98 protein-coding genes and 3 tRNA genes (1 of these 101 only partly in view) are annotated in these 115,343 nt (G+C 66.7%); 33 read left to right on the forward strand and 68 right to left on the reverse strand.

What is annotated here, in order from left to right:
• Positions 1-322 precede the first annotated feature (322 nt).
• From IIE29_RS04175 to IIE29_RS04270, 20 genes are all read right to left on the reverse strand, one after another.
• Entirely contained in the window at positions 323-718 is a 396-nt protein-coding gene (locus IIE29_RS04175) for a universal stress protein (RefSeq protein ID WP_209323906.1), read from the reverse strand.
• Positions 719-896: 178 nt separating this feature from the next.
• The gene (locus IIE29_RS04180; RefSeq protein ID WP_343071783.1) at positions 897-2,327 is read right to left on the reverse strand and encodes an APC family permease; all 1,431 of its coding nucleotides are present in this window, start codon (positions 2,325-2,327) and stop codon (positions 897-899) included.
• An 80-nt stretch (positions 2,328-2,407) separates the two neighbouring features.
• Complete coding sequence (locus tag IIE29_RS04185) at positions 2,408-3,109, reverse strand: type 1 glutamine amidotransferase (RefSeq protein WP_209323907.1); 702 nt, start codon at positions 3,107-3,109, stop codon at positions 2,408-2,410.
• Positions 3,106-4,170: a dipeptidase gene (locus tag IIE29_RS04190; RefSeq protein ID WP_209323908.1), complete on the reverse strand. Its 1,065-nt coding sequence runs from the start codon at positions 4,168-4,170 to the stop codon at positions 3,106-3,108. The genes IIE29_RS04185 and IIE29_RS04190 overlap by 4 nt, the downstream gene beginning before the upstream one ends.
• Positions 4,171-4,279: 109 nt before the next feature.
• Positions 4,280-5,431 (reverse strand): DUF819 family protein, encoded by a 1,152-nt coding sequence (locus IIE29_RS04195; protein WP_209323909.1) that lies wholly within the window; start codon positions 5,429-5,431, stop codon positions 4,280-4,282.
• 198 nt (positions 5,432-5,629) lie between these two features.
• Positions 5,630-5,944, reverse strand: coding sequence for a DUF3870 domain-containing protein (locus IIE29_RS04200; RefSeq protein WP_209323910.1), 315 nt, complete (start codon positions 5,942-5,944; stop codon positions 5,630-5,632).
• An 81-nt stretch (positions 5,945-6,025) separates the two neighbouring features.
• Complete coding sequence (locus IIE29_RS04205; RefSeq protein WP_209323911.1) at positions 6,026-6,826, reverse strand: serine hydrolase; 801 nt, start codon at positions 6,824-6,826, stop codon at positions 6,026-6,028.
• A 144-nt stretch (positions 6,827-6,970) separates the two neighbouring features.
• Positions 6,971-8,275 carry a S66 peptidase family protein gene (locus IIE29_RS04210; protein WP_209323912.1) on the reverse strand — a complete coding sequence of 435 codons (1,305 nt, stop codon included), beginning with the start codon at positions 8,273-8,275 and terminating at the stop codon, positions 6,971-6,973.
• Complete coding sequence (locus IIE29_RS04215) at positions 8,268-9,923, reverse strand: ATP-binding cassette domain-containing protein (RefSeq protein ID WP_209323913.1); 1,656 nt, start codon at positions 9,921-9,923, stop codon at positions 8,268-8,270. Before IIE29_RS04215 ends, IIE29_RS04210 begins: the two co-directional genes overlap by 8 nt.
• A complete protein-coding gene (locus tag IIE29_RS04220) occupies positions 9,923-10,885 on the reverse strand; it encodes an ABC transporter permease (RefSeq protein WP_246475673.1) in 963 nt (320 codons plus the stop codon). Before IIE29_RS04220 ends, IIE29_RS04215 begins: the two co-directional genes overlap by 1 nt.
• Complete coding sequence (locus IIE29_RS04225; protein WP_209323914.1) at positions 10,885-12,009, reverse strand: ABC transporter permease; 1,125 nt, start codon at positions 12,007-12,009, stop codon at positions 10,885-10,887. The genes IIE29_RS04220 and IIE29_RS04225 overlap by 1 nt, the downstream gene beginning before the upstream one ends.
• Positions 12,010-12,181: 172 nt before the next feature.
• On the reverse strand, positions 12,182-14,023 hold the full coding sequence (locus tag IIE29_RS04230; RefSeq protein ID WP_209323915.1) for an ABC transporter substrate-binding protein: 1,842 nt from the start codon (positions 14,021-14,023) through the stop codon (positions 12,182-12,184).
• 236 nt (positions 14,024-14,259) lie between these two features.
• Entirely contained in the window at positions 14,260-16,341 is a 2,082-nt protein-coding gene (locus IIE29_RS04235) for a TRAP transporter permease (protein ID WP_209323916.1), read from the reverse strand.
• Complete coding sequence (locus IIE29_RS04240) at positions 16,338-17,321, reverse strand: TAXI family TRAP transporter solute-binding subunit (protein WP_246475674.1); 984 nt, start codon at positions 17,319-17,321, stop codon at positions 16,338-16,340. The genes IIE29_RS04235 and IIE29_RS04240 overlap by 4 nt, the downstream gene beginning before the upstream one ends.
• A 119-nt stretch (positions 17,322-17,440) precedes the next feature.
• Entirely contained in the window at positions 17,441-19,183 is a 1,743-nt protein-coding gene (locus IIE29_RS04245; RefSeq protein ID WP_209323917.1) for a type III PLP-dependent enzyme domain-containing protein, read from the reverse strand.
• Positions 19,184-19,295: 112 nt separating this feature from the next.
• Positions 19,296-20,936: a PucR family transcriptional regulator gene (locus IIE29_RS04250; protein ID WP_209323918.1), complete on the reverse strand. Its 1,641-nt coding sequence runs from the start codon at positions 20,934-20,936 to the stop codon at positions 19,296-19,298.
• Between the two features lie 145 nt (positions 20,937-21,081).
• A complete protein-coding gene (gene gabT, locus IIE29_RS04255; RefSeq protein WP_209323919.1) occupies positions 21,082-22,446 on the reverse strand; it encodes a 4-aminobutyrate--2-oxoglutarate transaminase in 1,365 nt (454 codons plus the stop codon).
• A gap of 128 nt (positions 22,447-22,574) precedes the next feature.
• Complete coding sequence (ygfZ, locus tag IIE29_RS04260; protein ID WP_209323920.1) at positions 22,575-23,789, reverse strand: CAF17-like 4Fe-4S cluster assembly/insertion protein YgfZ; 1,215 nt, start codon at positions 23,787-23,789, stop codon at positions 22,575-22,577.
• Position 23,790: 1 nt separating this feature from the next.
• Positions 23,791-24,390: a nitrobindin family protein gene (locus IIE29_RS04265; RefSeq protein WP_209323921.1), complete on the reverse strand. Its 600-nt coding sequence runs from the start codon at positions 24,388-24,390 to the stop codon at positions 23,791-23,793.
• A 141-nt stretch (positions 24,391-24,531) separates the two neighbouring features.
• Positions 24,532-25,335, reverse strand: coding sequence for an ammonia permease (locus IIE29_RS04270; protein ID WP_343071784.1), 804 nt, complete (start codon positions 25,333-25,335; stop codon positions 24,532-24,534).
• 94 nt (positions 25,336-25,429) lie between these two features.
• Here IIE29_RS04270 and IIE29_RS04275 point away from each other — a divergent pair, with 94 nt between their 5' ends.
• From IIE29_RS04275 to IIE29_RS04290, 4 genes are read left to right on the forward strand one after another with little or no spacing between them, the layout of a single operon-like run.
• The gene (locus tag IIE29_RS04275; RefSeq protein WP_209324151.1) at positions 25,430-26,242 is read left to right on the forward strand and encodes a winged helix-turn-helix transcriptional regulator; all 813 of its coding nucleotides are present in this window, start codon (positions 25,430-25,432) and stop codon (positions 26,240-26,242) included.
• Positions 26,239-27,195 (forward strand): mycothiol synthase, encoded by a 957-nt coding sequence (gene mshD / locus IIE29_RS04280; RefSeq protein WP_209323922.1) that lies wholly within the window; start codon positions 26,239-26,241, stop codon positions 27,193-27,195. Before IIE29_RS04275 ends, mshD begins: the two co-directional genes overlap by 4 nt.
• Before the next feature lie 4 nt (positions 27,196-27,199).
• Positions 27,200-29,344 (forward strand): RNA degradosome polyphosphate kinase, encoded by a 2,145-nt coding sequence (locus tag IIE29_RS04285; RefSeq protein WP_209323923.1) that lies wholly within the window; start codon positions 27,200-27,202, stop codon positions 29,342-29,344.
• A complete protein-coding gene (locus IIE29_RS04290) occupies positions 29,341-30,315 on the forward strand; it encodes an NUDIX hydrolase (RefSeq protein WP_209323924.1) in 975 nt (324 codons plus the stop codon). Before IIE29_RS04285 ends, IIE29_RS04290 begins: the two co-directional genes overlap by 4 nt.
• A 36-nt stretch (positions 30,316-30,351) precedes the next feature.
• Here IIE29_RS04290 and IIE29_RS04295 read toward each other — a convergent pair whose 3' ends face one another.
• Positions 30,352-31,161: a class I SAM-dependent methyltransferase gene (locus IIE29_RS04295; RefSeq protein WP_209323925.1), complete on the reverse strand. Its 810-nt coding sequence runs from the start codon at positions 31,159-31,161 to the stop codon at positions 30,352-30,354.
• A gap of 316 nt (positions 31,162-31,477) precedes the next feature.
• Between IIE29_RS04295 and pstS the strand changes: the two genes are divergently transcribed.
• The 5 genes from pstS to IIE29_RS04320 all read left to right on the forward strand — a co-directional run bounded on the left by pstS (position 31,478) and on the right by IIE29_RS04320 (position 36,944).
• On the forward strand, positions 31,478-32,578 hold the full coding sequence (gene pstS, locus IIE29_RS04300; protein ID WP_425491433.1) for a phosphate ABC transporter substrate-binding protein PstS: 1,101 nt from the start codon (positions 31,478-31,480) through the stop codon (positions 32,576-32,578).
• A 248-nt stretch (positions 32,579-32,826) separates the two neighbouring features.
• Positions 32,827-33,717 carry a phosphate ABC transporter permease subunit PstC gene (gene pstC, locus IIE29_RS04305; RefSeq protein WP_343071800.1) on the forward strand — a complete coding sequence of 297 codons (891 nt, stop codon included), beginning with the start codon at positions 32,827-32,829 and terminating at the stop codon, positions 33,715-33,717.
• Positions 33,718-33,722: 5 nt separating this feature from the next.
• Entirely contained in the window at positions 33,723-34,859 is a 1,137-nt protein-coding gene (pstA, locus tag IIE29_RS04310) for a phosphate ABC transporter permease PstA (protein ID WP_209323928.1), read from the forward strand.
• A gap of 104 nt (positions 34,860-34,963) precedes the next feature.
• Complete coding sequence (gene pstB / locus IIE29_RS04315) at positions 34,964-35,743, forward strand: phosphate ABC transporter ATP-binding protein PstB (protein WP_209323929.1); 780 nt, start codon at positions 34,964-34,966, stop codon at positions 35,741-35,743.
• Between the two features lie 721 nt (positions 35,744-36,464).
• Positions 36,465-36,944: a DUF4383 domain-containing protein gene (locus IIE29_RS04320; protein ID WP_209323930.1), complete on the forward strand. Its 480-nt coding sequence runs from the start codon at positions 36,465-36,467 to the stop codon at positions 36,942-36,944.
• 150 nt (positions 36,945-37,094) lie between these two features.
• Here IIE29_RS04320 and IIE29_RS04325 read toward each other — a convergent pair whose 3' ends face one another.
• The 3 genes from IIE29_RS04325 to IIE29_RS04335 all read right to left on the reverse strand — a co-directional run bounded on the left by IIE29_RS04325 (position 37,095) and on the right by IIE29_RS04335 (position 39,654).
• The gene (locus tag IIE29_RS04325) at positions 37,095-38,105 is read right to left on the reverse strand and encodes an inorganic phosphate transporter (protein ID WP_209323931.1); all 1,011 of its coding nucleotides are present in this window, start codon (positions 38,103-38,105) and stop codon (positions 37,095-37,097) included.
• Positions 38,106-38,108: 3 nt separating this feature from the next.
• Positions 38,109-38,774, reverse strand: a complete 666-nt coding sequence (locus IIE29_RS04330; protein ID WP_246475675.1) for a DUF47 domain-containing protein — start codon at positions 38,772-38,774, stop codon at positions 38,109-38,111.
• Positions 38,775-39,066: 292 nt separating this feature from the next.
• The gene (locus IIE29_RS04335; RefSeq protein WP_246475676.1) at positions 39,067-39,654 is read right to left on the reverse strand and encodes a hypothetical protein; all 588 of its coding nucleotides are present in this window, start codon (positions 39,652-39,654) and stop codon (positions 39,067-39,069) included.
• A gap of 225 nt (positions 39,655-39,879) precedes the next feature.
• Here IIE29_RS04335 and IIE29_RS04340 point away from each other — a divergent pair, with 225 nt between their 5' ends.
• From IIE29_RS04340 to IIE29_RS04355, 4 genes are all read left to right on the forward strand, one after another.
• Positions 39,880-40,818: a hypothetical protein gene (locus IIE29_RS04340; RefSeq protein WP_246475677.1), complete on the forward strand. Its 939-nt coding sequence runs from the start codon at positions 39,880-39,882 to the stop codon at positions 40,816-40,818.
• Between the two features lie 135 nt (positions 40,819-40,953).
• Positions 40,954-41,026 (forward strand) — tRNA-Lys (locus IIE29_RS04345).
• A gap of 385 nt (positions 41,027-41,411) precedes the next feature.
• Positions 41,412-41,900, forward strand: a complete 489-nt coding sequence (locus IIE29_RS04350) for an SgcJ/EcaC family oxidoreductase (RefSeq protein WP_209323932.1) — start codon at positions 41,412-41,414, stop codon at positions 41,898-41,900.
• Between the two features lie 3 nt (positions 41,901-41,903).
• Entirely contained in the window at positions 41,904-42,377 is a 474-nt protein-coding gene (locus IIE29_RS04355) for a heme-binding beta-barrel domain-containing protein (RefSeq protein ID WP_209323933.1), read from the forward strand.
• 18 nt (positions 42,378-42,395) lie between these two features.
• On the opposite strand, the gene IIE29_RS04360 is transcribed toward IIE29_RS04355, so the two are convergent.
• Positions 42,396-42,638, reverse strand: a complete 243-nt coding sequence (locus IIE29_RS04360) for a DUF2249 domain-containing protein (RefSeq protein ID WP_209323934.1) — start codon at positions 42,636-42,638, stop codon at positions 42,396-42,398.
• Positions 42,639-42,818: 180 nt separating this feature from the next.
• Here IIE29_RS04360 and IIE29_RS04365 point away from each other — a divergent pair, with 180 nt between their 5' ends.
• Positions 42,819-43,256 carry an RDD family protein gene (locus IIE29_RS04365; protein ID WP_209323935.1) on the forward strand — a complete coding sequence of 146 codons (438 nt, stop codon included), beginning with the start codon at positions 42,819-42,821 and terminating at the stop codon, positions 43,254-43,256.
• 54 nt (positions 43,257-43,310) lie between these two features.
• Here IIE29_RS04365 and IIE29_RS04370 read toward each other — a convergent pair whose 3' ends face one another.
• From IIE29_RS04370 to IIE29_RS04400, 7 genes are all read right to left on the reverse strand, one after another.
• The gene (locus IIE29_RS04370; protein WP_209323936.1) at positions 43,311-44,759 is read right to left on the reverse strand and encodes a dihydrolipoyl dehydrogenase family protein; all 1,449 of its coding nucleotides are present in this window, start codon (positions 44,757-44,759) and stop codon (positions 43,311-43,313) included.
• A 178-nt stretch (positions 44,760-44,937) separates the two neighbouring features.
• On the reverse strand, positions 44,938-45,189 hold the full coding sequence (locus IIE29_RS04375; protein ID WP_209323937.1) for a PspC domain-containing protein: 252 nt from the start codon (positions 45,187-45,189) through the stop codon (positions 44,938-44,940).
• A 102-nt stretch (positions 45,190-45,291) separates the two neighbouring features.
• A complete protein-coding gene (locus IIE29_RS04380) occupies positions 45,292-46,323 on the reverse strand; it encodes an N-acetylglucosamine kinase (RefSeq protein WP_209323938.1) in 1,032 nt (343 codons plus the stop codon).
• Positions 46,320-47,273, reverse strand: a complete 954-nt coding sequence (murQ, locus tag IIE29_RS04385; protein WP_209323939.1) for an N-acetylmuramic acid 6-phosphate etherase — start codon at positions 47,271-47,273, stop codon at positions 46,320-46,322. The genes IIE29_RS04380 and murQ overlap by 4 nt, the downstream gene beginning before the upstream one ends.
• A complete protein-coding gene (locus tag IIE29_RS04390) occupies positions 47,273-48,772 on the reverse strand; it encodes a sodium:solute symporter (RefSeq protein ID WP_209323940.1) in 1,500 nt (499 codons plus the stop codon). Before IIE29_RS04390 ends, murQ begins: the two co-directional genes overlap by 1 nt.
• Before the next feature lie 76 nt (positions 48,773-48,848).
• A complete protein-coding gene (locus IIE29_RS04395; protein ID WP_209323941.1) occupies positions 48,849-50,054 on the reverse strand; it encodes an anhydro-N-acetylmuramic acid kinase in 1,206 nt (401 codons plus the stop codon).
• Positions 50,051-50,773 (reverse strand): GntR family transcriptional regulator, encoded by a 723-nt coding sequence (locus IIE29_RS04400; RefSeq protein WP_209323942.1) that lies wholly within the window; start codon positions 50,771-50,773, stop codon positions 50,051-50,053. The genes IIE29_RS04395 and IIE29_RS04400 overlap by 4 nt, the downstream gene beginning before the upstream one ends.
• A gap of 202 nt (positions 50,774-50,975) precedes the next feature.
• On the opposite strand from IIE29_RS04400, the gene IIE29_RS04405 reads away from it, so the two are divergent.
• The 3 genes from IIE29_RS04405 (at position 50,976) to IIE29_RS04415 (ending at position 53,300) form a co-directional block, all read left to right on the forward strand.
• Positions 50,976-51,296, forward strand: a complete 321-nt coding sequence (locus tag IIE29_RS04405) for a 4a-hydroxytetrahydrobiopterin dehydratase (protein ID WP_209323943.1) — start codon at positions 50,976-50,978, stop codon at positions 51,294-51,296.
• 53 nt (positions 51,297-51,349) lie between these two features.
• Positions 51,350-52,390, forward strand: coding sequence for an L-glyceraldehyde 3-phosphate reductase (gene mgrA / locus IIE29_RS04410; RefSeq protein WP_209323944.1), 1,041 nt, complete (start codon positions 51,350-51,352; stop codon positions 52,388-52,390).
• Positions 52,391-52,493: 103 nt separating this feature from the next.
• Entirely contained in the window at positions 52,494-53,300 is an 807-nt protein-coding gene (locus IIE29_RS04415; protein ID WP_209323945.1) for a DedA family protein, read from the forward strand.
• Between the two features lie 97 nt (positions 53,301-53,397).
• On the opposite strand, the gene IIE29_RS04420 is transcribed toward IIE29_RS04415, so the two are convergent.
• Genes IIE29_RS04420 through IIE29_RS04430 form a run of 3 tightly spaced genes read right to left on the reverse strand, consistent with a single transcriptional unit; the run spans position 53,398 to position 55,453 of the window.
• Positions 53,398-54,258, reverse strand: coding sequence for a shikimate dehydrogenase (locus IIE29_RS04420; protein WP_209323946.1), 861 nt, complete (start codon positions 54,256-54,258; stop codon positions 53,398-53,400).
• Entirely contained in the window at positions 54,255-54,701 is a 447-nt protein-coding gene (gene aroQ / locus IIE29_RS04425) for a type II 3-dehydroquinate dehydratase (protein WP_209323947.1), read from the reverse strand. The genes IIE29_RS04420 and aroQ overlap by 4 nt, the downstream gene beginning before the upstream one ends.
• A gap of 2 nt (positions 54,702-54,703) precedes the next feature.
• The gene (locus IIE29_RS04430; protein WP_209323948.1) at positions 54,704-55,453 is read right to left on the reverse strand and encodes an IclR family transcriptional regulator; all 750 of its coding nucleotides are present in this window, start codon (positions 55,451-55,453) and stop codon (positions 54,704-54,706) included.
• A 214-nt stretch (positions 55,454-55,667) separates the two neighbouring features.
• Here IIE29_RS04430 and IIE29_RS04435 point away from each other — a divergent pair, with 214 nt between their 5' ends.
• Together IIE29_RS04435 and IIE29_RS04440 are read left to right on the forward strand one after the other, a co-directional pair.
• The gene (locus IIE29_RS04435; protein WP_209323949.1) at positions 55,668-56,990 is read left to right on the forward strand and encodes an MFS transporter; all 1,323 of its coding nucleotides are present in this window, start codon (positions 55,668-55,670) and stop codon (positions 56,988-56,990) included.
• Complete coding sequence (locus tag IIE29_RS04440; RefSeq protein WP_209323950.1) at positions 56,987-58,927, forward strand: bifunctional sugar phosphate isomerase/epimerase/4-hydroxyphenylpyruvate dioxygenase family protein; 1,941 nt, start codon at positions 56,987-56,989, stop codon at positions 58,925-58,927. The genes IIE29_RS04435 and IIE29_RS04440 overlap by 4 nt, the downstream gene beginning before the upstream one ends.
• Positions 58,928-58,977: 50 nt before the next feature.
• Here the strand turns inward: IIE29_RS04440 and IIE29_RS04445 are convergent, their stop codons facing one another.
• A complete protein-coding gene (locus IIE29_RS04445) occupies positions 58,978-59,871 on the reverse strand; it encodes a hypothetical protein (RefSeq protein ID WP_209323951.1) in 894 nt (297 codons plus the stop codon).
• Between the two features lie 323 nt (positions 59,872-60,194).
• Between IIE29_RS04445 and IIE29_RS04450 the strand changes: the two genes are divergently transcribed.
• Positions 60,195-60,512, forward strand: coding sequence for an XRE family transcriptional regulator (locus IIE29_RS04450; RefSeq protein ID WP_209323952.1), 318 nt, complete (start codon positions 60,195-60,197; stop codon positions 60,510-60,512).
• 107 nt (positions 60,513-60,619) lie between these two features.
• Here the strand turns inward: IIE29_RS04450 and gap are convergent, their stop codons facing one another.
• The 12 genes from gap to IIE29_RS17010 all read right to left on the reverse strand — a co-directional run bounded on the left by gap (position 60,620) and on the right by IIE29_RS17010 (position 73,618).
• Entirely contained in the window at positions 60,620-61,615 is a 996-nt protein-coding gene (gap, locus tag IIE29_RS04455) for a type I glyceraldehyde-3-phosphate dehydrogenase (protein WP_209323953.1), read from the reverse strand.
• A gap of 201 nt (positions 61,616-61,816) precedes the next feature.
• Positions 61,817-62,980, reverse strand: coding sequence for a GlxA family transcriptional regulator (locus IIE29_RS04460; RefSeq protein WP_246475678.1), 1,164 nt, complete (start codon positions 62,978-62,980; stop codon positions 61,817-61,819).
• 42 nt (positions 62,981-63,022) lie between these two features.
• On the reverse strand, positions 63,023-63,364 hold the full coding sequence (locus IIE29_RS04465; RefSeq protein ID WP_209323954.1) for a carboxymuconolactone decarboxylase family protein: 342 nt from the start codon (positions 63,362-63,364) through the stop codon (positions 63,023-63,025).
• Positions 63,365-63,630: 266 nt separating this feature from the next.
• Entirely contained in the window at positions 63,631-65,304 is a 1,674-nt protein-coding gene (locus IIE29_RS04470; RefSeq protein WP_246475679.1) for a serine hydrolase domain-containing protein, read from the reverse strand.
• A 598-nt stretch (positions 65,305-65,902) separates the two neighbouring features.
• Positions 65,903-66,523 carry a response regulator gene (locus IIE29_RS04475; protein WP_209323955.1) on the reverse strand — a complete coding sequence of 207 codons (621 nt, stop codon included), beginning with the start codon at positions 66,521-66,523 and terminating at the stop codon, positions 65,903-65,905.
• Positions 66,520-67,845, reverse strand: a complete 1,326-nt coding sequence (locus tag IIE29_RS04480) for a sensor histidine kinase (protein WP_343071786.1) — start codon at positions 67,843-67,845, stop codon at positions 66,520-66,522. Before IIE29_RS04480 ends, IIE29_RS04475 begins: the two co-directional genes overlap by 4 nt.
• A gap of 83 nt (positions 67,846-67,928) precedes the next feature.
• Positions 67,929-70,067, reverse strand: a complete 2,139-nt coding sequence (locus tag IIE29_RS04485) for an MMPL family transporter (RefSeq protein ID WP_209323956.1) — start codon at positions 70,065-70,067, stop codon at positions 67,929-67,931.
• A 137-nt stretch (positions 70,068-70,204) separates the two neighbouring features.
• A complete protein-coding gene (locus IIE29_RS04490) occupies positions 70,205-70,771 on the reverse strand; it encodes an isochorismatase family protein (protein WP_209323957.1) in 567 nt (188 codons plus the stop codon).
• 120 nt (positions 70,772-70,891) lie between these two features.
• Positions 70,892-71,692 (reverse strand): siderophore-interacting protein, encoded by an 801-nt coding sequence (locus IIE29_RS04495; RefSeq protein WP_209323958.1) that lies wholly within the window; start codon positions 71,690-71,692, stop codon positions 70,892-70,894.
• Positions 71,693-71,829: 137 nt separating this feature from the next.
• A complete protein-coding gene (locus IIE29_RS04500) occupies positions 71,830-72,306 on the reverse strand; it encodes a DoxX family protein (protein ID WP_209323959.1) in 477 nt (158 codons plus the stop codon).
• Positions 72,307-72,368: 62 nt separating this feature from the next.
• Positions 72,369-73,397: a CPBP family intramembrane glutamic endopeptidase gene (locus IIE29_RS17105; protein WP_343071787.1), complete on the reverse strand. Its 1,029-nt coding sequence runs from the start codon at positions 73,395-73,397 to the stop codon at positions 72,369-72,371.
• Positions 73,398-73,489: 92 nt separating this feature from the next.
• Positions 73,490-73,618 carry a hypothetical protein gene (locus IIE29_RS17010; RefSeq protein ID WP_281389049.1) on the reverse strand — a complete coding sequence of 43 codons (129 nt, stop codon included), beginning with the start codon at positions 73,616-73,618 and terminating at the stop codon, positions 73,490-73,492.
• On the opposite strand from IIE29_RS17010, the gene IIE29_RS04510 reads away from it, so the two are divergent.
• Together IIE29_RS04510 and IIE29_RS16790 are read left to right on the forward strand one after the other, a co-directional pair.
• Positions 73,617-75,134, forward strand: a complete 1,518-nt coding sequence (locus IIE29_RS04510) for an APC family permease (protein ID WP_209323961.1) — start codon at positions 73,617-73,619, stop codon at positions 75,132-75,134. The two genes, IIE29_RS17010 and IIE29_RS04510, sit on opposite strands and share 2 nt — an antisense overlap.
• Positions 75,135-75,626: 492 nt before the next feature.
• A complete protein-coding gene (locus IIE29_RS16790; RefSeq protein ID WP_246475680.1) occupies positions 75,627-76,550 on the forward strand; it encodes a hypothetical protein in 924 nt (307 codons plus the stop codon).
• Between the two features lie 197 nt (positions 76,551-76,747).
• On the opposite strand, the gene IIE29_RS04520 is transcribed toward IIE29_RS16790, so the two are convergent.
• Positions 76,748-77,260: a GNAT family N-acetyltransferase gene (locus IIE29_RS04520; protein WP_209323962.1), complete on the reverse strand. Its 513-nt coding sequence runs from the start codon at positions 77,258-77,260 to the stop codon at positions 76,748-76,750.
• A gap of 176 nt (positions 77,261-77,436) precedes the next feature.
• Here IIE29_RS04520 and argG point away from each other — a divergent pair, with 176 nt between their 5' ends.
• A complete protein-coding gene (argG, locus tag IIE29_RS04525; RefSeq protein ID WP_209323963.1) occupies positions 77,437-78,858 on the forward strand; it encodes an argininosuccinate synthase in 1,422 nt (473 codons plus the stop codon).
• Between the two features lie 302 nt (positions 78,859-79,160).
• Complete coding sequence (locus IIE29_RS04530) at positions 79,161-79,961, forward strand: DNA alkylation repair protein (protein WP_209323964.1); 801 nt, start codon at positions 79,161-79,163, stop codon at positions 79,959-79,961.
• Between the two features lie 10 nt (positions 79,962-79,971).
• Here IIE29_RS04530 and IIE29_RS04535 read toward each other — a convergent pair whose 3' ends face one another.
• Complete coding sequence (locus IIE29_RS04535; protein ID WP_209323965.1) at positions 79,972-80,604, reverse strand: hypothetical protein; 633 nt, start codon at positions 80,602-80,604, stop codon at positions 79,972-79,974.
• A 97-nt stretch (positions 80,605-80,701) separates the two neighbouring features.
• Positions 80,702-80,774, reverse strand: a tRNA-Arg gene (locus tag IIE29_RS04540).
• A gap of 378 nt (positions 80,775-81,152) precedes the next feature.
• Between IIE29_RS04540 and IIE29_RS04545 the strand changes: the two genes are divergently transcribed.
• Positions 81,153-82,985: a phosphoenolpyruvate carboxykinase (GTP) gene (locus IIE29_RS04545; RefSeq protein ID WP_209323966.1), complete on the forward strand. Its 1,833-nt coding sequence runs from the start codon at positions 81,153-81,155 to the stop codon at positions 82,983-82,985.
• 431 nt (positions 82,986-83,416) lie between these two features.
• Here IIE29_RS04545 and IIE29_RS04550 read toward each other — a convergent pair whose 3' ends face one another.
• From IIE29_RS04550 to IIE29_RS04565, 4 genes are all read right to left on the reverse strand, one after another.
• Positions 83,417-83,650, reverse strand: a complete 234-nt coding sequence (locus IIE29_RS04550; RefSeq protein ID WP_209323967.1) for a hypothetical protein — start codon at positions 83,648-83,650, stop codon at positions 83,417-83,419.
• The gene (locus tag IIE29_RS04555) at positions 83,647-85,098 is read right to left on the reverse strand and encodes an inorganic phosphate transporter (RefSeq protein WP_343071788.1); all 1,452 of its coding nucleotides are present in this window, start codon (positions 85,096-85,098) and stop codon (positions 83,647-83,649) included. Before IIE29_RS04555 ends, IIE29_RS04550 begins: the two co-directional genes overlap by 4 nt.
• A 258-nt stretch (positions 85,099-85,356) precedes the next feature.
• Positions 85,357-86,754 carry an aspartate aminotransferase family protein gene (locus IIE29_RS04560; protein ID WP_209323968.1) on the reverse strand — a complete coding sequence of 466 codons (1,398 nt, stop codon included), beginning with the start codon at positions 86,752-86,754 and terminating at the stop codon, positions 85,357-85,359.
• Positions 86,755-86,794: 40 nt separating this feature from the next.
• The gene (locus tag IIE29_RS04565; RefSeq protein WP_209323969.1) at positions 86,795-88,279 is read right to left on the reverse strand and encodes a CoA-acylating methylmalonate-semialdehyde dehydrogenase; all 1,485 of its coding nucleotides are present in this window, start codon (positions 88,277-88,279) and stop codon (positions 86,795-86,797) included.
• A 115-nt stretch (positions 88,280-88,394) separates the two neighbouring features.
• Here IIE29_RS04565 and IIE29_RS04570 point away from each other — a divergent pair, with 115 nt between their 5' ends.
• Complete coding sequence (locus tag IIE29_RS04570; protein WP_209323970.1) at positions 88,395-90,170, forward strand: PucR family transcriptional regulator; 1,776 nt, start codon at positions 88,395-88,397, stop codon at positions 90,168-90,170.
• Between the two features lie 34 nt (positions 90,171-90,204).
• Here the strand turns inward: IIE29_RS04570 and IIE29_RS04575 are convergent, their stop codons facing one another.
• Positions 90,205-91,242, reverse strand: a complete 1,038-nt coding sequence (locus IIE29_RS04575) for an Ldh family oxidoreductase (RefSeq protein WP_209323971.1) — start codon at positions 91,240-91,242, stop codon at positions 90,205-90,207.
• 248 nt (positions 91,243-91,490) lie between these two features.
• On the opposite strand from IIE29_RS04575, the gene IIE29_RS04580 reads away from it, so the two are divergent.
• From IIE29_RS04580 to IIE29_RS04590, 3 genes are read left to right on the forward strand one after another with little or no spacing between them, the layout of a single operon-like run.
• Positions 91,491-92,333 (forward strand): substrate-binding periplasmic protein, encoded by an 843-nt coding sequence (locus IIE29_RS04580; RefSeq protein WP_209323972.1) that lies wholly within the window; start codon positions 91,491-91,493, stop codon positions 92,331-92,333.
• 25 nt (positions 92,334-92,358) lie between these two features.
• The gene (locus IIE29_RS04585; protein WP_209323973.1) at positions 92,359-93,090 is read left to right on the forward strand and encodes an amino acid ABC transporter permease; all 732 of its coding nucleotides are present in this window, start codon (positions 92,359-92,361) and stop codon (positions 93,088-93,090) included.
• The gene (locus IIE29_RS04590; protein WP_209323974.1) at positions 93,087-93,935 is read left to right on the forward strand and encodes an amino acid ABC transporter ATP-binding protein; all 849 of its coding nucleotides are present in this window, start codon (positions 93,087-93,089) and stop codon (positions 93,933-93,935) included. The genes IIE29_RS04585 and IIE29_RS04590 overlap by 4 nt, the downstream gene beginning before the upstream one ends.
• A 63-nt stretch (positions 93,936-93,998) precedes the next feature.
• Here IIE29_RS04590 and IIE29_RS04595 read toward each other — a convergent pair whose 3' ends face one another.
• From IIE29_RS04595 to IIE29_RS04630, 8 genes are all read right to left on the reverse strand, one after another.
• Positions 93,999-94,754, reverse strand: a complete 756-nt coding sequence (locus IIE29_RS04595) for an SDR family NAD(P)-dependent oxidoreductase (RefSeq protein WP_209323975.1) — start codon at positions 94,752-94,754, stop codon at positions 93,999-94,001.
• A gap of 67 nt (positions 94,755-94,821) precedes the next feature.
• Positions 94,822-95,565 carry an SDR family NAD(P)-dependent oxidoreductase gene (locus tag IIE29_RS04600; RefSeq protein ID WP_209323976.1) on the reverse strand — a complete coding sequence of 248 codons (744 nt, stop codon included), beginning with the start codon at positions 95,563-95,565 and terminating at the stop codon, positions 94,822-94,824.
• A gap of 6 nt (positions 95,566-95,571) precedes the next feature.
• Positions 95,572-96,663: a proline racemase family protein gene (locus IIE29_RS04605; RefSeq protein ID WP_209323977.1), complete on the reverse strand. Its 1,092-nt coding sequence runs from the start codon at positions 96,661-96,663 to the stop codon at positions 95,572-95,574.
• Positions 96,664-96,686: 23 nt separating this feature from the next.
• Entirely contained in the window at positions 96,687-97,586 is a 900-nt protein-coding gene (locus IIE29_RS04610) for a dihydrodipicolinate synthase family protein (RefSeq protein ID WP_209323978.1), read from the reverse strand.
• Between the two features lie 52 nt (positions 97,587-97,638).
• Positions 97,639-98,886, reverse strand: a complete 1,248-nt coding sequence (locus IIE29_RS04615) for an NAD(P)/FAD-dependent oxidoreductase (protein WP_209323979.1) — start codon at positions 98,884-98,886, stop codon at positions 97,639-97,641.
• Positions 98,887-99,142: 256 nt separating this feature from the next.
• Positions 99,143-99,847, reverse strand: a complete 705-nt coding sequence (locus IIE29_RS04620; RefSeq protein WP_343071789.1) for a GntR family transcriptional regulator — start codon at positions 99,845-99,847, stop codon at positions 99,143-99,145.
• Between the two features lie 166 nt (positions 99,848-100,013).
• Positions 100,014-100,607: a short chain dehydrogenase gene (locus IIE29_RS04625; protein ID WP_209323981.1), complete on the reverse strand. Its 594-nt coding sequence runs from the start codon at positions 100,605-100,607 to the stop codon at positions 100,014-100,016.
• Between the two features lie 273 nt (positions 100,608-100,880).
• Positions 100,881-100,969 (reverse strand) — tRNA-Ser (locus IIE29_RS04630).
• A 399-nt stretch (positions 100,970-101,368) separates the two neighbouring features.
• Between IIE29_RS04630 and IIE29_RS04635 the strand changes: the two genes are divergently transcribed.
• Both IIE29_RS04635 and IIE29_RS04640 read left to right on the forward strand, forming a co-directional pair.
• Positions 101,369-103,801 carry an LCP family glycopolymer transferase gene (locus IIE29_RS04635; RefSeq protein ID WP_246475681.1) on the forward strand — a complete coding sequence of 811 codons (2,433 nt, stop codon included), beginning with the start codon at positions 101,369-101,371 and terminating at the stop codon, positions 103,799-103,801.
• Positions 103,798-105,993: an FAD/NAD(P)-binding protein gene (locus IIE29_RS04640; RefSeq protein WP_343071790.1), complete on the forward strand. Its 2,196-nt coding sequence runs from the start codon at positions 103,798-103,800 to the stop codon at positions 105,991-105,993. Before IIE29_RS04635 ends, IIE29_RS04640 begins: the two co-directional genes overlap by 4 nt.
• A gap of 103 nt (positions 105,994-106,096) precedes the next feature.
• Here the strand turns inward: IIE29_RS04640 and IIE29_RS04645 are convergent, their stop codons facing one another.
• The gene (locus IIE29_RS04645; RefSeq protein WP_209323982.1) at positions 106,097-108,487 is read right to left on the reverse strand and encodes a YhgE/Pip family protein; all 2,391 of its coding nucleotides are present in this window, start codon (positions 108,485-108,487) and stop codon (positions 106,097-106,099) included.
• Positions 108,484-111,330, reverse strand: a complete 2,847-nt coding sequence (locus tag IIE29_RS04650; RefSeq protein ID WP_209323983.1) for an MMPL family transporter — start codon at positions 111,328-111,330, stop codon at positions 108,484-108,486. Before IIE29_RS04650 ends, IIE29_RS04645 begins: the two co-directional genes overlap by 4 nt.
• A 135-nt stretch (positions 111,331-111,465) precedes the next feature.
• Here IIE29_RS04650 and IIE29_RS04655 point away from each other — a divergent pair, with 135 nt between their 5' ends.
• Positions 111,466-112,128, forward strand: coding sequence for a TetR/AcrR family transcriptional regulator (locus tag IIE29_RS04655; protein WP_246475682.1), 663 nt, complete (start codon positions 111,466-111,468; stop codon positions 112,126-112,128).
• Positions 112,129-112,228: 100 nt separating this feature from the next.
• Complete coding sequence (locus tag IIE29_RS04660; RefSeq protein WP_209323984.1) at positions 112,229-113,236, forward strand: hypothetical protein; 1,008 nt, start codon at positions 112,229-112,231, stop codon at positions 113,234-113,236.
• A gap of 26 nt (positions 113,237-113,262) precedes the next feature.
• Here the strand turns inward: IIE29_RS04660 and IIE29_RS04665 are convergent, their stop codons facing one another.
• Both IIE29_RS04665 and IIE29_RS04670 read right to left on the reverse strand, forming a co-directional pair.
• Entirely contained in the window at positions 113,263-114,438 is a 1,176-nt protein-coding gene (locus tag IIE29_RS04665) for a C45 family autoproteolytic acyltransferase/hydrolase (RefSeq protein WP_209323985.1), read from the reverse strand.
• Positions 114,439-114,466: 28 nt separating this feature from the next.
• A protein-coding gene (locus IIE29_RS04670; RefSeq protein WP_209323986.1) for an MBL fold metallo-hydrolase crosses the window boundary here: on the reverse strand, positions 114,467-115,343 show its 3' portion. Its footprint extends 206 nt past the window's final position; 877 of the gene's 1,083 nt are visible here — the last part of the coding sequence; its start codon lies off the right edge, out of view; it ends in the stop codon at positions 114,467-114,469.

A 115,343-nucleotide genomic window follows, 5' to 3' on the forward strand; every position in this document is an offset into this window, starting at 1 on the left:
TATTTGAGCACCTTTGGCAGACCGTCGATTCAGCTTCGACGCGTCGATGTCAGCCTACGACGCGCAGGTGACACGAGAATCGCGAGGCGAATCGCACCGTCCCGCGGTCGAGCAGGGCAGAACTGCTCTTCAGCGACCGAGGGGCTGAGCAATCCGGACGTTGGGTCGACGCCGGCGCAGTCCTCTCCGGCACCCACGTCCTCGCCTGCGCAGTCCTCGCCGGCACCCACGTCCTCGCCGGCGCAGTCCTCGTCGACCGGTCACGTAGACGCCGACCTCATCACTGAATCGGCCGACCAGCCCACCCAGCCAACGGAAGAGTTCAGTGGGCGGCCTTCACGCACAGCACCGGGGCCGCGGCGTCGAGGATGACCTTCTGGATCGTCGACCCGAGGAGGAACTTGCCGACCGGGGTCCGCTTCCTGGTCCCGAGCACGATCAGCTCGGCGCCCACCTCGGTCGCGGTGTCGAGGATCTGTTCGGCAGGGTCGTACTCGCTGCCGAGCGTCAGCACGCGGAATTCGACGTCGGACCTTCTCAGGTAGTCCTTGACGGATTTGAGCTCACCCTCGCCGAGGCGGTAGGAATCATTGCGCTGAGCCGACCGTGATGCGTTGACGACGACCAATTCTCCGCCGTCCTTCTTCACATGGGCGATTCCCGCATCGAGAGCGGCATGGCCGGCGGGGTTGTTGACGTAACCGACGAGAACAGTCATTCTTCACCTTCATTGGGTTGAGCCGAACAGTGCTGAGTGGAACGGTCGGAGCCCCACTGCTCCAGGATAGCGAGATGCGGCGCCGCGCTCCGAGACCGTCGCCGTCCCAGCGAGGACACTGCCCCACGGAACGGCGCACAGCCTCGGCGCGACATCGGCTCCACGCGCGGCATCGGCTTCACGTCAGTTCCTCGGGATTCCGGAATCGCGTGCTCGTTCCCTTGGTGGAACGGTTCCACAGCCAGGTCACGACCCACAGGACGACGCCGATGCCGACGAGTGCGACCGCGATCTGGTACTGGACGAGTTCGTCGAGACGGGCCCATGGGCCGACGAGGAACGCACAGCTGATGACGCCGAGCCACGGCAGGAACGTGGGCGCCTTGAAGTGATCGTGGTCGGCCGGCTGCTTGCGCAGGATGAGCACGGCCACGTTGACGACGGCGAACACCGCCAAGAGCAGCAGCGAGGTGGTGCCGCCGAGCGAGGCCGTCACGGTCTCCGGCAGGATCGTCGTCACCGCGATGATGAGCGCATAGGCGATGAGCGTCGTGAAGATGATCGACACCCACGGCGAGCGGCGACGGGCCATGACCTTCGCGAACACCGGGGGGAGCACGTTCTGCTTGGACATTCCGAAGAGCAGGCGGCTGGCCATGAGCATGTTGATCAGCGCCGAGTTCGCCACGGCGAACATCGTCATGAACGGGAAGATCGTGTCGATCGGCAGGCCGGGAGCCCCGGCGCGGACGACCTCGAGCAGGGGCGTCTCGCTCTCGGTCAGCACACCGATCGGCACCGCCGCGACGGTGACGAGGGAGACGAGCACGTAGATCACGCCGGTGATCGTCAGGCCCGAGAGCATGATCTTCGGGAACACGCGCGGGTCCTTCGTCTCCTCGACCATGTTGACCGAGTCCTCGAAGCCGACCATGGAGAAGAAGGCGAGCGCCGTGGCGCCCGTGACCGCGAGGAAGACGCTCTTGTCCCCCTCGGTCTCGAAGATCATCACCCGTGAGAAGTCCGCATCACCGGACCCGAGGGCGAAGAATCCGACGAGGATGACCAGCAGCAGGCCGCTGAGTTCGATGAGGGTGAGGACCACGTTGAACCACACGCTCTCGCCGACGCCGCGGAGGTTGATCAGGGCGATGAGGGTGAGGAAGCCCAGCGCGATCCACATCACCCCGGTGCCCGAGACGTCCCAGCCGAATCCGGCCACGAGGTTCGCAGCGAAGACGTTCGACGCCGTCGACGCCGAGGTGATGCCGGAGCTGAGGACTGCGAAGGCGACGAGGAAGGTCACGAAGTGGATCCCGAACGCCTTGTGCGTGTACAGAGCCGCACCCGCGGCATGCGGGTACTTCGTCACGAGCTCCATATAGGAGAACGCGGTGATCAGCGCGATGAGGAAAGCGAGGATCACCGGCGCCCAGCCGGCGCCTCCGACCTGTCCGGCCACCTTGCCGGTCAGCGCGTAGACGCCCGTTCCGAGGATGTCGCCGACGATGAACAGAAGCAGCAGCTTCGGCCCCATCACCCGCTTGAGAGTCTCGGGGTGGTGCCCATCTCCTGCATCGACTGTGGTCGTGGGTTCCTTGTCGCTCACGATTCCTCCATCTCCGCCGCAGCCGCTTCAGCCGCAGTCCTGGCAGCTCCGAATGGTGTCAGAGCCCCGCCCAGTATGCATCAGCCCCGCACCACATCGAGAAACGCAGTGAACAGCACCTTCGCATCACGTTCGCTCTCGGGGCCCAGCTCCTCCGCCTCTTCCACCAGAGTAGCTTTATCGAACCCGAGCTTCCGCAGTTTCGCCGCATCCCATCGCAGAATGTTCGCGCGTGTCGCCTCCGGGTGGAACTGCGTGCCCCAGGCACGTCCCATCCGGAATGCCTGGAATTCGCAGGCTTCGCTCGAGGCCAGCAGCGTCGCCTCGGTCGGCAGCTCCACGATGCGGTCCACATGGCTTTCGAGGAACGACGTCCGCTCTCGGATCACCGAGAACACGGGATCGGCGGCCGCCTCGGCGGTGGTATCGATCCGGGTGTATCCCTTCTCCGGCGCTCCGGTTCTGGCTCGCACGTCACCGCCGATCACATGGGCGATGAGCTGCCCACCGAGGCAGATCCCGAGCTGCGGCAGGTCTGTCTCCAGCGCATGGCGGACGAGTTCGGCCTCCTCGGCGAGCCAGGGTGCGCGGTCGGTCTCATCGGGCATGTACCCGCCGCCGAGCGCGATCAGGCCGTCGTAGGCCTCGAGTGCGCTCGGATCCGGCAGGTGCGAGACACCACCGATGCGCAGATCGAATTCGACGTTCTCGCTGATCATCCACGGTGTCAGCAACCCCGGCTGAGAATCGATGTCATTGACGATGACGAGCAGCCGGGTCATGATCGGTCCCTCGCCGAGGCGGCCGCTGCCTCGTCCGCTGATCCGAGGAAGGCCGCGTACGCCTCCTCATGGGCCTCGAGGACTCGCATGGCATTGGCGAACCCGAGCTTGTGCAGGTCGGTCTCCGACCAGCCGCGTGAGGCGAGTTCGGCGAAGAGGTTCGGGTACTGGCCGGCGTCGCCTAGCCCGGTCGGCAGCTCATCGACTCCGCAGATGTCGCCGCCGAGGCCGATGTGGTCGATCCCGATCCGTTCGCGCACGTAATCGCAGTGGTCGGCGACATCGGCCACGGTCACCTCGGGGGCGGTGCCCTGCTCTCCGGCCTCGACCCATCTGCGGCGGGCATTCGAGACGAACGAGGGGACGAAGGTCATCATCGCCACTCCCCCATTGCCGGGCACGCGATCGAGGACGTCGTCGGGGATGTTCCGCGGATGCGGGTTGAGTCCGTAGGCGCAGGAGTGGGTGAAGAGCACGGGCAGGGTGGTGATGTCGAGCGACTGGTGCATGACCGAGGGAGCGACATGGGACAGATCGATGATCATGCCGATCCGGTTCATCTCGGCCACGACCTCGCGTCCGAACTCGCTCAAGCCCCCGTGCTGCGGCTCGTCGGTGGCCGAGTCCGCCCACGAGTGCGTCGTCGACCAGGTCAGTGTCATGTAGCGGGCCCCGGCCCGCGCATAGGAGCGCAGCACGGCCAGCGATTCGTCGATCTGCTGGCCTCCCTCGACGCCCATGAGCGAAGCGACCCTGCCCGCACTGCGAGCGGCCCGGACCTCGGCGGCCGTCCGGGCGAACTGCAGACGTTCCGGGTAAGCGGTGACGAAGCGCTGCACCGCGTCGATCTGCTCCCAGGTCGCCTTGACTGCGTGCGAGCCGGTGATCGAGGAGTGGACGTAGACCGACCAGTACTGCGCGGCGACATGGCCGACCGCCAGCTGATCCATCGTGGTGAACGGCGAAACGGCAGGATCGTTGAGACCCGCGACGCTGTAGTCGCGCTCCTCGCGCAGATACCAGGCGAGGTCGTTGTGTCCGTCGAAGACTTCGTAACTCATGGCAGTGCTCCTTCATTGCAGGTGGTGGATGTTCGCAGCAAGGCCGCGGCGGCGGCCGCCGTGCGGGTCGGCACGACTGGATGTGCAGTGGTCGGCATCAGGTTCACTCTCATCCGATCCCCGACATCAGCTGTGCCGTCCACAGCCCCAGGAAGGTGCCGGAGAAGGTGCCGATGAGCGCGAAGAGCACGCCGACCGGCACCAGCTGCCGGTTGAAGGCTCCTGCGACCACCGGCGCCGAGGCGATCCCGCCGATGTTCGCCGTACTGGCCACGGCGATGCTGAACAGTTCGGTCTTCGTCAGCTTCGCGTAGATGAGCATGATGACGATGTGGACGAGGAGCACGATCACGCCCGCGACGAGGTACAGCGGAGCCTCCGCCAAGGAGGTGAAGTCGGACCCGGAGGCGATGATGCCGATGATGAGGTAGAGCATGATGGTCGCGAGCTCGCTCGATCCTGCTGCTCGCCCCCAGCGGGTCGAGCCGATGACCAGGCCGAGGACGCTCACGATGAGGATCGTCCACGCCGAGGCGTTGATCACCGCCCCCACTTCCGGAAGCAGCTCGCCTGCTCGGGCGGCCAGGGCGGAGACGAGCAGCGCGAAGCCCAGCAGACCGATGATCGAGGGAAGCGTCATCGGCTTCTCCTCCTCACCGGTGACGCGGTCGGCGAAGTCGAACTTCGAGGTGTCGGCCTTCGTCCATCGGTTGAACCTGTCGGAGACGGCGACCGAGGAGAAGATGAGGAGCAGCCAGAACGAGTAGAGCACGGTGTCGACGATGAGCACATAGCCGAAGATGTCCTCGGGTGCCTCGAGGATGTTCTGGACCGCGACCATGTTCGCCGAGCCGCCGGTCCAGGAGGCGTTGAGCGCACCGAGTGCCTTCCACGATTCCGGGGCCAATGCCGAATGCACGATGAGATAGGCGACGATGAAGCCGATCATGATGCTCACGGCCGTGACCACGAAGGTCAGCAGCAGCTTCGGCCCGAGCCGGATGATCTGTCTGACATCGCATTTGAACAGCAGAAGCAGGATCATCGCCGGCAGCAGAGCGTCCTGCAGCCCGTCACCGACTCCGTCGACCGCGTCGTGGTCGAACAGGCCCACCGTGTTGAGCAGGGCCGCCACGATGTAGAGGAAGACGAACCCGGGGACATATCTGAATATCTTGAATCTCCCGCTCCGGTCGGCGACGACGAGAACCGCCGAGATCGCCAGCAGCAGGCTGATGAAAAGAAAACCGTCCGTGATCACAAACGACACTCCCTCGTTGGATAGGACCGCGCCCCGTCTGCCGGTCCGCCCGGAAGCGGACGACTGTGTCCGGACACCCCGAAGGGAGGGCTCCGGCACGGAGGAACGCAGGTGCCGAGCGCGGTGAAGCCATGTGTGGTTGTCGATTGGATCCGGTCGGGTGTGGACTCGGGCAATCTTCGTGGTCGAGGAGACCTCTCAGCCTGAGGCGGGCAGCTCTCGGTACTTCTTCGCCGCGCTGTTCACCGCGGCGATGAGTGCCTTCTGTGAGGACCCGTGGTATCTGGCCGTGATCGTCTCCGTGAGCCGACCGGTGTCCAGGATGTCCGCGTCGATGAACAGGTCCCTGATGAACTTCCTTGTCAGGGCCAACGTCGCCGAGCAGTCGACATCGAGGATTCGGTGTGTGTCCGCCTCGATCTCGAAGGCGATGAAGAACAGCCCGTACTGCGTCATGATCGGGTTGTTCGACGGAGCCTTCGCTTCGCCGGTGAGGTAGATCGAGGAGGTCATAGTCCGTCAAGAATACTCGAAAATCGGAGTGCGGCCGTGCGCACGCACGAGACCGTCTCGAGAACATCGGCGGACCGCCCTTCAGAGGAATCGGTGGATCACCTCCCCCGCTTCGCGCATGATCGGCATGACGTCGACGACTCGGTCCGTGCCGGGCTCCCAGTTCGCGAACACGGCGTAGGCCACTCGCCGCGTCGGCGTCATCGCGATCCCGGCGTCGGCACGGATCGTTCCGTTCGTGCCCGTCTTGTTCCACACCCATACGTCGCGCTGATAGTTGTAGTGCGCGAGCGGATCGAGGTCGAACGCCGAGGCGACCATCGAAGTGTCCGCACCGGCTCCCAGCCAGCGGCGGAAGATCTCGTTCGTCGACTCGTCCCAGAACTCGTCCTTCGCGTGCCGCGCCATGAAGTCGCTGATCTCCGCGGCGGTGCCCGTCGACAGGGTCCGCGGGGCCTTGGCCGGGCGCGGCCAGCGCAGGAAGTCGTGGAGCCCGGAGTTCCGGTAGCCCAAGTCCTCGACCTGGCGGGCGACGCTGTCGAGGCCGACTCGGCGGATGAGCACATTCGTCGCGAAGTTGTCGCTGAAGGCGCCGATGAGCAGGGCCACGTCGAAGATGCTCAGCTCGTCCTGCTCCATGAGGTACCAGATGCCGGACTCGTCGACACGTTCGCTCGGCCGCCGAGTCAGACGCTCCTGCAGATCGAGCGTGCCGTCCTGCGACATCTGCAGGACGGTATGGAGCAGGAACACCTTGCCCATGCTCGCGGTGTCGAGCTCCTCGTTCTCGTTGTGCGCGAACACCCTCTCTCCGCTGTCGACGTCGTAGGCCAGGGCGCTGAAGCGCACCCCGGGCAGTCCGTCGAAGTTCGGTTCGCTCATGGTCGTGCTCCTCTCGTCGTTCTCGTCGTCACGTTCCGGGGCCGGGCCGGCCGCTCGACGCTTCCGGAGTCGTTCTCGTCATCGCGTTCCGGGTACTGATCCCGCCGGTGCTCGTTTCGGAATCGCGTGTGTCCGCTCATCGGCTCACCCCCGGCCCTCCCCGGCGTCGTCCACCCGCAGGCGCGGGCGTCCGCCTGCAGGCGCCTCGAGTGTGGCCTCGACGCCGAGTGGCAGGCTCGGTGCATCCGGATCGTGTCCGAAGCCCATCTCGGTCACGATCGGGATGCCCGCCTCGCCGAGTGCGTCCATGACCAGAGCCTCGACTTCGGCGACCGGGACGCAGTCCTCCCAGGACCCGAGCACCACCGCGTCAGCCGAGTCGAACCACCCGCCGCGGACTGCCTGCACGAGCAGGTTGTCGAGCCGGTACAGTTCCTCGTCGACGTCTTCGAGCATGAGAATGCTCGGTCCGCGAGTCTCCCGCAGCTGCCTCGCGCCTGCCAGTTCCGGACTGCCGATGGCCGCTGCCACGAGACTGAGGTTTCCCCCGCCGAGGCGGCCCCGCGCTCGCCCCGGAACCAGAGTCCGCGCCCGGCTGCACGGCCCGGCGGATGCAGCAGCGGCGGGGCCGGCCGCACCCGCGGCTTGGGTGGGCGTTTTGGGAGGATTCCCGCGTGATTCTTCCGCCCATTTCGCCCACCTGAGCGACGAGTCCGGGTCCGTCGAGTCCGCTATGCCCGCTGCCACGGAAGAAGTGGTCGCGTTCGGAGATTTTCGGGCTCCGAAAGTATCCGATTGCGACCACTTCTCGCCCGCCGTGGCCTCGGCATCGGCCTCCGCCGCGGCGGCCTCCGTGCCCGCCGCGGCGGGGAAGCCGAGTTCGCGGCCGCCCCAGGGGGCGAACAGCCAGGAAGCCACCTCGGCGGGGACCACGGACGAGTTCTTGAACGGGTCGTTGCCGACCATCGGGCAGAACAGGGTCGCCGCCGACAGGTGGTGGTCCCAGGCCTGGTGGAGGGCGGTGACGTCCGAGGACCCGGTGAGCAGTTTGGGCCGGCCGTCTCGGCGCAGCATGTGCCGGCGCATGTGGTCGAAGTCGATGTCGTCGAGCAGCCGCATGGCTCCGAAGCCCCCGCGCAGAGCGATGACGGCGTCGGTGTCCGGGTCGCACCAGGCGTCGACGAGGTCGTCCCGCCGCTGCTCGTCGGTGCCCGCGAGGTACGGCACTCGGGGGTGGCGAGCGCGGATGTGCTTGCCCGGCACGACGTGAAGATCCCAGGATTCGAGCTGCCAGACGGCTCGGAGCAGCGACTCCTCGTCGGTGGGACCGGACGGAGCGATGAGGCGGACGGTGTCACCGGGCCGCAGCGGCGGTGTCTCGAGGTAAGGGCTGGCGGGCAGGTGAGTGTGCGGCCCGCCGCCGTACGGACGGTTGTGGCGACTACTCATTTCTCACCAGGCTCTGACTTCCCAGTCGGGGAACCGCGGCGAGCAGCTCCTGCGTGTACTCGTGCTGCGGGTTCTCCAGCACGCTGTCGACCTCACCGTATTCCACGATCTGGCCCTTCTTCATCACGGCCACCGTGTCCGCGATGTTCCACGCCAGACCGAGGTCGTGGGTGATGATGAGCGCACTCATCCCGAGGTTCTGCTTCAGCGCGAGGAACAGGGACAGGATCTCCCCGCGCACGGAGGCGTCCAGCGACGCCACGGGTTCGTCGGCGATGAGCACCTGCGGGTCCAGCGCCAGGGCACCGGCGATGACGACCCTCTGCCGCTGCCCGCCGGAGAGCTCCTGCGGAATCGATTCGAGGTAGTCACCTGCCGGGGTGAGCTCGGCGGCTTCGAGCGCACCGACCACCCGTGCGTACTCGTCGTCGCGGATGCCCTGCACCCGCAGACCTTCGACCACGGCCTCATAGACGCTGCGCTTGGGGTTGAGCGAACCGGCCGGGTCCTGCAGGATCATCTGCACCTGACGGCGGAACGTCCGCAGCGCCTTCGCCTTCCTCGGCAGCGCACGGCCCTGGAACGCCACCTGTGAGCCGGGCTCGACTTCCTGCAGGCCCAGCAGCGCCCTGGCCAGGGTCGTCTTGCCCGACCCCGATTGGCCGACGACGGCGAGGATCTCGGCTCTCCGCAGGGACAGGTCCACGCCCCGAACGGCCCTCTCCGTACCTCGCTTGGTCGCGAAGGACACGCTGACGTCCTTCGCCTCGAGCACCACTTCGTCGCTCATGGTGAACGGCTGGGCCCGGGTCACCTCGGCGGGTCGCAGCGTCCGCGGGTTCATCCGCGATTCCTGGTCGCCGATCTGCGGGAACGCACCGGCCAGCTGCTTCGTGTAGTCCTCACGCGGCCGCAGGCACACCTCGTCGCTGGGCCCGAATTCGACGAGCCTGCCGTGGCGCATGATCGCGAGCTTCGCGCACACGGCCGAGAGCACGGCGAGGTCATGGCTGATCATCAGGAGCGAGATCCCGCGGTCGGCGACGAGCGCGGCGAGTCCGGACAGGATCTGCTTCTGGACGATGACGTCGAGGGCCGTGGTCGGCTCGTCGGCGATGATGATGTCCGGTTCGCAGGCCAGGGCCATGGCGATCATGATCCGCTGCTTCTGACCGCCGGAGAGCTCGTGCGGGTAGGCCGAGGCCTTCGCGGAGTCGAGGTCGACCTCGGCGAGCAGTTCGAGCATCCGCGCCCTCCGCTTCTCCGGACTCGTCCACGTGTCCTTCGAGTGGTGTTCGAGGGCTTCGATGATCTGCCGTCCGACCTCGCGGACGGGGTTGAGCGAATGCAGGGCGCCCTGGAACACGATCGAGGCCTGCGACCAGCGCACCGCACGGATCTGCCCGAAGTTCAGCTCGCTGAGGTCCTTCCCGCCGAGGAGCACCCGCCCGTCCAGCCGCGCCGACTTCGGCAGCAGCCGCAGGGCGGACATGATCAGCGTCGACTTCCCCGATCCGGATTCCCCCGCGATGCCCAGCGTCGTGCCCGCGGGCAGATCGAGGCTGACCTCCCTGACCGCGGCGACGTCGCCGCGCGATGAGGAGGAGCGGTAGGTGATTGAGACGCTCTCGAAGCTCAGATCGGTCATCAGCGGCTCCTCAGGGCGGGGTTGATGATGGCCTCGAGCGCACGGCCGACCATCGTGAAGGCGAGCACGACGAGGAGGATCGCGATGCCGGGAGTGAGCACGTACCACCAATAGCCCGAGGTCGCGGCCGAGACGTCCATCGAGTTCTTCAGTATCGTGCCCCAGGACTCCTTGCTGGTATCGCCGAGCCCCAGGAACGACAGGGTGGACTCGGCGATGATCGCGCCGCCGACGGTCAGGGTCGTGTTCGCGAGCACGAGCGGCATGACCGCAGGCAGCAGGTGCCGGAACAGGATGTGCCGATGCCCGGCACCGAGGATGCGCGCCCTTTCGATGTATAGCCGGGACTCGACGCTCAGGGTCTGGGACCGCACGATCCGCGCCGTCGACGCCCAGGAGGTCAGGCCGATGGCGATCACGATGGTGAAGACTCCGCGTTCGAGGACGGAGGAGAGCACGATCGCCAGCAGCAGGGACGGGAGCACGATGAAGAAGTCGATGATGCGCATGATGAGGCCGCCGAAGAGTCCGCTGAAGTGTCCGGCGGCCAGCCCCATGATGGTGCCGATGACCATGGACATGACGGTGGCGGCGACGCCGACGAGGATCGACACACGCGCTCCCCAGAGGATGCGCACCCACAGCTCCCGGCCGAGGCCGTCGGTGCCCAAGGGGTGTTCGAGGCTCGGCGGGGCGTAGCGCGGAGCGTCGAGCTGCTTCGTCACATCGAGCATCGCGGCAGGGGCGATGAGCGGGGCGGCGAGCGCGATGACGACGAAGAAGAGCAGCACGAGGGCTCCGAGCAGCGCGGGGACGTCGGAGCGGAAGAGCGCCCAGTTCTTCTTCGCATTGTTCAGCCGACGTTCGCGGACGAGCTTCGCGCCGTCGATCGCGGCACCGCGCTCCCGAGGATCGCGGTCCGGGGATCCGGGAGCCGCCTCGGCGGTGGTGTTCGCACTCATCAGGCCCTCCTGACGCGGGGATCGAGGAATCGGTAGACGAGGTCGGCGGCCAGGTTCATCACGATGATGATCGCCGAGAACACGACGAAGGTCCCCTGCAGCAGCGGGAGGTCGGGGCCGCGGATGGCTTCGAAGGTGAGCTTGCCCAGGCCCGGCCAGGAGAACACGGCTTCGACGGTGACGGCACCGGCGATGAGGCCGCCGATGTGGAGGAAGACGACGGTGACGGTGGGCAGCAGAGCGTTGGGCACTGCGTGCCTGCGGCGGACTTCGTCCTCGGTCAGCCCCTTGGCGCGGGCGGTGGTGAGATAGTCCTCGCTCATCTCCTCGATCAGGGAGGCGCGCATGATCATGAGGAACTGGGCGTAGACGACGGCGACGAGGGAGACGACGGGCAGGATGAGGTGCTTGATCACGTCGATGATCCCGGCGGCCGACCACGGGTCGAGGCCGGGAGTGATCATGCCGCCGGTGGGCAGCCACTGCAGGGTGCCGCCGAAGATCATGAGCAGGATGAGGCCGAGCCAGAAGGTCGGGACGGACCAGAAGATCAGCGAGGTCGAGGAGGCGAGCTTGTCGAACAGCGAGTTCCTCCTCCAAGCGGAGAGCTGGCCGAGCCACAGTCCCATGGCGATCGCGATGAGTGCCGCGGTGCCGGTGAGCAGCAGGGTCGGGCCGAGGTATTCGACGATGAGCGAGGACACCGTCTTCCGATAGACATAGCTCTCGCCGAGGTCGCCGGTGACGATCCCGACGAGGTAGTCCCAGAACTGGACGATGACGGGTTTGTCGAGACCGTATTGGCTGCGCAGTTCGGCGATCTGCGCCGGGCTCATCGGGCGCTCCTTCGCGATCTTGAGCACGGGATCGCCGGGCAGCATCCGGAAGGCGAAGAAGCCGAGGACGATGACGAGGATCATCGAGGTCGCGGCCCCGCCGAGTTTGCGCAGGAAGTAGCCTGCGAACGATCCGCCCGCCGGCGGTTCGTCCGCATCGGTTGTTCCGGTGGATCCCGCCGCCGAGGCGGGGTCCGGGTCCGCCGGATCCGCGGAGTGGGTCGCCGAGGCGGGGCCCGGGTCCGTCGGATCCGCGGGGTGGGGATCGTTGCGGGAAGGTCTGGTCACTGGGGTGCTCCTGGTGCTGGGTGGTGCCGGGTGGTGCCGAGAGGGTGCTGTCGAGGACGGCGGCCCCGGCGTCCCGGACGCCGAAGCGGCGCCCGGGGCGGCGGGACCACGCTCGTGACGTCAGGGCCGCGCTCAGGACGGCAGGGCCACGGTCGGGACGGCGGGGCGGTTCCTATTCGCGGTCGTCGGACTTCCTGCGGCGGCTGAGCAGCCAGCCGCCTCCGCCGAGGACGACGATGACGGCTGCGGCGATTCCGATCCAGCCGCCCGCGCCCAGGCCCCCTCCGCCCGAGGCCTCCTCCGCACTCACGGGTTCGACCGAGGCATAGCCCCAGTAGCCGACCTGATTGGCGATCACTCCGCCGTCAGTCGGCTGCTTCGTGAAGTTCGTGAACCGATCGGAGCGGATGGCCTCGAGCTGACTCGGGTACCACAGTGTCACCGAAGGAGCCTCTTCGTAGTGGATCGCCAGGGCCTTCTGCACGAGTTCGGCTCTCTTGGCCTGGTCGAGTTCGACGTGCTGGGCCCGGTAGAGCTTGTCGAACTCCTTGTTGCACCAACCGTCTTGGCTCGTGCCCCCGTTGCCGTCGGCGTCGGGGCGCTGTCCGCAGGTGTTGATGCTCAGCTGATAGTCCGGATCCGGATTGATCGACCAGCCGGAGAAGTACATGTCGTAGTCGCCCTTGGTGGTGCGCTCCGACACCGTGTCGACATCGGTCGACTCGTTCTTCAGAGCGATGCCGATGTCCTTCATCCAAGGCGCGAGGAACTTCGCAGTGTTCTGCTCGATCGGCGCATCGGCGTCGGTGAGAAAGCGCAGCTCGAGCTTCTTCCCGTCCTTGGCCCGGATGCCGTCCGCCCCTTCCTTCCAACCGGCCTCGTCGAGCAGCTTCTTCGCCTTCTTCACGTCGAAACCGCTGATGACGGGGTCATCGGACTTCAGCGTCCAGTTCGGATAGACCGCAGGGATGAAGCTCGTGGCCGGCTGCGCGTAGTCGTGCATGACCTGTTTGCGCAGCGTTTCGATGTCGATGCCGGCGCGGATGGCCTGGCGCACCTTCTTGTCCTTCAGCGCCTCGCTGCCGGTGCCGAACTCCTTGCCCTCGGCATCGGCGACTCCGGGATTGATGGAGATGCCGTTGAAGCGGCGGCCGTTGCCGTCGTTGAGCTTGACGTTATCGGCCCCCTCGAGCGCGGTGAACTGATCCGGACTGAGGCCGGAGATGAAGTCGACCTCGCCGGAGCGGATGGCCTGCACCTGGGCGTCGGAGTTCGTGTAGTAGCGGTACTGGATCTCGTCGAGCTTCGGTTTGCCGCGCCAGAAGTTCGGGTTCGCCTTGAGCGTGATCGACTTGTTCGCCTCATAGCTCTCGAGCTGGAAGGGTCCCGAACCGACCGACTTCTCGTCGTTCTTGAACTCGCCGGGCTTGTCGATCTCCGACCACACGTGCTCGGGCACGATCGGGATCTCCTGGCCCGGATTGTTCGCCTGCGGCTTCTTCAGAGTGATGACGACAGTGGACTCGTCCGGAGCCTCGACCTTGTCGAAGTTCTCGACGAGGCTGCCGTTGGCGACCGCCATCTCCTCCTTCTCCATCATCTGGGTGTACGTCCACGCCACGTCCTTCGACGTCAGCAGTTCCCCATCGGACCACTTCATGTCCGGCCTGATCTGGTACGTCCAGACCTTGCCCTCGTCGTCCGTGTTCCATTCGGTGGCGAGTCCCTCGGTGACCGAGCCGTCCTCGGCGTCGTTGGCCACGAGGTTCTCATACATGTACCTGAAGGTGTTCGTCGGCACCAGGTAGAAGGAGGTGAAGGGGTTGAACGAATCGATGAATCCGTCGGTGGCGATACGCAGCACGTTCTCGGAAGCCGGAGCCTCGGACGTGGCCGCCTGTGCCGGGGCGGCGGCCAAGGAGCCGACGAGGGCGAGGGCTGCGACGCCGGCCAGGCAGCGGCGCCATCCTCTGCGCAGTGCGGAGTGTCTGCGCAGTGTGGGGTGAGTGAACATCATTGTCCTTCTGCTCGTGCGGTGATTCAGTTGTCACTCCCGTTTCGGACGAATGCGGTCGCTCGTCCGGAATGCGATGAGTGTGCTTTTCATCACTCTACGTTCGAAGTGCCAAGATCCACGCACAACACCACACAAAGTTGCTTGTCAGCAACTGTGCAAACACCACAGCGGCTCACGAACAGACGCCTTGCGCTCCTGGCGCTTCACGTCCTGCACTGCGTCCGCTCCGGTCCTCAGACCCCCTGCGGCGACCGGTCGCCGCTGCGGTGGGCGATCTGCTCGGAGGTCTCGGCCTTGCGCAGCTTCTGCACGATCGCGATGCCGACGAGCACCGCCAGACCGATGAGGGAGATCCACATGGCCGGGTAGACCAGAGCAATGCCGCCGGCGACCAGCAGCACTCTCTCCACCACGTTGGTGACGCCGAAGAAGTAGCCGGCCATACCCGCGGCCACGCCGACCATGCCCAGACACAGCGTCACGAGAGCCGAGACCATCTCCTGCCAGGTTCCCTGCAGCAGCAGCGCGGGCTGGAGGATGAAGACGTAGGGGATGAGGAATCCGGCGATCGCGATCCGCACCGCGGTGACTCCGGCCTTCATCGGGTTCGCTCCCGCGATGCCGGCGCCCGCATAGGCCGCGAGGCAGACGGGCGGGGTGATATCGGCGAGGATGCCGAAGAAGAACACGAACATGTGTGCGGCGATCAGCGGCACATCGAAGTTGTTGTACAGGATCGGTGCGGCGACCGTCGCCGTGACCACGTAGTTCGCCGTCGTCGGAAGCCCCATTCCGAGGACCAGGCAGGCGATCATGACCATGAACAGCACGATGAAGAAGTTGCCGCCGGCCAGATCGACCAGGCCCTTGCCCAGCTGACCGCCGAGGCCGGTCACAGTCACCGTGCCGGCGACGATTCCGGCCGTGGCACAGGCGGCGATGACCGGCAGCGCCGTGCGTGCCCCCGCGATGAGGACGTCGACGAGCGCGCGGGGGCTCAGACGGGTCATCTTCCGCAGGAAGCTGAGGATGAAGGCTGTGCCGATGCCGAACAGCGCCGCCCGGATCGGAGACATGCCCGAGAGCAGCGTGAGGACGATGACCACCAGCGGCAGCAGCAGGTCGAGCCGCTTGAGCAGATCGCGACCGTCCGGCAGGGCGGATTTCGCCATTCCGAGGATGCCGCTCATCTTCGCTTCGAAGTGGATGGACAGAAACGCACCGAGGAAGTAGAGCAGTGCGGGGATGATGGCGATGACGATGAGGCCGTTGTATTCGAGGTCGGGCACGTTCTGGGCCATGATGAACGCGGCCGCACCCATGATCGGCGGCATGATCTGTCCGCCGGTCGAAGCCGTGGCCTCGGTGGCGGCGGCGAAGTGGGGTTTGAACCCGGCCTTCTTCATCAGGGGAATCGTGAATGACCCCGAGGCGACGGTATTGGCCACCGAGGACCCCGAGACCATGCCCTGCAGTCCGGAGGCGACGACCGCCGCCTTCGCCGGTCCTCCGGTGTAGCGCCCGGTGAGCCGGAAGGCGAGGTCATTGAAGAACTGGCCGATGTTCGTGTGCACGAGCATCACGGCGAAGAACAGGAAGAGGAAGATGAAGTTCGCCGACACCTGCACGGGAGTGCCGAAGATGCCGGTGCCGTTGGACAGGAACATGTTCGTCGCGAGGTCCTCGACGCTCAGCCCGGAGTGCCTGAAGACGGGGCTGTGGTTGCCGAAGAGCCCGTAGAGGAGCGCGACTCCGGCGATGATGACGATGGGCAGGCCCACGCAGCGACGGGTGGCTTCGAGGATGAGCAGCACGCCGAGGATCGCCACGACGAAGTCGAGGGGCGAATAGCCGAGGATCTGGACCGAGTTGCTCACCAGACGCGAATAGTCGAAGAAGACGTAGAGGTTGCAGAACAGCCCTGCGAGCCCGAGCAGCACGTCGTACCAAGGGACGCGGCTGCCGCGTCCGATGAGGAAGTCGGCGACGCGATTGCCGGTGGCGGGAGCGTCGAGCAGCCCTTTGCTCGCCGGGTAGAGGAAGAAGATCAGCGCCGTCGCCCCGGCCAGGTGGAGCGACGAGTGCATCCACGTGTTGAACGGCCGCTCGAGTGCGGCGTAGAGGTGGTAGAGGGTGAAGACGACGGAGACTCCGCCGATCACCCACGCCCACCAGCCGAGATCCGTGCGGAACCGGCTCGAGGAGTCGACGTCGCGCAGGACCTTCTCTCTTGCCTGATCGGCTGCCACCGTCGGCGCGGCAGCCGCCCCGGCCGAGGAGTCCCCCGGTCGGGGCGCTGTCGTCTCGTCACTCACGGCAGGTCGATGCCCTCTTCTTCGAAGTACTTCTTGGCGCCGGGATGCAGCGGGACGTCGCCGATCCCCTGCATCGCGGTGTCCTTCTTGATGAGCTTGCCGACATCGAGGGTGACTCCGTCCGTGTTCTCGAACAGAGCCTTGGTCAGCCCGTAGGCCGTGTCCTCGCTGACCTGGTCGGTCGATGCCACGAGAGCGGCGAACACGGAGACCGTCGGCACGTCCTCGTCGAGGAAGTCATAGGCTTCGGCAGGGATGTCATAGGACTCTGCGCCCGTCGACTCCTCGATCGCCGAGGTGATGTCGTCGTCGAGTTCGAGCAGCCTGACATCGGTCGAGGCGGCCAGCTGAGTCAGGCCGGCGACCGGAGTGCCCACGACGAAGATCGTCGCGTCGATCTGCTTGTCGCCGAGCATATCGGTCGACGCCCCGAAGTCCGTGACCTCGGGGGTGTAGTCAGACTCGCCGATGTCCGCGGCCTCGAGGATCGCGTCGGAGATCGCCCGTGTGCCCGATCCGGCGTCGCCGACGGCGATCTTCTTGCCCTTGAGGTCATCGACGGACTTGATGTCCGAATCGTCGCGGACGATGATGTGCGCGGCTTCCGGGTAGAGGGAGGCCAGCCAGCCGACGTTGTCGAGCTTCGTGCCATCCAGGTCCTCGAGCTCGCCGTTGACCGCGTCGTTCGCGGTATCGCTCTGGGTGAATCCCATCTGCCATTCGCCCTGGTAGATCTTTCCGAGGTTCTCGGCCGATGCTCCGGACTCGACGTAGTTGACGGTGACCCCGTCGACGTTGTCCTCGAAGATCGAGGCGAGTTCGCCGCCGAGCGGATAGTAGGTGCCCGAGGTGCCGCCGGTGCCGAGGGTGAGGTCGTCCGTGGTTTCGCCCCCTCCTCCGCCGCTGCCTCCGGATCCGCAGGCTGTGAGGCTGAGCGCCAAGGCGGCGATGGCCGCAATGGTCATGCGTCGGAATGTCATGTCATCCTTCCTGGTACGTCGTCGTCACCAGCTGCTCAGCTGGATACTCAGTGATCTCCCTTGAGATTATGCGGAAGCGGTGAGCTTTTGGCTACTCGACCTGAAAGTTTGCTGAATCGTTAGATGCTGCCCTGCTCGGCAGGAGTGCTCGGGCTCGGCTCGGTCGGAGTGCTCAGGCTCTGCTCGGTCGGAGTGTTCAGGCTCTGCAGCTCTGACCCTCCCGCCTCGGCGAGCACGTCGTCGATCGACTGCCCGCGCCGGATGAGGAAGAACTGCAGCGCATCGTCGCCGGGGCGGGGCGCGGCCCCGGCGGACTGCGGCACTGTCTCCTCGGACTGCTGCGCGGTCCCTTCGGAGCCGGCTCCGACGGCTCCCTCGACAGTCGAGGCTCCCGCGGCGCGGTATCCGTAGACGGGCACGCGCGGGAGGAGGTTGTAGGAGAACGGATTCGAGAAGTAGTAGGCGCCGGTCTCGGGCACGGCCACGAGGTCGCCCGCGTCGAGGCGGGGCAGCATCCGGTCGCGGGCCAGGAGGTCACCGGAGAAGCAGGCCGGCCCGGCGACATCGGTGGGGGTCGCCTCGGCGGTCTTCGGTTCGCCGTCCGCGGTGAAGGGCAGGATGCGCAGCGGCCAGTCCGCGGGCGCATAGGCGGTGCGGGTGGCGACCTGGACGCCGGCCTGGGTCATGGCGATGCGGCGGTCTCCCGTGGTCTTCGCGTACTCGACCCGCGTGAGGATGGTGCCGGCCTTGGCCAGCAGCGCCCGGCCGAACTCCGTGACGATATCGAAGTCGAACAGTTCCGGCACCTGCTCCTCGAGCACGGCCCGGTACTCGGCGAAGGTCGGAGTGACGTCCTCGCCCTCGAAGTTCACCGACAGTCCCCCGCCGATGTCGATGCGGGTGATTCGCCGGCGGTCGGACACGGCTCGTGCGTCGCTCAGGGTTGTCGGATCCGACGCGTCCGAATCAGAAGCCGCTCGCGCGTTGATCTCCTGAGCGAGGTCGACGGCAGCGCGGACGCCGACGGCGGCCCGGTCGAGGCTGATGCCCTGTGAGCCGGAATGGACGTGGACCTGATTGAGCCAGGGTCGGGCCAGATAGGCTTCGATGAGCTTCTCGCGGGCGTCGGGATCGGCCAATCCGATGCCGAACTTCGAGGTCTCGGTGGCGGTGCTCAGCGCGCCGATCGCGCCGGTTCCCGACTGCGGATTGATGCGGATGCCGATGCGCGCCGAGGCGGGGCTGGGCACCTCCGACCCCGTCGGGGCGGAGCCCGGCACTTCCGATCGCGCCGAAGCCGGAGCGGGCTGTCCGGCCCCGGCAGAGTGACCGCGCCGACGTTCACCGAGGAGAGTGTCGAGGCGGGCGAGCTCTTCGAAGTTGTCGACGTTGATCGAGACGCCGAGGTCGACGGCCCGCCGCAGCTCCGTCCAGGTCTTGGCCGGGGAGTCGAAGACGATCCGTTCAGGAGTGAAACCCGCGGCGAGTGCGAGTTCGAGTTCGCCGGAGCTGGCGACCTCGCAGCCGGCACCCGCCTCGGCGTAGCGGTGCAGCAGCGCACGCACGGGCACGGCCTTGCAGGCCACCGCATGGAGGACATCCCTCTGCGAGACGAAAGCCGCGTTCAGCCGCTCGAACGCGGCACTCAGCCCATCGAGGTCCATGAGGCCGAGCACCGGGGTCCGGTCCGTGAGAACGGGCACGCAGGCACGTGCGGCAGGTTCCGGCTCGAAACCGTCCGGGTGACGGCCGCCCGGCTCGTAGCCGTCCGCGTGGCCGTCTCCGGCGCGATTGCTGCTCTCGGCGATCGCTCTGATCGCCCGTGCCCGGCTGTCCGGGATCGAATGGTGACTGCTCGGCATACCGTCCTCTGTTCGTGATCTCCTGTCACTGTAGGACGACTGAACTGAATGATCGGACAATAACGTGCCAAACTTCGCCGCCTCAGGTTGTAGGTTTCACACGAAAGTCGCCTCAGCCACTCGCGCGGTCATGGGCGAGCACCGAGAGTTCGAGCCACAGCCTGTCGGCCGGCGCGGCCGTCGACAGCCCCGTGATCTCTTCGATCCGACCCAGCCGGTGCCGCAGCGAATTAGTGTGCACGTGCAGCCGGCGCGAGGCCTCGGCGGAGTTGCCGACCGTGGCGAAGTACACGCGCAGGGTCTCGAGCAGACTGCCGTTGTGGTTCGCATCGTGACGGGCCAGCACACGAGCCGGCCGCACCACACGCTCGTCTCCGTCGCTCGCACCGGCGGCCAGCAGCACATCGGCGATGCGCAGCCCGACGACCTCGGCGGCGACATCGGCGGCCGTCGCTCCGGTGAGCGACTCGTCCGAGGCCGGGTCCGAGTCGGCGGGTCTGCGCGGCAGGGCGTCGACGACATAGACGGCCTCGGTCCAGGAGCGATGCACCTCGTCGAGGCGGTCCACGGCGCCGCCGACGCCGAAGCACAGCCGTTCGCCGGCAGGCAGCGACCGCCGCAGTGTGGCCAGCACATGGTCCCGGATCCGCTCGGCATCCAGCGGCTCGCTCATCTGCACGAGAGCCGCAAGGTGAGCGCCTTTCCCTGCGGTCGGGCCGATGTCCGCACCGGGATCGACGTGCGCGAGCACGGCATCGGCGAAGGCGGCCCGAAGATGGAACCGCAGGACGGGTTCTCGCTCGGGGGCCACCTCGGCGAAGGCGAGGGCACAGTAGTGGCCAGAGAACGGCAGCGCCAGCAGGGTCGCCGCGGGGCCGAGGTCGACCGAACCGGCGAGGATCCCGCTGAGCGCCTCGCGGCGGATGCGCTTCTCGAACGGCGAGCGGCGCAGTGTCCGCAGCATCACGGGCAGGGCGGCGCGGGCGGCGTCCCGGAGCACGTCCCGCAGCGGCCCCGGGTCGACCGAGGCCGGATAGGCCGCCCAGATCGTGCCGATCAGCTCGCCCTCACTGCGCAGGGCGATCACCGACCGGGCCGGAGAGCTGCCCGCTGCGGGACGTTCGACGACGTCGGTGGACCGTCGGATGGTGTCGAGGAAGCCTGATTCCTCGAGCTCGGCGATCCGCCAGGCGGGGATGGCGCCGGAGAGGATCGTCTCCCGTCGGATCTCATCGAGTTCGCCGCCGAGGTTGGCGTGGGCCAAGACGCGGGAGGCCGGGTCCTCGATCGTGATCGACGCCCCCGTCGACTCGGCGATGACCGCCGCCAGCGCGCTGAGGTCGTCGACATCGGGCCAGGCCAGGGCGTTCGTCACTCCCTCGGTGAGCTGACGCAGGTGGACGAGAGTTTCCGACCAGGTCACATGCGGTGAGCGTTCGAGGAGGACGGGAGCGTCTTCCGCGTTCGCGGACGTCTCGGCCTCGCCGAGGTGGGCGTGCGCTCCGGGCGGGAGGACGAGCGCGGCGGCTCCGGCGTGCTCGGCGAGGATCGTGTCGAGGCCCGAGCGGCTGTGCACCGCCTCGGTGATGAGGACGACGGCTCCTCGCATCCGCACAGCGGGCACCTGGGGCAGGTCGAAGCCGAAGTCGACCCGGGTGACCTCGTGATCGCGGGCCACCTCGGTCAGCGGGAGGAGGAGGCTCTCGGTATCCCGGATCAGCCGGGACAGGCGAACGCCAGCGGTGTCGGTCATGTTCTCACTGTAGCCAATGGCGCCTCTCCCACCCCGCGGGCCGCCAGCCGGCGGCGCAGCCTCCGGCCCGTCGCCCTGCAGACGCGAGACGGCGGCGCAGACACCTCGCAAGGCATCTGCGCCGCCGTCGGGCAGCAAGCGGGGTTCAGCCGAGGAGCTCGGCCAGGCCCGCCTCGATGACGTCGAACGCGTCGTTCAGCAGTTCGTCGGAGATCGTCAGCGGCGGCAGGAAGCGCAGAATGTTGCCGAAGGTGCCCGTGGTGAGCACGAGAACACCGTTCTTCGCACAGTGGTCGGCGAGCTTCTTGACCAGATCCGCGTTCGGCTCGATCGAATCGTGCTCGACGAACTCGGCGGCGATCATGGCACCGCGGCCGCGGATGTCGCCGACCTCGGGGTACTTCGACTGCAGCTTTGTCAGACGGTCGACGAGGATCTCACCGATGTGCTCGGCGTTGGCGGCCAGTCCGTCCTCCTCGTACGCGGCGATCGCGCCGAGGGCTGCCGCACAGGCGGTGGGGTTGCCGCCGTAGGTTCCGCCGAGGCGGCCCGGACCGACCGAGTCCATGATCTCCGCGCGACCGGTCACGGCCGACAGCGGCAGACCGCCGGCGATGCCCTTGGCCGTGGTGATCAGGTCGGGGACGATGCCCTCCCATTCGGAGGCGAACATCTTGCCGGTGCGAGCGAAGCCGGCCTGCACCTCGTCGGCGACGAAGACGATGCCCTTCTCGCGGGCATAGTCGACGAGCGTGGGCAGGAAGCCCTCGGCCGGGACGATGAAGCCGCCCTCGCCCTGGATGGGCTCGATGACGATCGCGGCGACGTATTCGGAGCCGATCTGCTTCTCGATCATCGTGATGACGCGCTTGGCCGCGTCCTCGCCGCTGATCTTCGTGCCGGCGGCGTCGTTGTCCCGGTACGGGTACGACATCGGCGCCCGGTAGACCTCACCGGCGAAGGGACCGAAGCCGGCCTTGTAGGGGGCGGCCTTCGCGGTCATCGCCATGGTCAGGTTCGTGCGGCCGTGGTAGGCGTGGTCGAAGACGACGACGGCATCGCGGCCGGTGTGGGCGCGGGCGATCTTCACGGCGTTCTCGACCGCCTCGGCGCCGGAGTTCAGCAGCACGGTGCGCTTCTCGTGGTCACCCGGAGTGACGCGGTTGAGGGCTTCGGCGACCTCGACGTAGTTCTCGTACGGGTTGACCATGAAGCAGGTGTGGGTGAATGCCTCGAGCTGGGCCTTGGCCTTCTCGACCACACGCGGATTCGAGTTCCCGGCCGTGGTCACGGCGATGCCCGAACCGAGGTCGATGAGCTGGTTGCCGTCGGCGTCCTTGAGGATGCCGCCGCCGGCCGCCACCACATAGGCGGGCAGGCTCGAACCGACACCGGTCGCCACGGCAGACTTGCGACGCTCCTCGAGTTCACGGGACTTCGGTCCCGGAATCTCAGTGACGATCTTACGTTCCTGCGGCAGAGCTTCGCCGCCAATCTCCAAAGCTGTCATAAGGGGAACAATAGGGGTTCCCGACGCTTTTTGTCACTTATCGTCCGCAGGCTGGGCACAGCGCTCGCATTCGGCAACTCCGAGGTGCGGATTCCGTTGCCGTCGGGCAGCTGGGCAGCGCCCCGAGGTCAGCGGTTCTGGTTCCGCATGTCGACGTCCTTGTTGCGTGCCGGAAGCTCGCGTTCGTGTTCGCGCACGGGCACCACGATGGTCTCCTGCGCCCCGACGACGCGGTCTCCGTCGCTCATTTCGAAGCTCAGGCCGGCCTCGGTGGACAGGTTGCGTTTGACCACGGCCAGACCGATGGGGCCGAGCTGCCAATGCACCGTCACCGAAGTCAGGGTGCCCACGGACCGTTCCGATCCGCGGACCTCGGCGAGCACATCGGCTCCCGGGTCCGGAGCGATGTGTCCGGATCCGTCGAGGTGGACGAAGGTCAGACGCCTGGGCGGCTGTCCCAGGTTGTGCACACGTGCCACGGCCTCCTGACCGCGATAGCAGCCCTTGGCCAGGTGCACGGCCGTGCGCAGCAGATCGAGTTCGCCGACGAGCGCCTTGTGGTCGATCTCATTCCAGCCCGGACGCCAGGCGGCGATCCGCAGTGCCTCCCAGGCGTCGAACCCGGCCATGGAGAAGTCCTTGGCCGACAGTCCCTGCAGATCGGAGCGCTTGACGATGCCGATGACGAAGGGCGTCTCGAGACCGGGATGGTCGGTGCCCGCGATCTCCTGCCCGATGTCGATCTGGGCGTAGGAGGCCGAGCCGACGCCGATGTGCGGCCAGGGATCGGCCCACAGCCGGGTCACGGGCAGCTTCTCGGGCAGAGCGGTCACGGCGCCGAAGCACTGATAGTCGTCGCTGAGGTCGTCGATCTCGACCCGCATCATGAAGACCATCCTGCGCAGGAAGTCCAGCGTCTCGTCGGTGCCCAGCTCGCTGATCGCCCACAGCGCCTCACCGTCGTCGACGATCTTGAGCCAGCCCTCGATCCGACCGTTCGGGTCGAGGACGAGGGTCTCGGTGGACACTCCCGGCGCGAGGGCGTCGATCTTCTGCGTGGTGATCGAGTTGAGCCAGGTCAGGCGGTCCGGCCCGCTCAGCCGCAGCACACGCAGATGGGGGAGGTCGACGAGGCCGTCCTTCTCCTCGAGCATGCGCTGCTCGCGCAGGGAGGCACCGTAGTGCAGCGGAGTCTCGGACAGGCGCCCGGTTCCCATGACCGCGGTGGAACTCAGCGGTCGGGCCAGGGAGGACCGGCGCACGGTCGCCTCGGCGGAAGTGCTCTCATTCTCCGGCGACGGCGAATCGGAGGGATCGGAATTCGGCGACACGGGATCGGTCATCTTAAGACAGCTTCTTCAATCTGGCAGAGGAGTGCGTGGCGAGTTCGTGCCCCAGGGCTGCCATGTCCCAGGCCCACATGAGTTCGCCGCCGACGAGGCCGTACATGCGCGTCGAGGCGGTGTACTCCTTCGCGGTCTTCGTTCGGGCCACGACATCGGTGGCGAGGTCGATGCGCGGGCCTCTGACGGTTCCCGCGTAGAGTTCCATGACGCCGTGCGGGTGAACGATCTCGGCTTCGATCTCGAAGGCGTCGTCGTTCGTGCGCAGGGTCTCGACCGCGGCGGCGGAGGTGAAGCTCTGCTGTGCGGTGGGCACCATCATGCCCGGCCCCACGTCACCTTCGTCGTGCTCACGCACGAGCTGCCAGATGCCGGACTCCAGCGTCAGGGTCGATTCGAGTTCCCCGGATTCGTCGAGCAGCCACGCATGCGCGTTGTACTGGAGGAACGGGGTGCCCTCATGGGCGACGAAGTCGATGCGCTGGCCGAACTGCTTCTCAGGCGTGTCCGCATAGCCGACGACACCGGCGCCCTCCCAGGACCCGATCAGCCAGGACAGCGGGACGAGCTCCGGATGGACCGAGGCGTCAAGTTCGATCATAGGAATCAGCGATTGTCTTTGAACAGCGCAGTGACGACCTTGACCCCTACGCCCAGAGCGCCGAGAGCGGCGAGGCCGACGAGGCTGGAGAAGACGATTTCGAGAGCAGCGAGATTTTCCATGCCCTCAGTCTACAGTTCCTCAGAGTGCGATGCGCTCCATGGCGTAGACGACGACACCGCCGAGGGCGATGGGGGCCGCGCCGAGCGCCAGCTGCACGGCGAAGCTGCGGGCCTTCTCCACGTTCTTCTTCAGTTCGATGTTCTGCGAGGCCTCGAGGCTGGCTGCCTGGAACTTCGCATAGGCGACGAGCCCGAGCATCCGGTCGACGGCGGCCACGAGCAGACCCATGATGACGCCGAGGACGAGCGCGGCCGGCCAGGAGATCGAATCGTCGAACACGAGCACCGAGAGGATTCCGGCGACGGCCGTGGCCATGGCCAGGGCCAGCGGTGAGGTGTAGATCGGCGGCCACGGCAGTGCCGTCATGCACTGGGCGACGATGAGTGCGGCGAGGCCGATGACGATGGCCTCCTTGTCCCCGGGCACCGTGATCGCCGCGACCCAGGTGCTGGCGGACAGAACGATGACGAGGCCGGAGACCTGAGCGGAGACATTGGCCACCGCATAGGAGGCGCCGATGCCGCGAGTGAGGTTCTGGACGAAGGTCCACAGCAGTCCCAGACCGGCGAGGACGGGCAGCCAGTCGAGATAGGGAGCGGTCGAATCCTGCCACGCGGCCGACAGTCCCGCCACGCCGAAGAGAGCGAGCATGATCGACGTCGCCCGCGACTGCGGGGAGTCCGTCAGGCGCGGCCAGCCGTAGGCGACGCCGAGGACGATGAGCCCGGTCGCCAACAGGAACAGTGTGTAGCCCCAGTACACGGAGGTGCTGAGGGCCAGCACCAGCACGAGGGCGACGGCTACTCGAATCCATCTGATCACAGCACTATCGTGCCTCATCTTCTCGTGCCTTCGCGATTTTGCCCTCGCTATACTTTGGCTCAGAGGTCGGGCGCCGAGGAGGTGGATGCAGCACATGCGGATTCTGCACATCTGCCCCACGGCCCGGCTCGATCACCCCATCGCTCCCGAATCGCTGCAGTACCTCGGCCACCGCCTCGACCGCTGCGGAGCCGAGCAGCTGCAGACCGCGGCCACGGTCTCCCCCGACGCCGATCTCGTCATCGCCGATGCCTGCCTCGATCTCTCCCTGGCCCCGCGGATCTCCGAGATGCTCACCGCCGCCGGCGTCACCGCTCCGGTCATCGTCGTCCTCGGCGAAGGCGGGCTCGCAACCGCCTCGGCGCAGTGGAACGTCGCGGACTTCCTCCTCACCACCGCCGGCCCCGCCGAGGTGGAGGCCCGTCTGCGCGTGGCCCGCGACCGCCATCTCGCCGCCTTCTCCGATGCGGTCCGCAGCGGCGGGCCGTGGAACGCCGAGGGCGAGCCGATGATCGTCGTCACCGGCACCCTGCGCATCGACGAGGGCGCGTTCACCGCCGAACTCGGCGGGCGCGGCCTCGACCTGACCTATCGCGAGTTCGCGCTGCTGAAGTTCTTCGCCATGCATCCCGAACGCGTCTTCACCCGTGACGAGATCCTGCTGGCCGTGTGGGGCGATGACTACTTCGGCGGCACCCGCACGGTTGACGTGCATGTTCGCCGGCTCCGTGCGAAACTCGGCAAAGACCTCGAGAACGCCATCCACACCGTGCGCAATGTCGGCTATCGCTTCAGCGCCGACAGCGTCACCGCAGAGGCGGACGGCGAGTCCGAGCCCCCGCAGGCGGAGACGAGAGCGCAGGCGGGCCCGAGAACGGCAACGAGCACAGAGGACGTGAAGGCATGAGAATCCAGGCCAGCGGAGCGATCACCGCCACCCCCATCGACACCCTCACCGAGGCGGAGCTGGGCTTCCTCGACCGTGTGGCCGCCGCCGACGGAGCGGCCGAGATCTCCGGCGGGCTGATGGCCATCGCCACCGGCGAGGACACCGCCCACGAGGCGCAGACCGCCTCGAGCGTGTGGCGCGTCTGCGCCGATGACGGGCACGGAGCGGAGGAGCTCATCGGCTTCGGGATCCGCGCGCTGCAGGGCGAGCGCCACGCCGCCGAATTCCTCATCGCCCCCGACCACCGCGGACAGGGCCTGGGCGAACGGCTGCTGCTGACGATCCTCGACGAGCAGCCCGCTTCCTGGTGCTGGTCCCACGGCGACCACCCGGCCGCGGCCCACCTGGCGAAGAAGCACGGGCTCGGACGCGACCGCGTGCTCTACCAGATGCGCACCGGCTCCGGGCTGGGGCTCGACGACCTGCCCGCGACGCAGGCGCCCGAGGGCGTGGAGATCCGCTCCTTCGCCCCCGGCGACGAGGACGGATGGCTGGCCGTGAACAATGCCGCCTTCGACTGGCATCCGGAGCAGGGCTCGCAGACACGTGCCGACATCGACGCACTCGTCACCGCGGCGGACTTCGACCCCGACTCGCTCGTCATCGCCGAGCGCGAGGGCGCAGTCATCGGCTTCCATCAGACGAAGCTCACGGACACGGAGTCCGAGGGCCGCCTCGGCGAGGTCTATGTCGTCGGCGTCGATCCGCGCGTCCATGCCAAGGGCGTGGGCAGGGCCCTGACGATCGAGGGCATGCGGAGGATGGTCGCCGCCGGAGCTGGGGCCATCGAACTCTACGTCGAGTCGGACAACGCCCCGGCGCTACGCTTGTACGAGCGGCTGGGATTCCATGTCGCGGTCGCGCACGTGTCCTACGCGCCGGCGGCGGAGACGACGAGCGAGAAGGAGTAGACCGATGTACGACATCGCAGCAGCCGGCAGGGAGCTGGGTCTGCCCGAGCCCGCCGACCGCTTCCTCGACCGGGAGCTCAGCTGGCTGGCATTCAACGAACGCGTCCTCGACCTCGCCTCGGACCCGCAGATCCCGCTGCTCGAACGAGTGCGTTTCCTCTCGATCTTCGCGACCAACCTCGACGAATTCTTCATGGTCCGCGTCGCCGGCCTCAAGCGCCGCATCAACACCGGACTTGCGGTACCGAGTGTGACCGGCCGGATGCCGGCGCAGGTCATGCACGCCATCGGGCAGCGGGCGTATGAGCTGATGAGCCGGCACGCGGCTCTGCTCAAGGACGACATCGGCCCTCGCCTCGATGCGGAGGCGATCACGAAGGTCGCCGTCGATGAGCTCACGGAGGGCGAACGCGCTCGCGTCGACGAGTTCTTCTTCGGCCACGTCTTCCCCGTCCTCACGCCATTGGCCGTCGATCCGGCCCACCCGTTCCCCTATATCTCGGGACTCTCGCTCAACCTCGGCGTGCTCCTGCGCTACCCCGATTCGGGCAAGGAGCTCTTCGCCCGGGTCAAGGTGCCCCCGCGCCTGCCCCGTTTCTTCAACGTCGCCGAGGCGACCGACCGTCCTGCCGGACGCGATGTGCCCGCCCGCTTCGTCGCGCTCGAGGACATCATCGCCGAGCACCTGAGCACGCTCTTCGAGGGCATGGAGGTCATCCACCACTCGACTTTCCGCGTCACCCGCAACGAGGACCTCGAGGTCGAGGAGGACGATGCGGAGAACCTGCTCAAGGCCCTGGAGAAGGAGCTGCTGCGCAGGCGCTTCGGACCGGCCGTGCGGATGGAGATCACCGAGAACATCCATCCGCGGGTGCTCGAGATGCTCAAGGACGAACTGGGCATCCACGAATCCGAGATCTACCATCTGCCGACGCCGCTCGACCTGTCGGGCATGTCCGATATCGCCGATGTCGCCCGCGACGACCTGCACTTCCCGAAGATGGTCCCGCAGATGAACAAGGACCTCTCGCTGCGCGAATCCAGCGATCAGGTCGATGTGTTCGCCGCCGTGGCCAGCCGGGACATCCTGCTCCACCACCCCTATGACTCGTTCTCCACGAGTGTGCAGGCCTTCCTCGAGCAGGCCGCGTCCGACAAGAACGTGCTCGCGATCAAGCAGACGCTCTACCGCACCTCCGGCGACTCGCCGATCATCGACGCCCTCGTCGATGCCGCCCAGGCCGGCATCCAGGTGCTCGCCGTCGTCGAGATCAAGGCGCGCTTCGACGAGGAGGCCAACATCACCTGGGCGCGCAAGCTGGAGCGCGCCGGCGTCCACGTCGTCTACGGCATCGTCGGGCTCAAGACCCATGCGAAGCTCTCCCTGGTCGTGCGGCAGGAGGCCGAGGGGCTGGCCCGCTACTGCCATGTCGGCACCGGCAACTACCACCCGAAGACCGCCCGCGGCTACGAGGACTTCGGCCTGCTGACGAAGGACACGGCCGTCGCCGATGATCTCACGAAGCTGTTCAACCAGCTCTCCGGCTATGCTCCGCGCTCCGAGTACTCCCGCCTCCTCGTCGCCCCCACCAAGGTGCGCTCGGGCCTGATCGAGCTCATCGAGTCCGAGATCGCCATCGCCGAGGCGGGCGGGACCGGGCAGGTGCGCATCAAGGTCAACTCCATCGTCGACGAAGCCATCATCGACGCCCTCTACCGGGCGTCTCGTGCCGGGGTGAGCGTCGAAGTGTTCGTCCGCGGGATCTGCGCCCTGCGTCCCGGGATCGAAGGGCTGAGCGAGAACATCACCGTCCGCTCCGTGCTCGGACGGTTCCTCGAGCACTCGCGGGCGTTCGTCTTCGGCAACGGGGGCGATCCCATCGTCTACATCGGTTCGGCGGACATGATGCACCGCAACCTCGACCGTCGGGTCGAGACGCTCGTGCAGATCGTCGACGATCGCCACCGGGCCGAGATCATCGAGCTCTTCGATCTCGCCTTCGCCGAGACCACCTCGGCGTTCGATCTCGCCGGTGACGGCAAGTGGACGCGGCGGACGCATGCCGAGGACGGAACCGAGCTCGTCGACTACCAGTCGGAGCTCATCCGCCGTCATCGCAAGGACCGGCGGATCGGGGATGAGGCGTGAGCCCCTCCTCGGTCTCCTCGGCGCAGAAGTCCTCACGCGTCTCCGCCGATGTGCTGGCCGCGGGCGCCGTGTGCTGGAGACGCGGGGCCGATGGCCTCGAAGTGGTCCTCATCCACCGCCCGAAGTACAACGACTGGTCCTGGCCCAAGGGCAAGGTCGACCCCGGAGAGACCCTGCCCGAGACCGCCGTGCGCGAGGTGAAGGAGGAGACGGGGCTCGACATCCGCCTCGGCATCCCGCTGCCCACCGCCGAGTACAAGGTCGGCGGGAAGAACACGAAGAAGGTCTTCTACTGGTCGGCCGAGGTCAGGGGCGATGCGGCGTTCGCACCGATGAACAAGCGCGAGGTCGACCGGGCGAAGTGGTTCCCGATCGAGAAGGCGAGGACGAAGCTGACGTCCTATTCCGATCGGGAGCAGCTCGACGCCGTGGAGAAGTACGATTCGACGGATGCGCTGCGTGCCTGGCCGCTCATCCTCGTCCGTCACGGCAAGGCCTTCCCGCGGTCGAAGTGGCATGAGACCGAGCATGTGCGCCCGCTGCTCAAGCTCGGCACCCGGCAGGCGATGGCCCTGACCGGTCTGCTGGGAGCCTGGGAGACGAAGAAGCTGATCTCGAGCCCGTGGAAGCGGTGCATGGCGACCCTGGCGCCGCTGTCGGCCGCGACGGGCAAGTCGATCAAGAAGGTGCCCACGCTGAGTGAGAAGGCGAACTCGGCGAACCCGGCGAAGACCGCACGCTTCATCGAGAAGCTGCTCGAGCGGGGCCGGCCCGTCATCTACTGCACGCACCGACCGGTGCTGCCGACGATCTTCTCCGTCTACGCCGCACGTGCCCCGAAGCGAGTGGTGGCGAAGCTGCCGAAGGAGGACCCCTACCTCAAACCCGGTGAGGTGCTCATCGCCTATGTGCGGCCCGGGCCCGTGCCCCGCATCGTCGAGATCGAACGCGTCCGCCCCATCGATGCCTGACCAGGCGTGCGGGCCCGGATCGCTCGTGCGAACGGCTCAGGCGACGGCGCAGCCGGCTCCGTAGAGCATCGGACCGAGGACCATGCCGTCGGCCTCGTCGATCTCCGCGCCGAGGCGCTCGGTGAGAGTGTCGATGCCGATCTCCTCGGCCGAGGCGATGCCCATCTCCTCGAGTGCCGGCACCACGGCGGCCAGAGCGTTCGTCCACCCGAAGATCGGAGCGGCCCCTCCGCCGCCTGCGGGCGCGTCCACGCTCAGCCGCGGTTCGGGCAGACCGGCGGCACGGAAGGTCGCGAACAGCTTCGGGCCCATCCGCGCATCGGCTCCGGCCCGGGCGAGGACCTCGAGCATCCAGGTCCTCACGGTCTCCCACAGCGGTGTGCGCGCGCTCGTCCACTCGTGGGTGAGATCGAACTCGTGCAGGCAGACCAGGCCTCCTGGACGCACATGGTCGGCGATGCGGGCGAGCACGGGAGCCGGATCCGACAGGTACATGAGGACCGCTCTGCCGACGACGGCGTCGAATTCCTCGTTGATGTCGAGGTCGCGCAGGTCCGCCTCGGCGAAGGCGATCTGCGGTCGGTCAGCGAGCGCGGTCCTGGCCGCGTCGAGGGCCGTCGGGTCACGGTCGACGGCGAGGACGCTGCCCTCCTCGCCGACGAGATCGGCGGCGATGGCGGCCACCGACCCCGCACCCGTGCCGAGGTCGAGCACGCGCATCCCGCGGCCGATTCCCGCATCTGCGAGGAATCGCTCGGTGAGTGGGTCGAGCACGACCGCCTGATCGCGCAGCCTGCCGTGGTCGTCCTCTCCCTCTCCCATGACGTAGCGGTCCTGAGTGCGCATGGTTCCTCCCTGAACGTCGTCGCTTCCGGTGGTCGCCGCGACCGGGCGGAGGCGGTTCCACCATGCAGGACACCGTAGGAGCCGTCTTCGAGGGGGAACAAGACCTCCACGAACCTCACGGCGTGCACGCGAACGACGGCGTGCACCCGCACTGATGCCAAGCGGGACGGCGTGTCCGCGAACCGATGCCAAGCCTTCAATGCGCGTTCATCTCTCATTCACTCGGCGACTCCCCACACTTCACGCGTGATCCTTACCGTGAATCGCGTACAACCGAGAACTCTCGAGCTGTGTCCACAACATGAAAGGCATCTTCGTGAAGATGAAGCATCTCGCCCCCTCCGCAGCGATCCTCGCGGTCGGCGCCCTCACCCTCTCGGCCTGCGGCGGGGCCTCGGCCACCGGTGAGGAGGCCAGCGGCGGCGACAGTGACCTGCAGGGCACCCTGACCGGCATCGGCGCCTCCTCGCAGAAGGCGGCCATGGACGCCTGGTCGGCCGACTTCACCTCGCAGAACTCCGGTGTGACCGTCAACTACTCCCCCGACGGCTCGGGCGCCGGTCGTGAGCAGTTCCTCGCCGGCAACGCGCAGTTCGCCGGCTCGGACGCCCACCTCGACGACGACGAGGTCAAGGCCGGGAAGGACGCCTGCGGGGCCGACGGGGCCTTCGAGTTCCCCGTCTACATCTCCCCGATCGCCGTGACCTTCAATGTCAAGGGCGTCGATGAGCTCAATCTCTCCCCTGACACGATCGCGAAGATCTTCAAGGGCGAGATCACGAACTGGAACGACAAGGCCATCAAGGCCGACAATCCGGATGCGAAGCTGCCCGATCTCAAGATCACCGCCGTCCACCGCGCCGACGACTCGGGCACCACCGAGAACTTCGCCGAGTACCTCAAGGCCACCGCCGAGAAGTCCTGGGACGCCGAGGTCGACGGCAACTTCCCGAAGGAGTACGGCGGCGAAGCGGCGCAGGGCACCGACGGCGTGATCCAGACCGTCTCGGACACCGACGGCGCCATCGGCTACGCCGACGCCTCGGCCGTGGGCGAGCTGTCCACCGCCAAGGTCAAGGTCGGCGACGAGTTCGTCGAGCTCTCCCCCGAAGCAGCGAGCAAGGTCGTCGACGCCTCGGAGAAAGTCGAGGGACGCGGAGAGGGCGACCTCGCCTTCGATCTGGCCCGCGACACCACCGAGTCCGGCGCCTACCCGATCGTCCTCGTCTCCTACCACCTCGTCTGCTCCTCCTACAAGGACCAGGAGACCGTGGACATGGTCAAGGCCTGGGAGAAGTTCGTCGTCTCCGAGGAAGGACAGAAGTCGGCCGCCGAATCAGCCGGGTCCGCTCCGCTGTCCGACGAGCTCCGGTCGCAGATCGAAGAGGTCATCGACTCGATCAAGGTCGCCGAGTGACGGTGGTCCCTGACTTCGAGAAATGACCATCCGAAGAGCGGCGCAGAGTCCCTGCGCCGCTCTTCGGCGCCTGCGGAACCATCCGGGTTCCACCACAAGTCACGTGAGGAGCACTTGTGCCGACCAGCACACAGATCACCGAGTCTGGCCCCACCGGGCCGGGCTCCGCACCCGAAGCCGGGCCGCAGCCGCCGGCTTCGAACCCCGGCGGCACGCGGCCGAAGGCCGTCGTCCGTCCCGGCGACCGCATCTTCTCGGCCGCCACACTCATCGCCGGCATCCTGATCCTGCTCATCCTCGCCGGAGTGGCCCTGTTCCTGCTCGCGCAGTCGAAGGACACGATCGCCGCCCAGCTGAGCGATCCCACGCAGATCACCGGCGGCAGGGGAATCTTCTCCTATGTCTGGCCGCTGGTCATCGGCACTCTCATCTCTGCGGCGATCGCGCTCGTCGTGGCGACTCCCTTCGCCCTGGGCATCGCCCTGTTCACCACGCATATGGCGCCGCGCAGGCTCGCCCCGATGCTCGGCTACGTCATCGACCTCCTCGCCGCCATCCCCTCGGTCGTCTACGGACTCTGGGGCATCGCACTGGCCGGCAACCTCACCGGCTTCTACCTGTGGCTGTCGAAGTGGTTCGGGTGGATCCCGATCTTCGCGCCGGCCGCCGACGGGTCCGTCTCGCAGACGGGACGCACACTGCTGACCGCATCGCTCGTGCTCTCGATCATGATCCTGCCGATCATCACCTCCCTGACCCGTGAGATCTTCCTCCAGACACCGCGTCTGCAGGAGGAAGCGGCCCTGGCGCTCGGCGCCACCCGCTGGGAGATGATCCGGATGGCCGTGCTGCCCTTCGGCAGGTCGGGCATCGTCTCGGCCACCATGCTCGGCCTCGGCCGCGCATTGGGCGAGACCATGGCCGTGGCCATGATCCTCTCCCCCGGCGTCCTCACCGCCTCGCTGGTCGTCAGCGGCAACCAGACCATCGCCTCGGAGATCGCGCAGAACTTCCCTGAGGCCGCCGGCCTGCGCCTGTCCGAACTCATCACGGTCGGGCTCGTCCTCTTCGTCATCACCCTGCTGGTGAACATGGGGGCGCGCGCGATCGTCGCTCGAACCTCGGTGAAGGGAAGCTGAGAACTGTGACCACCGCAGACACTGCCATCGCCAAGCCTGCGAAGCTGACTTCGAAGCAGCTTCCGCAGGCCACCCCGTGGGTCATCGCCGCGGCCTCGATCGTCCTGGCGATCGTCATCGGCTTCATCTTCTTCGGCGGCTTCAACGTCCCCGTCGTCGCCGTGCTCGCCGGCCTCATCAACATGGTCGCGGTGTTCGTGCTCTCCGCGTCCTATGAGGGCCGTCGCAAGGCGGTCGACCGGGTTGCGACCACCGTCGTCACCTCGACCTTCGTCCTCGCGTGCGTTCCCCTCATCTCGCTTCTGTGGCTGACCGCGTCCAAGGGCGGTGCCGCCATCAGCGGCGATCTGCTCAGCCGCACCATGCTCGGCATGAAGGGCGTGCTCGATCAGCAGTACGTGGCCGGGGAGGCGACTCTCGCCGGAGGCTTCTACCACGCCATCGTCGGCACCGTGCTCATCACGCTCGCCGCCTGCGTCATCTCGATCCCGATCGGCGTCCTCACCGCCATCTACCTCGGCGAGTACGCCGGTAAGAACCGTCTGGGCAGGGCCATCACCTTCCTCGTCGACGTGATGACCGGCATCCCCTCGATCGTCGCCGGTCTCTTCGCGTTCGCGCTGTTCTCGACGGTGGCGAATGTGCTCATGCCGGCCTCGGCGGGAATCGCGAAGACCGGCTTCACAGCGGCCGTGGCCCTGTCGGTGCTCATGGTCCCCATCGTCGTGCGCAACACGGAGGAGATCCTGCGTCTGGTGCCGATGGATCTGCGGGAGGCCTCCTACGCTCTCGGCGTGCCGAAGTGGAAGACGATCATGAAGATCGTGCTGCCCACCTCGGTGTCGGGAATCCTCTCCGGGGTCACCATAGCCATCGCTCGCGTCATCGGTGAGACCGCACCGATCATGGTCACCGCCGGATTCGCGAAGACGCTCAACTGGAACCTGTTCTCCGGATGGATGTCGACGCTGCCGACCTACATCTACGATTCGCAGCTGCGCCCGGTCTCGCCAGGTGCCGCCGCTCTGGCCAGCTCCGAACGTGCCTGGGCCGCCGCCCTCGTGCTCGTCCTGCTGGTCATGGTGCTCAACCTGCTGGCCCGCATCATCGCGAAGGTGCTGGCTCCGAAGAGCGGACGCTGATGGTCCTGGTACTGAGCCGCACACTCGCGGGCCGGGCACACGTAGGCCGGCCGTCACAGACTTCTGCAATACTGACCTCACGGTCCTGACGATAGGGAAACACAATGTCCAAGCAGATCGACATCAAGGATCTCGACATCTTCTACGGCGACTTCCGCGCCGTCGACGGTGTGCAGATGCAGATCAAGCCTCGTTCCGTGACCGCGTTCATCGGGCCCTCGGGCTGCGGGAAGTCCACAGTGCTGCGCACGCTCAACCGCATGCACGAGGTCATCCCCGGTGCGAGCGTCTCCGGCCAGGTGCTCATGGACGGCAACGACATCTACGGCCCCGGCGTCGACCCGGTCAACGTCCGCCGTGAGGTGGGCATGGTGTTCCAGCGCGCGAACCCGTTCCCCACCATGAGCATCAAGGAGAACGTGCTCGCCGGTGTGCGGCTGAACAACAAGCGCCTGTCGAAGGCACAAGCCGATGAGCTCACCGAGCGCGCGCTGCGGGGCGCGAACCTGTGGAACGAGGTCAAGGACCGCCTCAACCTGCCCGGCTCCGGACTCTCCGGCGGGCAGCAGCAGCGCCTGTGCATCGCACGCGCCATCGCCGTCGAGCCCGAGGTCCTGCTCATGGACGAACCCTGCTCGGCTCTCGACCCGATCTCGACGCTGGCCATCGAGGACCTCATCAACGACCTCAAGGAGAAGTACACGGTGGTCATCGTCACCCACAATATGCAGCAGGCGGCTCGTGTGTCCGACAGGACTGCGTTCTTCAACATCGCCGGCACGGGCAAGCCCGGCAGGCTCATCGAGTTCAATGAGACTTCGGCGATCTTCTCCAACCCGGACAGGGAGGAGACGGAGAACTACATCTCCGGCCGCTTCGGCTGATGTGATCTGCCCTGCCGCCGCGGCTGACGGCTTTCGATGGACCCGGGGGTCCGGCGACTGAGCGGGTCCGCGGGCTGTGTGTGCGCGCGGTGAGCGTCCTGCGGTGAGAATTCGGTGTCCTGCGGGTGGATCCACTTCAATCTGGCGCAGGAAATCAAAACGGATCCACCCGCAGGAACCATGTCGCACCTCAAGTTCACTGCGTCCGCCGCTTCAGGACCGAGTGTCGGCGAGGTCGGCCCGCTCAGTTCACAGCACGGCAAATTCGTCGAGAGGCGCACGGAATGGCCGAACGAACTCGGCGACGAGGCAGTCGCTCGGCTCCGTCGAAGCCGGAGTGTCCGCCCACCTGATCCTCACAAACATGCCGCGCACCAGCAAAGGCGACCTGCACGCTGCCCCCTGCGGGCCTTTCGCCGACTGACGGACGGACAGACAAGGCCCGCCCGCCGATGCGATCCCGGAAAGGTCGGCCCGCGCGGCGGCTGAGCCTGTTCGTGTTCGAGGACCCCGGCGACGGTGAGAACTGCGGGTGGCGCAGCGGCTCAGTCGTCTGCGCCACCGCGTCGTCACGCGAGTTCGCCTTTCCACCAGTCGGCGGCGCGAGACCGCCGGGGCCGCGGACAGCAACCTCTTCGAAAAATTCTCACCGAGCACCCATCCGCTTCCGGTTGGACTCCGAATCACCGGATACAGAGAACCTCTCGTCGAAAGGACTGTCATGACCACGTCAGGATCAGCCTCACAGTCATCCGCGTCACCGCTCCTGTCCAGTTCCGCACACACAGGGCGCAGCGTCGTATCTGTCGTCGCCGGCGTCTTCGGTGCCGTCTTCCTTCTCGTCGGCATCCTCGGGTTCGTCCCGGGCATCACCCAGAATCTCGACACGATCATGTTCGCCGGACACCACTCAGAGGCGGCCCTGCTCGGGCTCTTCCAAGTGTCCGTCCTCCACAATGTCGTCCATCTGCTCTTCGGCATCGTCGGGCTCCTCGGGATCCGATCCCGCGGACTCGCAAAGACCTACCTCGTCGTCGGCGGCATCGTCTACGCGGTGCTCTGGATCTACGGTCTGGTCGTCCCGATGGAGTCGATGGGCAACTTCGTCCCGCTCAACACCGCTGACAACTGGCTGCACTTCGTCCTCGCGGTCGCCATGGTCACGACCGGTCTCGTCTTCGGCCGCAGGGTACGAGCCTGATCGCGCCGCAGAGCTGATCGCGCGCCGGGGCTGTTTCCACGCCGAGGCTGTCCGCAGCCCGGCACCATGTCCCCGAGACCACGGCGCTGTGCCGAGACCACTGTGCACGCACCGTGGTCTCGGCGCTCCACCGTTGTCTCGAGGTGGAATTCAGGTGGTGGCGAACTTGACCACGCCGCCGATCACCGACGCCAGGAGCGCCGCGGCGGGGATCGTCAGCAGCCACACGCCGAACATCGGCAGGAAGTAGCGAGCCCGAGCATGGCCGCGGCGACCTGAGTACTGGGTCCCGAGGATCGCCGAGCCGAGAACGAATGTCAGTGACACGGGCACCCGCATGATCAGGGCTGCCGTGTACATGAGGATCGAGGCGGCTCCGTCGGCAACGGCCGACTTGAGCGGGTCGAGCTTGACCATCCGCACGGACAGGGTCCGAACCACACGCCAGCCGCTCAGTCCGGTGCCCAGGGCCAGGGCGGCTGCGATGAGGATGCGCACGGGCCAGGAGATGTCGACGATGGACAGGCCGTCGTTCGGAGTGGCTTCGACGGCGAGGACGCCGACCATGACCAGGGCCGCGACCTTCTGCGCGTCCTGGACTCCGTGGACCAGGGACAGTGAGGCCGTGAGCACCGAGTCGACCATCCGGGCACCCCGGAACAGCGGTTTCGGCGGCGCCGAGGCGAGGCTCTTCGAGAGCAGCAGCGTCAGCGCCCACGACAGGATGAACCCGAGGATCGGTGAGAGCAGCAGAGGCCACACCACGGAATTCATCGCCTCGTCGATGTTGACCGAGAGCCCGAACACGAGGCCGGCGCCGAGCAGACCGCCGATGAGGCAGTGCGTCGAGGACACCGGCAGCGCCAGAAAGTACGTGAACAGGCTCCAGATCGTCGCCGCCGCGAAGGCGATGAGCAGACAGGTGAGGATGAGCTCGGCGCTGCCGGTGAAGATCACGATCTGATTGGCCACGACGAAGGCGATCCCCTCGCCGAGCAGTGCGCCGATGAAGTTGAAGACCACGGCCAGGCTGAGCGCCCAGCCCGGTTTGAGTGCGCGTCCGACGACGGCGTTGCCGATCGTCAGTGCGGCATCATGGAATCCGTTCGAGCCGGCGAAGATCACCGCGGCAACGATGACTCCGACCAAGAGCAGCTCCACGGACTACGACTCCGTGATCGCGATGGACGCGACGACCTTGCCGAGTTCGGTGAACCCGTGGGCCGCCCGCACGAATGCCTGCCCGAGCTGGGAGACCGCAGCCATATAGGTCAGACCGCGTTTGGAGTTCGGCACCGCATCCGACATCCGCCACTGCAGGGTCTCCACCTGATAGGTCAGCCGATTGATCGCGTCGACGTAGTCCCACTGATCGAGCTTGCCCGGCAGTCGGGTGATCATCCGCGAGGTGTGGTCGGTCTGGTTCGACAGCACCGCCAGGGTCTCGGGCACGCCGGACGGCAGAGGGTCGAAAGCCTCGGAGGCGAGGACGAACCCGACACCGTGGAGGCGGTGGCAGATATCGCGCATGTGGTGGCTGAGCAGGTACAGGTCGTTGCGGTCGAAGGGAGTGATGTAGTTCTCGCGCAGCGCGCGCAGCATCCCACCCATGTCTTCGTCGGCGCTGTCCCCGATCTCACGGAGACGATCAGCGACATCGCGTCGTCCGCTGACTTCGATTCCGGAGAGTTCGGCGAGCACCAGGTTGCATTGCCGCATATGAGAGACGAGATCGGACAGCCGCTCATAGAAGACAGTGTCCTGCGGTACTCGCTTGAGCCGCATGCGCTCCTCCTGCCCGAGGCCCGGACGAGCCGGACGAATATGCATGATTTCTCAATGATTTGTGCCGGACGCTGAACCGAGAGCGCCTCTCGGCGGAAGGCCGCTCGAAGCGGCTGAATTTGGAGCCCGGGGCTTCAGCGATCCAGCGTCCGGTGGCCCGAAGGCCACCTCCTACGATACCGGTTCATGCTCATGAGTCCACCGCCGAGGCGGCTGTTCATCCGTTGAAAATCTCACAGTCACACCGATACCGAGCGTGCAGAGACGAGCACGAGGTCTCCGTGGCGGCGGGCGCCGACCTGCTGACCGGAGCGGAAGATCGCCGTCGGTTCGGGGCTCAGTTGAGTCCGCCTCGGCGATGGGCGACGGCGGCATCGGAGAGGTCGCGGGACAGTCGGCGCAGGCGGGTGTTCGTGGCGTCGGCCTCGGTCCCTTCGGCGCAGATGCCGACGAAGGCTGCAGCGCGCAGCAGGGCGATGACGACATCGCCGCGGAAGGCTCCGACCAGGATCTCGTCGATCGCCCGGGCCACCTCGTCGGGGCCGGCCGGGAGCTCGACGCCGGCGAGGATCTCCTCGTATGCGATGCCGTCGGTGACCCGGCGCTGGCCTTCGGAGAACATCTCGGACAGCTCGCGGGGCGCGGATCGGATCCATTGACGCAAGGCGTAGAGGCGCCAGAGGGCCCCGGGAGCGGAGACTGCTGGGGCGGCAGACCACATCTCGGCGATGACCTCGAAGCCGATGTCATCGGCGAGCTCGACGAACCGCCTGGTCGCGGCTTCGTCGCGCTGACCGTCGGCATCGCCGAGCAGCAGTGCCGCGGTCGCGTGCGAGGTCTCCGAGCGCGCGACGGGATCGTCGACGGCACCGACGGAATCGAGGTCGGCCAAGGGTACGGGGCGGTGAAACTGTCGCTGTGTCATGGTCAGGGCAGTCTAGTCCTTGTCCCCTCCCGGCCACTAGGGCACAGAGCACACGGCAGTTCCGGCCGCGCACGCTGCCACGACCGCTGTGACCTCCCGCACGGCAGCATTGTCGCCTGGCGGCCAGCATTCGCAAGACGGACTCACAGAGGCCGCGACTAAACTGGGAGATGATTCGTGTCTGTGACCGGCAGACGCGAGTGACCGATACGAGGAGGAACTCTCGTGGCAAAATCATCCGTGGCGAAGAAGGGCCTCGGCAAGGCGGCGAAGCTCGCGGTCAATGACGACGGCACCCTCAATCCCCAGGCTCAGTCGATGTTGTCGCGGCTGCTGTCCGTGCAGCGTCCCGTCGCCCTGGCCTATGTGCGCAGCCTGCGCCGCAAACATCCCGACGCTAGCCCCGAAGAGCTCATCACGGTCATTCGTCGGCACTATCTGACGCTGACGACCTCGGGCGGGGCGGCGGTCGGTGCGACCGCCGCCGTTCCGGGACTGGGCACAACGGCGGCGCTCGGGGTGGCCAGCGCCGAGACCGCCGGATTCCTCGAGGGCACTGCGCTCTTCGCCCAGGCCGTCTCCGAGATCCACGGGCTGCCTGTCCAGGACGCCAAAAGGGCGAATGCCCTGGTGCTCGGCCTGATGCTGGGCAAGGACGGAAAGAACCTCGTCCAGCGTTTCAGCAAGAAGAACGGCGGCGTGGAGTCCATGCTCGGCAGCTGGGGCGCGACAGTGACGAATCAGTTGCCCGCTCCCCTCGTCGACCTGCTCGTGCGCAAGCTGCGCAAGGCCTTCATCCGCAAGTTCGCCGCCCGCGCCGGAGGTTCGCTGGTCGGACGACTGCTGCCCTTCGGAGTCGGTGCCATCATCGGTGCCGTGGTGAACGCCCAGATGGCACGCCAGGTGGCGCGAGAGTCGAAGGAGGCCTTCGGCGCCTCACCCACGATCTTCCCCATCGAAACCGACCCGGAATATGTCGCCCCGAAGAAGGACCGCAGATTGCTGTCCACCCTCAAGAACGTCTCCGCGCTGGTCGGGAGACTGCGGAAGAGCAAGGCCATCGAGTCCTCTGTCATCGAACCGAACGACGACGAGGACCTCGAGTCGCCGACCGGTCTTCCGCGCACCTACACCGGCGACGATCGGCGTGAGCTGGGCGAGTGACCGCAGAGCCGCGTCGGCGAAGGCGGGACCGTCGCGGCAGGGCGGACTGGTTTGAGTAATGCGGCCGCGTGGCTCTACTATTAATTCGTCTCCACCATGTATCCACGGACTCCGTCCTGTGATTGTGATGGGGCGGGGCCTCTAGCTCAGTTGGCAGAGCAGCGGACTTTTAATCCGCGGGTCGTGGGTTCGATCCCCACGGGGCCCACCGCCTCCAGTGCCGCGACACCATCCGCTCGGTGTCGCGGCACATTTTCTCATTTCCCCACGATTCTCGATACCCGTTCGTGGTCACTCCGCCGAGGCTTATCCGTGGTTTTTCCGAATTCTCCTCGGCGGAGTGACCACAATCCGAGCGCTGAGGCGTTCTGGCGCAGCGCCAGGCATTCCTGCACATCTGAAGCGATTGTCCTCTTGGCAGGAGACGGTACTCGCGTTTCCTCTAGGCTGTTGGTGTAATGAAGAAGACGTCGTCCGCCCCGAGGGCGACAGCCCGCTCCGAGGGTCGCATCACCGCTCTTGTTGCGCTGACGATCGTCGCGGCCCGAAAAGTGTGGGAACCCGGCTCACTGTGGCGCCCGCGCGGAGGAGGAATGTCCATGCTGAATACCCCGGAAGCCGTCGTCAGCGGCTGGGAAGACGCCTGGAACAGGGCGGATGCCGATGATCTGGCCGACCTGTTCGCCGAGGACGCCGAGTTCATCAACGTCGTCGGACTCTGGTGGCACGATCGGGCGAACATCCGCGGGGCTCATGCCTTCGGGTTCGCACGCATCTTCCCGGATTCGCGCATCACGATGGATGAGCCGCGCGTGCGTCTCATCGGCACCGATGCGGCGGTCGTCCAGACCAGGTGGCACCTCGTCGGGCAGGTGACGCCGGACGGCGAACCGGCCGGTGATCGGGATGGGATCTTCACGTTCGTCCTCGAGCGCCGCCTCGGCGGGTGGATCACCGTTGCGGCGCAGAACACCGATATCGAACCGGGCACGCAGACGCATATCAACGAACCTGCAGGTCGCACCAGCATCCACTACCAGAAGCGAGAAGCCCACTGGTCGACATCGAAGAGAGGGGAATGAGTCATGGCACTCCATCCCGCCCTAGCGGCGGTCACCGACCTCATCGGCACATGGCGCGGTGAAGGCCAAGGTGAGTATCCGACTATCGAGCCGTTCTCGTACATCGAAGAAGTGGCGTTCACAGATGTGGGCAAACCATTCCTCCACTACGTCCAGAAGACCTGGTCGCCGGCCGGCGCTCCCATGCACACGGAGACCGGCTATCTGCGGGTCGTCGACGGATCCGCGGTGGAGTTCATCCTCGCGCAGCCCACGGGACAGACCGAAATGGCCGAAGGGCCGCTGCACACCAGCGTCGAGGGATTCCGCTGCGAATTGAGTTCTCGAGTGGTGAATTCGGCGACGGCCAAGCACGTCGCTGAAACGGTGCGCCGCATCGAGCTGGTCGGCGACGTGCTCACGACGCGCTTCGCGATGGCCGCCGTCGGTGTGCCGTTGACCCACCATCTCGCCTCGGAGATGCACAGGTTCGGTTGATCTCGGCGGTTCGGCTGATCAGGCCTCCGGCTCGGTGCGGCCGATGCGCACGCGCCAGCGCTCCGGCCCCTCTTCGAGCGCGTCCCAGGTGAACTTGCCCGCCTGTTCGGCCGCGAACTGGTAGTACAGCGGTTTGGGGTCGTGATCGTTGACGAGCACGAACGCATCGCCGGCGGCGAGCCCGTGATAGGTCTCGAAGATCAGTTCGTGACGACGGGCGGGAATCTCGGCTCGCACATCGAGCTCGATGTCTTCGGCCATAGCAGGTCCTCCTTCAACGGGCGAGGGCAGATCCCCTCGCATTATTTTTCACGGTATCACTCCGTGTTTATTATGCCAGCCGCCCATGGCCGGCGCGACCGCGGCTCACGACAACCACCTGCCGCAGCGACAGATGCTATCGGTCAGCTCCGCACCCGGCTGCCGCATAGAATCTCAATCATGAGCTCACCCACCGGGACCCTGCGAAACGGCATGCTGCTGCCACCGGCATCGACAAGTCGACGGTGGTGGGCCCGGATCCTCGATGCTGTATTCGTCGTGACATTCACCGGGTTCCTCATCGGGTTCGCCTTCGCGCTCTACGGGGTGAACGTGATCTCGATCGATGCGGCGACAGGCGTGGCTCTCATCAGCTACCCGCTGCTGGTCCTCCTCTTCGGCGCCCTCTACGGCTGCACGGTCTCGCCCGGCCAAGCGCTGTGCGGAGTCGTGTCTCTGCAGACCGCTCACGGCAGACGCGTCGGGTTCTGGCGGGGCATGGGTCGCTACCTCGCCATCGGATTCTTCCCGATCGCGCTCCTGTTGCTCGTGTGGGTTTTCCTCGATGCGCCGGCGATCGATTCTGCCCCGATCCGCGTCTACCGCCGCTCTCCATAGGCCACTACCGTCCCGCCACGCGGCCGCAGGCAGGGGAAAGTCGCGAGTCGTTTCTCAGTTCTCGGGGCGCCCGTAGGATTCGAGGAGACGCAGCCACACTTCGCTCATCGTCGGATACGCGGGAACGGCGTGCCAGAGACGGTCGAGCGGCACCTCGCCGACGATGGCGATGGTGGCTGATTGGAGCATCTCGGCGACGTCTTGGCCGACGAACGTCGCACCGAGGATCACCTGGCGTTCGTCATCGATGACGAGTTTCGCTCGTCCGCTGTACCCATCGGCGTGCAGTGCGGCACCTGCGATCGTTCCCAGGTCGATCTCGACGGCGGAGATGCCGATTCCCTCTTCGCGCGCAGCGGCTTCCGTCAGACCGACGCTGGCCACCTCGGGGTCGGTGAAGACCACGTGGGGCACCGCTCTGTGATCTGCTGTCGCGGCATGCCGTCCCCATGGCTCGCCCTCGACCGGCGTTCCCTGAACACGCGCGGCGATCGCCTCTCCGGCGGCGCGCGCCTGATATTTCCCCTGGTGAGTCAGCAGCGCACGCCCATTGGCGTCGCCGACGGCGTAGAGCCAGTCGGTTCCGTCGACGCGCATCGTCTCATCCACGCTCAGCCGGTCCTCGAGACCGATCTCCGCGAGCCCGAGGCCCGAGGTGTTCGGCCGTCGACCGGTCGCCGCGAGGATCTCCTCCGCCTTGAGGACGCTGCCGTCGTCGAGCGTCGCATGGACGACGCCCTCCTCGTCACGGTCGATGCGGGTCGGTGACACGCCGAGCCGGACGTCGACCCCCGCCTCTGCGAGGCCGCTCTCCAGCAGTTCCCCGACGAATGGCTCTTCCTTGCCCAGCAGTCCGCTGCGAGCGACGAGAACGACGTCCGAGCCGAGGCTCGCATAGGCAGAGGCCATTTCGACACCGGCGACGCCTCCGCCGATGATGATCAGTCGCGGCGGGACCTCGTCGGCCGATGTCGCTTCGCGTGTGCCCCACGCTCCTACGTCTGCGAGACCGGGGATCGGCGGCAGATTCGGGACGGATCCGGTGGCGAGTGCGACCGCCCGTGCCGTGAACTCGCGGTCCCCGACCCCCACCCGGCGCTCGCCGAGGAGGCGGCCGCGTCCTCGGATGAGTTCGATATCCGCAGAGGCGAGCCAGTCGACCTGCCCCGAATCCTTCCAGTGGCTGGCGAACGCGTTGCGCCTGGACAGGACCTTCGGGACATCGAGTTCTCCGTCGGCGGCCTCGCGCGCTCCGGCGACTCTGCGGGCCGACCTCAGTGCCTGGCCGCTGCGCAGGAGCGCCTTCGACGGCATGCAGGCCCAGTACGAGCACTCGCCGCCGACGAGTTCGGCTTCGACGATCGCCGTGCGCAGTCCGCGTTTGGTCGCATAGTCGGCGACGTTCTCTCCGACGGGACCGGCACCGAGGACGATGAGATCGAAGTCGACCTCTTCGTCCGAGCGGCGGACGTCGGTGTTCTGCTCGTCGCTGGCCTCGTTCATGCGGAATTCTCCTTCGCCTGCTGCCATGTCGTCTCGGGCACCGGGTGGACTACGAACGCTTCAACTATCGTCCGTGTCACTCATGTTGGCAAGGAGGGGTGGAGCAGCCGCGTCGCGGCAGAGGCGCGTCATCGCTGAGCGGCAGAACCGAACAGTGAGGGGCCGAGCCGTCTGCGGCCTACCGTTCGAGGCGGCCGCTGACTATCTGCTCGGCGGGAATGCTGCCGTCCTGCCATGGGGTGAGTGCCCAGGCGACGAGGTAGGCTCCGACGCCGACGACGGGCAGCAGGAACGAAGCGAGGACGAGGAGCCGGACGAGCCAGACGTTGAGTCCGGTGACCTCGGCGAGACCACCGGCGATGCCGGCGAACATGCGGTCGGGACCACGGCGGAATCCGAGGCGGCGGATGGAATCGAAGAACTTTCTCATACCTGCCACACTACGTGTTCCAGCTCGCTTGCACAGTGGTGTTGGCCGTTGACGTCGACTGAGGGAAACCGGAATGACACCGTCATCGGACTCCCCCGGTGCTCAGGACCAGATCACCTTGTCCTGAGCACTGAGCTTGCCACCCGCGCCGAGGTGGGCCAGAGTCAGCGCCCCATCGAGGGGCCCGCCGGCGGGGTCGACGACGGAGACGCCCGGCTGCAGACGGGAGGCTTCGGTGCGGAAGCCATCGACGACGCAACCGCCGGCAGCCGCCACTCCCCCGGTGAGCGCGATGCGCGGTGACGCCGCCCGGCCCGCGGCCACCGCGCTGCGGGCGGCTTCCCTCCCGGCTCCGTCGAGCAGCTCTGCCGAGGCGATGTCACCGGCTCGGGCGCACGCGGCGATGTCGGCGGCGAACTCGGCGAGCAGCCCGGCACGGTCGTTGCGGGTGTAGAACCGGCCCGGCCATGAGGCCGGTGGCCCGAAACGTCGGGTGGCGGCCTCGAGCAGGGTACGTCCGTGCTCGTCGAGCCCGTCATGAGTGCGCAGCGCGGTCTCGAGCCCGAGCCGCCCCAGCCATGCCCCTCCCCCGCGATCACCGAAGAGGTGACCCCAGCCGTCGACTCGCAACCAATCCGCGGCCCAGCGCCCCCGTTCGTCGGGCCCGAGGTGGGCAATGGCGATGGCACCGGTGCCGAGCACCGTGACCGCTCCGCCACTGCCGCCTAGGGCGCCGAGGTGGGCGGTCACCGCGTCGATGGCAGCGACAGCCGGCATCCCGAGCTCCGCGGAGATCTCGGTCAGGGCATCGGCCGGACTCTCGGACAGGGACGCGATGCCGGTCGCCCCGATGCCGATGCCCACGATGTCGGGCAGCTGCCGAGACCAGGTCCTCACAGCCGAATCCACGAGCTCGCGAGCCACTGCGAGGACGGTGCTGCCGCCGGCTCCGACCTCGATGCGGGGCCCGGTGAACGTATCGACGACCCGCGGCCCGGTGAGAGGCGTGACGATCGGCGCCGGACCGCCGTCGTTCCGCCCTGCACCCGACAGCCCGCCGTCGGCGTCGATCACACCGAGCGCGGCCCGGCTGCCGGTGCCGCCGATGTCGATGCCGAGGACGAACCTGCTCATGAGGAACCGCCGGCGGCCAGGGTTCCGATCGCGGCCCGGACCGATCCCGCATGGGACTTGAGCGCCGAGGCGGCCGCAGCGGGGGTCGCCTCGGTGAAGGAGACGACGATGGCGGTCTTGAGGTCACCCTCGCAGCTCTCCAGCAGGGCTCTGGCGTCCCCCTCCCCCAGGTCTGCGGCCTCCATGAGGATGCGCACAGTGCGCTCACGCAGCTTCGCGTTCGTGGCGACGACCGAGACCATGAGGTTGTCCCAGGTCCGGCCCAGTGCCACCATGAGCGCGGTCGAGAATCCGTTGAGAGTGAGCTTCTGCGCGGTGCCGGCCTTGAGCCGCGTCGAGCCCGTGATCACCTCGGGGCCGGTGTCGAGCACGATGTGATCGGCCGCTTTGCCGGCCAAGGGGGCGTACGGGTTGTTCGAGATGAGTACGGTGTGCGCCCCCGCCTCCCGGGCAGCGTCGAGGGCACCTCCGACATAGGGAGTCGACCCGCTGGCGGCGATGCCGATGGCCACATCAACGGGTCCGAGCTCTGCACCGATCGTGCGCCCGCCGGCTGCGGAGTCCTCGGCGTTCTCGACCGCGTTGACCAGGGCCGCCTGCCCGCCGGCTATGTGCCCGACGACCCGACCGGGTTCGAGGTTGAACGTCGGCAGGAGCTCACTCGCATCGAGCACACCCAGCCGACCCGAGGTGCCGGCCCCGAAGTAGTGCACACGACCGCCTCGGCGCATGCGCTCTGCGGCGACGTCGACGAGCCCGGCCAGCTGCGGCAGGGCGGAAGCGACCGCGTCGATGACGGCGTGGTCTTGCGCGTTGAGCACCTGCAGCACCCCGAGCGTGTCGAGGTCGTCGAGTCCTGAGCTGGCCGGATTGCGCTGCTCGGTCGGAGACAGACGACGTTCGGACGACGCCGACTGGGACTGCGGCGAACCGGGCTGGGACGGAGCCATCAGCGCCTGCTCCCTTCCACCTCGGCGGCGGTGGGATCTGCTGCAGGGTGGCGCAGCGAGAGCAGGCCGCCGACGGCGAAGGTGACGATGACGCCGAGCAGCGGGTACCACTGCCAGGCGACCCACACCTCGCCGGTGACGTACTTCTCCATGACGAAGAAGAAGGCGTTGACGGCCACGGCGAGTGCGAAGGCGATATTCGCATCGAGGGCGTTCGCGCGCTTGTTGAGGATGCCGAAGACGAACGCACCCAGCAGCCCTCCGTAGGTGATGCCGGCGATGCCCAGCGCCAGGATGACGATGTTGCCGGAGTCGGATTCGAACACCGTGGCCGGGAGGATGAACGCGATCCCCCAGCCGATAGTCGCCCAGCGGCCGACCTTGAATCCCTGCTCGTCGGTCATCGGGGTGCGCTTGAGACGAGCATAGACGTCGTTGACCGTCGAGGACGACAGGGCGGACAGCGAGGACGACAATGTCGACATCGCGGCGGCGAGGATGCCGGCCAGCAGCAGGCCCGAGATGCCGGTGGGCAGGCCCTCGATGATGAAGTGCGGGAAGATCTCGTCATCGCGGGTCAGACCGAGGTCTGCCGGCAGCGCATGATCGTAGTAGGCCCAGAGGGCCAGTCCCACGGCGAGGAAGATCGCGAACTGGACGAATACGACGATGCCGGAGGCGATGAGCGCCTTCTGCGCCTCGAGCTTCGACCGGCACGACAGCAGCCGCTGGACGATGAGCTGGTCCGAACCGTGCGAGGCCATGGCGAAGACCGCGCCGCCGAAGAAGGATGGGATGAACGAGGCGTCGGCGGAGACCGGGCTGCCCTCGAAGACGAAGAGGTTCGTCTTGCCGGCCTCGACCGCCTCCGCGAACCAGCCGCCGCCGATCGATGTCGAGATGATGACGATCGCGAGGATCCCGCCGAGGACGTAGAGGACCATCTGCGCGACGTCGACCCAGACGACGGCCCTGATGCCGCCGATGAAGGTGTAGACGATCGTGACCAGCGAGAGCACGACGATGATGACGAAGTAGTTCGTGTGGATCCCGAGCCCGTCGAGGATGACCTTGAGCGGGATCGCCGCGGCGAGCACTCGGACGCCGTCGGCGAGCAGACGAGTGAAGAGGAAGGTCACGCCCGCCGTCGTCTGCGTCGACTGTCCGAAGCGTTTGCCGAGGTAGGCGTAGGCAGTGATCATCTCACCGTCGTAGTAGCGCGGGAGCATGAAGTAGGCGACGACGATGCGACCGAGGATGTAGCCGAAGCCCAGCTGCAGGTAGTTGAGATCGCCGAGGTAGCTCATCACCGGGATGCCGATGACGGTCAGCGCGCTCGTCTCGGTGGCGACGACGGACAGGCACACCGCCCACCACGGCAGGTCGCGTCCGCCGAGGAAGTAGTCCTTGAGGCTGCTCTGCTTTCCACTCAGTGCCAGTCCCAGCCACGCCGTTGCGACGAGATAGGCGATGATCACCAGGAGGTCGATGATCTGCATTGGTCTCTCCTTGTTCGAGGTGTGGAGTCTGTCGGTCGGTGTTTCGGGCGTGCAGGCGGCGTTCGGTTCGCCGCAATCAGTCGGCCAGCCTCAGCCGGGCGGGTCGTCGGTGCAGCGGCTCGGGCAGCTGCAGCGGTCCGGATCCCGGTGTGAAGCGGCCGGCGATGCGTGGCCCACGAGCTCCGGTGAGGCTCGGTTCGGTCCCGTCGAGTCCGTGCCAGCTCAGCCAGCCGATGAGCGCCATCAGCAGTGCTTCCTTGCTGCCTTCGGGCAATCCGAAGGCCTCGTCCGTGCCCAGAAGTTCGACCCCGTCGCCCAGTCCCTCGCCGAGGCGGCGCATGAGTTCGGAATTGCGCGTCCCACCTCCGGAGGCGATGACGGTGGCGACCTCGTAACGGCGGCACGCCTCGGCGATGGTGCGGGCCGTCAGCTCGGTCACCGTGGCGATCTGATCCTGCTCGCCGAGGTCGGGGTGATCTGCGAGGAAGGAATCGAGGTAGTCGCCATGGAAGAGCTCCTTGCCCGTCGACTTCGGCGCCGCGAGTGCATAGAACGGCTCGGTGAGCAGATCGGTCAGCAGCTTCTCGTCGACGGTTCCGGCGGCGGCGAGCACCCCGTCGCGGTCGAATCCCTGCCGGCCGTCGGTGATGCGACGAGCGAGGACGTCGATGAGGGCGTTGGCCGGTCCCGTGTCGAAGGCGATCGGGTCCCGGTCCGGGGCGATGACGGTGATGTTCGCGATTCCGCCGAGGTTGAGCACCGCGGTCGGGGCCGCGACCTCGGACAGGAGGAGGGAATCGAGCATTCCCACCAGCGGAGCGCCCTGCCCGCCGGCGGCGACGTCGCGGGAGCGCACATCGGAGAGCACCGGCACCCCGAGCCGTTCGGCGATGAAGGCCGGCTGACCGAGCTGGAGGGTCGCGGTGACGCTGCCGTCGCTGATGTCGTGGCGGACCGTCTGTCCATGGGAGACGACGAGGTCGGGCATGAGCTCGTGCTCCGCGCAGAGTTCGGCCAGGGCATCGGCTGAGAAGCGGCCGAGCCGAGCGTCGACGCTGCTGACCAGTGACAGCGGGAGGTCCGATGGTTCGAGGAGACGGAGGATGTCGGAGGCGAGCTGCGCGTCGAAGGGCGTCTCGCATTCGGCGAGGATACGCACATTCAGGGTCGTCGGATCGGCGCCGACGAGGTCGGAGCCGACGGTGGGGTCGGGCAGGAACTCGGCGATGACGAGATCGAGTCCGTCAGCGGACGTGCCTGTCATGAGTCCGGCGATGATCATGCGTGCTCTCCTCCGATGCGGTCGGGGACGGTGAGTTCGGTGCGGATCTTGTAGCGGTCGCCGCGGTAGACGGAGCGCACGAATTCGAAGGGCACATCGTCGGCACCGCGCGAGGTGCGTTCGAACAGCAGCGCCGGGGACAGTTCGGGCACGCCGAGGTGCTTCGCCTCGGCGGCGTCGAGGAGCGTCGGTTCGATCGTCTGCACACTGTGGCTGAGGCCGATGTCGAACCGCTGGCCGAGCAGTTCGTAGAACGACCGGTTCTCGAGGTCGCCTGCGCTCAGGCCCGGGACGAGCGCGGAGGGGACGTGGAGCTCCTCGAGGGCGATCGGCTCGTCATCGGCCAGCCGCAGACGCAGGACGGCGATGACCTCGTCATGCTCGCCGAGGTGGAGCCGCCGGGCGATGTGGGCGCCCGCCGGCTCCGTGTCGAAGCTGAGGATGTGGGAGCCCGGCCGCATTCCGCGGGCGAGCATGTCCTCGGTGAAGGAGCTCGCGGCCAGCGGCTGGTCGAGCTTCGGACCGAGCGCGAAGACCCCGGTGCCATGGCGCCTGCGCACCATGCCCTTGGCGACGAGTTCGTCGAGGGCCCGGCGCAGGGTCATCCGCGAGATGCCCAGGGACTCGGCGAGCTGCCGTTCGGGCGGGAACTGTTCGCCGGCGGCCATACCCTCGAGGCGGTCGAGAAGCTGGTCGCGGATCGAGTGGAATTTCGTCACACCCCTATTGAGGCACAGGACACACGCCCCGATCAAGACCACTGGTCTATTTCGTACCGCAAGTCGGGTGGCGCCGCACGTCGAGTGATGCCGGCGGACGGCGGTGCCGACGACGGAGGTGCCGGCAGCCGGCTCACCTCGATCACCGCGGCGCTCCCTACGAGGGGTTCACGCCGGACTTCCGAGTCCCTAGCATGAAGTCATGACTGCATACACCGGACAGGAACTGCTCGACGCCCTCACGGAGAAGGGGCTGAAGGACTGGCAGGGTCGGACGGACTCGATCGGCACCCGACTGCTCACCGGCGACTTCGCCACCGGCCTCGAGCTCGTCAACCGGATCGGCGCCGCCGCCGAGGAGGCCGGCCATCACCCCGACATCACCCTGACGTTCCCTCACGTCGACGTCCAGCTGACCAGTCACGACACAGGAGCCGTGACCGAACGCGATTTCGACCTCGCGGGAACGATCAGCGAACTGGCCGCCTCGGCGGGGGTGAAGGCGGACTCTGCGGCCGACTGAACGGCTCGTACTAGGCTGTGACCACAGCCGTCCGCGAGCACCCAGGAGAACGTGTGTACCACGCCGCCGAGAACCGCTATGATTCGATGACCTACCGCCCGGTCGGCCGTTCCGGGCTCGTCCTGCCGGCCCTGTCGCTGGGGCTGTGGCACAATTTCGGCGACGACGTCGCCTTCCAGAACCAGCGCGCCATCGTCCGTCGGGCTTTCGACCTCGGCATCACGCACTTCGATCTCGCGAACAACTACGGGCCGCCGCCCGGTTCGGCCGAAACCAACTTCGGCAGGCTGCTGCGCGAGGATCTGCATCCCTACCGCGATGAGCTCATCATCTCCACGAAGGCCGGCTGGGTCATGCACCCCGGCCCCTACGGCGGACCCGGCGGCAGCCGCAAATACCTCTTGGCCAGCCTCGACGCCTCATTGCGCAGGCTCGGCCTCGACTACGTCGACATCTTCTACTCGCACCGTCCCGAGGCCACGACTCCGCTCGAGGAGACCATCGGGGCACTCGACACCGCGGTGCGATCCGGTCGGGCCCTCTATGCGGGCATCTCGTCCTACTCTGCGGCCGACACGGCCAGGGCTGCACAGATCGCGCGCGATCTCGGCACCCCGCTGCTCATCCACCAGCCCTCCTATTCGATGGTCAACCGGTGGATCGAGGACGACGGCCTGCTCGAAACCACCGACGTCGAGGGCCTCGGCGTCATCGGCTTCTCCCCGTTGGCGCAGGGCCTGCTCACCGACAAGTACCTCGGCGGGGTTCCTGCGGATTCCCGAGCAGGCAAGTCCACGCCATCGTTCAAGGACGGATTCCTCAATGAGGACAATCTCGTCCGCATCCGCTCGCTCAACGACATCGCCGCCGCCCGGGGTCAGTCCCTGGCGCAGATGGCGCTGGCATGGGCCCTGCGCGACGAGCGCGTGTCCTCATTGGTCATCGGTGCCAGCCGGGTCGAGCAGCTCGAGCACAATGTCGCCGCTCTCGAGGCGGCCCCGCTGAGCGAGGAGGAGCTGAGCGAGATCGACCGCTTCGCCGTCGACTCCGGCGTCGATATCTGGGGAGACGCTCGCCGCAGCACCGCCGAGTGAGCCGCGCGGAGGGTGCCGCGCATTGTGAACGGCTCGGGCCGAAGCGATCATTCTGCTGTGATACCGTAAGCGCCGACCTCCCAGACGAGCGGCAGGAGCCCCGATGAGCGATGACCGTGCGGACCGCGACGAAGCCGAGCCCGGTCCGGTCGACGATGGTCACGCCGAAGACGAACCCGGTCACGCGGACGCCGAGCCCGGTCACACGGACGCCAAGGAGAACCCCTGGTCCGCGATCAAACCCTGGCGGGGCAAGGCGGCCGGGCTCGACAAGCTGCTGCTGTTCATCATCATCGGCGTACCGCTCGTCTACCTCGCGCTCATGCCGCTGCGGCCCTGGATGCTCGTCCACGCCCCGGTCGTCCAGGAGTTCATCAACGGCGCGAAGACCTCGATCGTCGCGGCCGCAGCCTATGCCCGCGTCGGTGAGATCCCGCTCTGGCTCGTCATCGTGGCCGGATTCGTCGGCATGGCGAAGCTCGATTGGGCGTTCTGGCTGGCCGGACGCCGGTGGGGTGACGGAGTGCTGCGGCTCTTCGCTCAGAACGAGCGGCAGCTCAAGCGCATCAATCAGCTCAAGAGGATCCCGAACTGGGCCCTGTTCCTCATGACTCTGGTCTCCCGCTGTCCCGGCATCCCCGGCACTCTCGTCTACCTCGTGGCCGGGTGGACGAGGATGCGGCTCTCGCTCTTCCTCATCGCCGACCTCCTCGGCTGTCTGATCTTCACTCTCATCTGGACCGTCCTCGGCTTCCAGCTCGGCGAGACAGCCGTCGACGTGCTCAAGGTCATCGACAAGTACGCCATGTGGCTGACCCTGGCGCTCATCGCCGGCGTCTTCGTCCTCAGCTTCGGCAAGGAGTATCGGAAGCAGAGGCAGGCCGAGGCGAAGAAGACGTCGGAGGACTGACCAGCCCGGGCGCCGTCTCAGCCCCTGAAAGTCGGTTGCGTCCCGACGGGCCCGGTTCAGTCCCGAAAGGCCGGACTCAGACCCCGAAGATTTGGGCTCAGGCCCCGAAAGAGAGGAAGGTCTCGCGCATCCGGGCCGGGTCCGCCTTCTGCCCGCTGAAGAGCTCGAAGGCGTCGATGGCCTGGTTGACGGCCATCCCCGAGCCGTCGAGCGTGCGGCAGCCCTTGGCTCTGGCCTCGGCGAGCAGCTGGGTCTCGAGCGGGAAGTACACGACATCGGCCACCCAGGTATCCGCACCGAAGACCGCGGTGTCGACGGGAGTGCCCGGATAGGCCTTCATCCCGACGGGGGTGGCGTTGACGATCCCGTTCGCCGAGGCGGCCGCCGCCTCGAGTTCGTCCAGTCCGATCGCCCGCGCTCGCGTCCCGACCGCCGCGACCGCGCCGATGTCCGCGGCCAGGCCCCGTGCACGATCGACATCGGTGTCGGCGATGACGAGTTCGGCCACGCCGAGTTCGGCCAGGGCGAACCCGACCGCACGGCCGGCCCCGCCCGCGCCGATCTGCACGACCGCCTCGGTGGCGGCGCCTCGCAGTCCGGCGCGGAACCCGGCTGCGAATCCTGTGACGTCGGTGTTGTGGCCGGTGGTGTGCCCCTGGCCGTCGATGACGACGGTGTTGACCGAGCCGATGCGCTGGGCGACCGGGTCGACGGCGTCGAGGAATCCGATGACCTGCTGTTTGAACGGGTGGGTGATGTTGAGTCCGTCGAAGCCGAGGCGGATCGCAGCATTCAGCAGCTCTTCCAGACGCGCCCCTGCAAGCCGCGGTTCGGCGATGTCCACGGTGCGGTAGATCGTGGGGATGGAATGGGCCGCGCCTTCGTTCTCGTGCATGCGCGGGGTCCGGGAGGCGGAGATGCCGTCGCCGATGAGTCCGAGGAGGAGGGATGGGGTCATGGTCTCGCTTTCGGTAGCAGGTCGATGAGGATCTCCATCGCGTGGACGTAGCCTTTCGCGCCGGCTCCGGCGATGACGGCCGCGGCCACGGGCGAGAGGTAGGAGTGGTGTCTCACGGCCTCCCGCGCATGGGGATTGCTCAGGTGCACCTCGATGATCGGATGGTCATAGGACTTCAGCGCATCGTGCAGGGCCAGCGAGGTGTGCGTATAGGCCCCGGCATTGATGATCGCCCCGACTGTGGTGTTCCTGGCCTCGTGGACGGCGTCGATGAGTCCGCCCTCGTGGTTGCTCTGGATGCACCGGGCGGTCAGGCCCGCCTCGGCGGCGGCCTCGGCGCACATCGCTTCGATGTCGGCCAGGGTCGTGCGGCCGTAGATCTCGGGCTCACGCTCGCCGAGGAGGTTGAGGTTGGGGCCGTTGAGGACGAGGACGTGCGGCATGATCACCTCGGGAATCGTGCGGCGATGGCCGCGGCGGTCTCGGTCAGTTGGGGGACGAGCGCGATGAGTTCGTCGAGGCTGCGTCGGAAGACGGGAGCGGCGAGAGCCAGTGAGGCCAGCAGCCTCCCGTCGAGGTCGAAGACCGGCACGGCGAGGGCATTCATTCCGATGTCGTTCTCCTCGGACTGGCCGGCCCACCCGCATTCGCGGATCTCTTCGAGCCGGCGGCGCATCCGGTCGGGTTCGGTGATCGAGTTCGGGGTCCGCGCTTCGAGTTCGAGGGCGTCGACTGTGGCTTCGGCATCCGGGTCATGCGCGAGCAGGGCCTGCCCGATCGCCGAGGTGTGCAGCGGAGATTCGTCACCGGGATCGGTCGTCGTCCGAAACTGGGGACCGTCGACCGTGAGCACGGTCAGCGCGGAGTTGCCGCGCCGCACGGCGAGGATGCTCGACTCCCCGGTGGTCGCCGTGAGGTCCTCGAGGAGGTCCCTCGTCGCCCCGGTGAGACCTCGGCGGTGGGCGACCTTCTGCGCCAGGCGGAAGACCTCCATGCCGAGGGTGTAGATCTTCGTGCGCGGGTCGAAGCTCGCGTAGCCGGACTCCACGAGTCCGCCGAGGAGGCGGTAGGACGTCGAGAACGGGTAGCCGGTCGCCTCGGCGGCTTCGCCTGCACTGATGCCCTCCGGGGATGCACCGAGCAGATCGAGCATCTCGAAGGTCTTCGTCACCGAGTTCGACCCCTTGGGCGGCATCTCCGGCCTCCTTGCGCTAGTGGGGCTGTGCGGTGGGCTGTCATCTGTCCGCGGACGCAGATCCTCTGCGGGCGGCGTTGACAGACTATGTCATCTCAATCACACTGTAAACCACAATGTAACAATCATTGCCACACTATGGCAATGCGGAGTCCAGTTCAGTCCGGTTCCATGGGCCGCCGACGGACCGTGAGAGTGAGAGATGCGAGGAAGCATGAGCAACGCGATCGAGGAAGCTCGCCCGACGAAGACGCCGCTGCGTGCGGCCCTGTCGAGCTGGACCGGCTCGGCTCTCGAGTACTACGACTTCGCCGTCTATGGAACTGCGGCGGCGCTGGTGCTCAACACCCTGTTCTTCCCCGAGACCACGGCCCCGGGGATCTCGATCCTCCTGGCCATGGGCACAGTCGGAGTCGCGTACGTCGTCCGGCCCCTGGGCGCACTCATCATGGGTCCGCTCGGCGACCGCTTCGGGCGGAAGTTCGTCCTCATGCTCACCCTGTTCATGATGGGCATCTCGACCTTCCTCGTCGGCTGCCTGCCGACCTATGATCAGGTCGGCATGCTCGCGCCGGTCCTCCTCGTGCTCTGCCGCGTCATCCAGGGGCTCTCGGCCTCCGGTGAGCAGGCGAGCGCGATCTCGGTCTCGCTCGAGCACTCGGGCGAGAACAAACGCGCCTGGACGACGAGCTGGACCCTGCACGGCACCCAGGCGGGCACTCTGCTGGCCACCGCGGTCTTCATCCCCTTCACCGCCTTCCTGCCCGACGAGGCCCTGTTCAGCTGGGGCTGGCGAGTGCCGTTCTGGCTCTCCGCGCTCGTCGTGCTCACAGCGTGGCTCATCCGCCGCGGCCTCGAGGAGCCGCCGGCGTTCAAGGAAGCACGCGTGGACAACCCTCCCCTCATGCAGGTCTTCCGGTGGCACAAGGCCGCGGTGCTGCGGGTGGCCGCCTGCGCCATGGTCAACACCGTGAACATGGTCTTCACCGTCTGGTCGCTGTCGTTCGCCACCTCGATCGTCGGACTCGAACGATCGACCATGCTGCTGGTCTCGGTCATCGCCAATGCCGTGGCCCTGCTCGCGATTCCGGCCGCCGCGCTGCTGTCCGACCGGCTCGGACGCAAACCCGTCTTTGTCACCGGTGCCGTGGGCGCCGGACTGATGATGTTCCCGTACCTGGCCGCGGTCTCGGCCGGGAGCTGGCCGCTCATCTTCGTCTTCGGCGCCCTCATGTCGGGCTGCGCCTATTCGCTGGCGAACTCGATCTGGCCGTCGTTCTACGCCGAGATGTTCCCCACCACGGCGCGGGTGACAGGATTGGCCCTGGGCACCCAGATCGGCTTCGCCGTCTCCGGCGGTCTGGCCCCGGTGCTCGCCTCCGCCGTGGCCGGAGCCGGCGGAGAGAATTGGGTCTCCGTCGCAGGCTTCACCGCGGGAGTCTGCATCGCCGTCGGGCTGGTCGCGATGACGGCTCGCGAGACGAAGGGGCTGAGCTTGGAAGAGATCGACACCGTCCATGAGGAAAGGGCACGATGAGAACCTCGATTGCCACGGTGTGCCTGTCCGGCACACTCGAAGAGAAGCTGCACGCGGCCGCCCGGGCCGGTTTCGACGGAGTGGAGATCTTCGAACAGGATCTCCTCGTCTCCCCCGACTCCCCGGAGACCATCGCCGGACTGGCCCGCGATCTGGGTCTCAGCCTCGACCTGTATCAGCCCTTCCGCGATTTCGAAGGCGTCGAGGAGGACCGGTTCCAGCAGAACCTCGTCCGTGCGCAGAAGAAATTCGAGCTCATGACCCGGCTCGGCATGAACACCATGCTGCTGTGCTCCAATGTCGGCACGGCGACGATCTCCGACGACGGCATCGTCGTCGAGCAGCTGCGACGCCTCGGCGATCTGGCTCAGGGCTACGGCATCGACGTCGCCTATGAGGCACTTGCCTGGGGCCGGTTCGTCTCCGAATACGATCATGCCTGGGACCTCGTGCGCTCCGCAGACCATCCGCGCATCGGCACCTGTCTCGACAGCTTCCACATCCTCTCGCGCGAAACGGACCTGTCTCGCATCTCCGAGATCCCGGGTGAGAAGATCTTCTTCCTCCAGCTTGCCGACGCCCCTGCGCTGTCGATGGATGTCCTCAGCTGGTCCCGTCACCACCGGGTCTTCCCCGGCGAGGGCGCATGGGACCTCACCGACTTCCTCACCCGCGTAGCTCTGACCGGGTACGCCGGTCCGGTATCGCTCGAGGTCTTCAACGACTCCTTCCGACAGGCCGACACTCAGCGCACCGCCGTCGACGGCCTGCGCTCACTGCGCTGGCTGGAGGCGAGCGTGGCCGCCGATGTCGACATCCGCGACGTCGCTGCACGCGGCGATGACGCGGGTGGCGGGGCACGTGCAGGCGGAGGCGATGCTGCACGCGACGATGACGCGGGTGCTGCCGGTGCCGGCTCCGGCATCGCTCTCGATCTGCAGCCTTTGCCCCGAGTCGCCGCCCCCTCGGGCATCGACTATGTGGAACTGAGCACCGACGACCTCGGCACGCTGACCCGACAGCTGCACCAGCTCGGATTCCGGTTCATCGGCTTCCACCGCTCGAAGCAGCACGTGCAGCTGTGGCGGCGCGGCAGCGCGCGCATCATCATCACGGAGGTGGAACCGGACTCCGCACGTGGGACCTTCCTCCGCGGGATCGGCTTCGAGGTCGCGGACGCCTCTGCGAGCATGGACCGGGCCTCTCTGCTCCATGCGATCGAGGTTCCGCGGGAGCAGACCCACAACGACGAGGTGCTGCGCGGCGTCTTCGCCCCCGACGGCTCGGAGGTCTTCTTCCACCAGACGACCGGCGACGATCCCGTCTGGGTCGCGGAGTTCGGCGCCGGCGGCGTCGAACGGTCCTCGCACATCGATCACATCAATCTCGCGCAGCCCGCGCATCATTACGACGAGGCGGTGCTGTTCTACACCTCCCTGCTGGCCCTTGAAGCCCAGCCGTCACAGGACGTACCGAGCCCTGCCGGTCTCGTCCGCTCCCAGGTGATGTCGAGCCCCGACGGTGCGGTGCGGATCCCGCTCAACGTCTCCCCCACGCGCACCACCGAGGTCACCGACCGCGGCACGGGCGCGGTCGGTGAGTCCTATCCCGAGCATGTGGCCGTCGCCTGCGAAGACATCTTCGCCGCCGCTGCGACGGCCCTGGCCCGTGGTCTCGATTTCCTCGAGGTGCCGCAGAACTACTACGAGGACCTCGAAGCCCGTTTCGCTCTCGACCCGCAGCTGCTTGAGCGGCTGCGCGAGCACAACATCCTCTACGACCGCGACGAGGGCGGAGAGTTCCTGCATTTCTACACGGCCACGATCGGTTCGGTGTTCTTCGAGATGGTCGAGCGACGGGACGGCTACCGCGGCTACGGTGCTCCCGATGCGCCGGTGCGGCTAGCCGCCCAGCATCGGCGCAACGCGGGCCGCTGAGTCGACAGGAACCAGCGACTCGGCCCAGCCCACTGGATCCCAGCGGGCACTCAGAACGGTGCCGCGCCGGTCGTCCCCGGTCTCGAGTAGGGCGTCATCCAGTCGGATCCGAGATCTTCCTCAGGCCCCAAGGTCGAATTCCGATCCACGGCTTCGGCACAGAGCTCACGATCGAATACCGAATCCCACCCCTCGGCCTCAGGTTCGAGTTCGTCTTCCAGACCATACGGGAAGACGAAACTCTCACGCTTCGGATCCGGCAGGAGCCGCCGGTGCGAGACCTGCCAGACGATCTGCTTGACCACCCGGCCCTCGACGCCGAGGAAATCAGCAGTCGCGTCGATCAGTTCGAGCACGTAGTCGTCAGTGGTGACGACGAAGAAGCCTGCCACCTCGCCGATGTAGCCCTGCACCCTGTGGTCGATCTCGAAGTGATCGGACCCGGCCAGCATGAGCAGGTTCCGCCAGGAGATCCCCGACTTCTGACTGGGCAGAGCCCACCACCCGCGAGCCACCTCATTGGCATGCCGGCCGGTCGACGGTTCGTCACCGACTGCGGCGAGGAGGTCGTCGACGGTGTCGATGTCGTGGTCGGCCATCAACCGGGTCGCACGGTCGACGACCTCGGCCCTGAGCATCGCCCCGGGCTGCACGTTGGCGGGCTTGAGATTGCGGATCACCTTCCGGGCCCACACTTCCGCCCCACCTGCCGCGGCGATCGAGTAGCGCAGCGATTTCGCGCCGTCGGCACGGCCACGCCGAGCGATGTACCTGTCGGCGACATTGTCGACCGCGGTCGGATGAGATCCCGTCGAATAGATCGCGTCGAGGATGCACAGTGCGAGGCTCCCGGAGTAGCCGATCGACAACGGCTCCCCGCGGTCGTCGAGGAATTCTTCGCAGCGATACGCCAAGCTGCGGATGCTTCTGGTCGTGATCTCCATTGTTCTGACCTTCCGTCATGCGCCGCACCCTGCGACGCGCTGCCGCCGACTCCGATGTCGGAAGCATGACTGAAACATTAGACGTCGGCACTGACACGGCATGCTCGCCCGACAATAGAACACATCTTTCACATGGGTTCATCTGCAGAGACGTCGAACGCGTCGGCATGACCGGCTCCTCGACTGCACCGATTGCCATACAGACGCATCCAACCCGCACGTCAACCGGGGCTGACAGCAGATCACAGAGGGCATTCCGCGACTAAAAGCACAGGAGCACCCCCAGCCTTGGCAGGCATGGTGGGCTCTGGCATGGTTAAGGCATGAGTACAGTCGAGATCATCATCGACGGGCCGCTGGCCCGCGCAGCCCGCGCCCTGTGCCGAGTCTCGGCGAAGGAAGTCGCGTCCAAGGCCCGCCTCGACAAGTCCGAGCTCAAACGGTTCGAAAAAGGTCTCGAGGACCTCACCGAACAGCAGGAGAACCGGCTTCACGAGGCGCTGCAGGAGTTCGGCGCCCAGATCATTCCCGACGACAAGGTCGCAGGCTATGGAGTGCGCCTCAAGTTCAATCGGGCCAAGGTCCGTGCCATCGAACGCTGGGAAGGCGAAGGCGGCACCGCGGCCGACGACGACGTCTGAGTTGGCACGACTGTGGCCCCGGACCTGCCATGGGCAGTTCCGGGGCCACAGGTGCATTCACAGGCGTCGGCGGACCATTCGGCGAGCCCCCTCGGCGCCGGTGGTCGTCAGCTCCGTCCGATGAACTCGAGATTGTCGACGACGCGGTTGGAGAAGCCCCATTCGTTGTCGTACCACGCGACGACCTTCACATGCTTGCCCTGCACGCGGGTGAGCGCCGAGTCGAAGATCGACGAGGCAGACTGACCGGTGATGTCGCTGGAGACGACCGGTTCGGTCTCGTACTCGAGGATGCCCTTGAGCTCGCCGTCGGCTGCGGTCCGGTAGGCGTCGAGCACCTCGTCGCGGGTGACCTCACGGGACACCGTCGTGTTGATCTCGACGATCGAGCCGACTGGCACCGGCACACGGATGGCGTCGCCGCTGAGCTTGCCGTCGAGCTGCGGGAGGACGAGGCCGATGGCCTTGGCCGCGCCCGTCGAGGTGGGAATGATGTTCTCGGCCGCGGCGCGGGCACGACGGGGATCCTTGTGCGGGCCGTCCTGGACCATCTGGTCACCGGTGTAGGCGTGGACCGTGGTCATGAAGCCCTGCTCGATTCCGGCGAGGTCGTCGAGCACCTTCGCCAGCGGAGCCAGCGCGTTCGTCGTGCACGAGGCATTGGAGATGACGGTGTGCTCGGGCTTGTAGGCCTCGCTGTTGACACCGTAGGCGAGAGTGACATCGGCACCCTTCGAGGGAGCGCTGACGAGCACCTTCTTGGCCCCGGCGGTGAGATGAGCGCGTGCCTTCTCGGCCTTTGTGAAGCGGCCGGTCGATTCGAGGGCGATGTCGATGTCGAGCTCGCCCCAGGGCAGCTTCGCGGGGTCCTTCTCGGCGAACACCTTGATCGACGTGCCGTCGATGACGATCTCATCGTCCTTCGCTTCGACGGTGTGGTTGAAGCGGCCGAGGGTCGTGTCGAACTTCAGCAGCCGGGCGAGATCCTCGACCGGGCCGAGGTCATTGATGGCCACGACCTCGAGCTCGCTGCCGCGCTCGATGAGGGCGCGCAGGGTGCTGCGTCCGATGCGACCGAAACCATTGATGGCGATACGAGTCAATGTCACTCCTTGAACACGGGATTCGTCTTGATATCTCCATCATGGGCGCTTGAACGCCTCGGCAACAGTGGCCAGTCAGACAATCTACGCAAGCTTTTCGCCAGTCCTATTGCCAGATGCCGAAAGTTTCCGGCCAATGTGATCGTGGCCTCGAATACGGCTCTAAATCCGCTGTCGAGACCGTCCCGACAGCGGGCCGGCTCACCCCTGAAAGGAGTGCCGGTAGTCGTTCGGTGACGTCGAGAGGATGCGCTGGAAGTGCATCCGCAGGTTCGCACCAGTGCCCAGACCGACCTGGTCAGCGATCTGCTCGATGCCGAGATCGCTGTTCTCCAGCAGTTCCCTGGCGAGATCGACTCGGGCCCGGAGCACCCACTGCATGGGGGTGTAGCCCGTGTCTTCGACGAAGCGGCGGGAGAAGGTGCGCACGGAGACTCCGGCATTGGCGGCGAGGTCCCGCAGTGTCAGTTTCTCGCCGATGTGCTGCAGCGCCCATTCGCGAGTGTCGGCGAAGTCGTCGCCGAGCGGATCGGGCACGCTGCGGGGCACGTACTGCGCCTGGCCGGCACTGCGATAAGCGGCGGCCACGAGCCGTCGCGCAACCTGGTTCGACAGGCCGACACCGTGGTCGTTGCGGATGAGATGGAGGCAGAGATCGATCGCCGAGGCGGCTCCTGCAGAAGTGAGCAGCCGTCCTTCATCGATGAAGAGGACGTTCTCGTCGACTCTGATGGACGGATAACGTCGCACCAGCTCTTTCGCGGTCGACCAGTGCGTCGTGGCGCGGCGTCCGGCCAGGAGGCCGGTGCGAGCGAGGGCGAAGGTGCCCGTCGAGATCGCCGCGATCCTCGCCCCGCGCTCGAAAGCCGAGAGCAGTGCGCCGACGACGGCCGCCGACGGTTCGTCATCGACCACCGAGGTGGCTCCGGGAATGATGATCGTCTCCGCCGTCTCGAGGGCTTCGAGTCCGGAGCCGACGGTATAGGAGAGTCCGTCGGCCCCGGAGATCGTGCCGGGTCGGACTCCGCAGACCTCGACCGTATAGGGCCAGGTTCCGCTCGGCAGCACTCCCCCGCTGGCGGCTGCGGCATACACCGTGTCCGGTGCCGCTGTGGGCGCGGGAGACAGCGCGGCAGAATCGTGTGCGACGGAGGGGTTCGGGACGGGCGGGCTCTGGACTGTGGGATGGGGACCCGGCTGGTTCGCAGCGGTGAGGTGCGTGCCGGACGGGTTCGAAGCAGCCGTGGTGCGCACCGGTGTGGCATTGGATTCGGCACCGAAGACCTGCACCGGAACCCCGAGATCCATCGCTGACACCCCGTCGAGGGCCAGCACCAGGAGGCGGTGCGGGCTCGAACGGGGCATTCTGCGATGGGAGGTTCGAGACTCATCACTCATGGTCGGGACTCAGTGGTCGTGGGCTCCGCTGAGCTTGAAACCGAGACGACCATGGGTGAAGGCGCCGCCGGCCCGGATCGCCGCGGCGGTCCATGCGGTCTCGGCCAGCTCTCCCTCGGTGGCGCCGGCTTTGACTGCGGCGTTCGAGTGAGCGTCGATGCAGTACGCGCACTGAGTGGTCAGGCCCACGGCGTAGGCCATGAGCTCTCGGTACTTCAGGGGGATCTCACGGCCTTCGGGTGCGAAGACAGCGTTGTTGAACTCGCCGAATGCCTTGAGGATGTCCGGCGTCGTCTCCTTGTAAGCCCGGTCGTACTCGGCGTCGCCTTCGCGATCCTGGAAATCACTCATTGCTGCTCCTTCTGAGGTCGGTGTCCTTCCGCTCGTCACGCTACCGCCTCACAGCAGGGCATGTCGCCCATTCGGGTGGTGGTTCTGAGCGGTTCACCTGCTGGGTGGTCGTTCTGGGCGGAATTTTCCCAAGGGCAGTCCGCCCACAATGACCACTCAAGCGGTCTACACCGTCGTCGTGGACAGACCGGTTCGGCGCCACTGAGCGGCGCTCGGCCGCCGCTAGACCGGTTCGGCGCCACTGGGCGGCGCTCGTCCGCAGGCTGTCAGCAGAGGGTGTTCTGCGCCGCGAGCGGAGCTCCGGCGACGCCTGGGACGGCGAGGTTCGGTGCAGCGAGTCTCGGGAGCTTCGCCGGGTCCTCGTTCTCCTGTGCCTGCGCTTGCGTCCCCTCGCCTGGCGCGCGCTCGGTCTGGGAGGTCGGCACTGCCTCGGCGATGGCTTCGAACATGGCCAGGGTGCCGTGCTGGGCGGCCAGACTCACCGGCTCGGGGTCGCTCGAGAGCTTGACGCCGACAGTCTGCGTGGCGCGGTCGATGTAGAGCATCTGGCCATGGATGCCGATGCCGATGACGACATCGCGGTTGGCCGAGGGCACCCAGAACTGGCTGCGGTACATACCTCCCGGGTACGAGCAGCCGGAGGGCGAGGCGGCGAAGACCTCCGCCGAGTCCACGGCTCCGGTGAAGATGTCATCGACCCAAGCCGCGGAGAGGACTCGTTCGCCGTTCGCGGTCGTGCCGCCGCGGGCGATCATCTCGCCGAACCGGGTCAGGTCGCGCAGGGTCGTGCTGATGGCCCCATCGGCGATCGCTCCTCCCCATCGGTCCTGGCAGACCTGGGCCGCGTGGGCGGCGCCGATCTTCGACCAGACGAATTCGCTGGCGACGTTGGAGAACGGCTGGCCGGTGGCCGCCTCGGCGATCCATGCGAGCACGTCGGTCTCGCAGCTGCGGTAGACGAAGGCCGAACCGTGTTCGCGTTCGCTGCTCAGCCCGGTGAGGAAGTCCTTGATCCCATTCGCCGAGGCGGCCGTCCGGGGCGCGAAATCGACGGCTTCGAACAGGGCCCGGATCTCGGAGCCCTCCTCGAGGTACTCTTCGGAGAACCTGATGCCCGATCGCATGTCGAGCAGGTCGCGGATGGTGGCTCCGGCGTAACCGGACTCGGCCAGGGTCGGCACGTGTGTGGTCACCAAGTCGGTCGGTGCAAGTCTCCCGGCGTCGGCGAGTGCGCCGATGACCGTGGAGACGATGGACTTGCTGACGGAGAAGAGCATGTGCTGGCGGGCGGGCTTCATCGGCCACGCATATTCTTCGGCCAGCGCCACGCCGTCGCGGGCGACCAACCAGGCGTCGGTGAAGGTGTTCGTCAGGACATCGCCGACGGTGGACCAGCTCTCGTCGGCGGCGGACCACTTCTCACGGTCGATGCGCAGAGGCCGGAAGTCGTGCTCCTCGGTGACCAGCTCACGGACGGGTCCGATTCCGCGTGGAATGCCGCCGACGGGGAAGATCTCCTCCATCCGGGTCAGCGAGAAGGCGAAGTACTCCGGCCATTTCCAGGAGTCGAGGTCGATCCGTTCGAGGACCGCCTCGGAGGGGTCGACGATGGCGTCCTCGCTTGCCGAGGTCAGTTCCCCTGCACGAGGGAGAGTGATATCCGGCGCCGAGGCGGGAAAGTCGGATCCGTCGGGCGTGCCGGGCTCGTCGAGCGCAGCTGCTGCAGTGACGTCCGGCATACGAGAGCCCGTTGTGTCGCTCGTGTCGGGGGCAGTCTCTGCCGCGGCGGACCCGGCGTTGCCCCGAGTGGACTTCCCAGGTCGCTTAGCACCGACATCCGGGCCTGTGTCGATGCCCCTCGTGTTGCCGGACAGCGCACCGATGCGACGGTTCGACGAGGTCACCGGGCGGGGCAGAAACGTTTCGTCTTCGCTTGCCATGTCACCTCCACTGTCTCGATCCGAACGGCTCCGCGAACGCGCGGGACTGTCCCGTTGCGCAGGGAACAGACTACCCGGAGGAGGTGAAACTCCGTAGTCGAAACGGGCTTCCCGGGCGACATCGCACGAGTCGCGTGGGCATACTGAAACGCTCACCAGGTCCGATGCAACGATTGATTACCAATCAGTTATTCACCTGAAGACCGGGCAGATCGACTGGTCAGATCCGGGCCGTCGAGGTGGCAGGGCCCCAGCCGGCCCACCTTCTACCCGCGACTATAGGTCACTATCGGATACTTTCTGCGCTCAGAAGTATCCGATAGTGACCTATGTTTGCCGGCCGAGGTCCGAATGCGACCAATATTCGGCGCCGAAGTGCTCGCCGGTCGCGCGGAGCTGCTCCATGCTCGGCCCGTGTCTCGGCGCAGGCCAAGAGACAGGCGCAGCCCCGGGGACAGGCGCAGGCCAAGGGACAATTGCGTTCTCTCAACCGGCCGTCGTCCTTGAGCCAGACCCGCGTGCAGCCGTCGGCCCCTGGGCCAGCTCCTCGCGCAGCCGCGGCCGTCCGGGCCAGGCCATCAAGGTTCCAGCCCAGCCCCTACACCAGTCCTTTGTCCTCGGCGACGCGGATGGCACGGGCTCGCGAGTCCACGCCGAGCTTCGTGAAGACGTTGACGAGGTGGCTCTTCACCGTCGCCTCGGTGACGAAGAGCTCCTGAGCGATCTGCGCGTTGGAGGCTCCTGTGGCCAGGAGCTTGACGACCTCACGCTCCCTCCGGGTCAGCTTCGGACCGGGATTGCGCATGGCGGCGATGACCTTCGACGAGATCTCCGGAGGCAGATACGTCTCCCCACGTGAGGCCTTCTCGATGGCCGTCGAGATGTCGCTGGGGTCGATGTCCTTGAGCAGATACCCTGCGGCACCCGCGTTGAGCGCGCCCACGATCTCGGAATCGTTGTCGAAGGTGGTGAGGATGAGCACCGCCGGCGGCTTCGGTCGCGCTCGCAGTCGTCTGGTCACTTCTATGCCGTCGATGCCCTCCCCCAGTCGCAGGTCGCACAGGACGACATCAGGGTCGAGTTCGTCGACGCGCACCAGCGCCTCCTCGCCGCTGCCGACCTCGCCGACGACAGCGATGTGCTCGGGGGCATCGATGACCGACTTCAGACCGGCCCTGACCACCGGGTGATCGTCGACAAGAACCACTCGGATCGTCATTTGCCCTCTCCTTCGTCTTCGGCGCCGCTCGTGCGCTCATCCCCCGCGTCACCGCCGGCATCCTTCTCGCCGAGGTGGCCCGTCGTCACGCTCCCACCCGACCGAGTCACGCTCCCACCCGAGCGAGGCGACAGGCCCGATGGCGTCGGCAGGATCGCTGAGATCGCGAAGCCCGAACCCTGTGCCGACTCGATCACGAGCTCCCCGCCCAGTTCACGCATGCGTGCAGCGATGAAGTCGAGACCGAAGCCGGAGTCCGAACTCCGCGACCGCTCCTGCGGCTCTGCCATGCCCACCCCGTCATCGACGATGTCCATGCGGATGGAGCCTTCCGCATCCATGAGGCTGACCATCACTCGACTCGCCTGCGAATGCTGACGGACGTTGGCCAAAGCCGACTGAGCGGTCCGCAGCAGCGCCACTTCCGCCTCGGCGGGCAGAGGAGGGAAGGTCTCATCGACCTCGACACGGCCGCGGATATCGGTGTCCTGTTCGAGGCGGGTGAGCAGTCTGCGGATCGCGGCGGTCAGCGCCCCGTCCTCGAGCTCGGCCGGGGCCAGGGCCGCGATGATGCGGCGGACGTCACGAGAGCTCTGGGCGGCGAGGTCCTCGACTTGGACGAGCACCTGGCCGGCGTGGTCATCGGCGGTCCGCTCCGCCTCGGCGTGGGCGATGAGCCTGATCGACGAGATCGACTGCGCGATCGTGTCGTGGATGTCGCGGGAGACGCGGGTCCGCTCCTGGATCTCACCGGCATGGCGCTGGGTCAGAGCGAGCTCGTCCTGGAGGTCGAGCAGATTCCGATGGGCCAGTTCGAGGGAGCGCAGCAGCTCCTCGCGGCGGCGTCCTTCACGGAGCAGTTCGATGTAGCCCCGAGAGAGGCCGAGGGCGAAGACGGCGCCGATGAGGGATCCGATGATGCTCGGCGCGAGCACCTGTCCGTAGTGCGCCAATGGGGCGGCAACGGTCGCGATGTAGGTCAGCGCGGTGAAGACGACGGCGATCCGGAGTGAGAACAGGTGCCCGGCCAGCAGCCAGAGGAGAAAGGCGATCCAGATGAATTCGGCGGAGACGAGCAGGGTGCACAGCCAGGCGAGTGCGAGGACGATCAGCCACCATTTCGCGAGCACGAGCGCACCTGAACGGGCGGCACGGATGGCGCCGAGGGCGTACCAGGCGAGGAAGACCACGCTGACGGCGATGGCGGCGAGAAGCGGCGCCCCGCTGGAGACGGCGCGGATGCAGGCGATGACGGTCAGGGCGAGCGCGATCGCGTGCTGGCCGATCTCCATCGTCCGCTCTGTCCATCTGCGTGCGCTCACGTCGCCGCCTTCCTGCGGATCAGCCTCGGCGGTGATGGCGCCGGGACGATCCTCTTTCTGCTCTCTCGGTTCTTCCTGTCCACTCAACCACAACTGCCGCCGGTCGTGCGCGGATGGCGGGTGAACGACTGGTTCGGCCACCACATCCGGTTGCCCACGAGACCGAAGATCGAGGGCACGATGACGGTGCGCACGATGATCGTGTCGACGAGCACGCCGACTCCGACGATGAGGCCGAGCTGGCCGAGCACCATGAGCGGCAGCATGCCGAGTGCCGCGAACACTCCGGCCAGGACGATGCCGGCGCTGGTGATGACCCCACCGGTGTGGGCGACGGCCTCGATCATGCCCTGGCGGCCGCCGTGGAGAGCCGATTCCTTCTTCGCGCGGTGAGCGAGGAAGATCGAGTAGTCGATGCCCAGCGCCACGAGGAAGAGGAACGCGAGGATCGGCACCTGCGCATCGAGTGCGGCCTGACCGAAGATCGTCCGCGACAGGAACGCGCCGAGCCCGATCGCCGCTGCCGAGGACACCACGTTGACGAGCAGCAGGGTGAACGCCGCGATGGGGGCCCGGAGGATGCCGAGCAGGATGATGAAGCTGATCGCCAGGACCATCGGGACGATGGTGAGGAAATCGGCCCGGTTGCCGTCTCGGGCGTCGAGCTCCGTGGCTGCGGCACCGCCGACCTGAGCATCGGCCCCGTCGATGGCGTGGACCTCGTCGCGAATCTCCCCGACGAGGTCGAGCCCCTTCGCGCTGTCCGGTTCGTATTCGCCGGTGACCATGATCTTCGTGACCGAGGTGCCGCCGATGTCCGTGTCCTCGATCGCGGAGGCGCGCACGACGCCGTCCATGTCGGACACCGAATCGACGACATGGTCGGCGTGGTCGGTGTCGGCGACGACCCAGATCGGCTGCGATTCCCCGGGCGGGAAGTGGTCGGCGAGGATGTCGAGGCCCTGCGCCGATTCGGACTGGACCCGGAATTTCTCGGTCTGGTCGAGCCCGATCGAGGACCCGATGAAACCGGTGGCCATGACGCCGAGGATGACGATTCCCGCACCGAGGTGCAGCCACGGTTTCCGTACTACGCGAGTGGCGATTCTCCGCCAGATCGAGGGCTTCGCCGAGGCGGCCCCGCGGTCGGCGGGGGCGGATTCCGCACCGGCGGTCTCCGAGGCGGTCGGGACGAAGGGCCAGAACATCTTCTTTCCGCAGATCGCGAGCACGGGCGGCAGGGCGATCAGCACCGCGGCAGCAGAGATGATGAGGCCGACGGCGGCGGTGATGCCGAGGCCACGGGTGCCGGGGATGACGGCGAAGACGAGGCTGAGCAGGGACAGGACGACTGTGAGGTTCGAAGCGAGGATCGTCGTCGCCGTGTGGGTCCACGCTTCGGCGAGCGCCGCGCGGTGGTCGGCTTCGCGGCGCAGCTCCTCGCGGTAGCGGGAGATGAGCAGGAGGGCATAGTTCGCGCCCGCGCCGAAGACGAGGACGCTGATGATGCCCGCATCGAACTGCAGGTCGAGAGCGTCGCCGACGGCGGCAGTCACGGTCGAGGCCAGTCCGTCGGCCGTGCCGATGACGATGAGCGGCAGCAGCCACAGGACGGGCGAGCGGTAGGTGATGATGAGCAGCAGCGCCACGATGACTATGGTGACGATGAGCAGGGTGAAGTCGGCTCCGTCGAACGCCGAGGCGATATCGGCGCCGATCGCAGGACCGCCGGTGACCAGCAGGGACATGCCCGAATCGGCCAGTCCGGCCGCGGTCGGGTCGGCAGCGATCGTGGCGCGCAGCTCGTCGACGGTCTCGGCCGTGTCGGAGTTCGTCAGACCCACCTCGATGGGCACCATGAGCAGAGCCGCCTGCTCGTCATCGCTGAGGATGGGGCCGGTCACCTTCTCCGATGACGCCTTGGTCAGGGAGCCGGCGAGACTCTCGAGCTCGGACCGGTCACCGGCGCTCAGCGTGCTGCCGTCGGTGTTCGAGGCCACGATCATGACGGACTGCTTGTCCGCCTCGGGGAACTTGTCGAGGATCCGCTGGGCCTGAGCGGATTCGGAATCCGCCGGAGCGGTCTCGTTGGGCCGGTCCTCGCCCGCGCCGGACAGCAGTCCGAAGATCAGGGCGACGAGGACGACCACCCCGCCGAGGACGAACCACGAACCGCGCTTCGATGTCAGCGTGTGGGCGGTTTTGATCAATGATGAGGTCATGCCTCAAGTCCATCAATCGCCGGGCGCGGGCACATCGCCTATGAGTTCGGATTCGCCCTGCGACTTTCGATGGAGAAAACGCCCTGACCTGGGATGATGATCGCGCTGCCGGTTGAGGACCGGACAGCGCCGCCGCCTCACATGATCGAAGCGCCCGCCGCTTCCACCTCGGACAGCGCAGCCGCGCTCGATTCGGCCCCGACTCCGGCGACGAGGTCGGTGAGCACCCGGACCTCCACGCCCATGCTCAGCGCGTCGAGGGTGGAGGCGCGTACGCAGTGATCGGTGGCGATTCCGACGATGTCCAGTTCGTTAACGGACAGGTGCTGCAGGAGCTCGCCGAGGCTGCTCCCCGTGTCCGTGGCCCCCTGGAAGGCCGAATAGTCAGGGCGGCCCTGTCCCTTGCGCACCTCGTGCGTGATCGCCTCAGTGGACAGCAGCGGGTCGTATTCGGCGCCTTCGGTCTCGGCGACGCAGTGGACGGGCCAACTGTCGACGAAGTCCGGAGTCGCGCTGAAGTGCCCGCCGTTGTCGCTGTCGCGATCGTGCCAGTCGCGGGAGGCGATGACAGCGGAGTAGTCACCTGCATGGGTCTCGAGGTGGCGAGTGATGCCCTCGGCCACGCTGTCGCCGCCGGTCACGCCGAGCGCGCCGCCTTCGGTGAAATCGTTCTGGACGTCGACGATGAGGAGTGCCTTGACCATGCTTCGAGCATAGGCGCTTCTGCGCCGTTTTCCAGGGCTGCGGGCAATCACTGACCTGACTTCCCAAGCCGATCCTGCAGCTGACGCCTCAGTTTGCGTTCCTGCAGCTGACGCTTCAGCTCATCCGGTGGGTTTGTCGGCGAACCAGTAGAACTGGGTGAACTGCTGCGAACGGCCCAGACCCAGCTCGCTCTTCACGACGTGGCGCACGTCTTTGACCAGCCCCCGCTCCCCTGCGGCCCAGACGTAGAGACCTTGCACGTCGAGATCGAGTCCGCGCAGGTGTGCGGCCAGGGAACTACCCGGATGATGCTTCGACTCCACCTCGGCGTTGGATTCCGGCGTCACCCATCTCCACGTCGAATTCGAGTGCGCGGAGACCGGCAGGCCGGGGACTTCCTCGGGCTCGGCGGCGATCGCCACGGTGACGGCAACCTCGGCGGGGACGGCTTCACACCAGGAGTTGATGGCGGGCAGCGCGGTGAGGTCGCCGGCGAGGAGGAGGTGAGAGGTATCGTCGGGCAGGTCGAGGCGAGCCGGGGTGAGGGCGGCCTCGATGGTCGTGCCGGGACGGGCCTGGCTCGCCCACCGCGCGCCGGGTCCGATGTCAGCGCCACTGGCGGCCGAGTCGTCGGTGATGTCACCGTGGAGGACGAAGTCGAGGCTGAAGGTTCCGGCTTCGAGGTCGATGGCGGCGAAGGTGTAGCCGCGTTGGCTCAGATGGCCTTCGCCTTTCTCGGGGTGAGGGAACCACAGCCGGGTCCACAGTGTCGGAAAGACCTCGTCGAGCTGAGCGAGCAGCTCTGGGCCGGAGAAGTGGATCCGACGGTAGGTCGCGGTGAAGTCCTCGACTCCGGTGACGACCACCTCGTGGTTGCTCACCCGGAAGAGCCGCATCACGCCGCGCTGCCAATTGACCATTCGCCCCACCCTCTCGCTTTTGCCTTTGCTTAGCCTACCCTAAGCAAAAATCTCGCGAGCGTTGGTGGACGGTCGGCCGCCTCGGCGAACATCGGCTCCGAGGACTCGTCGACGGGCGGCCGTGGTATGCCGGGATATCAGGCCTGTTTGAGAGCGCGCTTCTCGGCCTTCTTCGCAGCCTTGGCGGCGGCCTTCTCGACGGCCTTCCTGCTGTCTCCGGAGCCGGCGATCAGCAGCAGTCCGCCGAGGGCGGCGAGGTTCTTCGAGAACTGGGTCTGATGGGCCTTCGCCTCTCCGCCTTCCATCTCCCAGAAGGAGTGCCCGGCCACGGTGGTCGGGACGAGGGAGCCGGCGAGAGCAAGGGCGGACAGGCGCGGCTTGATGCCCAGCAGCAGGGTGGTGCCGGCGAGGATCTGAATTCCGCCGTTGATGCGCACGAGCAGTTCGTTGTCATCGGGCAGCGCGGGGACGTAATCGCGGAGCGCATCGAGTGTCGACTCGGCCATCGCCGCCTTGCCGGCCGGATCCTTCACGGCCGAGTACCCGCCGCTGATGAAGATCGGGGCGGTGAGCATGCGTCCTGCCGCCTGCAGCAGCGATGGTCCAAAAGTCATAGAGCACTCCTTCAGTCGATGGGGTTTTGAGCCTAACCGACGCCGGGGGCGAGCCTCAAAAATCAGGCACGGGCGACGGGCTTCGTCCGATCCCCCAGTTCCGGCCGCTTGCGGAACTGGCCGGTGACCACGAGCACCGCGATGACGACGGCGGAGACTATCCATCCCGAGGCCCCGAGGAAGGTGACGAGGGCGGTGTCCGGAGTCGGCGCATCGGCGTCGATGAGCAGAACGAGCAGCATGGTGGTGGATCCGTTGAGTGCTGCGTGGGCGAAGACCGCCGGCCAGACCGAGCCGGTGCGCAGACGCAGCCAGCCGAAGAGGATGCCGAGCATGACACAGCCGGCAACCATGAGCCCCAGTCCCGAGATGCCGGGACGATCGAAGTTGTAGCCGAGCAGGATGAGCGGCGCATGCCACAGGCCCCAGAGGACGCCGACGGTGAGCAGCGCCGGCCAGGTGCCCAAGGGCCGGAGGCTGGTGAGCAGCCAGCCTCGCCACCCGAACTCCTCACCGATGGTGACGAAGACGTTGCTCAGCGAGCCGACGAACATGAGGAGCAGGTAAATGGCGACGGCGGCTGCTGTCGGCAGCGCGCTCGCACCCGGAATCGTCTCCAACTGCGTCCTGAATCCCGACAGCCCGGTCAGATCGAGGTCGAGCCAGCCGAACGCGGCGCTGAGGAGGTAGCCGAGGACGACGAGCACGCAGACGCCGAAGAAGGCGGCCATGGTCGTCCAGATGATCCGCCCGGCCGGTTGCAGCGGCCAGAATCCGAAGTAGCGAGGGCCGCTGGACAGCGGCTCTCCCCTGCGGCGCGCCTGTCTGCGCTGCACGAGGAAGGCAATTATGCCGGCGATCAGCGGTGTGAACATCATCGCTCCGCCGTAGAGCTGAACGGACAGGGGATCACTGATGCCCTTGCCGGTGATCCACAGGGGCAGGCACACGAGCCAGGCGAGGCCGAAGGCGGTGATGACGAATACGCCGAGCTCGAGCCAGGGAACCTGAGCCGGCACGACCGCGAGCGGACGTCCCTTCACGTCGACCGCCTCGGCGAATCCGGAGTGCCCTTCCGTCTGCGTATTCACGTCTCCTCCTCGGTCCTGTGTACATCCGCCGGTCGATCGGCGGCGGTTCCAATGTCTGTGCCTGTGGCTGTGGCTGTGGCTGTGATTCCACACTACGGCTCGAGGCGGTCGGGCACTTCCGCCGCGAGGAGGAAACCGGCATCGTCCGCGCGGACGAGAATCGGCGCTACGATGACGAACAGCAACAGAATCAACGTCGATTCGAATGAAGGTCCAACCATGTCCGATCATCTCTCAGACGCCCGCCGCCCCGCGGGCGATCACCTCTCCGACAGCGACCACCTGGCCGTCCTCGGCTACGGCGACTCCTTCGAGCGGTCGATGAGCCCCTGGGCCAACTTCGCCCTCGGCTTCACCTACCTGTCTCCGCTCGTGGGCGTCTATTCGCTGCTCGCCGTGGCCCTGTCGACCGGCGGGCCGCCGTCGATCTGGTGGATCGTCATCGTCGCCTGCGGCCAGCTCCTCGTCGCACTCGTCTTCGGCGAAGTCGTCTCCCAGTTCCCGATCGCCGGAGGGATCTACCCCTGGGCCCGACGCCTGTGGAGCAAGCGGTATGCCTGGATGGCGGCCTGGGTCTACATCTGCGCGCTCATCGTCACCATCACCTCGGTGGCGGAGTTCGGAGCAGGATTCCTCGCCAGCCTCTTCGGTCTCGAGCTCAACCGAAACACCACCCTCGTCCTCGCGCTGGCACTGCTCGTGCTGGCGTTGGCGATCAACTTCTCCGGAACGAAATGGCTGGCCCGCATCGCCCGCATCGGCCTCTTCGCCGAACTCATCGGCGTCATCGGACTCGGCCTGTTCCTGCTCATCTTCGAACGCAAACACAGCTTCTCGATCTTCTTCGACACCATGGGCACTGCCGGGGACGGAAGCTACCTGCCGGTGTTCCTGGGCGCGGCAGTCGCCGGCCTGTTCCTGTTCTACGGCTTCGAGGCCTGCGGCGACGTCGCCGAGGAGGTCTCGAACCCTGCCCGAGGCATCCCCAAGGCCATGCTCATGACGATCTTCGTCGGTGCGATCTCAGCCCTGTTCTCTTTCGGCGGCTATGTGCTGGCAGCGCCGAACCTCGAGCAGATCGTCGCCGGAGAGGTCGAGGACCCGATCCCCGCGATCCTGGCAGGCAGTCTCGGCGACGTCGGGGCGAAGATCTTCCTGCTCGTGGCGATCACGGCCTTCATCTCCTGTGTGCTCAGCCTGCAGGCCGCCGCGTCCCGCCTGATCTTCAGCTTCGCTCGGGACGGGATGATGCCCGGACATCGCTGGCTGTCGAAGGTCACTGACGGGACGAAGATCCCGCACAACGCCCTCATCGTCGCGTGCACGGCACCTGCTCTCATCTGCGTGCTCATCTGGTTCAACGACGGAATCCTCGTGGCCGTGACATCGTTCGCGATCCTCGGCATCTACCTGGCCTTCCAGATGGTCGTCCTCGGCGCGCTCCGGCAGCGGTTCAAAGGCTGGAAGCCCGCAGGGCCCTGGTCGCTGCGGGGCTGGGGCGTCGTCGTCAACGTCGCCGCACTGACCTACGGAATCTTCGCGATGATCCTGCTGTCGCTGCCCGGTGATTCCGGGTCGTTCTTCGCCGACTGGATCGTGCTCATCGGCCTCGTGGTGGTGCTGGCCGTCGGGTTCGTCTACCTCTTCACAGCGCGCCCGGACCGCAAGTCCGACGCCCCGGAGGACGATGCCATCGCCGTCGCCGAGGCGATCCGCACCCACCGCGCCCGGGAGTAGGGGCGTCGGCACTTCCCCGAATAGTGGTCGCAATCGGACACAGCCCCCCCCCCGAATGTAGGTCGTAATCGGACATTTTCTGACCTCAGAAGTGTTCGATTGCGACCTATGTTTTGGCCCGAATATCCAATTGCGACCACTGTTTCGCGAACAGCACCCGAGGCTGGACGCTTTTCAGATCGCCTCGCATTGCCGTGATGACCTCCAGCGCTGAATCCACTTGCACACTCACACCTGTGCAGAAATTCGCCACTGTTCTCACAGCCACACTCGAAAGTCCTACTTCATGGTTCGGTGGGGGCAGCCGCGAATCACCCCCATACTGCTCGCGAACCATCCATGGTCTGGTCGAAGCAGCCACCCGACTCGCCTCCGGTCAGCTGTGGCCAACGATCTGACTGGGGCGTGCACAGCCTGTGGATGCGCAATCGCTGACCACAGCCGCATCGGGCAGGTCTTCCCTCACCCCGAATCCAAGTGAATTATCTGGGCATGAAGCATCCTCTGAGCTATGCACACTACCCAGCAGTCGTCTCGGTCTCGGAAGCACGAGCACGGGGTGCCTCCGACTACGACATACGTTCCGGGCGCGGCTTTCCTCCAGCCACTTGGGGAATCCGATTCGACAACTCTGTCTCCACCGAATTTCCGGTGCCCATATGGGCAGATGAGGCGTGGATCGCTGAAGCGAAGCTGTTGATAGCCATAGCCCACAGGCACCCGGGAGTCGTTGCGTGCAGAGAAACCGCTGCACGACTGTACGGATGGCCGTTGCCTCACTCTGTCGGAAGGGACATTCTTCATCTGGGAACTTCGGATACCAACAAGCGCATTCGCAGAAGAGGCATCACGCTGCATCGAATGAGAATGCTCAGATCAATCGAGTGGTTGAAGCTGCCGGTCCTGAGCCCGCTGCAGGTCTTCAGCCAGCTCGCTTCTGTCTGTTCGGTGGAGTCGCTGGTGAAGATCGGAGACGCGGCGATCGGTGACTGGAAGAGCCCACCTCAGTTCGCGTTGGCGACTTTGGTCGCGCACATCTCTGAAACGAAACATCTTAGGGCCAAGCCGAAGCTCGAGGCCGCTGTCGACCTCATTCGGGAAGGCGTCGACTCGCCGATGGAGACCGACCTCCGCCTTTGGGCCGTCTCCCGAAACCTCCCTGAACCAGCAGTCCACCCCGCTGTGTACTGTCCGACGATCGATCGGACTCTGCATCCCGACCTCGGCTACCCGAGGGAAAAGCTCGCTCTGGAATACGAGGGAGATCACCACCGGACTTCCGAATACCAATGGGCAGCCGACATCGATCGAGTCAACGCGCTGAGAGCAGCCGGCTGGACAGTCATCCGAGTGACGAAGTCGACCAACCGCCACCAACTCGAGCGCGACATCCGCCAACATCTCGGGCAGCAGTGAAAAACATAGGTCACCATCGGACATTTCTGACGCCGAAAAGTATCCGATAGCGACCTATGCTTCGGCCGAATATCCGAAAGTGACCAATATTCGCGCAAAGCCACCGGGCGGCCGCGGGAGGTAGGGCGCAAAGCCACCGGGCCACCGGGCCGGGAGGTAGGGCGTGAAGCCAGGGACGGCCGCGAGGCAGCTCCGGTTCAGACCCCGAATTCGGGAGCGAAGGCCAGGGCGCCCGCCGGCACCTCGCCGGCCAGCGGCATCGCCATGAGCGCCTCGTAGGGAACCTCGATGTGCAGGGTGATGCCGAATCCGGAAGCCGGAGTGAACCCGAACCGCGGGTAGTACTCGGGGTGACCGAGGACGACGGCGAAGACCTCACCTCTGCGGGCGGCTTCGGTCAGGAGCGCTTCGATCACGGCGGTTCCGGCACCGGTGCGCTGATGCTCGGGCCGTACGGAACAGGGGGCAAGGCAGACTCCGGGAGCTTCGCCGACGAAGCACCGGGAGAGCAAGGCATGGGCGATGATCTCACCGTCGAGGACTCCGACGAACGACAGCCCCTTGATCCCATTACCGGATGCACGGAGGGCGTCGACGATCTCGGCCTCATCGACCTGGCCGAACGCGGCGGCCGTCAGGGCGTGGATGGCGTCGATGTCGCCGGAAGTCTCGTGGCGAACAGTGAACTCAGGCGCGGGAGGATTCGTCACCCCTTGACGGTAGCAATCGGCAACGCCGCCTCGGCGAGGTCGTACGGCACGGGGGTCGCGGCACTCTCCTCGTTCAGCAGCACCGCCGGCTGTCGCCAACGGCTTCCATCACATAAAAATACATTCCCCTGCATAACAATTCGACAGACGGAGGGGAATGACGTTACGCTGGTGCCATGTCGAAAGTTCTCTCTTCGCTCCCAGTCGGTGAGCACGTTGGAATCGCCTTCTCCGGCGGCCTGGATACCTCCTGCGCAGTCGCATGGATGCGCCACAAGGGCGCCGTCCCCTGCACGTACACGGCCGACATCGGCCAGTACGACGAACCCGACCTCGACGGCGTCACGGCCCGCGCGAAGGAATACGGCGCCGAGATCGCGCGCTTCGTCGACGCCAAGCGCCTGCTCGTCGAGGAGGGCTTCGTCGCCCTGCAGTGCGGTGCGTTCAACGTCCGTTCCGGCGGCAAGACCTACTTCAACACCACTCCCCTCGGCCGCGCGGTCACCGGCACCATGCTCGTGCGGGCCATGAAGGAAGACGGCGTCGACATCTGGGGCGACGGCTCGACGTACAAGGGCAACGACATCGAGCGCTTCTACCGCTACGGTCTCATGGCCAACCCGAAGCTGCGCATCTACAAGCCCTGGCTCGACTCGGAGTTCGTCGATGAGCTCGGCGGCCGGCAGGAGATGAGCGAATGGCTCGTCGAGCACGGCTACCCCTACCGCGACTCGGCCGAGAAAGCCTACTCGACAGACGCGAACATCTGGGGCGCCACCCACGAGGCGAAGACTCTGGAGTTCCTCGACGCCGGACTCGACATCGTCGAACCGATCATGGGTGTGGCCGCCTGGCGCGATGACGTCGAGGTCGTCGCCGAAGAGGTCTCCGTCCGCTTCGAGGCCGGACGGCCGGTCGCCATCAACGGCGAAGTCTTCGACGACCCCGTAGCGTTGGTCTACAAGGCCAACGAGATCGGCGGCCGCCACGGACTCGGTGTGTCCGACCAGATCGAGAACCGCATCATTGAGGCGAAGTCCCGTGGCATCTACGAAGCCCCCGGCATGGCGCTGCTGCACGTGACCTACGAACGCCTGCTCAATGCCATCCACAACGAGGACACGATCGCCCTCTACCACGAAGAGGGGCGTCGCCTCGGTCGGCGCATGTACGAGGGACGCTGGCTCGACCCGCAGTCGCTCATGCTGCGCGAATCCATGCAGCGGTGGGTCGCCTCGGCGATCACCGGCGAGGTCACCCTGCGCCTGCGCCGCGGCGACGACTACACGATCGTCAACACCACCGGCCCGAACCTGTCCTACCACCCGGAGAAGCTGTCGATGGAGCGCGTCGGCGATGCCGCCTTCGGCCCCGAGGACCGCATCGGCCAGATGACCATGCGCAACCTCGACATCGCCGATTCACGTGCCCGCCTCGAGCAGTACGCGGCCATGGGCATCGTTTCGGGTCCGACCTCCGAACTCGTCGGCTCGCTCGAGGCCGGCGGCGCCGAGGAGATCGCGAACTCCGGCGCCGAGGTGGACGAAGCCGGCGACCTCGCCGGCCTGTCCGCCGCATTCGACGCCGGCACGGACTGAGGTCCTGACCCGGCGCATGTCCGGGTCTGGCTGAGGTCCGTCCTCGCCCGAGGTCCCCAGAACTTCCGGAGACACCGCGCAGCACGAGACTCGCGGCCTGCGGTTGAGAACAGAGAACGGCCGGCAGGTACGCTCCACGATCTGTTTGATCGCAGGGCTCATCTGCCGGCCGTTTCTTCTATTCAGTGGCTGGACCCGGGGACCACTGAAGCTGGTCTGTTGCGAAGGCTTGCCGGCACTGCGAATAGCGGCCGACGCGGTCCGAACGGTGCACGTCGCTTCCACGTGAAATGATGATCGCCATGAAGCCCGATTCTGCGACCACCGCAGCCACCCTCGCCGAGGTGGTCGACCGGCAGCTGCGTGAGCGCGGCAGTGCCGCACGCGCCGAGAAGGAGAAGGCCTACCTCAAGAGCGGACTCATCCACTACGGGGTGAGCGTGCCCGAGACCCGGGCCGTCGTCCGGTCAGCCCTGCGCGGGAAGGACCTGAGCCACGACGAGGTCCTCGAACTCGCGCGGCTCCTCTGTGCCGCACCGACGCCCTCAGTCAGCTCGGCCCGCAGCACCGAACCGACAGACGGAGGGTCGGCCGGGCACCTCCCACCGGTCCACGAACGTCGCGCCGCGGCCACGATGGTGCTCATCCAATCGGAGGACCGCCTCGGTGCCTCTGATGCGGACTTCGTCGAGGGCCTGCTTCGCGAGGCGAAGACCTGGGCCCTGGTCGATCCTCTCGCCGGGGATCTGGTCGGTCCGCTGAGCGAGAAGGATGCCGGCTTCGACCCGGTGCTCGAGCGCTGGGCGATCGACGAAGACTTCTGGATCCGTCGCTCGGCTCTGCTCGCGCATCTCGTTCCGCTGCGAAAGGGCCGCGGTGACTTCGAGCGGTTCTCCCGCTTCGCCGACACGATGCTCGAGGAGAAGGAGTTCTTCATCCGCAAGGCCATCGGCTGGGTCCTGCGTGACACCTCACGCAAACGCCCGGATGTCGTCTTCGAATGGATCCTGCCGCGCGCTCACCGCGCCTCCGGTGTGACGATCCGCGAGGCGGTCAAGCGCCTGTCATCCGAACAGCGGGAGGCTGTGCTCGACGCCAGGTGAGCGGAACGCCCTACCTGACCCCGCGACTATCCGGCGGATGGCCGGGCAGCTGACGGTGCGCATCCGCAGGGTTGCCCGTCAGCTCGACGATTCCGCGGTCGAGTGCGGCCCGGGCCAACTGAGGAAATCCCGCCGCCGAGGCGGCCCGGGCGATGGCCTCGACCGCGCGCCTCGGGGACTGCCTCCCCGTGCCCGCGAACCAGATCCACCGGCCGTCGATCGACCGCGGAAGCGGGTCGAGCGCGAGCGTGAAGCGTCTGCGCCCGCGCCTGGCGTCCTCGGCCGAACAGGCGACGAAATGGACGCCGTTCTTCGTCCACCACGACGCCCGCAGGGTCGACTGCGACATCTGCCCCTTCAACCCTGCCTCTTTGAGGTACCTGTTCGCGCCGGTGATCCCGGCGATGCTTCCGGGTGTGATCTGCGAATACGGGATCACGTAGGGATGCAGTCCCGGCGCAATGGAACCGACGAGGATTCCGCGCTCACAGACGACGAGACGCTCCCCCGAAAGACAGAGCAGAATCAGACCGAACAGCACTGCGAACATGGCACCCGGAGCGGTCGCCAGCAACGGCGGACGATCAGCGAAGACTTCGATGACCTCGCCGAGCTCCTCACGATGACGACGAGCTTTTCTCATCACAGAACCCAACCTTCTGATCGATAGCTCGGCGTTTCGCTCGCACACGAAAAAGTCCCTCACCAGCTATCCTGCCTGGTGAGGGACTTACTCTCGGTGCGCCACGAGGGATTCGAACCCCCAACCTTCTGATCCGTAGTCAGATGCTCTATCCGTTGAGCTAGTGGCGCATGTTACCCGGGCTGACGCCCTGCAACTCGAACAACTATACACACCGGATTCACTCAAGCTCAAATCGCCCAGATGTGCGCTTCACCACATCCGCGCGAAAGGCGTGAGCCGTCTGGGCGAACGAGAGGTGAAACGGCCACGCGCGAAGAAGCTGACTTGGTGCAATAACAGGTCATTAATTTGAAAAGACACGTCATTTGATTGACTTCTTCACGTCATTGACGCTCTTCTTGTGACCCAATGCACATCTTCAAGTGACCGATTCGCGAGTTTCTCACGACTGTCCCCATCCTACGGTGGAGGTGTACCAACCGCTCGACGGAACTCGCAGCCGCCTGAGACGAAACCCCGCACTCGAACCCAACAGGAGACCACTCATGACTGTCCTCGACCATGATGTCGTCGCTGACCAGCTGAAGAACGCACCGACTGACAACGAGTCGGTCCTCTCATTCGTCGGCCGGATCGCCTCCCTCACCACCCCGGACGACATCGTCTGGGTCGATGGCTCCGACGAGCAGAAGAACGAGATCGCTGAGAAGCTCGTCGAGGCCGGCGCCATCGTACGCCTCAACGGCACCAAGGACTCCTACTACGCGGCGTCCGACCCCGAGGACGTCGCCCGCGTCGAGGGCCGGACCTACATCTGCTCCGTCGACGAGAAGGACGCCGGCCCGCTCAACAACTGGGTCGCCCCGGACGAAATGAAGCAGACGCTGAACGGCCTGTTCGACGGCGCGATGCGCGGACGCACCATGTACGTCATCCCCTTCGTCATGGGACACGCCGAGGCCGACCAGCCGATGTTCGGCATCGAGGTCACGGATTCGCCCTACGTCGTGCTCTCCATGCTCGTCATGGCTCGCTCGGGCAAGTACGCCCTCGACGCGATCGACGCTCAGAACGCGAAGTTCGTCGAATGCGTGCATTCTGTCGGCGCTCCGCTGGACGAGGGACAGGAAGACGTCGCCTGGCCCTGCAACACCACGAAGTACATCACCCACTTCCCCGAAGAGCGATCGATCTGGTCCTTCGGCTCCGGCTACGGCGGCAACGCGCTGCTGGGCAAGAAGTGCTACGCCCTGCGCATCGCCTCCGCGGTCGCCCGCGACGAGGGCTGGCTGGCCGAGCACATGCTCATCCTCAAGCTGACCAGCCCGGAAGGCGAGGTCAAGTACATCGCCGCCGCATTCCCCTCGGCCTGCGGCAAGACCAACCTCGCCATGATCGAGCCCACCATCCCGGGATGGAAGGCCGAGACCCTCGGTGACGACATCGCCTGGATGCGCTTCGGCGACGACGGCCAGCTCTACGCCGTCAACCCCGAGTTCGGGCTCTTCGGCGTCGCTCCGGGCACCGGATACACCACGAACCCGACCGCGATGCGTGCCATCGAGGCCGGCGGGAACATCTTCACCAACGTCGCCCTGACCGACGACGGCGATGTGTGGTGGGAGGGCAAGACCGACGAGAAGCCCGCTCACCTCACCGACTGGAGGGGCAACGACTGGACCCCGGAGTCCGAGACCCCGGCCGCTCATCCGAACTCGCGCTTCTGCACCCCGATCGCCAACGTTCCCACCCTGGCACCAGAGTGGACGAACCCGAACGGCGTGCCGATCTCGGCGATCCTCTTCGGCGGGCGCCGCAAGACCACGATGCCGCTCGTGACCGAGACCAAGGACTGGAACCACGGCGTGTTCATGGGTTCGGTGCTGTCCTCGGAGACCACCGCTGCCGCCACCGGAGCCGTCGGCGTCGTCCGCCGCGATCCCATGGCCATGCGTCCGTTCATCGGCTACAACGTCGGGGACTACCTGCAGCACTGGCTCGACATCGGCAACACCGAGGGTGCCCAGCTGCCGAAGATCTTCTACGTCAACTGGTTCCGCCGCGATGACGACAATTCGTTCCTGTGGCCCGGATTCTCCGAGAACTCCCGCGTTCTCAAGTGGGTCTTCGAGCGTGTGGCCGGCACTGCCGAGGCCGTCGAGTCCCCGCTGGGCCTGACCCCCGTTGAGGGCGGCCTCGACACCGATGGGCTCGACTTCACCGATGAGCAGCTGCGCAAGGCCCTGGCCATCAAGCCCGAGGAGTGGGAGACCGAACTCGGACTCATCGAGGAATGGTACGCCGAGCTCGGCGATTCGGTTCCGGCCGAGCTGCGTGCCGAGGTCGACAAGCTCCGCGAACGCCTCGGCCTCGCCTGAGTCGCTTGCCTGAGTCTCTGAAGGACTGAGACGTCCCACCATTGAAGATCCCCCAACCGCCGCCGAGGTGGTTGGGGGATCTTCGTGTCCCGTTGAGACTGGGCGGACTCAATTCTGCTCCTGGGAGGCCCCTCCCCTGACACGACCAGCTGCGGTCGCACTGTGGGAACGATAACTGTCCACACCACTGCGCCCCGAGTGATCGGACCCGGCGATTTCCTTGAGCAGATCTGCAGACAGCCCAGCACTGTTCTGTGGATGGTCACAGGTCGGGTCTTGGCGCGGAGCCCTGGACGAGTTCGGGCTTGCAGCCCGCACCGCTGGCGGCACCTCAGTCTATGAGCCGCAGAACACCTCCGCAGCGGCATTATGCACCGGTGCGACGGGAGGAATTGCAGCTGACGGTGGGTGATGTGCCCCTGCCCGAAGCGTCAGGCTCCGTGCAGCGCGGGAACGATGAGGTAGACGCCGAGGAGGACGACGACTCCGCAGACGCCGAAGACCGACCAGTAGGCGAATCGGAGCGCAGAACCGCCCCGCCCCTCCTCGACGCGGTCAAGATGAGAGGCGCGCATCCGCACCGCCGCGGAGAAGAGCGTGATGACGATGACAGCCGAGATCCAGGTCGCGGCCGCGACGATGAGGAACGAACTCCATTCGATCATTTCGCGTCTCCCTTATCCCTCGCATCGGCCCCGGTCGATGACGTGCCCGCGGCAGTCGACCGTGCCTTCGTGCCCTCAGCGGCCTCAGACTCGGCGTTCGACTCGGCCTTCGGCTCGGCGTTCACGCTTGTCGCCTCCTCGGCACGGTTCGCAGCCTCGGCGGGTGCGGCGGCTCCGTTCTTCTTCGCCCTCCGGGCGGCGCGACGCTTCTCCTTGGCCGCCTGCTTCTCCTCCCATGCCTCACGGCGGGCTTTCCGCTTGGCGATGGCACGCTTGCGGTTGCGGTCCTTGCGCAGCTTGCGCTTGCGGCCGCGGATGTTGACGGCTTCACCGACGGTGTCGAAGTTCGAGATGTCGGTCTCTTCGATCCGACGAGAGCTCACGAAGATCCACAGCACCACGATGACGGCGACGACTGTGTCGACGAGGACGCCGATCGTTCCCAGGTGAGCGATGCCCGCGGCGATCGCACCGACGATCGCGGCGGCAGGGATCGTCAGCAGCCAGCCCGAGGCGATCCGCCCGGCCGTCGACCACTGCACGTCGGCACCCTTGCGGCCCAGGCCCGAACCGAGCACCGAACCGGAGGCCACCTGCGTCGTCGACAGCGCGAATCCGAGATGGGACGAAGCGAGGATGGCCGCGGCGGTCGAGGTCTCGGCCGACAGCCCCTGCGCGGCCTTCACCGTCGTCAGCTTCGTTCCGAGGGTGTCGATGATGCGCCAGCCGCCGACGTAGGTGCCGAGCGCGATCGCCAGAGCACACGAGGTGATGACCCAGATGTGCGGGCCGGTCCCATGCTCCTGCAGGTTCGCCGAGACGAGCACGAGGGTGATGACGCCCATCGTCTTCTGCGCGTCGTTCGTGCCGTGCGCCAGCGCCACCAGCGAGGAGGAGAAGATCTGACCGTACTTGAAGGGCGCCCGCCGGGCGGTCTTGCCTTCCTCGTTGCGGCGGGTGATGGCGTAGGCGATGCGGGTGCACATATAGGCGCTGACGCCCGCGATGATCGGGGCGGCCAGCGCCGGGATGACGACCTTGGACAGGAACACCCCGTAGTCGACGGAGTTGAGCCCCGCACCGACGATGGCCGCGCCGATGAGGCCACCGAAGAGTGCATGGGAGGACGAGGAAGGAAGGCCGAACCGCCAGGTCGCCATGTTCCAGATGATCGCGCCGATGAGTCCGGCGAGGATGAAGTCCGGGGTGATCTGGACTCCCCCGTTGCCTTCTTTGATGATGCCGCCGGAGATGGTCTTGGCCACCTCGGTGGAGAGGAAGGCGCCGACGAGGTTGAGGATCGCGGCGAGAGTCACCGCCGTCTTCGGCTTGATCGCTCCGGTCGCGATCGGGGTGGCCATGGCATTGGCCGTATCGTGAAAGCCGTTGGTGAAGTCGAAGAACAGTGCCAGTGCTATGACGAGCACGACGACGAAGATGATTTCCACTAATCGACCTTGGGTGTAGACACTATTCGGACCGTGGATGATGCAGCTGGCGGCCAGCGATCACTATCCCGCAGAAGTCTACCCCCCAGTTCTGCTGATCTTCATCCGCAGTTCGACCATACTCCACCTCGTTCACCGGATGTTCACCTGCGACATGCGCAAACGAGCCCCATCGGGCAGACAAGTGCAAGAACTGTCACAGCCCGAATGGGGCCCGTCGGCGAGAATGTCCCGCCGCGAAGCAGGTCCGAAGCCGGCCTACTCCGTGACGAAGCGATCGGCGACGTCGAGCGCGCGGTCGAGCGCGGCGAGTCCGAACCGGAGGTCGTCATCAGGCGTATTCAGCGGCGGGACGACGTGGATGCGGTTGAAGTTCGCGAACGGCAGCACGCCGTCGGCTTTGAGAGCAGCGATGACTTCGTTCATCTCCGGTGAGCTGCCGCCGTACGCGGCCAGCGGTTCCTTCGTCGTCCGGTCCTTGACGAGCTCGACCGCCCAGAAGCAGCCCATGCCCCGCACATCGCCGACCGAGGGGTGACGCCCAGCGAGCTCCCGCAGCGCCGGCCCGATGATCTGAACGCCGAGGCGGTCGGAGTTCTCGACCATCCCTTCGGACTCCATCGCGGAGATCGTCGCCACCGCTGCCGCACAGGCCAGCGGGTGTCCCGAATACGTCAGCCCGCCCGGGTAGGCGCGATCGCGGAAGGTCTCGAAGATCGCATCGGAGATCGCGACGCCGCCGAGCGGGACATACCCGGAGTTCACGCCCTTGGCGAAGGTGATGAGGTCCGGAGTCACACCCCAGTGGTCGATGGCGAACCAGCGTCCGGTGCGGCCGAAGCCGGCCATCACCTCGTCGGCGATGAAGACGATCCCGTACCGGGCCGTCAGCTCGCGCACGCCTTCGAGGTAGCCGGCCGGCGGAGCGTAGATCCCCGCAGTGCCCGGGACGGTCTCGAGGATGAGCGCGGCGATGTTGTCGGGACCTTCGAGAGTGATCATGTCCTCGAGGTGGGCCAGCGCCCGCTGCGTCTCCTCCGCCTCCGAGGTCGAATTGAAGTAGGAGCGGTACTGGTAGGCGGGCATGAAGTGGACGATGCCCTCGGCCGAGTAGTCGTTGGCGAACCGGCGGGGGTCACCCGTGACATTGACCGCCAGCTGCGTGCCGCCGTGGTAGCTGCGGTAGGCCGACAACACCTTCGTCCGCCCCGTGTGCAGGCGGGCCATGCGAATCGCGTGCTCGTTCGCGTCGGCTCCGCCGTTGGTGAAGAACACGTGGTCGAGGTCGCCCGGGGTGCGTTCGGCGATGAGCCTGGCCGCCTCGGAGCGGGCGTCGTTGACGTGCTGAGGAGCGATCGTGCACAGCTTGCCCGCTTGGACCTGGATGGCTGCGACGACGGCCGGGTGCTGGTGCCCGATATTCGTGTTGACCAGCTGCGAGGACATGTCGAGCAGCTTCCGGCCCTCACCGTCCCAGACATAGGGCCCTTCGGCGTCGACGATCGTCATCGGCTGGAACGGCCCCTGCGCCTGCCAGGAGTGGAAGACGTGGGCGCGGTCGAGCTCGTGGGCCCGCCGCCCGGCCGCGAGGAGGTCCTCACCGATTCCGGCGTCGTCGTTGGCTGAGTGCGTGTGCTCTGTGGTGATCGTTGTCATGGCTGCTCCTTCGCCGAGGTGGGGTCGATTTCGGTCGGCATCAGTCGTTGGTGGGGAATCCGAGGTTGAGACCTCCGTGGCTGGGATCGAGCCAGCGTGAGGTCACGACCTTGCCGCGGGTGAAGAAGTGCACCCCTTCCTCGCCGTAGGCGTGGGTGTCGCCGAACAGAGAGTTCTTCCATCCGCCGAAGGAGTAGTGGCCCACGGGGACGGGGATCGGCACGTTGATGCCGACCATCCCGACCTCGACTTCGTTCTCGTAGCGCCGGGCCGCTCCACCGTCGTTGGTGAAGATCGCGGTGCCGTTGCCGTAGGGGTTGGCGTTGATGAGATCGAGGCCTTCGTCGTAGCCGGGGACCCGGACGACGCAGAGCACGGGCCCGAAGATCTCGTCGGTGTAGATCGACATATCGGTCGTGACCTCGTCGAACAGGGTCGGGTTGAGGAAGAAGCCGTCCGCGTGATCGTGCTCGCGTCCGTCGAGGACGAGTTCGGCACCGGACTCGACTCCCGCGTCGATGTAGCCGGCGACCTTGTCGCGGTGAGCGGCGGTGACGAGCGGACCCATGTCCGGCTCCTCCGTCCCGTCGCCGACGCGCAGGGTGCGGGTGCGCTCGGCGATCTTGCTCACGAGCTCATCGGCGATCGACTCGACGGCGACGACCACGGAGATCGCCATGCACCGCTCCCCTGCCGCGCCGTAGCCGGCGTTGACCGCGGCGTCGGCGGCGAGATCGAGGTCGGCATCGGGCAGGACGAGCATGTGGTTCTTCGCCCCGCCGAGGGCCTGGACCCGCTTGCCGGCCGCCGTGCCGTTCTCATAGACGTACTTCGCGATCGGGGTCGATCCGACGAAGGACACCGAGGCCACCTCGGGGCTTTCGAGGATCGTATCGACGGCTTCCTTGTCACCGTGGACGACGTTGAAGACGCCGTCGGGCAGACCCGCTTCCTTCCACAGTTCGGCGATCCAGTTCGCGGCCGAGGGATCCTTCTCCGAGGGCTTGAGCACGACGGTGTTGCCGGCTGCGATGGCGACGGGGAAGAACCACATCGGCACCATGGCCGGGAAGTTGAAGGGCGAGATGATCGCGGCGACGCCGAGGGGCTGACGCAGCGAGTGGACATCGACGTTCGTCGAGGCGTTCTCGGTGTGGCCGCCCTTGAGGTGGCCGGCGATGCCGCAGGCGAATTCGACGACCTCCTGGCCGCGGGCGACCTCGCCGAGGGCGTCGGAGACGACCTTGCCGTGTTCGGCGGTGATGATCTCCGCCAGCTCCTGCTTGCGCGCATTGAGCAGCTCGCGGAAGGAGAAGAGGACGGAGGTCCGCTTCGCCAGCGAGGTGTCTCGCCATGCGGGGAACGCCTCGGCGGCCGCGGAGATCGCCGACTCCACGGTCTCCTTCGAACCGAGCGCCACCTGGCCGCGCACGACTCCGGTGGCGGGGTTCGTGATATCGCCGAGGCGGGTGTCGGTGCTCGCAGCGACGGTCTGTCCGTTGATCCAATGGGAGAGGGTGGGCATAGGGCGTCCTTCTTCGTCGTCGATGATCGTCGGTTGAGTCAATCCTCCGTCCGCGCGCCCGTTCGGAACAGTGCCAGATTGTCAGGATCCGGGCTACTGGCTTTACACTGTGTCAATGGAGAACTCGAGGCAATCGTTCACTCGGCATGCCGACGCACCAACGGCCGGCTCGAAGCCGCCCGGCGCAACCGAACAGGAGGGCGGCGGAGGATCACTGAGCATCGCCGATCTGCTCGGGTTCGCGGAGGTCAGCAGCGCCGATCCCGAGGTCCTCGCCGATGCACAGGAGCTGCGCCGAACGATCCGGTGGGTGCACATCGCCGACTCCGAGCACGTCGAACGCTTCCTCGAGGGCGGGGAGCTCGTCCTCACCACGGCCACCACTTTCCGCCGTTCGCCCGCGGCCGTCTCGGAATTCCTCGATCAGCTCGAACGTGCGGGCGCCGCCGGAACGATCGTCGAACTCGTCGATGCGGATTCGGCCCCCGACGAGGAGGCGAGCGCGATCGTGCGCGCGGCCGCCTCGGGACGCGAACTGCCGGTCGTCCTGCTGCCGCATCGGGTCAAATTCGTCAGGATCACCGAGCTCGCTCACCGGCGGATCCTCGCCCAGCAGATCTCCCGGCTCGAGCACGCGCGCGAGATCCACGAGACCTACACACGGCTGAGTTTGGATCAGGCCGACGCGCAGACGATCGTCGAGCGCACCGCCGAGCTGCTCGGCACACCGGTGGTCCTCGAGGACGTCGCCCATCGGGTGCTCGCCCACGCCGGACACGGTTCGCGGTCGCTGACCCAGAAATGGGCGGATCTCGTCACCGGGGCCGGCACCTCGCCCGAGGTGGGTGAGACAGGGAGCTGGAGGCAGACTCCGGTCGGTCTGCGCACCCGCCGGTGGGGGCGTCTCGTCGTACCCGGCCCTGATCGGACGGCCGCGGCTGTCGAGCAGATCATCGAGCGTGCCGGCGAGGCCCTGACGCTGACCCGCATGGCCGACCGCGACGAACAGGATCTGCTGCTGCAGGCGCAGAGCGGCCTGATCAGGGAGATCTCGGACTCCGAGGGGCTCGACGAACGCTCGGCGCTGGACCGCGCCCGATCCCTGGGCTTCTCTCCCGTCGCAGGGGCCGAGCTCACCCCGGTCGTCGTCCGGCTCGACCAGGACCCCGAAACCGATCCGACTCGCGTCCAGCTGCAGGAGCGCGGGCTGACGCAGGAGGTCGTCTCCGCCGTCTCGCGCCTGGATCTGTGCTGCCTGATGATCAGTCTGCAGTCGGGCGTCTTCGGTTTCGTCCTGGCTCCGGCCCGTCGCGCGAGATCGCGAAGGTCGACGCCGGTCACTGCGGTCTCCGATGACCTCCTCGCCCGCCTCCTCGCGCAGCTCGAGGGGCATACTGCGAGCTGGGTCGTCGGGGTCGGGCGGTCCAGCACCTCCCTGCTCGGCGCCGTCTCCCGGCTCGAGGCAGCGTCGCAGGTCGCCGAGGTCGCCTCCACTCTCGATGTCCGTGAACGGTCCTTCTACCGCTCCTCGGACGTCCGCCTCCGGGGGCTGCTGTCGCTGCTGGCAGACGACTCGCGTCTGCGGGCCTTCGCCGAAGGCGAGCTCGGGCCGCTGCTCGGAGACACCACCGGCGACGGCGTCCGCCGCAGCCGTGAACGCCCCGACGGACCGCCCCGAACGGCCTCCGACGACGAGCTGCTCGACTTCCTCGAGCTCTACCTCGCCCACGGCGGGAACAAGTCGGCGATGGCGCGGGCCGGGTACCTGTCCCGGCCCGCGCTCTACGCCCGGATCACGAAGCTGCAGGACCGCCTCGGCGTCTCACTCGACGATCCGGAATCGCGCACGGCACTCCACGTCGCTCTGCTGTGGTGGCGGCTGCACGGCTGACGACGTCGGTTCAGGCGCCCTCCGCGTCGTCGGGTCAGTCGAACAGCGCACGGATGGTGTCGGTGATGGGAATTCCGCGCTCGGCCGCCTCGGCGCGGTTGGCATAGCGACGATCGCCGGGCAGACGGTCCATCCCAGCACCACGGAGCATGTCGACGAAGCCCTGGACCCGGGCAGGATAGGCCTCGTTCCCGCCCCTCTCGGGGTCGATGACGATGTAGAGCTGGCCCGTGCGGAAGGTGTGGGCTCCCTCGGGCGCCTCAGCATCGATCTCGAAGGTGAAGGCGCCGCCGGTGAGTCCGGCCGCGAGGGTCTCGATCATGAACGACAGCATCGCGCCCTTGTGTCCGCCGAAAGGCCGGATGCCGCCTCCGTCGAGGATGTCGTTCGGATCCGTGCTGGCGGCACCGGCCGAGTCGACGCCGGTGCCGACCGGGGCCTCTTCGCCTTCGGCACGCAGCAGCTGGAGGTCGCCATGGGACATCGAGGAGGTGGAGAAGTCGAAGACGACGGGGTCCGCCTCGGCGACGGGAGTCGCGAAGCCGAAGGGGTTCGTGCTGAAGACCGGCCGCGCTGCGCCCTCGGGGACGACGGCGAGCTTGCCGCTGGCGATCATCCCCATCGCGACCCGTCCGTCGCGTGCGAAGGATTCGAGCTCCGGCCACAGGGCGCTGAAGTGGTGGGTGTTGCGCAGGGCCACGACCGCGACGCCGGTGTCTGCCAGCGCCTGCTCGATCTTCGGGCCTGCGGCGGCCAAGGCCGGCTGCGCGAAGCCGTTGCGTCCGTCGATCCGGATGAGGGAGGCGCCGGCGACCTCGACGCTCGCCTCGGCGGTTCCGTCCGCCCACCCGCGCTCGAGCGAATCCAGATAGCCGGCCATCCGGAAGACTCCGTGGCTGAGCGTGCCGTCGCGCTCGCAGGAGGCGCAGTTGGTCGCCAGAACTCGGGCAGTCGCCGGGGCGGCACCGGCGGCGGTGAGCTTCGATTCGATCGCCGCGACGAGATCCTCGAAGGTGATGCGCTCCGCTCCCCGAGGCTCCTCGGCTCCTTCTGCCACCCCATTGCCGCTCATCTGACTCGCCTCTCAAAAATAGACATCTTTGTCATACAACATCAAGCCGTCTTGAATCGTCTCCGTCCAATGTAACTGTTGCATGTCAATCTTGCCTACATGTGTCGCAAATCACGAACGTTCATTATAAGGTCGATTGTATGACACTTGACGGTTCGTTGTGTCGCTTCGCCTCCAGGCGAAGTTCCGTCGATGTTCCCAGCCCCCGGTCCGACGACCGTGCCGGGGCATGACGAGGAGAGACAAAGATGTCCAAGACAAGTCAGATCATCATTGCCATCGTCGGGGTCATAGTCCTCGCCCTCGCCGGAGGCTACTTCGGGGCCGGTTTCCGATCAGGCTCCGGTGCCGGAGGCACCGAGAACGGCGCGTGGATCGAGAAGATCAAGGACCAGGGCGAACTGCGCGTGGGCATCGCCTCGGCGCCGCCCATGACCGGCGAGCAGGAGAACGGCAAGATGGGAGGACCGAACGTCCTCCCCCTGCAGAATCTTGCCAAGGAGATGGGCGTGAAGTTCACCCCGGTCGCCGCCGAATGGTCGAAGATGGTCTCCGGCCTCCAAGCCGACCGATTCGACGTCGGCGCCTACCTCGATGCGACGTCGGAGCGATCCCTGGCGATCCAGTTCACCGACCCCGTCTACACCTACGAGGGCGTGTGGATCGTCAAGGCCGACTCCGGCCTCAAATCAACCGAGGACATCGTCGACTCCGGCAAGGGAATCGCCGTGGCTTCCGGCACCTCCTATGAACGACGAGTCCAGGAGTTCGACGTCGACATCGTCAACGCCGAGGCCATCCCCCAGTCGATCACGGCCATGGAGGCCGGACGCGCGATCGCAGCCTTCGGTGACCTGCCGACTCTGGCCGACGCCGCCCAGAAGAACAAGTCGCTGAAGATCGTCCGTCCCGATCCGGTGATCTTCAAGAGCGATTCGAACTATGGGGTGAGCCCCGATATCGACGCCCGCTCCCTGCAGATCATCAACATCGCGATCCAGAATGCGAAGAACGACGGCTCCTTCCAGGCTGCCCTCGACAAAGCCGGTGTCGTCGACCCCTCGGACCTCGGCGATCTCGAGATGAAGTGACGACGATGATCGACGAGGAGACATCATGAACTATCAATTCGACTGGAGCGTGGTCACGAGCAACTTCCCCCGGCTGCTCGATGGCCTGCTGATGACGCTTGAGATCGCGGTGGTCGTCATCGTGCTGAGCATGATCCTGGCGATCCCCGTGGCGTTCCTGCGCATGTCGAACATCGAGGTCGTCCGCTGGCTTGCGCAGATCTACATCGAGATCTTCCGGTGCACGCCGCTGCTCGTGCAGCTCTTCTGGGTCTACTACGCCCTGCCGACCCTGACGGGCATCACGATCCCCGGCACGATCTCGGCTGTCATCGCGCTGACGCTCAACCTCACCGCCTTCATGGCAGAGGCCTATCGCAGCGGGTTCCAAGCGGTGCCTCCCGAACAGGTCGAGGCCGGCAAGATGCTCAGGCTCTCCCGGGTACAGCAGATGCGGTACATCATCGTGCCGCAGGCACTCAAACAGCAGCTGCCCGTGATCCTCTCGCTCAACATCTCGCTGTTCAAGGACACGGCGCTGGTGTCGACGATCGCGGTGGCGGACCTCATGTTCACAGCGAACAAGATCTCGACCGAGTCTTATCGAGCGCTCGAGATCCTCACCGTAGCCGCGCTGATGTATTTCGTCATCGCATTCCCTGCCTCGCTCATCCTCAGCAAGATCGAACGCAACCTCATGATGGGCAGCAGTGTGCGCAAGAAGAAGGGACTGGCCGTGCAGATGATGCCGAGTGGAAAAGTGAAGGTGAAGCCATGAGCGAAACGAATGCCGCCGGGCCGAGCACCGCTCATCCGGGGCCCGCTCGAGCAAGTGCGACTCGCACGAATACGGGGCGTGAGATCACCGCGAACATCGGCGACGTGCTCGTCTCCTGCCGGGGCCTGCGCAAGAGCTTCGGCGACCGGGAGGTGATGAAGAGCATCGACTTCGACATGCGCGCCGGAGACATCACCGTGATCATCGGCCGCTCCGGCTCGGGAAAGAGCACCCTGCTGAGGGCCATCGCCGGGCTGACCGACCCGGATGACGGGGAGATGGTCTTCGACGGCGAAGTCGTCTTCGCGGATGCCAAGCGGACCCCCGCATGGAGGCAGGTCGACTCACATGTCGGCATGATCTTCCAGAGCTACACGCTCTGGCCGCACATGGATGTTCTCAAGAACCTCACCTTGGCCCCGCGCAAACGCTTGGGAATGTCCGAGCGCGAGGCCCTCGGAAGAGCTGAGAAGGCCCTCGCCGAGGTGGGGATGTCCGATCATATCCGGTCGAAGCCCGTCCAGCTCTCGGGAGGTGAGCGCCAACGCGTCGCGATCGCTCGGGCACTGATGATGCAGCCGAAGCTGCTGCTCTGCGACGAGATCACCTCGGCCCTCGATCCGCCCGTCGCCGCCGAGGTGCTCGATGTGCTTCGCCGGCTCAAGGAAGAGGAAGGCATCGCCGTAGCCCTGGTCACGCACGATATGGCCTTCGCCTCGAAAGCCGCGGACCGCGTCGTCTTCTTCCACGAGGGAGAGATCGCGGTGAATGCTACTCCGGACGAGGCTTTCAACCACACGAACGACCCCGAGCTGAAGAAGTTCATCGAGGCCGTGCGCTTCTGAGCACCCGCCGACGGCGGCCCCCGGGGAGTGATTCTCGGGGGCCGCCGTCTGCGCTTCGGTCCTCTAGCGCACGTAGTCCGCGCCGGTGACGTCGATCGTCGAGCCGGTGAGATGTCGGGCGCGGCCCGAGGCGAGGAAGGAGACGAGCTCGGCGATGTCCTGCGGGGGCGTGATCTCGCGCAGGGGAAGACCTGCGAGCACTCCGTCGGAGACCGCGCCCGCCGCCAGACCCGTATCGACCCAGCCCGGTGCGATGGCATAGGCGCACACGCCGAGGTGGCCGTACCCTCGTGCGATCCCCTTCGTGAGGCTGAGCAGCCCGGCCTTGGCCGCACCGTAGGCGAGATGCTCTGCATCGTCGCCGCGGTGGGCCGAACGACTGGTGATGTTGATGATCGCTCCCCCGCCCTGCTCGGGAAAGGACAGCAGAGCCTGCCGACACAGGTCCGCCGCCGACAGGAGATTGAGTTGCATGTTCGCAGCCCATCCCCCGGCCCAGTCCGACTCGCCCATGAGCGGTGAGGCGATCCAGGCGCCGGCGTTGTTGACCACCGTGTCGATGCCGTCCATGGCCTCGACCGCCTCGGTCCACACCCGCGCAGCCGTCGCGGGAGCGGACAGATCACCGTGGACGAGGTGGGCCCGGGGACCGAGTTCGTCGGCGAGGGCCTGAGCGGCAGCCTCGTCGGAGTTGAAGTGGATCGCCACGCTGCCGCCGTCACGGTGGACGGCACGGGTGATCGCTGCACCGATCCCCTTCGACGCTCCGGTGACGAGCACTCGCCTGTCCCGCAGCGGCGCCGACGTGCGTTCGATCATAGTCTCTCCTGTTCTTCGCGGATCCGCCCCGCCGATGAGTCTTCTTTTGCCTCGTTTGCGTTCCGATTCACCCCACCTGCTGGGCTCCGGCGATCTCGATCGCGGCTCCCGAGATGAATGAGGCTCGGTCACTGAGCAGGAAGGTCGTGAGCTCAGCGACCTCGGCGGGCCGGCCGAGTCGACCGAGCGGAATCGATGCGGCGAGCTCGGATTCGGCGATGCCGTTGTCGTCGAGCTTCTGCTGCAGCATGGGCGTGAGGATCTCACCCGGGCAGATCGAGTTCGCCCGCACCCCGTGAGCACCGAAGTCCCTGGCCAGGCTCCTCGTCAGCGAAACGACTGCGGCCTTCGAACTGTTGTACGCGATGTGTCCGCCGGCCGGCTGCAGCCCCCACTGCGAGGCGATGTTGACGATGGCGGCCGAATCGGCCTCCTTGAGGAAGGGCAGCGCCGCCCGACACAGGCGCATGACCGCGTCGACGTTGATGGCATAGGTCGCCGCCCAGTCGTCCTCGTCGATCTCGAGCAGATCGCCTCGACGCATCACCCCGGCGCAGTTGACGAGCCCGTCGACGGCACCGAGGCGGTCGGTCACCTCGGCGAGGAGATCGGTGCACCCGGCGGATTCGGACAGATCCGCGAGGAAGGGTGTGACCGCCTCGGCGGGGATGCCCTCACCGGTCGGTCTCGTCGCTTCGACGCGGTCGACGGCGGCCACCCGCGCGCCCTGTCTCGCGCAGGCCGCGGTGATGGCCGATCCGATGCCGCCGGCTGCTCCGGTGACGATGATCGTGCGTGACTGCAGTTCCATATCCGTTCAGTCCCCGTCTCCGGCCGTCATCCGGCCGGCTCCGCGACCCCAGATGTCTCCGACGGTGTAGCCGACGGGAAACGGATCGTCGGCTTCGACGACGAGCTGCTGGAACCCGGTGATCCATCCGCGGCCGCTGATCGAGGGGATCACGGCCGGCATTCCAGCCAGCGTCGTCGTCTCCTTCACCTCGGCGGTGAAGGTAGTGCCCATCATCGACTCGTGGACGAACCGCTCGCCGACCGCGAGTTCCCCACGTGCGTGTTTGGCCGCCACGCGAGCACTGGTGCCGGTTCCGCAGGGTGACCGGTCGAGCGTGCCCGACCAGGTGCTCGGGTCGGCGAGGTCGACGATTCCGTTGGGCAGCACGACCGCGTTGCGCCCGTCGGTGCCCGGGGTGCGTGCGGGTCCGTGGATCATCGGCAGGCCGATCGAGTCGATCTCGGGGATGAGCGGGTGCCTGACCGTGAAGGTCTCGTTCGCCGACTGCAGCATGACGCTCGCCGCGCGGATGATCTCCTTTGCGTTGTCAGGCTCGAGATCCACGCCGAGGCTGTCCGCCGTGGCCTGCACGTAGAACTGTCCGCCGAAGACGATGTCGACCGGGATCGTTCCGTAGCCGGGCACATCGAGGGGCAGGTCGAGCCCGTGGACGAACGACGGCACATTGTCGAAGGTCACGTTCTTCGCGCGGCCGTCGACCACCTCGGCGCGGGCGGTGACGGGACCGGCCGCAGTGTCGATGCGGAGCTCTGTGACGGGCTCGCTGACGTCGACGGATCCGGTCTCCACCAGAGCCGTGACGGTGCAGATGAGGTTCGACCCGGACATCGGTTTGAATCCGCCCTGCTCCATGACGATCATCCCGAAGTCGCAGCTGGGGTCAGTCGCGGACACGACGATCGGCGAGCACAGTCCCGGATAGCCGCGCGGCTCCTGGAGGATGAGCGTGCGGAAGTCGTCGAGATGCTCCTGGCAGTAGCGCAACTTCTCGGCCATGGTCGAGCCCTTGACCTTGAGATTCGATCCGAGAAGCACTCGGCCCGGCTCTCCGGCGGCATGGACGTCGACCGCCTGGATGATCTGCCTGTTCTTCACACTTCCTCGTTTCCGGGGGTTCGTCAGCCGACTGAGACACCGGCGTCTCGCAGCAGTCCGCGCAGCTCTGCGATATGCTCCTCGGCCAGCGGCTGGATCGGCAGGCGGGCCGGGCCGGCGTCGACTCCGACGAGTGCCGTCCCGGCCTTGATGGCGCCAGCATAGTTGTGCGACTCGAGGAAGACACAGATCGGATTGATCTTCGCCCACAGTTCGCGGCCGCGATCGAGGTCCCCGTCGACGGCGACAGCTTGGAAGAGCTCGGCGCAGAGACCGGGGATGATGCTGGCCGCACCCCAGACGCCGGCGCCGGCACCGAGGGCGAAGGCGGCGAAGGTCAGGGTGTCCCAGCCGTTGAGCGCCTGGATGTGCTCGGCCTCGTCGAAGTGGACCTCGGTGAACTTCGGGAAGTCACCGCCGGTGTCCTTGTAGCTGGTCACTCCGGTTCTGCGGCCGAGTTCGCCGAGCTGCTGCGATGTCAGCTCCACTCCGGTGGCCGCGGGGATGTTGTAGTACATGATCGGGATGTCGACCGCCTCGGTCACCGCGGAGTAATAGGCGACGAGCGCTTCGAAGTCCGGGGCGTCGTAGAAGGGCGGGACGATCATCACCGCATCGGCTCCGGCGTCCTTCGCGTCCCGAGTCAGTTCGATGGTCTCAGCGGTGCTCAGGGCTCCGGTGCCCGCGACGACTGGGACGCGACCGGCCGCCGCCTCGATGTACGCGCGGTTCGAGGCCTTGCGCTCCTCGACGGTCAGAGAGGTGAACTCGCCGGTCGATCCGCCGGGCACGAGTCCGTGGACACCGCCGTCGATGATGTGGTCGACCTGGCGGCCGATGCCTGCGACGTCGACGGCGGAGGCGTCTGCGGTGAACGGGGTGACGACGGCGGCGAGAACGCCGGTGAACTGCTGAGTGGACATGGTGTGCTCCTTAACGGGGTCGGTTGCGTCTGGAAGGTTGGTCGGTGTTCCGTCAGAACCGGCTCGGCGAGACCTTCGCCAGCTGCTCGGCCGGCAGAGACGGACGGCCGTCGGTCATCAGCTCTGCCAGCAGTCGTGCGGATGCGGGTGCCAGGGTCAGTCCGAGCATCGAGTGGCCCGAATTGACGTAGGCATTGCGCACCGAGTCGAGACGGCCGATGACCGGCAGACCATCGGGAGTCATGGGGCGCGACCCTGCCCACGGGGTCCGTTCTCCGGCACCGTCTCCCCAGGCGTGGAAGGCTTCGCGGGCAGCGCGACGGATGGCTTCGACCCTGACCTCGCTGACTCGGTCGTTCGTGCTGCCGAACTCCATGGTTCCGGCCAGCCGGAGCATCCCGTCGAGCGGGGTGACGGCGACGCGGGCGTCTTCGAGGGTCAGCGAGGTGCGCAGCTCGACCGGCGCCGGAGAGTAGTCGATGCTGTAACCCTTGCCGGAGTAGATCGGAACCTTCTGCCCGAGCTCGCCCAGCAGGCCACCGGAGGGGACGCCCGCGGCGATGACGAGTGCCTCGGCCCGAATCACCTCGGCGTCGGCGGTGACGACCGCGGTGACGGTCTCACCCGAGCGGACGAACCGCTTCACGCGGGTGTCCTCACGCACGACGACACCGAGGTCCGCGAGCTTCGCGAGCAGCCCCGCGGTCAGGGAATCGGGTTCGATCTGCCGATCGGCACCGAAGAAGAGCCCGTGCCGGATCCGGTCGCTGAGCGCCGGTTCGGCTTCCTGCACCTCGTCACCGTGCAGATGCTGCGGGTGGTGGCCGGCGGATTCGAAGGCGGGCAGGCTCTCGCAGTGCTCGTCGAACCGCTCGCGGGTCTCGAAGGCCAGCAGCACTCCGCGATCGTGCATCTCGAAGTCCATTCCCTGCCGCTGGTACTCGTCGAAGAGATCGTTCGCATCCTCACCGAGACGCAGGTGGAGGTCGAGTCCGGATTCGAAGTCACGGGCGTTGCAGTGTGTGGCCATGCGCAGCAGGAACTTGAGATAGCCAGGAGCCAGCGACGGTCTGATCGACAAAGGGCTGTCGGGCCGGAGCATCCACTTGATGCCCTGGAGGAGCACTCCTGGCGCCGGAACGGGGGTGCTCTCGGCGATCGCGATCTTCGCGGCATTTCCGTGGGAGGCACCGGCGCCGCAGCGTCCGGCCTCGATGACGATGACTTCGTGCCCGCGAACGGCCAGTTCGTAGGCCGTGGTGAGCCCCACCACGCCTCCGCCGATGACGACAGTCCTCATCCGGTTACCTCCATTGGTCCCCACGGCCGTCATGCGGCCGGTTTCGACGAAGCGATTATTGTATGACAATCACTTGAGGAATACGCTACGCAGAGTTTGCAGGTGCGTCAATCCCCTGGTCCTCTGCGATCGATGGGCGTTGTTCGGGTGCCGCCCGCGCACTCAGGCCGCCACGGGAGAGTGCAGTGGCGCTGGGATCGGCGGAGCGGACAGCAGATCGCGAACGACTGCAGCGGCACTCGCAGCCTCGGCGGGTTCAGCCCTGGTCCGCGGCCCCGGAGACGAGGAGCGCGAGCTCCTGGGCACTGTCCATCGTGTGGACGTTGAGCGCCGTGCGGATGCGGGCACGGTCGCCGTTGCGGATGGCGTGCATGAGCGCTGCGTGGATGGCGTGCGCGCGACCGGAGTCGCGCCTGGTGAACTGGTCGTATGCGAGGATGATGGTCATCTGCGCCTCGACGACGGGCCAGATGCGCATGAGCAGATAATTGTCCGCAGCTTCCCAGATGCCGCGGTGGAACCGGACGTGCGCCTCATGGACGGCGAGCTGGTCGGCCTCATGACTCTCGCTCTCGAAGCGGTCCCAGATCTCTTCGAGGCGGGCCATACGCTCGCCCGTGGCATCGTCGAGGATCTCGTCGATCGCCTCGGTGTCGAGGGCAACGCGGACGCGGGCGATCTCGAGCAGCGAGTCCACTTCGATGTCGGCCACGCGCAGGCCCCGATAGGCCTCTTGGATGAGGAAGCCGTCCCGGGCCATCTGGTTGAGCGCCTCACGTGCGGTGGGACGGCTGACCTCGAGCGATGAGGTCAGATCTGCCTCGATGATCCGCTGCCCGGGGCGGAGCTCGCCGAGCACGATGCGTCGTTTGATCTCGTCGATGACGCGCTGTCTGCGCTCGGTGTTCGAGACGGGAGTCCGCGCAGAAGAACGCTCCGCTGCGGCTCGCTCATTCTCCACCGGCTCCACTGTCTGACTGCTTTCTCGATACGACTGCTCTGTCATCGGCTCGATGTCATTCGGAGGCGACCGCTGCCGGCTTCATGCCCGCGGACAGCCTCTTCCCTCGTCGAACCGACTCGTTCTCACTGGCTTTCATTGTACTGACCTGCCCCTGCGGAGCGGCTCAGACCGTGAGGATGCGTCCGGTGACGTTGCCCTCGATCGAGCGCACGAAGGCATTCGCCACTGCCTGGTCGCTCACCGGGGTCATGCCGGCGAAAGCGTCATGGAAGTGCGGTGAATTCGCGAGCACGTTCGGGCTGACGGCGTTGATGCGGATGCCTCGTGGCAGCTCGGGCGCGGCAGAGACGACGAAGGATTCGACGGCGCCGTTGGCCATGGCCGCGGCCGCGGCCGTGGGCACGGGTTCGCGGCTTAGCACGCCGGTGACGAAGGTGATCGAGCCGCCGTCACTGAGGTGCTCGAGCCCCTGGGTGACGAACTCGATCTGTCCGAGCGTCTTCGAGACGAAGGCTTCTGTGTAGTCCTCGCGAGTGAGTTCGGTGACCGGTTTGAATGCGGCGGCGCCGACGGCGATGACAATGGCGTCGACAACACCGACCGCCTCGAGCAGCCTGGAGATCGAATCGGCGTCCGAGGTGTCCACGCCCGGGTCGGTCGAGCGGGTGACACCGATGACGTCGTGTCCCCGCTTCTCGAGTTCGGCGCGTGCCACACCGCCGACGTGTCCGCCTGAGCCCACCAACAGAACCTTCATCCTGACCTCCTCGCGCTGTGGTCCACTGCATCGAACAAGATGCTCGGTATCGGTTTTGTCAGACATTCCTTCGACTGACACTGCCGAGTGTAGGGGATGACCCGATTCCCGACCACCCCTCACACCTTGAACGTGGATGCAGATTGAGCCCGAAATGTGCCCACTGCACGCTTCCACGCGCCACAGGACCATTTCGGGGCAAGCGAAAAACCCCCGCGCTCCGCTTGTCACAGCGGTGCGCAGGGGTTTCCGATGTACTGAGACATCACAACGCGGAGCCGGTGGGATTTGAACCCACGGTCCCCCGTTCGGAGGACTTCACCTTAGCAGGGTGACGCTTTCGGCCGCTCAGCCACGACTCCATTCGCAATGTTGGGGGCTCGTCTCCGTTCGGCTCGGTGACACACCGTCCAGCACTACGGGTTACAGCCTAAGGGACAGGGGCCGCCCAGGGCAAAGCCGTGCCACGGGAGTGGTCTTCGTCATAGCGCGCGAGTGGCCTTCGTCATAGCATCGGGAGGCGATGAGCGGCGAGAATCCAGGCCGGATGCCGCTTTTCCTGTGCTCGTCCACACCGGAATTCCAGCATTCATCAATGTCCGGGCGTAAAATCGGCGTGAAGTGCTTTGCGGTCTTCTCTCATTTCCCCCTCGGGGCTGCCGGTCAGGAACACCAGTATCCGCCGGTGTGTCCTGCGCCGGTGAAGAGAACGACGAGCGGGCCGCTGTGCACGAGAAGAGAGTTTTTGAGGAGTAGACAACTTGCCAGAGTTTCCCCCTGACAAGCACGGACCGAACGGGAACGACCCCGATTCTCCCGCTGCAGGTCGTCGGCTCCGCGCCTCCTCCCGCCCCCGATTCCGCGGCGACACCGCCGCCAGCGATGACAGCTCGACCGGGCAGTCGAACTACGGACAGTCGGGCCCCGGCTCATTGGATTCGCATCGGTCTCGGACCGGTTCGCCTCGGACTGCGCGGCCCGGAGACCAAGGCACTCCGGCCGACCCACGTTTCGTCAACGACGCCTACACAAGCGCCCGCCCCGCGAATCCGACTGGTGCCGGAGGCTCGGCCGGCGGTTCGACCGCCGCCAGCGGTTCTTCCAGCAGCACTTCGAGAAGCTCAGCGGCAGGTTCGCCGGCAGATCTGCCGAAGGCACCGACTCCGCGCCCGGTGGCCCCGCGCACTCGTCGTGAGGCCCGCATGCTGCGCGCAGCTGCCGCCAGCGGAGTATCAGCCGCCGGAGTCGCCGCTGCCGCCGGCTCGAACACACCTCATGACGATCACTCCGAGTCTTCTCGGTCCGCCGCTGGCCAAGCGGGCCATGAAGCTCCCCGCACATTCACGCAGCAGGACTCGACCGCCTCGGCGAGGGATGCCGGATCCGCCGACGACGTCGCCGCGACAGCCCTCGGCGCCGACGCCGCAGCGACTGGAGCGCGGCCCGAGCCGAACGCCGACGAGGCGCCGCCGACGACTCGACGCGACGCCCGCGAACGACGCTCGGCCGAGGAACGCGCCCGCGGTCGCTCTCGCGACCGGGGACAGAAGAGAACTCGCGACGAGAACGCGGCCGCCCACGAAACGGCGCGCGCCCGGCGTCATTCCTCCCGCCTCGGCGAGTCCTTCCCCAGCCTCGTCGGCTGGACCTCGCTGAGCACCCTGCTGCCGGGCGTCGGTCTGCTGCGCACACGGTTCCGTCCCGTGGGCCTCGTGGTGTTCGGGCTCTTCGTCCTCACCCTGCTCACCGGACTCGTCTACCTGCTCGTCAAGGGGCCGGTGCGTGCGGTCGCCACGATCGTCTCCAGTCCCTCCCTGCTCAACTTCCTCGCCATCGGCGCCGTGCTCGTGGCCGTGATCTGGATCCTCGTGATGATCGTGTCTCATCTGGGGCTGCGGCGCGGGCATCGGTACCGGCCCTGGCAGAACAAGATGGCGGGCGTCCTCGTCGTCTCCCTCGCTCTCATCATCGGCATCCCGCTGGGCGTCGGATCGGTCTTCGCCCGGGTCCAGTCCTCGACGGTGTCGAGCCTCTTCGGCGCCAGCACCGGCAAGGCCCAGAGCGCCGAGGACCTGTGGGCGGACAAGCCCTATATCAACGTCTTCCTCATGGGCCGCGACAACGGCGACGACCGTGAGGGCACCCGCCCGGACACGATGCTCGTGGCCTCGATCGACACGAAGACCGGCAACGCGGCGCTCATCTCAGTCCCCCGCAACCTCGCTTTCCCGATCTTCCCCGAAGGCAGCGAACTCGACGAAGCCTGGCCCGACGGCTTCCGCCCCTCAGGCGATCCCTCCCAGGACCTCATCAACGCGGTATGGCAATGGGGCGAACAGAACGAGGACGCCATCGGCAACACCCACGGGCTCGAACCCGGAATGTGGGCGACGATGCAGGCCGTCCAAGGTTCGCTCGGCCTCAACCTCGACTATTGGGCCTCGGTCGACATGGCCGGATTCGAAGACGTCGTCGACGCGATCGGCGGAGTGAAGATCGACGTCGAACGCCCCATCCCGATGGGCGGGGGAAAGTCGATGTCCGGCGTCAAGAACGAAGTCTACGGATGGGTCGATCCGGGACCGCAGGTGCTCAAGGGCAAAGACGCGCTGTGGTACGTCCGCTCCCGTGAGGGCAGCGACAACTACGACCGCATGTGCCGTCAGCAGCGCATGCTCAAGACCACGCTCGAGCAGGTCGACCCGCAGGAGATCGCCTCGGCGTATCCGAAGCTCGCGAACTCGGCGACGCGGAACATCGCCACCTCGATCCCGCAGAATGAGATCCCTGCCTTCATCGAACTCGCCCTCATGATGCAGAAGGGCGATGTGACCTCGGTCCAGATCAACAACGACGTCACCCCCACCTACGACCCGGACTTCGACGTCCTCCACAAGTGGATCCTCGGCGAGGTCAAGGGTGCCTCGAACGGCGAGGAGACGCCGAAGCCGACCAACGACGGAAGCCAGTCGCAGGACTCCGAGACGGACGAGGAGTCTTCTGACACCGCCTCCGAGGAACCCACGGAATCCGCGGATGAGTCCACCGGCGACCAGACCGAAGAGGGCGCAAGCCCCTCTCAGACGCCGGGCGAACCGAACGCCGAAGGCAAGTGCTACCCGAAGGGATTCGAGCCCGGGGACGAGTTCCCCGGATACCCGGGTCCCAACGGCGGAACCGGCGAGCAGGGGTGACCCCGACCGCCCGGACCCACGCTCCCGCGGTCGCGATCATCGGCGTCGGCCCGCGCGGTCTCACCGTCCTCGAACGGCTCGTCGCCCTGGCCGCGAAGCGCTTCGCCGACCACTCAGCCGAGTCCGAGGGTCCCGCGCTGACCATCCACCTCATCGACCCGTACCCGCCGGGAGCGGGCATCGTGTGGCGCACGGATCAGCCGGAGTCGCTGCTCATGAACACGACCATCGGCGAGCAGACCGTCTTCCCCGATGCCAGCTGCTCCTTCCTCGGCGCCGACGACGAGCCTCCCGGCCCGTCCATGGCCGAGTGGTATCTGGCCGCCGGCGGCTCCGACCCGCTCGATTCGACCTTCCCCAGCCGCACCCTCTACGGCCGCTACCTCCGGGACGCCTATGACCACGTCCGCGCTGGCGCACCGGCCTGCATCGAGATCGTCGAACATCGGACGAAGGCCGAGTCGGTCATCGACCTTCCCGCCATGGACCTGCTCGTGCCCGACGCGGACTCGACAGACTCGCACACTGCCGCACCGGGCACCGATTCGGAGCCGCATGCGCCCGCTCCCGAGCAGCTCGTGCGCTGCCAGGACGGGACGACGATCATCGCCTCGGCCGTCGTGCTGGCCGTCGGCCACATCCCCAGCGCCCAGCCCGAGGAGCGCGCACGGCTCGCCGCTTTCGCCGAACTGGGCGGCGGCGTGTATCTGCCGCAGGGCCTGCCCGCTGAGGCTCCCGTCGCCGAGGTGGCCCCCGGTGACCGCGTGATCGTCCGCGGCATGGGACTCAACTACTTCGACCTGCAGACGCTGTTCACCCATGAGCGCGGAGGCCGGTTCGTCCCCCTGAACGAAGGGCAGCTGCGCTACCAGCCCAGCGGACTCGAACCCCACCTGGCTCTGGGCTCACGCCGCGGGATCCCCTATCGCAGCAAGCCCATCAGCCACGAGCACCCGAGGTCGGATTGGCCGTTGCGCTATTTCACTCGGGACAATGTCGCCCTGCTCGCCGGACTCGACGACCTCGACGGAGACCGCTTCGCCGAAGCCCGGTTCAACGACCAGCTGTGGCCTCTCATCCTCGCCGATCTGCGCCTGGCCTACTATCGCACGCTCTCGCAGGTCCGCCCCGAGGCTTTCGCCAGTGACCCCGGTCGGCTGCGCGAGGCCATCGCCGAGGCCGTGTCGAGGCATCTGACCCGGCGCACCTGGCAGGAGACCCACCCTGCGCAGACGAGAGAACACGAATCCGCGCCGAAGCCGAGGGCGAGTGCGACAGCGACCGAAGATGCCGCGCGCCAGGGTCGTGTCACTCGCGAAGCCTTCGCCTGGTTCGAGATCGAAGAGGAACTGGTCCCCGATCCTGCCGACCGCATGTCCCTGCACGCGCTGCTCAACCCCCTCGAGGGCGAGCTGTTCACCAGCCGCGAACCCGGTGAGCCCGACTCACTGCACGAGTGGATGCTCGACTTCCTGCGCACCGATCTGCGCAATTCGCTGGCGGGTCCGACCGGCTGTCCGGAGAAGGCCCTGTTCCCAGTGCTGTGGCAGTCCCGGCTGCTGCTCAAAGAGCTCATCGTCGCCGGCCACATCGACCGCGTGAGCATCGATATGGAGATCTGCGGCTGGTTCGAAGGCTTCGTCTCCGGCATCTGCGACGGCCCTCCCCCGCAGCGGATCGCCGAGCTCCTCGCCCTGGCCGAAGCCGGCATCGTCTCCTTCATCGGACCCGATATGCGCATCGAGGAGAACACTGCCGCACTCGAATCCTCGCGCACCGACGGCTCGACGCCCCGCCCGCAGGGACCGCGCCCGGAGATCTTCACGGTCACCTCGGCGCAGGCCGTCGGCTCGATCACCGGCGGTGTCGTCATCGACGCCGCCTCCCCGACGAACTCCGTGGCCCGCGCCGCCGACGTCCTGCTGCACGGGATGCTCGAGCGGGGGCAGCTCACCGCCGCACGCCTGACCTTGGACGACGGCCGCGAGAAGTCCCTCAACGGGCTCGCCCTCACGCCCCGCCCCTACCGGACGATCGATGTCGAGGGCAGGGTCCATCCGCGCCGATTCGCACTGTCGATCCAACTGTCCTCGATGCAGTGGGGGCTGGCGATCGCCGCGAACCCGGGCGTCGACGCCGCCACGCTCAACGACTCGCACGCCGCTGCCGAGGCGATCCTCGACCTCCTCTGAGATTCTGAGACTCTCTGCCGAGAGCCCTATCCATGACAGGGAGCTCGGTGTGTGACCAAAGCTGCCTGTCGTGGACCGAGCTCTGGGCGAAGCCCGCCGCGCCTCAGGCCATGGCGAGGGCGGCTTCGGGCTTCGTGGTACGAGCACGCACGATCGCCAGCAGCGACATGACGATGCCGATGACCGCCCATGCGAGCAGCCCTCCGTAGGCCGCAACCTGTCCGGTCGTGCCGGCCGCGATCGCTGCGAAGCCGTTCATCGACGGAGTCAGCGGCAGGATCGGGGCCACGAAGTCGAAGAACTGCGGCACCGCTCCGATCGTCCGACCGGCCACGGCCAGCACCACGGCGATCACCGACAGGAACCGGCCCACACCGCCGAACCACGCCACGAGGGCGAAGTTGAGGATCATGAACACTATCGCCGAGGCGAAGGTGAGGACCGCGATTTCGAAGCCTTGGACCGCGTCGATGTCCATCACGGTCACCGCGAGGATCGAGAGCACGAGCGCCTGCAGCGCCCCGACGACCACGCCGGGCACCAGCCCCCGCAGCCACACCGCGAAGGAGGACCGGGTCGAGAGCAGGGTCGAGGCCGGGATCGGTTTGAGCACGGTGTAGGTGACGAGTCCGCCGACCCACAGCGCGAGCATGATGAGCAGCGCGACCGTCGAGCCCTGCAGCACGTTCGTCAGACCGTCGCTGTCGGGTGCCTTGATGTTCGCCGAGGCGACCTTCGCCAAGCGGTCCCGTTCCGGAGCCGTGTACGAAGGCACGTCATCGGCGCCGTCCTTGACCCCGTCAGCGAACTTCGTCACGCCCTTCGCGTACTTGCCTGTGCCCTTGTCGAGGTCCTCGAGCCCGTCGGCGAGGTCCGAGGTGCCGGTCGCCGCTTCGGAGACGCCTTCGGTGTACTTGCCCACACCGGTGCTGTACTGGTCCAGCCCGTCGCTCAGCTGCCCGGCTCCGTCGGAGAGCTCTCCGGAGCCGTCGGCGAGCTTCCCGATGCCCTTGGACAGGGCAGGCATCCCGTCGGCGAGCTGCTGGTTGCCGTCGGCGACCCCGGCGGCGCCCTTCCGCAGCCCCTTCGAGGCTTCGAGGAGCTTCGGAGCGTTCTTCGAGATGTCCTCCATGCCCTTCTTCAGCTTCCCGAGGCCGTCCTCGAGACCTGTGACGAACTTGCTCATCCCGTCGCTGAGTTCGCTCGCGCCGTCGGCCAGTTCGTCGGCACCGCCGAGCAGCGAGGATCCGTTCTTCTCCTGTTCGAGCCCGTCGATGGCCTGGTTGAGCCCGCCCGAGGTGCCGTTCAGCAGACCCTGCGCATAGGCCTGTTCGATGCCCTGGCAGACCTGGTCGGGAGTGCCTTCCGGGCACATCTCGGCTCGGGCCTGGTCGGCCTCTCCTGAGGTCATGATGCCTGCGGCGACGAGCCCGTCGAGGTCGGGTTTCGTCCCGGCCAACTGGTCGGCCTGGTCCGCGCCCTGTTTCAGACCGTCACGGTACTGATGCAGCCCGTCGGAGAGTCCGGAGGCTCCCTCGGACACACCCTGAGCGCCTTTGTCGAGCTTCTTGCCGCCCTTGGTGATGTCGTCGAGGCCGCCTTCGCCGCCCTCCCCGGATCCGGAGAAGCCCTTGATGATCTGATCGATGGACTTCGTGTACTGGTCGACGCCGTCGGAGAGCTCTCCCGAGCCGTCTGCGAGCTTCTGGGTGCTCTCGGGCAGCTTCGACGTCTGCTTGTCGATCTTGTTCAGGCCTCCGGACAGTTCGGACGCGCCTGACGACAGCTCGCCGGCCCCATCGGCCAGATCCGAGGCGCTGGTCTTCAGCTCACCGCCCGAAGTGCTCAGCTCGTCCATTCCCTCGGACAGCTCATCTGCGCCGCTGGCGGACTTGTCCGTGCCTTCCTTCAGCCCTTTCGCGCCTTTGTCCAGCTCCCCGGCGGCATCGCCGAGGCTCTTCATCTGCTCGCCCATCTTGTTGAAGCCGAGATAGATGTTGTCGAGATAGTTCTCAGTCATCTGAGTGTTGAAGGTCGTGCGGGCCACCTCGGCGACGGAACGGGAGATCTGCGTGTCCGTGGCCGGGGCGGTGCCGGAGACGTCGACGTCGAGCTGCGTCTGCGTCGCCGACTTCGCGTCATCGACCGAGGTCACGGCGCGGGAGAAGCCTTCGGGGATGGTCAGCTTCGCGGCGTATGTGCCGTCGGAGAGCCCCTGTTTCGCGTCCTCCTCGTCGGTGATGACCCAGTGGATGTTGTTCTCGTCCTCACCCACCAGACCGCTGGTCAGCTGCCGGCCGATCGGCACGGTCTTGCCGTCGACCTTTGCACCGTCGTCGTTGTTGACGATGGCGGCTTCGATGGTCTCGAGTCGATCCCCGCTCTTCCAGGTGGCGAGGATGAATCCGGCCGCCACGATGATCGGGATCAGGACCAGGCCGATCAGCGAGAACCAGTTCACCGGTCGCTTCGAGTTCGCACGTTCGAGTCTCACGACTGCACGCCTTCCATGTCGGTGCCGACGGCGGCGTGGATGGGCTCGCCGCCTTCGCTGTCAGTGTCGCCTCGCTCATCGGGCCGAGCCTCGTCGAGGTCGAGGTGGAAATAGTTCGTCTCCGGGGTGAGGATCCCGGTGACGTCGCCATCGGGCAGGCCGAGGACGACGGTGGTGCCGGCCGCGACGAGTTCGGGCAGGAGCTCGGTCAGGCCGCGTCCGGGCTCCGCGGCGAGTTCCTCCGCCCCGTCGACGACGAGCAGGTCCGGCGCCGAGGCGGCCAGCCGGGAGAGGTCACGCTCGCTGATCGCCTGGCTGCCCTCATGACCGGCGAGGTCGAAGTAGGGAACCTCGCGGCGGACCCGGCCGGCGTGTTCGGGCAGGACGTTCTCACCGATCTTCATCTCGCCCGCGGTGAGTCCGACCCGACCTGACACCGCCAGCAGGAGAGCCCGGCGGGCGGCGCCGCTGGCGACGAGGATCTGGCCGGGAGACAAAGAGATGTCGACGCGGGCGAATCCGCGATCACCGGAGAACACGCCGATGCCGCGGCCGTAGACCCGGTAGCCGGAGTCCGGTTCCGGCCAATCGCGCAGAGCCACCTCGTGGGCCAGGCCCTCGCCTTCGACGTCGAGTCTCGGCAGGAGCCGGTCGAGCCACTTCGGCAGCCACCAGGCCTTGTCGCCGAGCAGCTGCATGATCGCCGGGACGAGGGACATGCGCACGAGGAAGGCATCGACGAAGATGCCCGAGGCAAGGGCCAGTGCGATCGACTTGATGATCGGTTCGCCGGCCGGGACGAAGGCGGCGAAGACGGAGAACATGATGACCGCGGCTGCCGAGACGACTCTGGCCGAGGACGCGAAGCCGATCCTGATCGCGTCCTTGGCGGATGAACCGTGGACATAGGCTTCGCGCATCCCGGAGACGAGGAAGACCTCGTAGTCCATGGCCAGTCCGAACAGGATGCCCATGACGATGATCGGCAGGAAGCTGATCACCGGTCCGGTCGAGTCGATGCCCAAGGGAGCGGCGAAGTAGCCGTCGTGGAAGACGAGGACGACCGTGCCGAAGGAGGCGAAGACCGACAGCAGGAAGCCGCCGGTGGCCTTGATCGGAACCGCGATCGAGCGGAAGACCATCATGAGCAGGATGATGGAGAGCCCGACGACGAAGATGCCGAAGGGCAGCAGCGCCTTGCCGAGCTGGTCGGAGACGTCGATCTGGATCGCCGTGGCACCGGTGACGGCGGTGTCGAAGTCGAAGTCGTCTTCGATCTCATCGCTGAGCGTTCGCAGACGGTCGACGGTGTCCAGCGTCGCCGGGTCATCGGAGGCCGTGGTCGGGATGATCTGGAACAGAGCGGTCGTGGCGTCCCGGTTGGGGGTGGCCATGATGACCTGTTCGACGCCTTCGACGTCCTCGATGCGGTCCTCGATCTTCTCGACGTCGCCGAGCGGGTCGTCGCTGGTCACGATCTGGCTGGTCATGACCAGCGGACCGTTGTAGCCGGGACCGAAGTGTTCGTCGATGAGGTCGTAGGTCGTCCGTGCCGGAGTGCCCTGCTCCTGATCACCAGCGGTGGGCAGGGACAGCTGGAGCTGGGTGGCCGGGATGGCGAAGAGTGCGAGTCCGACGACGATGACGACGATCGTCAGCAGCGGGATCTTCGTCACGGCCTTCAGCCAGCCGGCGAAGAACGTGTCCATGATCGTCTTCGGATAGGGCTCGCCCGCCTCGGCGCGCGCCTCGGCAGCGACCTCCTCGCGTGTCGTCGCCCGCGCCGAGGCGGCTGCGAAGGCTTTCCGATAGCGCTTGGTCGGCTTCGGGGTGATCCGGGACTTCGCGAGCCCGAGGAGTGCCGGGATCATCGTCAGGGAGATGAGCACGGCCACGGCCACCGCACCCGAGGCGCCGATTCCCATGATGGTGAGGAAGGGGATTCCCGCCAGAGAGAGTCCGAGCAGAGCGATCATCACGGTCATGCCGGCGAAGACGACGGCGGATCCGGCCGTGGCGACCGCGCGTCCCGTCGCCTCCAGGGGGTCGTGCCCCTCGGCGAGCAGGGCCCTGGCGCGGGAGACGATGAAGAGCGCATAGTCGATGCCCACGGCCAGGCCGAGCATGAGCGCGAGCATGATCGACGAGGAGTTGATCGCGCCGAAGGCCGTGGCGCCGACGACGAGCAGCACGGAGATGCCGACGCCGATGAGCGCGGTGACCAGCGGCATGCCCGCGGCACGGAAGGATCCGAGCGTCAGCAGGAGGACGATGAAGGCGATGGCCACGCCGATGCCCTCGACCCAGGAGATCGAGACACCGGTGATCTGGAACAGCTCGCCGCCGCCTTCGACCTCTGCTCCGGGCAGAGCGTCGCGCAGCGGGTCGAGGGCATCGAGGAGTTCGTCGCCGGCGTCTTCGCCGACATCCTGCTGGGTGCCGTCGTACTGGACGGAGATCATGGCCGCGGATCCGTCGTCGCTGATCGCCCCCTTGACCATCTTCGAATACGGGGAGGTCACCGCGTCGACGTGCGGCAGGTCCTCGAGCCGGTCGACCTCGTCGGAGATCGCGTCCTCGTACTTCGCGTCCTCGACCGATTCGCCGTCGTCGGCGACGACGATCACCGAGGCGGAGACTCCGGCCGCCTCGGGGAACGTCGACTTCATCGAGTCGAGTGCGTTCTGGGCCTCGGAGCCGGGAAGGGTGAAGTCGTCGTCGAAGTCCTTGGCGAATGCGGCGACTCCGGCGCCGACGAGTGCGAAGATGAGCAGCCACGCGGCGATGAATCGCCACGGGGTCCGGTACGCACGGCGTCCGAGGGCGTAGAGGAAAGTTGACACGAAAACCTCGATACAAAAGTGTATTGGATACAGTATTGTATTGTTGTTGAATCCTCACCGTCCGTGCAAATGCATCCCAGGAATCCTGAGGATTCCCATGAGATGTTCAGCTGCCGATACGATCCCGCCACCGAAATGACGATGAACACAGACGAGCTCAGCCCCCGCAGACAGCAGACCCGATCCACTCTTGTGCAGGCCGGCATCTCCGTCTTCGCCGTACGCGGCATCGACGGCGCTTCGATCGAGGAGATCTGCGAGGCCGGCGGCTTGACCCGCGGCGCCTTCTACTCGAACTTCTCCAGCCGCGACGACCTGGTGCTCGCCATCATCGAGATGCGCACCTCGGAGAACCTCGACCGCCTCGATCAGACGATCCGACGGTGGACGGAGCAGCTGACGGCCACCACCGAGGCGCCGGAGATCAAAGAGCTGATGACGAAGTTCATCGACGACGTCTTCAACGAGAAGAAGCAGACGGTGGCCGAAACCATCACCGAGCAGGAGATCGAGCTCTACTGCATCCGCGTCCCTCACCTCTATGCCCGCTTCGTCGAGCTCAACGCCTCTCAGCTCGATCGGCTCGCGGCCCTGGTGAGCACGGCCCTCGACGTCGCCGGAGCCACACCGAATCAGCCGATCTCGGAATTTCTCACGGTCATCATCTCCGTGTTCAACCGGATCGCGCTGACCGCGGCCGCCGGTCGACAGATGCACGAGCACGTCGACATCGATCCGAGCCTCATCGTCGAAGTCCTCATGCAGCTCATCGACTTCAGCCCCTGCGCCTCTGACTGACGAGCCGGTCAGTCGGCCGCCTCTGACTGACGCGCCGGAGGGCCGCTCCGCGGCGATCGTTCCGCTCACCTCTGTGGCCTGAGGCACTAAGGTGGTGCCCGTGAACGAACTCCAGCGCGAATACTCTGCCTTCATCAACAATATGGACGTCCGCCTCGGCGCGTTCGTCCTCGCCGATCTGCCCGAGACCTTCGAGAAGGAGGACGGGGAGACCGTGAAGTTCCCGAAGGATTTCGGGTCGAAGTCCCTGCCGATGCTCGAGCTCTTCGTGCTCTCGAAGTTCCCCAGCACCGAGGCGATCCTCGAGGCCGAGAATCGACGTTTCTTCGAGGGGCTCATCCGCTACCTCGGCGAGACCTATCTGCGCGCGATCGGCGGGGTCTGGGACCACGACGAGACGACCGGCAACGGGATGCCGTTCATCCGACCCGACACCGAGGAGGGTCCGGCCGCCGGTGAGCCGATCCCGCTCGTGGCCATCGTGCTCACGGCCGTCGATCAGCGCAGCGCCGAGGTGTTCACCGCGGTGCTCGACAAGGCGAGGGAGAACCTCGGCGGGGACGGGCTGCCGCGCCGCAAGTGCACAGGGCTGTCGCTGGGAATGCTCACGGCGGAGAACTCGAGCGAGGAGGAGGTCGAGTTCCTCTCGCGGTTCATCGGCACCGTCGAACCGGGCATCGCCGCCTGGACGCAGGAGCAGGCCGAACCCGCCTCGTGGGGATTCGACCGGGAGAGCCTGGCGCGGCTGGGCAAGCAGGTCGCGGTGCGCTACGACACCCGCGAGGACATGATGAGCGAGGAGGAGACTCCGTTCGTCGCCGGCGCCATGCGCTTCATCGGCGAGACCGTGCGCCGGATCGGCTTCGGCCAGTGGCGCTACGGCACCGAGCTCGAAGCCGACGATCCGCGCAGCCGGCAGCCGTTCGTCCGCTTCGTCATCGGCGATCAGAACCTCGATCTCGTGCCCTGGCGCCTCATCCAGGCCGCCCTCGAGGACTCCGAGGCGATCGCCTCCGCGCTCGATGCCGTCATCGAGCTGCGGGAGAAGGAAGCCTCCGAGGCGGCTGCGTCGGATGGCGACTCGGCCGGAACAGACGACGAGGACTGAGCGGCGTTTCAGCCCCAGCGCCTCGCTCAGAGCTGGAAGCGGCGGTTTCCGCGCAGACCCTCGGCGGGTGATCCGGGAGCGAGATCGATCTGCAGCCGGCCCGGGTCGATGCGCACGGTCGCCAGAGTCGCCGAGCGATCTCCGTAGGCGGCATCGGGTGCCGGAGTGCAGCACACGGGCGCTTCCTCCGGTCCGCTCGTCAGCAGCTTCGTGAGGTCGCCGATCGTCACAGGCGCCGCGGACAGGGCGTCGGCCCCACCGTCGGCGGGAGCGGCTTCGTTACGCGCGTCTGCTGCGCGGTCGGCCCCGACACGCTCGGCCTCGAAGCGCGCGACGGCCTCTTCGAGGTGACGGTGACGGGCTCGCGAGGTCGAGTCGGGCCGCAGCTCGAGCGCTCCGTCGAGCAGATCGGGATGGAGGAAGTGGTTCGTGTGGATGAGGAATCCGTCCGCTCCCGCCCGTCGTTCGCGCTTGGCCCCGGCTGCGATCTCGACCTGGACGGCCGCCTCGGCGGTGATGACGGTGATGATCGACGAGGACGAGGTCGGGGCCGAGTGGATGATCTCGAGTGCCTCGTTCAGGCTGTCGGCCTCGCAGAGCACACGATCGAGGATCATGTGGATGGGCACTCCCCCGGGCCCGTCGTCGGTGTGCTTGAGGATGTTGAGCAGGACGCCGACGCCGGCCTCGTTGAGTCCGATCTTGCCGAGCATCCCGTATTCGGCGATGCCGACGTGGCGGTGCTGACCGGGAACGGCACCGACATCGTTGATGTGCCACAGCGTGGAGAAGTCCGCGGCCCAGTCCCAGTTCTGCGCGGCCACCGAGGCGCCCGGGCAGGTGCTGCTCAGGGTCGAGCACTCGGTCTGTGCGGCCTCGGCCTGGGTCATGATCTCGGTGCGCGCGATGATCTCCATCAGCTCGGTGGTCTCGATGCCGGCACCGGCCGCCACCGCCTCGACCTCCTCGGCGGCGGGCGGCGACCATTCCTGCAGCCGCGCCCAGCTCGACGCCGCCGCTGAGCGCACGTCCGCCTCGGTGATGGACAGGTGGGAGAAGTAGCGACGATAGGCACTCAGGGCGGAGCCGATTCCGGTGCGCAGCTCCTGCCCGCGCCTGCGGCCGCGGTCGATATGGTCGGCGGCCCGGACCGCGAAGGTCTCGGGCCGCGCCTCGGCGGCGGGGACGAACTGTGCGCTCATATCGGCTCCTCCTCAGCCCGGCCCCGGCTCAGTCCGTGCCCACGAGCGAGCCGACGCCGATGTCGATACCGAGATAATGCATGTGCGCGGCGGTTTCGGCAAGAGCGGCGAAGAGGTTGAACCTGTGCAGACTGTCGAAACCGCGCGACCAGTGCAGGCCCTGCGCGATCGAGTAGACGCTGTGATCGTCGGTGGCATCCATGCGGGCGCGGATCTCGTCGAGGCGTTCGCGGTGGTGCTCGACGAGCTCGGTCTTGCGGTCATGGAGCCCGCTGAAGCGGAATCCGTGGGCGGGCAGCACCGCCACGTCTTCGGGGAGCTGCCCGATCTTCTCCAGCGAACCCAGATAGTCCTTCAGGCTGTGCGTGATCGCGCCGCTGTCGAGCCCGATGTTCGGGGTGATGGTCGGCAGCACATGGTCGCCGGAGAACAGCAGGTCATCGTCCGCGCGGACGAACGCCGAATGCCCATAGGTGTGGCCGGGGGTCCACATGGCCGTCACCGTGCCCTCGCTCATGGGCAGCTCGGACCCGTCGTCGAGGACGTGGATCCTCTCGGGCACACTGTTCATCGCCTTCTGGTAGAAATCCGACGCCCCGCTCCCCCGACCGGACCTGCTCGAACCCACCTGCAGACTCTCGACCTCGGCCCAGCGCTCCTCGGGAACCCCGTAGGCACGTGCGATATTGAGGTTGGGGTCGATGCCGGTGCCGAGGTCGACCGTCTGGGAGAAGAAGCGCTTGATCGAGCGCAGGTCCTCACCGTGCATGGCGATCCAGGCAGTGGGATTCTCCGCCAGCAGTGCGGGCACCAGGCCGATGTGGTCACGATGGTAGTGGGTGATCGCGATGCCGTGGATGTCGGCGACTCTGAAGCCCAGATCCGCCAGCGCCGAGGTCAGTGCC

Source organism: Brevibacterium renqingii (genome assembly GCF_017808095.1).
GTDB classification, from domain to species: Bacteria; Actinomycetota; Actinomycetes; order Actinomycetales; family Brevibacteriaceae; genus Brevibacterium; species Brevibacterium renqingii.

Coding starts and splice junctions, on each gene's coding strand:
- IIE29_RS04510 (WP_209323961.1), top strand. CDS start 73,617: ATGTCCGATCATCTCTCAGACGCCCGCCGCCCCGCGGGCGATCACCTC.
- IIE29_RS04360 (WP_209323934.1), bottom strand. CDS start 42,638: ATGGCCGAAGACATCGAGCTCGATGTGCGAGCCGAGATTCCCGCCCGT.
- IIE29_RS04655 (WP_246475682.1), top strand. CDS start 111,466: ATGACGATGAACACAGACGAGCTCAGCCCCCGCAGACAGCAGACCCGA.
- IIE29_RS04395 (WP_209323941.1), bottom strand. CDS start 50,054: ATGATCATCGCCGGACTCATGACAGGCACGTCCGCTGACGGACTCGAT.
- gabT (WP_209323919.1), bottom strand. CDS start 22,446: ATGACAGCTTTGGAGATTGGCGGCGAAGCTCTGCCGCAGGAACGTAAG.
- IIE29_RS04185 (WP_209323907.1), bottom strand. CDS start 3,109: ATGACCCGGCTGCTCGTCATCGTCAATGACATCGATTCTCAGCCGGGG.
- IIE29_RS04545 (WP_209323966.1), top strand. CDS start 81,153: ATGACTGTCCTCGACCATGATGTCGTCGCTGACCAGCTGAAGAACGCA.
- IIE29_RS04495 (WP_209323958.1), bottom strand. CDS start 71,692: ATGGTCAATTGGCAGCGCGGCGTGATGCGGCTCTTCCGGGTGAGCAAC.
- aroQ (WP_209323947.1), bottom strand. CDS start 54,701: ATGCCGCACGTCCTCGTCCTCAACGGCCCCAACCTCAACCTCCTCGGC.
- murQ (WP_209323939.1), bottom strand. CDS start 47,273: ATGGCTCCGTCCCAGCCCGGTTCGCCGCAGTCCCAGTCGGCGTCGTCC.
- IIE29_RS04585 (WP_209323973.1), top strand. CDS start 92,359: ATGAACTATCAATTCGACTGGAGCGTGGTCACGAGCAACTTCCCCCGG.
- IIE29_RS04365 (WP_209323935.1), top strand. CDS start 42,819: ATGAGCTCACCCACCGGGACCCTGCGAAACGGCATGCTGCTGCCACCG.
- IIE29_RS04420 (WP_209323946.1), bottom strand. CDS start 54,258: ATGACCCCATCCCTCCTCCTCGGACTCATCGGCGACGGCATCTCCGCC.
- IIE29_RS04590 (WP_209323974.1), top strand. CDS start 93,087: ATGAGCGAAACGAATGCCGCCGGGCCGAGCACCGCTCATCCGGGGCCC.
- IIE29_RS04450 (WP_209323952.1), top strand. CDS start 60,195: ATGAGTACAGTCGAGATCATCATCGACGGGCCGCTGGCCCGCGCAGCC.
- pstB (WP_209323929.1), top strand. CDS start 34,964: ATGTCCAAGCAGATCGACATCAAGGATCTCGACATCTTCTACGGCGAC.
- IIE29_RS04330 (WP_246475675.1), bottom strand. CDS start 38,774: ATGCATATTCGTCCGGCTCGTCCGGGCCTCGGGCAGGAGGAGCGCATG.
- IIE29_RS04405 (WP_209323943.1), top strand. CDS start 50,976: ATGACTGCATACACCGGACAGGAACTGCTCGACGCCCTCACGGAGAAG.
- mshD (WP_209323922.1), top strand. CDS start 26,239: ATGAGAATCCAGGCCAGCGGAGCGATCACCGCCACCCCCATCGACACC.
- IIE29_RS04190 (WP_209323908.1), bottom strand. CDS start 4,170: ATGAGTTACGAAGTCTTCGACGGACACAACGACCTCGCCTGGTATCTG.
- ygfZ (WP_209323920.1), bottom strand. CDS start 23,789: ATGACCGATCCCGTGTCGCCGAATTCCGATCCCTCCGATTCGCCGTCG.
- IIE29_RS04535 (WP_209323965.1), bottom strand. CDS start 80,604: ATGAGAAAAGCTCGTCGTCATCGTGAGGAGCTCGGCGAGGTCATCGAA.
- IIE29_RS04205 (WP_209323911.1), bottom strand. CDS start 6,826: ATGAGCGAACCGAACTTCGACGGACTGCCCGGGGTGCGCTTCAGCGCC.
- IIE29_RS04295 (WP_209323925.1), bottom strand. CDS start 31,161: ATGCGCACTCAGGACCGCTACGTCATGGGAGAGGGAGAGGACGACCAC.
- IIE29_RS04220 (WP_246475673.1), bottom strand. CDS start 10,885: ATGAGTGCGAACACCACCGCCGAGGCGGCTCCCGGATCCCCGGACCGC.
- IIE29_RS04435 (WP_209323949.1), top strand. CDS start 55,668: ATGAGCAACGCGATCGAGGAAGCTCGCCCGACGAAGACGCCGCTGCGT.
- IIE29_RS04200 (WP_209323910.1), bottom strand. CDS start 5,944: ATGACCTCCTCGATCTACCTCACCGGCGAAGCGAAGGCTCCGTCGAAC.
- IIE29_RS04335 (WP_246475676.1), bottom strand. CDS start 39,654: ATGACACAGCGACAGTTTCACCGCCCCGTACCCTTGGCCGACCTCGAT.
- IIE29_RS04595 (WP_209323975.1), bottom strand. CDS start 94,754: ATGATCGAACGCACGTCGGCGCCGCTGCGGGACAGGCGAGTGCTCGTC.
- IIE29_RS17010 (WP_281389049.1), bottom strand. CDS start 73,618: ATGGTTGGACCTTCATTCGAATCGACGTTGATTCTGTTGCTGTTCGTC.
- IIE29_RS04390 (WP_209323940.1), bottom strand. CDS start 48,772: ATGCAGATCATCGACCTCCTGGTGATCATCGCCTATCTCGTCGCAACG.
- IIE29_RS04370 (WP_209323936.1), bottom strand. CDS start 44,759: ATGAACGAGGCCAGCGACGAGCAGAACACCGACGTCCGCCGCTCGGAC.
- IIE29_RS04415 (WP_209323945.1), top strand. CDS start 52,494: ATGAGCGATGACCGTGCGGACCGCGACGAAGCCGAGCCCGGTCCGGTC.
- IIE29_RS04625 (WP_209323981.1), bottom strand. CDS start 100,607: ATGAAGGTTCTGTTGGTGGGCTCAGGCGGACACGTCGGCGGTGTGGCA.
- IIE29_RS04215 (WP_209323913.1), bottom strand. CDS start 9,923: ATGACCGATCTGAGCTTCGAGAGCGTCTCAATCACCTACCGCTCCTCC.
- IIE29_RS04465 (WP_209323954.1), bottom strand. CDS start 63,364: ATGAGTGATTTCCAGGATCGCGAAGGCGACGCCGAGTACGACCGGGCT.
- IIE29_RS04560 (WP_209323968.1), bottom strand. CDS start 86,754: ATGACAACGATCACCACAGAGCACACGCACTCAGCCAACGACGACGCC.
- IIE29_RS04175 (WP_209323906.1), bottom strand. CDS start 718: ATGACTGTTCTCGTCGGTTACGTCAACAACCCCGCCGGCCATGCCGCT.
- IIE29_RS04375 (WP_209323937.1), bottom strand. CDS start 45,189: ATGAGAAAGTTCTTCGATTCCATCCGCCGCCTCGGATTCCGCCGTGGT.
- IIE29_RS04240 (WP_246475674.1), bottom strand. CDS start 17,321: ATGACATTCCGACGCATGACCATTGCGGCCATCGCCGCCTTGGCGCTC.
- IIE29_RS04250 (WP_209323918.1), bottom strand. CDS start 20,936: ATGACCGACACCGCTGGCGTTCGCCTGTCCCGGCTGATCCGGGATACC.
- IIE29_RS16790 (WP_246475680.1), top strand. CDS start 75,627: ATGAAGCATCCTCTGAGCTATGCACACTACCCAGCAGTCGTCTCGGTC.
- IIE29_RS04615 (WP_209323979.1), bottom strand. CDS start 98,886: ATGAGGACTGTCGTCATCGGCGGAGGCGTGGTGGGGCTCACCACGGCC.
- IIE29_RS04320 (WP_209323930.1), top strand. CDS start 36,465: ATGACCACGTCAGGATCAGCCTCACAGTCATCCGCGTCACCGCTCCTG.
- IIE29_RS04600 (WP_209323976.1), bottom strand. CDS start 95,565: ATGGAACTGCAGTCACGCACGATCATCGTCACCGGAGCAGCCGGCGGC.
- IIE29_RS04245 (WP_209323917.1), bottom strand. CDS start 19,183: ATGCCGAGCAGTCACCATTCGATCCCGGACAGCCGGGCACGGGCGATC.
- IIE29_RS04485 (WP_209323956.1), bottom strand. CDS start 70,067: ATGACCTCATCATTGATCAAAACCGCCCACACGCTGACATCGAAGCGC.
- IIE29_RS04350 (WP_209323932.1), top strand. CDS start 41,412: ATGTCCATGCTGAATACCCCGGAAGCCGTCGTCAGCGGCTGGGAAGAC.
- IIE29_RS04265 (WP_209323921.1), bottom strand. CDS start 24,390: ATGATCGAACTTGACGCCTCGGTCCATCCGGAGCTCGTCCCGCTGTCC.
- IIE29_RS04380 (WP_209323938.1), bottom strand. CDS start 46,323: ATGAGCAGGTTCGTCCTCGGCATCGACATCGGCGGCACCGGCAGCCGG.
- IIE29_RS04550 (WP_209323967.1), bottom strand. CDS start 83,650: ATGATCGAATGGAGTTCGTTCCTCATCGTCGCGGCCGCGACCTGGATC.
- IIE29_RS04445 (WP_209323951.1), bottom strand. CDS start 59,871: ATGGAGATCACGACCAGAAGCATCCGCAGCTTGGCGTATCGCTGCGAA.
- IIE29_RS04580 (WP_209323972.1), top strand. CDS start 91,491: ATGTCCAAGACAAGTCAGATCATCATTGCCATCGTCGGGGTCATAGTC.
- IIE29_RS04210 (WP_209323912.1), bottom strand. CDS start 8,275: ATGAGTAGTCGCCACAACCGTCCGTACGGCGGCGGGCCGCACACTCAC.
- argG (WP_209323963.1), top strand. CDS start 77,437: ATGTCGAAAGTTCTCTCTTCGCTCCCAGTCGGTGAGCACGTTGGAATC.
- IIE29_RS04460 (WP_246475678.1), bottom strand. CDS start 62,980: ATGCCCCGTTCGAGCCCGCACCGCCTCCTGGTGCTGGCCCTCGACGGG.
- IIE29_RS04665 (WP_209323985.1), bottom strand. CDS start 114,438: ATGAGCGCACAGTTCGTCCCCGCCGCCGAGGCGCGGCCCGAGACCTTC.
- IIE29_RS04285 (WP_209323923.1), top strand. CDS start 27,200: ATGTACGACATCGCAGCAGCCGGCAGGGAGCTGGGTCTGCCCGAGCCC.
- IIE29_RS04490 (WP_209323957.1), bottom strand. CDS start 70,771: ATGGTCAAGGCACTCCTCATCGTCGACGTCCAGAACGATTTCACCGAA.
- IIE29_RS04530 (WP_209323964.1), top strand. CDS start 79,161: ATGAAGCCCGATTCTGCGACCACCGCAGCCACCCTCGCCGAGGTGGTC.
- IIE29_RS04275 (WP_209324151.1), top strand. CDS start 25,430: ATGCGGATTCTGCACATCTGCCCCACGGCCCGGCTCGATCACCCCATC.
- IIE29_RS04575 (WP_209323971.1), bottom strand. CDS start 91,242: ATGAGCGGCAATGGGGTGGCAGAAGGAGCCGAGGAGCCTCGGGGAGCG.
- IIE29_RS04470 (WP_246475679.1), bottom strand. CDS start 65,304: ATGGCAAGCGAAGACGAAACGTTTCTGCCCCGCCCGGTGACCTCGTCG.
- IIE29_RS04230 (WP_209323915.1), bottom strand. CDS start 14,023: ATGTTCACTCACCCCACACTGCGCAGACACTCCGCACTGCGCAGAGGA.
- IIE29_RS04355 (WP_209323933.1), top strand. CDS start 41,904: ATGGCACTCCATCCCGCCCTAGCGGCGGTCACCGACCTCATCGGCACA.
- IIE29_RS04610 (WP_209323978.1), bottom strand. CDS start 97,586: ATGTCCACTCAGCAGTTCACCGGCGTTCTCGCCGCCGTCGTCACCCCG.
- IIE29_RS04440 (WP_209323950.1), top strand. CDS start 56,987: ATGAGAACCTCGATTGCCACGGTGTGCCTGTCCGGCACACTCGAAGAG.
- IIE29_RS04565 (WP_209323969.1), bottom strand. CDS start 88,279: ATGCCCACCCTCTCCCATTGGATCAACGGACAGACCGTCGCTGCGAGC.
- IIE29_RS04430 (WP_209323948.1), bottom strand. CDS start 55,453: ATGCCGCCCAAGGGGTCGAACTCGGTGACGAAGACCTTCGAGATGCTC.
- IIE29_RS04475 (WP_209323955.1), bottom strand. CDS start 66,523: ATGACGATCCGAGTGGTTCTTGTCGACGATCACCCGGTGGTCAGGGCC.
- IIE29_RS04570 (WP_209323970.1), top strand. CDS start 88,395: ATGGAGAACTCGAGGCAATCGTTCACTCGGCATGCCGACGCACCAACG.
- IIE29_RS04500 (WP_209323959.1), bottom strand. CDS start 72,306: ATGACTTTTGGACCATCGCTGCTGCAGGCGGCAGGACGCATGCTCACC.